The sequence below is a fragment of the Cochlodiniinecator piscidefendens genome (assembly GCF_011326755.1).
GTDB lineage: Bacteria > Pseudomonadota > Alphaproteobacteria > Rhodobacterales > Rhodobacteraceae > Cochlodiniinecator > Cochlodiniinecator piscidefendens.
Genome location: NZ_JAAOIE010000001.1, coordinates 26344 through 141686 on the forward strand (window position 1 = coordinate 26344; position 115343 = coordinate 141686).

The window sequence follows — 115343 nt, forward strand, 5'->3', positions numbered from 1 at the left end:
AGCTGTCGTTTCCTGCGCCTCCCAGAAGATAATCAGAGCCTGCGCTACCAGTTAGCTGTCCACCCGCCGAGCCCGCCATTTGAATACTGTTCAATACAGTTCCATCAGCAAACTCGAACTCTTCGATGTATTGTCCCATTTGCGCGATTTCGTAGCGTCCACCGTCCCAGTTGATTTGCAATGCGACGCCCCAGCGGTTTGCGTAGTCGTGGGTCGTGAAGGTGACGTCGCTGAAGTTGAGGTCTTCAAAAACGATCCGGTCATTGGTGCCGGTCAGCAAGCTTTCCTCTTCAGTGCCCGTCCAAAGAAGGCCGCTGTTGGAATTGACGATGTAAGTGTCATTGCCATCGCCGCCGTTGAGATTGCTCCAAAGATTGGCATTACTGCTGTCGCCAGCTCCGGTGTTCAGGACATCATCGCCGTCACCGCCGTTCAGCGTATCAGCACCAGCCCCGCCAATCAGCGTATCGTCACCACCAGAGCCTGATAGAACATTGCCCCACGCGTTGCCGCGAAGGTAATCGTCAAACTCAGACCCAACAAGGTTGTCGATATCAACCAGATCAGCGAGTTCAGTCAGGGTGCTGCTGTCGTCGACGTTGGTATCGTAGCCCGTCCAAACTTCCATGCCATTGTAGAAGTCTAATGCAGCCCAAATCGCGTGTTCATATCCGGTAAAGTCCGCTGTGTCTGATCCCACGCCACCGTTCAGCGTGTCTTGGCCTTCGGTGTAAAACAAGAAGTCATCACCATCGCCGCCGGAGAGACTGTCATTACCAACACCGCCGAGCAGGTAATCGTCGCTATCGCCACCGTTCAGAGTGTCATTGCCAATGCCGCCCACAAGACGATCATTACCCGCGCCGCCAGACAACAGATCCGCTGCATGACCTGCGACCTCAGCCACGTTATCAGGATTACCCAAAAGACCACTTTCAAAGAGACCTAGAGCTTCGCTCTCGGTTCCGGGCGCGGTGACGGTTGGATAAAAAGCGTGGAACCCTGCGGCCTCTGTTCCTGCAACGCCAAAGTTTGCGTCGGTTGGTGTCACCAAAATCTCAATGGTATGGGTGCCAACAGCTAGGGTTACGCTCCCAGTTTGTGATCCACTGACCTCTGTGCCTGCGGTGCCAATATAGTTGCCGCCAATGTAAATAGCGGCCCCAGACGCAAGCCCTGTGTCAAAGCTGTAGGTGCCTGCCTCTGTAACAACAACGGTGCCGATCATGCGTACAGCGTAGCGTTCCCCATCACCGCCAAAGTAGCCGTCGATGCCACTGAGGTTTCCGGCGCCAGTATAACCGTAGCCTTCGGCCGTGCCGCCAGAGATTGTACCGGGGGTGAGCATATCAGTGCCAGACGCATCAGCGGCGCCGTCAAGATATTCAAAGAATAGCGTGCCGGTGTTGTCAACGCCGCTATCGCCGATCAAAACATCATTGCCCGCGCCACCGCTGATTGTGTCAGTGCCTTCGCCGCCAAGCAAAACGTTATTGGCGGAATTGCCAACAATCGTATCCGCTAAACTGGTCGCATTGATGTTTTCAATACTGCTGATGGTATCCCCTTCGGCGTCACCACCGGATAGGGTGTTGGTTGCAAGGTTCACCGTGATCGCAGCACTTGACGCTGTGAAAACCGCGCTATCAATGCCGTCACCGCCTGAAAGTACATCTGCCCCAGCGCCGCCAATAAGCAGATCGTTGCCATCACCGGCATCAAGCGTGTCATCACCTTCGCCGCCCTGTAAAGCGTCATTACCAGTGCCTGCAATCAGGTTATCATTGCCGTCACCGCCAAACAAACGGTCTGCGCCAGCACCCCCAGTAAGGTGATCGTTGTCATCCCCACCATAGAGTTCATCATCACCGTGGCTGGCTGTCAGCGTATCCGCACCCGCGCCGCCAAACAGACTATCATTGCCGTAGCCACCGGACAGGTTGTCGTTGCCATCTCCACCGTTGAGGATGTCATTGCCGTCGCCACCGATAAGTGTATCAACCCCATCGCCACCATCAAGATAGTCGCGTCCAGACCCACCGTTTAGCGTGTCAGAACCTTCCCCTCCATAAAGAAGGTCTTCGCCATCTTCGCCTGAAAGATTATCATTACCTTCGCGTCCAGCGATGTAATCTCCGCCAGTGCCTGCTGTGATAACATCATTACCTTCGCCGCCATCTAACGTGTCAGAGCCGCTGCTTCCGGTGATGCTGTCATTGCCCGTGCCACCATTGATATTGTCGTCGCCCGTACCACCGTTGAGTGTGTCATCCCCAGCTTGGCCGTTAATTTGGTCATTACCACTTCCGCCAAAGAAGGTTTCTGCGCCCTGGGCATAATAAGCAACGCGCGTCACCTGATCGCCGGAACCAGTTTCATGCGAATATTGATAAGATCCAACAAAGATGTCATCACCGATTCCGCCATCCCATGTTGTGAAGCTCCATTGGTTCGTCACAGTGGTTGAAGCCAGCGTTCTGATAAACGTATCTGTGCTGTCTTCTGTTGCGCTGATCCCAGCAAGGGATTGCGTAGAGGAATCGCCAGTGAACACAATGTTTTCAACATGCAGAAGGTCGAGATATTGATCGCCGTTGGAAGCAATGTATTGGCCTATACCTCTAGTGACATTGCCATATACCGTTATATGTTCACCGTCATCATTAGTTCGAGACCCAGTTTGTTCCCAAGTGGTCGTAACACCACTCCGAATATCCCAATCGGCTGCTGTTCCGCTCAGATAAACGGTGTCATCGCCCAATCCGCCTTGGACGATCTCATAGCCATCATCGCCTGAGATATAAAACGCGTCGTCGCCATCGCCGCCATAAAGCTCATCATCGCTGGCCCCATCGTAAAAGATGTCATTGCCATCGCCACCCCGGAGTTCATCATCGCCAGATCCGCCATTCAGCGTATCATTGCCGTCACCACCGGTTAGATTGTCGTCGTCATCGCCACCACTGAGCGTATCGTCGCCATCACCACCGTCGAGCACATCATCACCGCTACCACCTGACAGCGTGTCATTGCCCGCATCACCCAGCAAATAATCGCCTTGGGCATTGCCATTCAGCGCGTCATCGCCAGTCCCGCCAGAGATAAAGTCGCTGCCAGTTCCGCCAGTCAACAGGTCGTTGTCAGACCCGCCAAGCAGGCTATCGTCGCCGCGCCCGCCCGTTAAGGTATCGGCACCCGCATCGCCGGACAGAACATCATTGGCGTCACCGCCAGTGATTTGGTCGTTGCCTGCACCACCGTAAATCGAAACCGCCTCTGTGCTACTCGCAGCGGTAAAGCTATCATTGCCACCGCCGCCTTGGGCCGCTTCAAATCCTGTTGCGGTCAAATTTAGCGATACTGCGTCATCTGAGGATACAATCGCCATATCAACGCCAGATCCACCAAGCACCGAAGTATCATCGGCATCAAAGAAAATCAGATCATTGCCTGCGCCGCCGTCGATAACATCAGCCCCAAGATCGCCCGAAAGTGTATCGTCAGATGCGCCACCTCGGATGGTATCGTTTCCGTCGGCCCCGGAAATTTGTACAGAATTTGTTGCAGCGCTCGCGTCAATATCATTGTCGCGCCAATCTCCAACCGCTCCGTCCAACGAATTGGTGGCGAGATTCAGATGCCCGGATGTAAAATAAGAGGTGTCGCCATAACGCAGGGTTTGCCCGCTTTCGAATTCAATGGCATAGCCGTAATCGGTTTCAACACGCCGCCAGCCTAAGGCCGAATAGGACAGAGCCATATCGCCAACACCGCCGGTAACGGTTTCGCCATCCATCACAAAGCTTGCCAACCCAAACAACGTATTGCCAAACACCGTCACATCATCGGTATCGTCGCCAAATGTCCCGCCGTCGTCATAGGTGAGGTTGATTGAGGTGATCCCCCAATGCGACAATGTCCGCAGCTCCCCATCATCGGTTTCGCCGTCTTGATCAAGGTCTTGCCAAATCCGCAGCTCATCCCAAACATCATCCTGATCGTTCAGAACGCCATCGCCATTGCTGTCAAACGCACGCCCCAACCCCTGAAGGTCAGAATCCCCTTCGTTCCCCCACATCGAAAACGCAACTTCACGTGTTTGGTCAATAACGCCATCCCCGTCGCCACGAGTGCCGTCAGAGTTCAAATCAAGCACAAGAAAGCCGTCATCCGCAGCCGCCCAAGTTGTCTGCTCAAGATACCCATCTTCGTCCCAATCAAAAAACACGTCCGCGCCGTAATTGATCTCAACACCATCACCATCAAGATCAAAAACCAATGGTTGGATGCCAGTATAATTTGGATTTGCCGGAAGGCTTGGGTTTGGAGTGCCCGTTCCCGCACCTCCGCCCCAATTTCCGGGTGATGGAAAGGATCCCGTCGAAATTGGTTGCCCGCCACCATTTGACCCAACACCACCCCCTACATTTGATCCGCCAACCGGTGAGCCACCAATAGATCCCCCCCCCGCTTGACGACCCACTAGATGAGTCATTATCCCACGGATCGTTGTCACCTCCAGTGTTGCCACTGGGCGAAGCGCCATTGGTTGTCGGGTTACCCCATTGATCTTGTCCACGAGGGTCATTGACGAGATCCTCTTCGACCTGCTGCCTCCGGCGCTCGACTGCTTCTTCCCAATCAAATATCGTAGATGTTTCTGCATCTATGGTGTTTAGGGCACGTAGTTGTTCAACCGTTAACACATCAATTGACCGAATGCCTGTAGGGGTTAAGTCAAAAGCAAAACCAGCATGTCCCTCAACGTTTGTCGAGGTGGTTGCCGGGCTGAAATGCCCATCTCCCGTAAATCCTATGTGCGTTCCTTCTTCATCATCTATAGTCACCCCGACCGAACCTTCTGCACTAAGCCCAAAAGCGCCCCAAGGGGTTTCATAATGGGCTCCTCTAATGTAGCCTAATCCTATAGATAGGCTTTCTAAATTAACGCCAACACCCGGTTCATAACTGACCTCGACATCGATCTTGACACCGGCTGCCACAGAAATACTTCCCTCAAACACTCCTGTATCAGGTGTATATCCGACTTCAGCACCTACGCCTACGCCTAGTGGGTTCCCACCTCTAATGCTGAAATTGTCTACGTCGAATCCGGTAGTTAGTGTAGTGTTGCTATAGTCAGAGTTGCCACCCAGTGTTGTAATTCCACTTGTGATAGATATACCAACATGGTTATTCCCAAATCTAATGTTATCTCCGGTTCCTTGTGAACCACCCATAGATCCTGTCATGAATCACCTATCTTTTTTATTTTGTTTTAAACGTTTGTAACCGCTAGAAATTGAATATCCGCTCCACCCGGCCAGCGAGAGCAAGAATATAGCTCCGGTATTTGCAACGATAACACCGTGATTTGGCCAAATTTGGAATGCGCCCACAATAATTAGAAATCCACCTAAGTACATGGTTGGTATCAATAAAAAGGTACTGACAGGTTTACGTTCAAATCTATTTCTTAAATAAAAAAAGCTACGCTTTAGCCGATCCATGCTTACCTCATATATATTTTTACCCACCGGAACGCGGTTAAAACTCTTGTAGACTCTGTTCACGAATTGTACGCAAATGTCAAATTACAACTTTAACAATATGCATATGACGCTCGCATACCAATCTGCTCCCATTCTCAGTAAGCGAAAATAGCCTCCAGCGTCACATCTGAACGCTCAAGAATGTAATCTTCCGGCTTGGGTAGATCTTTGCCATAGACATAGGGAAACAAGAATGTTTGCTCCCGAAGCGTTCCGTCTTCGCCCTTCATCATTCCGACCATATAGCCATCGTCGGAAACCCGCCAACCTTCGGTCGCGGCCAGCTCCATCAAAGATATATATTGCCCGTCGGACCGAATGATCTGCGTTCCAAAACGTATTTTACCCGGCTTAGGGTCCGTCCAAGTCCCATCTGACCTTTGCTGGGTGGCGGAGGCGTGGATCACCATGTCGCCCATTGAGCCAACCTCACAACAAGTGGCCGCGCGCAGCATCGTCCCATCGGTGCGCAAAATATCCATGATCGGAACATGATGGCCTTTGAATTTGCCATCAGCACAGTAATACGCATGACCCGGGGTGACACCCGTGTTCCAGAAATCCAACACATGCGTCGCCATATTAGTCATTGTGCGCGTTACAGGCTTAGGCGCGAGCCTGCCTTTGTCGTCATAAGCGACAACCAGGTCACCAACCTTTATCTCGGAAATTGGTTTCTCCCAGACCTTCGAGAGCACAAGCCGCTCGTCGTATGTGCCGTCAGCGCGTGGTTTGATCGATGGATCAAGAGGCCACATCTGTATCGGCGTATCGGATTTGAAGCAGTGAACGCTGACACTTGGCACATTCGGGTGGTATCCGAATCTTTCAGTGTATTCCCATCCGGGAGCAGGTAGTTCAAAAATATCGTCAACTATTGGATTGATCTGGCCGTACCCGTATGCGTCCGCGCTGGCGATAATTTGGTCATGCATAAGCCGAGCGAATGCGTTGCTGTTGTGTATGAATAGATCGTTAACACCTCGCATATCATCCAGAACACCAGAGAAAACGCTGTTCGGCATCATGGCGCTGCCCTGCATAAGGACACCGACTCCTAGTCCAGCTCCAATGCTTGGCGGAAGTTCGTATTCCCCTCCTCTGGTCCAAGAGTCGATTGCAGCTGAGAATGCTTCGTCCAGTAGTTGTTGGGCTTGTGCTTGGCTCAAATCCGTAGCAAATGACTGTGGATTGTCATTTACTACGCGATCTGCCGCTGATCCAAAAGTAACATCGAAAGAGCCAAAAATTGATTCAAAATCGGCTGTAAGCTCGACAGAAGCGCCCCGTGCGCCGCTCGGGTCATATATTGCAATAGGAGTGTGTGTGAAGCCTGATCTAATACCACCAGCTTCTACTTCGTCCTCTTCTACTCGAATGCCCTATCCAGTCATTTTAAAATCCTATCCATTATAATATGAAACCCCAGTAGCCGTTGTTTTGAGACGTCCCCAAAAGTTGATCTCCGCGGAATATCCAGAGATATCGGTAAGTATGATGAAATCTCAAAAAGCCAAAAACGTAAACATATTCTAGCCGACTTGATCTGAGGAGAGAGCAGTAAGATTCATCGCAGTTGTCCAATAACTCGATAGGCGCACCGGGAAATGTCGGAAGCGGAGAAATAGCAGGGGTTCCTGAGATCACTCGAAATCGGTCGTAGCTATATTCGTATAGCGTATAATCGAATCCGAGTTTTTCCAGCTCTCCCACGATGGCCTGAGTATCTTCCCCAATAGGAAATTGAGCATCTAGCGTTGATAGATAATGGTCAGGTTTGCTCTTGTTCCAAGAGACAAAGAGAAAAGCGGATGTAGAAATGGCAATTAAGAGGATTGACATCTGCTTCAGCGTTGCGTGAATTTTTGTCAATTCGTTAGCTTTCGGATTAAAAACACGCTGTAGCCCTATGTTGGTACATATCTGAAACGGTCTTTTTCGTTTTGTGAAATTTGCGTAGGAATATTGAAAGACTAAGATGTTACAGAATCTTAAACCTAATCGTTCGGTGTTTTGGTATGTTATTCTATAAGGCCAACCGTTAACTTGAAACACCGATAAAACCACCCTTCCACAAATCTCAACCTCAGATCAGACATTGCGACCTGTGCCGTTTTACCTGTATCAGGTGGGCCCCACTGCCACGCTCAGAAAGCGCGAGCATCCCAAAGAAGTAGGTGAATTTTGTAACGGCAGAATTCGTTTTTTCAAAATTGAAACCTTATATGGCTTTTCGAGATGTTAACCAAAATCATTGATATCCGTCAGGTTCAATTTAAGGGTGAGTGATCGAGAGCTTTAGCCGCTTAAACTCCTATGGAAAAGCTGATCGCGCTTTGGATGATTTCGCTGCATTACACGGGATGATTGTAGGCGGCGATCACGTATCGATAGGTGAAAAGAATTTGGAAGCCCACCTTGACGATTTGTCAGGTTGCGAATGCATTTTGTGCTTTAGTGTAATCAACTCTCGGGCACCGATGGTGTTCAAGTTATCAGGGTTGACGTCTAGCTTTGTGGTTTGAATGTCGCTGAAGAACTCTCCTGCATCGCCCAAATCATCAATGATGGATTGAGCGGACACAACTCTTGCAAGCGAAACCGCATCAAAGAACGCAGGCACTGCGACTTGTGTGACGAAGCGTGTCGTTTCTTCCTCAGACACTGCTTCGGCAGAGTACCCCTCGCCATTTGTGGCGTCTTGTAAATTGGGGTGAGCTGACAGCGTCGGCATATCTATGACGTGGCCCAGTAACTGGAACATGCGGGTTGCGGCTTTGGGATGTGTTGCACCATGGGGGTAATTTGAACTGTCGGCGCGCTCAATCAACATCATCATGGCTGAGATGGCGGCGATGCGTGCGCGCAGGGAAAGCCATTCATCTGGGGAGTATGCGTCGAGCAGCATTTCCGTGGCATCGTGATCGGCCTGCATTTCAAATATCAAGCCAGACGCTGCACTCGCTGAGGGATGGGTTTCGGAATGCTCCGCTGTCCGTTTGACCAACCCATGCTCTTTGTTGGAGCCTGTCATGGACAGGTTTGGCTCGTGCTGATTGTCGAAGTGCCCCATCTGGAAATGATGCAGTTCATGCAGCATGAGCCAGACGAGGCCGATGTGTGTCATGGCTCTAGCGTCCGTGCCAATGGCTTGCCCAAAACTTGCAACGAAGCCTTCATCATTAAATGCGGAAGTCCAGAGTTTCGCCGTGCCGTCAGCCGTTCCCGTGCTCACCCGAATGCGGAATATGTCGCCGTCCATTTCCGCCATGGCCCAGAACTCAGGATCATCAACGACATCAAGAATGGGCGCGATGGGGAATGCCTCTCCCATCGTTTCAGTGTATTGCGCCAGCGCCGTATCAAGGGCGCGTTTCAATTGTTGCTTCACATCAGACATGCCGGATTTGTCGCAGAGATGCACCCGATCTGCCACCCTGCAAATGAGGTCAATGATCCCAAAGGGGCCGGTTAAGAGTTACCGCAAGATGGAGGTGGTAGTACCACCTCACTTGACAAGGGGGCTGCTGCGCTCCCCCGTTGTATCCCCCAAAGCTGATGGCTGAAATCGGTATTGAACCCATCCCAGCCATGCAAACATATCGTTGTTTGATTACTCGTTAGGGAGATTCCATCTCTCCCCAACACCCCATAGGTCAACCGTCCGCCGATTGAATGCCGCCAGCGTGATCGACGCTGAACCCGACCAAAGGGACTGCCGCATCCCCTTGAAACCCGCTCGCAGGGCTTGGAGAGTTGCCTCTCCACCTGCACCGAACCATGCACAATCCTTTGGTGATTGATCGCCAATCGGGGGAGATTGTCTTCTCCCCCAATGCCCCCATGACGGCTAGGGCTGTCGCCCTCAAGCGGATCAAAGGGTGGGGTCTCGCCATGCTCGCTTCACGATGTTGCAGCTCCGCGTGACTGCGATCCTGCTGCGCACCTTTGATCCTTGAACACCCGCTCCTCGGCGGAAGCCAGACGGTTGCAGGCGCAACCCGTCAGAACAAAGAAGAGGAGTAAGACAATGCCGCAACTACATGCACAACCATACGATATTTCCGCCAATGGTTTCTACTTTGAGAGCCTTGAAGAATATGCAGCCAAAGCCGCGAACAATAAAGATGATTACGGCGATCCCGTCGAAGAATATGAACTTCAGTTCATTGATGGCGATCATATCGACTGTGATCTGGCCAAAGCATGGGGGATCAATCAGACCAATATCGGGCCGTATTTCGATGCCTGCGAAAGCTGGGACGATCACGACAAAACGGTATTCATCATTGCCGTTACCCTAGGCTCATTTCCATCACTTTGGCTGCTGCGATGTTGACCGCATCAATGAGTATCAGCATCACATCTGTCTTGCTCCCAACGCTCACCCAAAGCTTCTCAGCGACCGTGCCAGAGGTGCAATGGGTGGTTTTCACGTATCTCATGGCGGTGACCATTGCCGTTGTCTCGGCAGGGCGGCTCGGAGATCTCTTTGGGCATCGATACGTAATGATCTCGGGTCTTACTCTCTTTGCCAGCGCCTCAATTCTTTGCGCTTGCGCCCCGAACCTGACGGTTTTGATTGTCGGGCGCGGACTTCAAGGTATTGGCGGCGCTATTTTGGTTGCACTGCCGATGTCCATCACACGCAATTTAGTGCCCGCTGAACGGCTCGGGGCAGCTATGGGGGTGTTGGGCACGACCTCTGCCGCCGGAACTGCACTTGGCCCGTCGATTGGTGGGCTGATCCTGACGTTCGGGGATTGGCGGATGGCGTTTTGGCTGCTTGCCATTTTTGCATGTGTCACCTTGCTTCTGACGCTTGCAGCCATCACACCAACATCTGTTCAGCGCAAAGCAACATTACAGGAACTGGATCTGCCGGGAAGCGTTACTCTGATCATTGCTCTGGCAGCGTACGCATTCGCAACGAATGGCCAGCACACGGACAATGGCTTATCGCCCTATATATTATTGGCGGGATCTCTGTTCGCGTTTTCTATTTTTTTTATTGCTGAGAGTCGCACGTCTCATCCATTGGTCCCAATCACATTTTTACGAGATAAAAGCGTGGGTTTGGGAGTCGCGATGAATTTTTCCATCAGCGCCATAATGATGTCCACCCTGGTCATTGGCCCATTCTTTCTGGCATTCTCATTGGAGTTAAGTGAGACACATATCGGGTTGGTTCTGGCTGTCGGACCGGCAATCGCAGCACTGTCTGGCATTCCAGCTGGACGCATTACTGACCGGATTGGCGCGTCACATGCGATGATGTTCAGTTTGGTACAGATGGTGCTTGCCCTGCTGTGTCTGGCTTTCTTGCCACTGTGGCTCGGCGTTGTTGGCTATATTATCGCTTTGATCGTCTTAACGCCGAGCTTTCAACTGTTCCTCGCGGCCAACAATACGGCGGTCCTGGCAGGTGCAACAAAAGACCAAAGTGGTCGCCTTTCGGGATTGCTGGGCCTGTCACGCAACGTTGGCCTGATGACTGGAAGTTCGGTTGCCTCGTCTTTGTTCGTTACAATGCTGGGATCAAAGAATATCTTAGATGCTGTAGATAAAGATATTGCCCATGCGTTTTCTATGACTTTCGCGGTCGCTGCTGGTTTAGCATTGCTCACACTGGGGTTATCGCTCATCAAGTGTTCTTCCAGATTATGTGTGTCCACCGAAACTCCGACATGACTGTGGCCGGCTGTGGTGTGACGATGCAGACCGATGTTGCGAATTTATGGGGTCGGTACCGCCATAACTCGACCTCAGCATCGTGTCTCTAAGCGGTACTTTCGGAATTCTGCTCCATCATATTCTATCTCGCCAACAAAACTTGCGCCAATCCTCTTGAGTGCGCCCAAATTCTTGCGCGATGGGGGAAGCAAAAAAGTTACGAAGGGGATACGCTTATCAGCAACGGCAAATTCAAATGCTTTTTTCGATATTTGTGCGCCTACGCCAAAAGTGTCCGACTTCAGGACCAAGCCATAGTCCCACTCGTCTCCTTCTTTTTGAAAACCACCCCAACCGACGTATGTATTGTTCACCAATATTGCCCAATGCCCTAATCCATCGCGGCTCCAGTACCCTTCTTTGGTTGCGACAAATTTAGCCACAGCGGCTTCATCCCACTCAAACGTTAGAAGGGGCATATGCTCTGCAACACGAGGATCGGACATATGAGCAATAATTTCGTTTGGTTTGATCTCGGGTAATCGAGTAAAGATAATCTCTTGTTTCAAATGGGCTTCCATTTACAAATATTGAAATGCCAGTGTATCGCTGGCAGCAAAGGGGCTCAGCACCTACGTTGCAAGCCTTTCAATGCCATTGGCATAATTGAGCGCATTCTGGTGATAAAACTGTGCGTTCATCAAATTCGCCGCAGAACTGTCGACAGTTTTTACAAGCCGTGCGGGGCTTCCGGCGATGATTGAATTTTCCGGAAACTCGGTGCCTTCGGTGACGATCGAATGCCCCGCGACAATCGAGTTGCTGCCGATTTTTGCGCCATCCATCACCGTGGCACCAATGCCAATCAGCACGCGATCCCCGATCTCGCAGCCGTGCAACACGGCGCGGTGGGTGATCGAGCAATCTTCGCCAACAATCGTGGGTGTGGAATATCCGACATGGATCATCGCATGATCTTGAATGTTGGTGCGCGCGCCGATGATGATCTCGTGCATTTCCGCGCGCGTGACCACGTATGGCCAAATGGACGCCCCGTTGCCGATGGTCACCTTTCCGTACAAAAGCGCGGTTTCGTGAATAAATGCCGGATCGTTTAGCGTAACGTCTTTGCCGATATGTTGCATGCGTGGGCTCCTATGATCCGAACGTTATCGGATCGCGCAAGGCACAAAAACACCCTGTGTGCGTTCCGTTTCGTCAATCAATCGGCTCAATTCGGTGGTTTCCAATCTGGTTGGGTGTCAAATGTCATGACGTTATCGCCCAAGCTGTCCCAGGCTTGTTTGTCACGCTCAAAGATGACCACTTCGACACGCAGCTTTGTTGCATCGTCCATTGCCCCAAGGGCAAGCGTGACGTGATCCGGCGTGTGGGTATTGCGCCCCAAGATCGGGCTTCCGCAGTCACCGCAAAAGCATTTTGTGACCTCGGAGCCCGTGCGTGATTGGTACTTAAATTCACCCATCGTGCCAGTGAATGTCAGACTGTCCGCCGCGAACATCGCACCGATGGCATGCCCTGTGCCGGATGTGCGGCGGCACTCATCGCAATGGCATTGGGCCACGACAACAGGCGGACCCGCCACGTTATATGTTATGGCCCCGCAAAGGCAGCGACCGGTGTAATTTGTCATGTGTGTTCCTTGTTGACCGACTCCGAAATCGCGATCAGAGCCGGTACAGTTCAACACAGCATCCCCCTGTGCGGCAAGGTCGGATTACCCTTCGTGCAACGACACCCGCATGCGCGCCATATGCTCTTCCCAGCCTTTATCAAGCGAAAGTAGGAGGCCAAATGCTTCGCCCCCTTGCGGCAGGCCTTCGTGGGTCAGGGACAGGCGCGTACCGCCGTCAACCTCTTCGATTTGCCACTTCACGGTGCTGGTGGCACCTCCCATTGGCGCAATGGTGAACGTGTATTCAAGGTGCGTGAACGGGTCAGCCTTTAACACGGTGCCCCACATCAGCTTGTTACCACTTTCCGCGCCGAACATCTCATAGTCGCCCTCGTTCAGCGGCGCGGTGGGTTTGTGAAACCAGATCGCCAGCTTGTCGGGGTCGGTCAGATAGGCCCAAACCTGTGCCGGAGTGGCTTTGAGGTAAATAGTTTTGTGCAATACAGTTTCGGTCATTGCATGTCCTTTTCAATTGAGGTTTTCAGATCGGCCAACTTGTCATCCCAGAAGGTGTCAAAGTAGCTGAGCCAATCGTTGATCCGTTTCATCCCGTCAGGATTCAGGGCGTTAACTTTGGTACGGCCAATGGCGCGCATCGAAATCAGCTCTCCGTCTTGCAGAATAGAGAGGTGTTTTTTGACGGCGGCGCGGGTCATTTGAAAATTTTCCGCGACCTCCGCGATGGTCATTTCATGTTGAGAAAGTAATCTCAGGATATCGCGACGGGTTGGATCCGCCAGCGCACGAAAGCTTCGTTGTGCGTGATCAGTCATTGCTGCATCGGCAAGAAATCAAAAGCCCCGTCCTGATAAAGATACGCCACGCAGGGTTCCGCCGACACACAAGCCGACACATGCGCCAAGCCACTGGGGATATGATAATACGACCCCGCGCCCATTCTTTGCGCGCCTTCGGGATCAGCACCTTGAGGGTAGTGGACCATCTCACCCTGCAGCATGACGCCGTACATATTGGCAGATTTCACATGCGGCGGGCTAACAATTCCAGCAGGCAGGCGCACCATCGCCTGATAAGTTTCTTCGAACCGGTTTCCCTGAAGTGCTGCGAAGGCAACCCCCTCAGGCGTGGTTTCCCAGGTGATGTCATCTGCACCAATCAGCTCGATATCAGCGGCCAATACCGGCGTCGCCGACAGGGCCACTATTAATGCCATTGAGAAGAACGCCTTTTTCATGTCAGCTCCTTAAATGATACCATTTGGTATCTCGATAATTAGATACCAAATGGTATTGTGTCAAGTGTTGTTACGAGTATCTCGCGTTGTCATCACGGTGTGGTTCTTCGTTGAATGCCACACTGGGTAGCAGCTCGACCTAGCCTAGGTGGTTGACTTTGCTGTGCAGGGTGAGACAATCCAGAATACTTAGCAAACGAATGGCGGGTCATTTGAACAGGCTTAAACATCTTAAAACGCCACCTTCCGGACCGTTTCGTTTTATTGCATTGGACGTAGAAACCGCAGGAAAATCACCCGGCAGCATCTGCCAGATCGGGCTTTGCTTTGTTTGTGACGCTGGCACGACGCAGACCTATTCTGTGCTGGTTGATCCTGAAGGGCCTTTTGAGGTTTTCAATTCTAATCTGCACGGGATCTCAGCCAAAACCGTTATGGGGGCCGGAACATTTCCAGCGGTGTATGGTGCCTTGTTTGAGCTTCTAAACACACACAACCTTGTTCAACACAGCACCTTTGATGAAAAGGCGATGACTTCCGCTTGTGCCCGGTATGGCTTGCCCATGATCACCTCGCACTGGACCAACAGCGTCACAATTGCCCGACAAGCCTGGCCCGAATTAAAAGGCAATGGCGGGCATGGGCTGGCCAATCTTAAAAAACATCTCGGTCTCGAGTTTCAGCACCATGATGCTGGTGAGGACGCCCGCGCTTCTGCTTCTGTAATCTTAAGGGCAGAAGAAGTGTTGGGGACGCCCCTGTCGCATCTTAAGACAAACCGTCAATTGGCCTTTCAATTCGAAAGCCACTCGGTGATATGACGGCATCTCGATTGCAAACGTCCGCTATTCAGAAAAGCAAAGTTTGTTTCCATCAAGATCACGAACATAAGCAGAGAATTTTGGCCCACGTTGGCCTGGGGCACCTTCGCACAAGCCACCAAGTTCAATGGCACGTGCGTGCAGCCGTTTGACTTCATCCGGGGTTCCGACTTCAAAGCCGACCATTGTGCCATTGCCATTGGTGGCTGGATTTGTGTCAAAGGGGATCGCCGTTGCAAAGGCAAAATCCTCTCCGAGCCAATATGTCATTCTGTCTGATGGCGAAGCGCATTGCAGGCCTGACTGCGCAAAAAGAGCGCTATAAAAAGCGTTTGCGGCATCCAAGTCGTTTGTGCCGACCACGCAGTAATTCATTCTCATCTTTGGTTCTTCCTTGAACATGTCTCAGGCCGTCAAGCGTGAGGTTGTGATTTAGATATGCATTCGTGCCCGTCCCGCATATTGATTAATATGACACTTTATGTCCTATTTGTTTCATGACACGATCAAATGTGAATGACAGGATAAGAAGGATGGAACTGCTGGCTGTGCAGCTGAAGCAGGACAGTCATTGCACGATCAAAGACCTTGCGGCACAACATGGGGTCAGCACGCGCACGATTGCGCGGGATCTGTCACTCATGCGCGACCAAGGTATGCAGATTGATGCTGATCGTGGACGCGGGGGAGGTGTACGTCTTGATCGAAACTGGGGCGTCGGCAGGTTAAATCTGGCTTACGGCGAAGCGGTTGATTTGCTCATTAGCATCGCCGTTGCGGAACAAATGAACTCCCCGATGTTTTTGGCAAACCTTGGATCTGTTCGACGGCAATTGGTGGCCTCTTTCTCTCCCGAGAAACGCAGCAGGGTGAAACAACTCCATGCACGCATTGTGGTCGGTGTTACCGCGTCAACTTACGTTCAGGCAGGCGCGAACACGCCACCCAAGCGAGTCGTGCAGGCCTTGCATCAGGCCTTTATTGCCCAAGAGACGTTGGAGATACGATACCAAAGAGAGGATGGCGAGATATCGAAGAGACCAGTCGAACCCCACTATCTTTTGCTAAAATATCCGATCTGGTACGTCGTTGCATTTGATCACCTGCGACAGAGCCCGAGGGTCTTTCGGTGTGATCGAATGCTCACTGCCAGAACGACCGGAATCCGCTTTCAATTACTGCCAAAGGAAGAATTCGGGTCGTCAGTGTTCGACGACGATTTCCCGATGTGATCATAGGCTGGCAAATCTCAATCAGGCTTTCTGCTGCTGGGTTGCTTGTCACGCGCTCAAACGCCCTTCAAACAACGCGCGGTTCTTTCTTATAACCCCGACCAGAGCGTCGATGGTGGTCCGAACTGCGCTAAATTCCCGGTCTTCGCCATGCACAACCAACCATTGATCATGGGTCAGTGCCGGGATGATATCACCCATTCGGATCAACCCCGGCTCGCTGTCCCCTATAAAGCAGGGCAAGACAACCTGACCCGCCCCCTGAATGGCCAGATCCAGCAAAGTTCTGGGGTGTGATACACGTACCGAGATATTGTCCGTCTGATGTGCTTGCACCCAATTTGCAGATGGCGTCCTAAGCGTCGAAGCAATCCAATTGCCGCTGTTTTCCCCAGCTTCAGTCGCATAAGGAGCAAAGGCCACACGCGTAGTTTTACGGGCAAACGCCGCAGGTTCATCCGGCTGCACATTCCGCAAGGCAATTGTGGCCTCGCGTCTGCCAATGTTCTTAACCGTCTCATCTGGGCAAAACGCCAAACGGATATCTGGTTGGGCGACCTCGGCAATGTGCTGCGTCAGAAAATGCGTCATCCAGGTTCCAGCTGAGATGTTTACCGGCAGTGCAGCAGAACGCCTCGAGATGCGGCGCTCAATCGCAAGGATCGACATTTCAGTAGCTTCCGTTTCCGCCAACAACTCCTGCCCAGCCTCGGTAAGCTCGTAACCACGTGGTTTGCGCAGGAACAACACCTCGCCAATTGTGCGTTCAAGTCGCGTCATATGACGCCCCAACGACGGTGGGCTCAGGCCTGATATTGTCGCGCCACCGGCCAACCCTCTGCCGCGTGCGACGGCCAGGAACAATTTCAGGTCCGCCCAATCCAAGTTCGTTTCGCTCATGAAATGACCCTTTCGATATCAACCCTAACCACAGACATCCGCCTTTGATTAAAGATATTTGAATACAACAGTTTTGGAAGGGATCGCCAGATGACATCACAACTTAAAACCGCACCACGCATCGGCATGGGATGTTGGGCCATTGGCGGCCCGTTCTGGAGCGGAAATATCCCTGTAGGATATTCAGGCGCTGATGACGCGGAATCCACCCGCACCGTTCAGGCAGCTTGGGCGAATGGTGTACGGGTCTTTGATACTTCGGCTGTCTATGGTGCCGGTCATTCTGAGACCTTACTTGGTGCGGCGCTAAAAAAACGCCCAGACGCGATCATCATTTCAAAGTTCGGCCATTCTTTTGATGCGGGAACAAAGCAAATGACTGGACCAAAACATGATCCGGCTTATGTGCGCTGGTCCATCGAACAGAGCCTGATCAGGCTGCAGAGGGACCATATCGACACCATGTTGCTCCACCTCAATGGCCTTCCAGTCGCACAAGCCCGGCCGGTATTTGACACCTTGGAAACGCTGCGATCCGAGGGGAAAATCCGCGCCTTTGGCTGGAGCACTGATTTCTGGGACCATCTGGATGCGATTGCACCAGCGGCGGGTTTTCATTCCGTCCAGCATTCGATGAACCTGCTTTTCGATGCGCCTTCACTGGGAAAAGTAGCGCGGCACCATCAATTGACCCAGCTTGTTCGATCTCCGTTAGGTATGGGCGTGTTAACCGGGAAATTCTCGGATGGGGCGACAGTTCCAAATGACGATGTGCGGAGCAACAGCCCGGATTGGCAGGGATATTTTCAGAATGGTCAGGCCTCAGCTGACTACGTCGCTCAGCTGAACGCCGTACGCGAGTTACTGACAACAGACGGCAAAACGCTGGCGCAGGGCGCATTAAGTTGGCTATTGGCAAAATCCGGCAACATTCTGCCCTTGCCCGGTGCCAAAACCGTTGCGCAAGCAGAGGAAAATGCAGGGGCGATAGTACATGGGCCGCTCCCAGACCGGATTATGCACGAAATCGAAAGCATATTGGATAGACCACAAGAGGGGGCAGCGCGCGCCAGGTAAATGTATAATTTTCGGAAGACACGGCCCAAATTTTGAAGACAAAGCTTCGCTTTGATTCCAGATTTGTCAACATTCTTGTTCTTCTCTCTGGCAGCACTGGCATTAACGGTTTCACCAAGTCCTGACATGCTGCTGATCATCTCTCGCAGTGTAACACAGCGATGCCTTGCTGGTATTGCGACATGGGCAGGTATTGCAACGGGTACATATGGCCACGCTTTGGCAGCAGCACTCGGACTGTCAGCTCGTATCACTCTGGATTTTCAAAAATGATCCCGCAGATATATTGTTGTTACTGCGTCACCTGCCTCAACATTTGTAGACTTACACAAATCTCATTTCGGCTGACGAAAGACGGTATTTTATCATATAAAATCAATAAAATACGAGAAACCACAAAGCCACTCTCGATCTATATCGACGGAGCCAAAACCACCTCTAAGATGTTGAAATAAATGAAAAAGAGCTCCCAAACGGGAGCGATTTTTTCCGTTTGGAGCACTGGGAATGGCACTCTGCATGATACTTTGTGGTACACGGGATAGATCTCATCCGTTAATTTGGCGCGATTTCCTAGTGTTGTGAATATTGGCGTTCGGGGTACGTTAGCATTGAAATGGCGTAGCTCTGATTCATTGCGCCGATTGATCCTCAGAGTCATTTACGTAAGGCGAGTTATCCACTCGGTGAATAAATGTAATCAAAGATGGCAACGAAAAAGGCACAACAGATAGTGGCCTTTATTGCAGTTTTATTGGGCTAAAATTTCTTCTGCAACAGCGGGTGGTAGGTGATCTATAATTCCATAGAAGAACATATCAATTTCCAATGCTAAACCCACTTCAAATTCGTTGAGCTCAGGACCGCTCCACCGATGTTGCTCAAGGTGGGCAAGAAACTCCCGACAGGTTTGAGCATCCCGTGGTTTTAGTGAAAATGTTTCAGCCGCGCGCAACCGATCGATGCGTTTGTGAACCTCGCACATAGCAGAGAATGCTTCCATCATGACTCGTATAAGGCGTGAGTCTGCCTGCCAGGTTCGGCCACCAAAAACCTCCTGGATGACTCGATTTCCGGCGCCAAGACAATCGTAACTCACGCATCCTGAAAACCCTTTTGGCTCCAGCTTATCGTGGATTGAGCACTTATGCCCCGATAGATTTCGGCATGGTTCGCCTGGGTTTTTATCAAATGCAAAATCCTTACCTTTGTCAAAAGTCAGAACGAGACAACAAAGTGCGGCACATTTTGAACAATCAGTCTGTAGGTGGTCAAATTCGGACATTTGGCTATCGGATCTCGATTAGATGTTCCAGTTGGCTGTTGAGGTTATCTGTGGACTGCATAGGAAGTGCAAGACCTTGATTATCAGTCCCTTAGTAGGGTGTAACAAATCTAGTTTGCTGTGCACATGCACGGCGCCGATAAAAACACCCAGATGATTGGGCAAGCGCCAGGGCTCTACAAAAATGTGAATACTCCTTGAAACGAAATTGTTGATATGGACCGATTTGATAAACGAACTGCCACACTCCTTCTGCACCAAAGGAAGTCCATCTCGCGGCGTTCGAGGTGAATTGTGAAAGCGTTAGGGAGCTTCTAAGGAACACCGGGTAATACATTGGACAATAGCTGCAACACTGGCTAGCCTCCGCAAAGAGCAGAAAGTGTACTTTGCAAAGTTGAGCGGACGGCTGCGGTTTCAACGGGTCGCCGCAACACTTTAATCTTTTGAGAAAGATGGAGTGTTTATTATGAAGTATCGCACACGGACGTTTTATACGGACAACCAGAAGTCCGAGATGTGGGATCGATGGCAACGCGGTGAGTCAATGAGTTCGATTGGGCGTCACTTCAATCGCGCGTCATTTTCGATCTTCCCTCATTTGGCGCGAACTGGTGGGATCCTGCCTCCAGATCGCATGCGATCACGATTTGCCTTGGGCCTCATTGAAAGGGAGGAGATTTCCCGTGGGCTTGTCGCAAAGCAGTCGTTCCGCTCAATCGCGCAAAACCTGAACCGGTCGCCTTCGACAATCAGCCGGGAGGTACGCAGAAATGGTGGCAGGCAAACCTATCGTGCCACCCATTCAGACCAGCGAGCTTGGGACTGCGCAACTCGGCCCAAGTTGTGTAAGCTCTCGTTCAACGATCCTTTGTGCCAGTTGATAGCGCGCAAGCTGCGTCGGAAATGGTCACCGCAGCAAATAGCAGGGTGGCTCAAACGTAAATATCCTGGTGAAGAGCAAAATCGCGTGTCACACGAAACGATATATCGCAGCCTTTATGTCCAAACCAGAGGGGTTCTAAAGAAGGAATTGCAAGAATGCTTGCGCAGTCGACGTGCGATCTGACGCTCCAGGCACGCCACTCAAAAGGGCCTTGAGTTACGCAAAATCAAAAATGCTGTTTCGATTAGCGAACGCCCAGCTGAGGTCGAGGATCGTGCCGTTCCGGGCCATTGGGAGGGCGATTTGATCGCGGGATCGAACAACAGCTACATCGCGACGCTGGTTGAGCGCCATTCCCGTTTTGTGATGCTGGCCAAAGTTGCGAACAAGGACACACGGAGCGTGACGACAGCCCTGATCAAACAAGCACGAAAACTTCCAAAGGAACTCTACAAGTCCCTGACTTGGGATCGCGGGTCAGAGATGTCAGGACATCGAAAGTTTACCATGGCCACGAATATCGATGTTTATTTTTGTGACCCGCAATCTCCGTGGCAACGTGGCAGCAACGAAAATACCAACCGCCTTCTCAGACAGTACTTTCCCAAAGGCACTGATATATCTGGATTTAGCCGAGCTCAGCTCAGCGCCGTCGCACGCCAGCTTAATGAGCGCCCAAGAAAGACCTTGCAATATCAAACGCCAGCAGAGAAATTTGAGGCCTGTGTTGCGGCGACCCGTTGAAACAGCAGCCCAAAGCGGTCATTTACCGTTTCAGACTACACTGCAATGCGGCGTCACTGAACCGGACTTTCGCGGCGAGTGCGAAAACGAACGTTAGTCGAGTTCAAAGCCTGTGGGACGAACGTACCTCGTTCGCCAATGTCGTTAAACTACGCGGCATCCTCGCCTATGCCACGATGTCTTTTATCAACTTATTCATTGGTGAAGAATTGGCAAAATATTCCAGTTTATGGTTCCTCGAGATTGGAGGTAGACTTCTATGACCAACGGCGCTTGCCCATTCGACACGGCGAAGAGTATTCTACCGGGGAGGTATTTTTCAAAAATGGCTTTTCGGTTCATGAAGCCCAACTTGTTCGTCGAAAAAGCGCCGTTCTAACCCGCGCTCTCGCCTCGCTCGTGCCTATCGCCCTGCCGTTGCCCGACGAGTTCGACGAGACACGGGCAAACACCCTCGAAAAATCGCGTGCTGACGAGCGTCTCGGTGTTTTGGGCATCATTGCACCTGCTGGCCGATAACGCACGTTACCATACCAAATTGCGAAGGCAATGAGGGGCAGTGACACCCTTTGACTATCTTCAAGCACGAACCCGCTTTCATCGATACCCAAACCTAAAGGGTAGGCCCGAGTTGGTTTTACCGTCAGCTTCGATCCCGTGTCGTTCGTAATGTCTAGGTACTCGGTTGGATCGCATGTCACCACTGAACCACTTGTGGCCCAACGTTGCACAGTGGTTTGAACGATCGAGCGTGACGCGTCATGCTTCATCGTGAGGTAGCGAGACGTGTGCGCGAACGGAACATAGAACCTGTTGTCGTCTGCACCGCAATCGAACAGTGCCTTTAGTGAATCGGTCGAATTGGAGGTATCTACGTGAATTCCGTCACCTCCGGATCGTAGGCCCATATGCTTTAAGACTAGCCAAATCTTGAGCAGATGTCCTGCGGTACCATAGAGTTGAGACAGCGAACGTCGCAATGTCGATTGGTCAATATACATCTTCTGTCCGCTTCAATCACAACAATTTCTGAATTGGTAGTAAGTTACTCGGTGGTTGGAGGAGTGGCAAGTTTCGGAAGCTCGAAAATGTTCTACTTCCATAGGGTTATCGAGCAGCTGTGTGGGAGAATTTCCGTGTTAAAAAAAGACCTCGCCCGCGTTGCAAAAACGAAAAAATGCGAACCCGAAGGTTCGCCCATTTTTCTTAACTATCAAGTAGTTAATTGGCTCCAGCGGTAGGGGCGTAAGCCTCAGGCCAGGATCCTTTGATTTCTTAGAAGTTTTCGCAACCGACTTCGGCGATGACTCCGCATGTGCACCAAGAAGTGCCACAAAGTGGAGTCCTGTGCAATGGATGAAGAACTCAACTTTTGAGATGCTAACGATTGCAGTAGTAGGATTTCGTTTTGTCGCTAAAACTACTGGGAATGTGAGGAATTGGCCCTTTGGCGTTCCTTTCCACTCGAGCCCTATTTGTGGTTCGCGTGCTTTTCCCTTCACCTTGGTCGATCCAGTAGGGACTCAGGGAGGGTCGGAGTCGAGACGGTTATCGACCGTGGCATTGCTTGAATTTCTTTCCAGACCCACACGGGCAACGCTCATTTCGCCCGACCTTCTTACGGGGTTCGAGGGCGATTGGCGTTCCACGCCGCTCGCTTAAAATCGCTTGCATATGTTCTGGCACGTAAATCTCTCTTTGACGCGGTCCCCCAAACATTCGAACCCGCTCAATTATTTGCTTCTGCTCCAGAAATGCCAATCTTTGCTCTGGCACCATCGCTTTTTCGAATGGTTTGAGCCGTTCTACCTCTTTTGAAGCAGCCTCATGGTCGCCACAGTAAGCCAGCACAACGGCATATAGTGCCCGCGTTTCCAAAACTCTTGAGGACAGGCCAACACCTTGTAAAACAGGAAAAATATTACTCTCGAGTATCTGCCTTGCACCGATGAAATCGTTTATCCACACGAAGTCGTCAACCAAGTCGAGCCCCACCCGCAAAAGCGAGTCGAAAGCATTGGCCAGTTGATAAAATTTCATTGCTTGAATACGGACTGCCGCCGTGTTCGGGCTTTTTCCGCCAGTGGCTTGTGCGAGTAGGTCAAGAGTATCGGCCAGATGCTTTGGAGTGTCGGTGAGATCTCGATCTTGAGGGAGCAACGGGCTCAACTGCGGGGCGTTACGTCCGATTACGTCTGCCGGTGAAATTCCAAGTTCTTCATAATAGTCTTCGGCAAGTTGTGAAGCTGCGGTGCAAGCACCGAGGTTGTCGCCGAGATTGAAGAGAGCAAGCGCCCGATTATACCTGAACACTCGCATATGCTCAGATTTCGCGGGCACGCGTTTCTCGACAATCGCGAGCAATTCTTCGACGCCTTTCGCGTCTCGTTGCATAGACTTGAGGAGCATATTTTTCATCCCCCAAGCCAACCATTCATCCACACCGAGACTGCCTGTTTCAATCAGTGTTTGCATTTCTTCAATGCGATCATGGGCAGGGTCGAAGTTTCCGTCTCTGAGGTCGTTGAATACAAGTCCGTCCAGCGCCCAGAGTCGTGTTCCGGCTTCTTCGCCTACGCTTGCGGCGATGCTAATTAAAAACGGTTCGATCTCGGGCCAGACACCCATCTCGTGGAACAGTTCATTCGTCGCAAACTCCACCAAGACTTTCGCATTCCCGAGCTGCCCAAAAAGGCGGATGAGAAGACCCAGTTTTGCGATGGTCCAGTCTTCACTGATGGACACGATGAGAATTTCAAGAAGGGCGGACTTCGCTTTGCCCTCAAGATTGTTTCCTTGCCCAGCCAACTCCGCCAGACCATGTATGCGAACGGCGTCGTGTATTTTTAGGGCAGAGGCGCCAAATAGCTCAAGCGCACCAGTTCTTGGTAATGTTCGCAGGCGTGCGGAACTCGCCCGGACGTCGAGATCGCAGGTGGCCTGCAGCAGCTTGATGGCCTCATCTCGTGTTAATGCTACGTCTGCCAGGCTCAATATTGCGATCGTTTCACGTGCGTCTTGCGGCAATCCTTCAAATGTTCGCCTAAGGATGATCTCTTGAGCGGTCTCGACCAAGTGAGTCTGTGCTTCGACCTCCTCACAGAAGTTGCGGATTAGTCCACCATACTCCCGGGTTGCGACCGCGGCGGCGTTCAGAACGTAGAAAGGTAACCCACCGGTCAGACGAGCAAGACGCTCACAGTCATTGAAGTTGGCTTGGCAACCTGCGTCGTGAATGGCGATAGCAATCGTATCTTCATCCCAGCCGTGAAGGGTTTCAGCTTGGATGGCGAGCCGTGCTTCCAGATTTGAGACCTCCGAACCTGGCTGACCAAGTAGCAAGAACCGAAAACTGGGGGCTCGATCGACGATAACTTCGATATCCGATGCTGGAACTCTATGTGCATTGTCAATCACGATGTGGGCGTGGAGGCCTTCTTCGCCGAGCTTAACGCTTAGAGCTCCGAGCATGTCGAGACCACTTGCACCGGGAAGTAATATCTCGCCAAGTTTGCCACTCGACCGCCCGAACATCCGGCCAGCGACCTCACGAGTGACCGCCGATGCGAGAGCTGGTCCAGGAGTGTCAACAACGTCAATGTAAGTCACCGGAAGAGGGGCGTGCATGGCCGCTTCGGCCACCCATGCTGTCTTTCCTGCGCCTGAGAGGCCGGAGATGATACGAACCTTTTGATCGCCAAGAAGCATTGGCTCATCAAGTTGTGTTCTGTAATTCGGTGGCGGAGCTGGTAGCTCCTGCATTTGAATGACCAGTTGTTCGAATAACTGTGGCAACTCCTCGCGCGAGAAGCTGTGGTCTTGTCGTGGTGGGGTTCCTGCTGATGCAAACATCATCAAGCTCGCGAGTTTCCAAGTAAGGGTCTCCGGCTTCAACAACGCGAACGGCAGATCGCCCGCGAGCTGGGAACAAGCACTAACTGCCTCCCGAACACTTCGAGGAGGAGAAGGTAAGAAAGCTTCCTCTTGGACCGGACCATCGGGCCAGTGCAATTGAACGTCGTCTGGCCAATCTTTGCTGGAAGTCCTCTCGAACAATGATGCTGATGGTGCAGCGTTGGACGCGATTATGAAGCTGGCAGACCCTTTCCGCTTGTCCTTGGTGTGTTCACTTCTGATTTCTTCGAAACGTTGAAGTGCGCCTTTAATATCGTTGGGGTTCAAGCTCCCGACGCGTGTCTTTACCTGAACGTAGATGCGTCGTCCCGGAAGCACTATCTCTATGTCCTCGTCACGTTCAACGATGACACGTTCCACTTCGTTTGGCCCCGCCATAAGAAGACATATTGCTGCATACAGGTGCTGATAAAAGAAGCCTCGGTGAACTGCTTCAATGCGGATCAGCTGCCGCTCGCTGATGACTGAGTTGTCTTCGCAACTGTCATTATTTTTACTTGTAGATTCTATTTTTTTTGTGTCGGTGGTCAAAACAAATCTCAATGTGAAACAACTTTTTGTGGAGTTGATAAATCGGGTTTCGTTTCAAGGCAAGTTCAACTCTAAGCGTCTCAAGACAGGGAGCTGAACTGGTTGATCGTCACCGAAACGAAACCAGAGGCGGACATAGGTTTGTGGTTCCTGTTTTGTGCGAAAAGGTCTATCTCACAAGCGACGGAAACGGGTCTCTGAGCTGTTTGCAAGCCCCCAAAACTCCAAAAAGGAAATTGGAAGCTTGATTTCTTTTCTAAGGTGATGTCGTTTCCATCACCTTAGGGAGTAAATTTAGGAAGAGGCATACAAAACCTTCGGAGCCCCAAAAAGCTAACGATTTGAGTGGTTGCTTTACATTCTGATGTGGCGAACTCAGCTATGCATTGTCTCATACAATGGCGTTCGCGAGCAGCACATCTGCCTCGTGAATTGCAGCCAGCTTGTCATCCAGCGCGACCTTGGCTGCTTTGAACTGCTTCCAGCGGTAAGCCAGGTTCACATACTCGACGACTTTTTGGTTTTGCTCCCAAACCAAATCGACATCTTCTGAAAGGGCTGCATCGCCTTTTCCCTCGCGGATTTCGTTGAGGATTTTCCGGATATGTTCACCCATGAGCTCGATCAGATCCGTATCGACGGCTTGGGAGCCATTGCGATCCTGAAGCGAGTGAAGAGCCGCGAGGATGAACAAGGGCTTTATTCTTCTGCTCTGTCTTGTCAGTTGCCTCGACGATTTCCAGAATTGAACGTGTCTCAGTTGAGGATTTGCCGTGGTTAGCTGGCACTTTCTGGATAATCGAAAATGCCTCAGTCAAATCTGCTTTTGTCAGCTCTGAAACCGGCCTGTCCCCGATCACATTAACAATCAGTTTTGCAGTGGATTGCAGGTTCGCAAAGGAGTTGCGCTTATAGGATTCACCCTTCGCAGGAACTGCGACTTCGTCGACCTCTTTTCCTGCTTTGCCTTCCAAACGGGTCCCTCCGTATTTTTCGAACGCTTCAGAAAGTTTGATCGTTGCTTTTGCAGAGGCCTTCAGTGCCGGAATTGGGTGGTTTTCTGGTTCAGTGTGTTGAACAACAGCTTCCACAGGAGAGTGTGTCGTCACAGGCTGTGCAGTCATCACAGGGGCGGCGGGGCGCACCGGCTGAGTAAATTGGGCCACCGGTGGCGCTGCTGCTTTGGTCATCATTGCGGTTTGAAAAAAGAGGCTCGGCGCAGAGAAAATCCCCTGATCTCGCTGCGCACGCTCAGTGCTCACATCGAGTAGAACACGAGTTGCTTCATAAGCCAAAGCCATCCAATCGTTGGTATTTTCCGCGATCTGAACACCCAGCCGTCCCGCAGCTGCACGAACAGGCTCGCGCGCAACCTCACGGTTGCCGAGAAACAAGGCTTCTCGCAGGGTTTCCTGCAAAGCCTGCTCACGCTGAACGGCCAGTTGCGCTTCCATACGGCTTCGTTCTGGTGCAATGGCGCGCGCATGGTCCGAAGCTGCGATTTCAAATCGCACCAGTTCGGATAAAACCCGCTCCATTGTTCCCGTTTCCATATTCGCAGCGCCTTTCGCATAGTCGAAGGCAAGGGTGCTGAGCCACGTCAATCGGCGGGCCAACACCTCGGCCTCGTGGACCACTTGGGTCCTCAAGGAAAAAACGAAAAATGGGTTTGAGTGATTTTTTGAAAAAAATTCTGGAAGCCGACGCCGCCAATAGAATGACGAGGTCCGGTGCTCCAAATGCTGGCATGTGTTCGTTCTTCTCAATGCTCCGACTCCCGCAAGCGGTTTGTGTAATCGGTTGTGACAGAGAATGTGCCTAGAACGACAAAAGCGCCCCAAGTTGGAGCGCTTTGTCGTTTATTTCCAACCTCTTATTAGGAAGTTGGCTCCGGCGGTAGGGATCGAACCTACGACCAATTGATTAACAGTCAACTGCTCTACCGCTGAGCTACGCCGGAATACTGCGCGTGGTATAGCCACAGTGAATTGGAACGGCAAGGGGATTTTTCGTGGAAATGATTTTTTTTGTAATGTAGCAATTTATGTTATTTCACGGTGGGTTAGACAGAAGGTGGCTTGCAGAGATAGAGAGCCATCTGATGATACCAGCCCGCGGTGCGTGAGATCTAACAAATGGGCAAATACATTGCGTGCAGCGGCCTTCATGAGAGCCGGATTTATATCTGTGTAAATTGCGCGGGTTAATGTTTCTGTTGTTGCTGCAGCTTTGCGTAATTGATTTAATATTTGTTCTTCACGGCCTAAACGATGGGAAATTAACCAGTTAATTCGCTCGTTTGGCGCGTTAATCGGCGCGCCATGCCCAGGGAAATAAACCGAGTCATTGCGTAGGGAAAGACGCTGACAGGACGCCATAAATTGCGTCAAATCCCCGTCTGGAGGAGAAACAAGTGAACTGGCCCAGCCCATAACATGATCGCCGGTGAATAAAATATCGTCCAAAGCAAAGCATAAGTGATTGCTCAAATGGCCGGGGGTCCATAGGGCTTGTAGGGTCCAGCCATGGCCGTGGACTTCTTCGCCATCAAACAAACAGATGTCTGGTTTGAAATTTGCGTCGACGCCTTCTCCACCAGAGACCAATCCAGAATCACGAAGGTTTTTCATTTCTGACGACATTCCGGCGCTGCTATCACCATAAGCCATAACAGGGGCACCGGTTTCATGGCTCAAATGTGCGGCAAGTGGGGAATGGTCTAAATGGCTATGGGTGACCAATATAGCCTCAACCCGGCGGCCGCGTGTTGCCGCAAGCAATGCGTGCAAATGTGCCATGTCCGCTGGCCCGGGATCGATGATCGCGACAGAACCTTCGCCAACAATGTAAGTATTGGTCCCCCAATATGTCATCGGGGATGGGTTGGGGGCCAATACGCGTGCAATACCCGGAGCGAGATTGTCTAAAATACCAGCGCTGGGTGGTGTTTCTTTGATCGACATTCGTCTCTTTCCGTTTTCGGTTCAGTTGGATACCTTAATGACATGATTTTTAAATGGCTCAAACGATATATGCCAAGAGGATTATACAGCCGTGCGGCGTTGATCCTCATTGTGCCTATTGTGACGATACAGCTTGTGGTGTCGATCGTCTTTATTCAGCGTCATTACGAAGACGTTACCCGGCAAATGACGGGAAATATTTTACTCGAACTTTCTCTGATCCGAGATACGATTGACGGAGCCGAAACAGCAGGACAAGCCCAAGAGGCCGTAGCAGAATTGGCAGACCCGCTGGGGTTAGGGGTTACATTTCCAGTAGAGGGACTGTTGGAAGATCAAATATGGGCATTGGATTTTTCCGGCCGTGCAATGGTTGAAAGGTTACGACAGGATTTACCCGATGTTCAGGGGATAGATCTTTTTTCGAACGATAAATGGGTTGCGATGACAATTTTGACCAAATTCGGCAATGCCAATGTTGAATTTCAAAGGGTCAGAGTTTCGGCATCAAATCCGCACCAGTTGTTGGTCTTAATGATGTTCTTAAGTTTGCTGATGACGATTATCGCTTATCTCTTCCTGCGCAATCAACTGCGCCCGATTACGAGGTTGGCTGCCGCGTCCGAAGCTTTCGGTAAGGGGCATACAGCACGTTATAAACCGCGTGGGGCGACAGAGGTGCGCGCAGCAGGGCGGGCGTTTTTGGATATGCGTAACCGAATTGAAACTCAAATTGAACAACGCACCTTGATGCTGTCCGGAGTAAGCCACGATTTACGAACTCCGCTGACGCGCATAAAACTGGGTTTAAGTCTACTAGAGGACATTGAGGACGTTGCTGATCTTAAGGGTGACGTTCAGGATATGCAGGCCATGATTGATGGGTTCTTGGATTTTGCACGGGGTGGTGCCGAGGAAAAGAATGAACTTACTGATGTTGTTGCGTTGTGCCAGTCCGAAGTGGAAAAAGGGCGGCGCTTTGGGGCAGGAAATGCACGCGACGTCAAGTTGATGCCGATCGAAGGGCAGGTGCAGAATATTCAGTTACGCCCTATAGCCGTCAGCCGCGCTTTGGGGAATCTGATTGCTAACGCTTTGCGATACGGAAACCGAGCAGAGGTAAAAGTTGTTTTCTCTCAGAGTTTTGTGCGCCTGATTGTTGAGGATGATGGACCCGGCATTCCAAAAGAATCACGCGAAGCGGCATTACGCCCGTTTAGTCGGCTAGAACCGGCGCGAAATCAAAACAAAGGTTCAGGCGTAGGGTTGGGGCTTTCGATTGCAATTGATATTGCACATGCGCACGGGGGGCGACTTGAACTCGGAACCAGTGAAGCACTGGGGGGACTCCGCGCTGATCTGGTCCTTGCTATATAAAAAAATCATAGTGCATAATCAGGTATGGATATTGAATTTCAACATTTGCTGATCGATGCGTTGGATCGCTTTAACGGGGAAGATCAAAGTAATTGGGATGTTGCCGTAGAATTGGCCCAACGTTTGGGGGCAAATGCTTTGAACGTGGTTTCTCTCGGAAGAGGCGCAGACGAGGTTAACTGGTTACGCAGCAATATGTCTGAGGACTGGTTGGAACAGTATATGCAGAGGGAATTTTACAGCGTTGATCCTTTGCTGCAAAAAAGAAATCAAACAGCAAACACTACGGTTATTCGCGCCGGCGTATTAGGCCGTGATGTATCGCACGATGAGCGAGATTTAAACTTTGGTATTCGTGATGCCAATTATGAATCCATGTTTAGTTCTGTTTATGGATATGGGGGCGTTCGAGAACGAAAGATGGTTGTGTTCTCAAGTGAGTTTGGCGCTGACGAGCACCTGTCCGCAGGGCATGTGGATAAGTTTCGCATATTGGGGGCCATGATAGCTTCTCATGTTGCGCCACCTGCAGCTGAGAAAAATGCGAAAGATGTATGGGACCGCAACGTGGCCTTATCGCGAAGGGAACGCGATGTGCTTTTGTTGCTTTCTGAGGGGCATAGGAACGATATCATCGCGTTTAAATTAGGGATTGCCGAGGTTACAGTACGTAAACATATTGAAAACACGCGCAAGAAAATGCGCTGCACAACAAGAGAACAAGTGTTGGTGCAGGCTCTCCTTATGGGGTATTTATAGTTCGTTATCGTTTTCGATAGGTTGTTTTGAGCTATTTAGCCTTCTAAACTGGTGATGCTATCGTATTGTTATTTGCACAAATTTATTATGTGCTCCCGCAATCTTTTGACCAACTGATTACACTTGCTTCGCCCGAAATGGCTGTAAGGGTATATGATACGATGGAAATCAGCTGTGAGTGTGTGCGCAGCGTTGTCGGCCTCCGAATTTGATCGGGGGCCGATTTCATTTAAATGAGATTTGGTCGGTTAAAGATCCGCTAGCAACCGTTGTGCTTCTTCATGGGTTGAGGTCAATGGCGTGCGATTTTCCCCGGGGAAGAACCGGGCACGTAGTCCCGTTGGCATTGGTTTTGGTTGGGAGATCACCACACGAGGACCTGTTTTCTCGGTCTCCGCCTGCCAACCTTTGACCAAGGCCATCTGGGCACCCTTGCTGGTGCCATAGCTGCCGAAAAAGCGTTCGCCCATGCGTGTATCGTCAAAGAACCACGCCGTGCCGCCTTCAACTGCGGACAACAATGGTTCGACATAAGAAATCAGACGTTGAGTGGCGATAGTGTTGATGGTGAGGCTCTTGTCAAAATCTTTCTGGGATAGATGGCTTGCTGGTCCCAATGGGGCACCGTGAATAGCCGTATGCACCCATAGGTCAATTTTGCCCCAGCGATCATAGACAGAGCGACATAGGTGCTGCATTGCACCATCATCAGTGATGTCCATCGGCACAAGCGTCGCACTGCCGCCATTGGCTTGGATACGGTCATCCAACTCTTCTAGCGCGCCAGATGTGCGGGCGACGGCAATGATATGATGGGTTGGCGCAAGCGCTTCAGCTAAGGCTGCACCAAGACCACGAGAGGCACCGGTGATAAGGGCGATTTTTGTATTCTGTTCCATGGGGGCTTTTTGTCGCTGATTAATGACAATGACAAGAGGCAGATCGCCTCAGGCGGAAATGAAGACAGCCCCGAAGGGCTGCTATCAAATTTTATTCTGCGGCCTTGAGCTCAAAACCCTTGTTCAACATGTCTGCCGGTCGGACGGGGTATTCGCCCGAGAAACATGCATCGCAATACTGTGGGCTATCGTTGTCACGGCCTTTTTCTTCGCCTGCTGCGCGGTACAACCCATCAAGAGAAATGAATTTAAGGCTATCAACCCCGATAAACTCAGCCATCTCAGCCTCGTTCATACGCGCTGCCAACAGTTTTTCGCGATTGGGCGTATCAACACCGTAAAAACAGGGCCATTCAGTTGGGGGGGATGCAATTCGGAAATGCACTTCGGCAGCACCGGCATCTAGGATCATTTGTTTGATCTTGATGCTGGTTGTTCCGCGCACCACAGAGTCATCAACAAGAATAACCCGTTTGCCCTTGATCAAAGCACGGTTCACATTCAGCTTCAGGCGCACACCCATATTACGGATTTGCTCTGTTGGTTCAATGAATGTACGGCCCATGTATTGATTACGGATGATGCCCATCGCATAGGGAATACCGCTTTCTTGACTAAAGCCGATTGCAGCAGGCGTACCAGAGTCGGGCACAGGGCAAACCAGATCAGCCTCTACCGGTGCTTCACGCGCCAATTCCACGCCGATCTGACGTCGGGTTTCATAAACCGAACGGCCGCCAATGATGCTGTCAGGACGTGAGAAATAGACATGTTCAAATACGCAGAACCGGGATTTGGCTGGGTCAAACGGACGGAAGCTCTCAACGCCTTCATCGGTGATAACGACCATTTCGCCGGGTTCGATTTCGCGAACATAATCAGCGCCGATGATATCGAGCGCACAGGTTTCAGAACTTAGGGCATAACCGTCACCGATTTTGCCAAGCACCAAGGGACGTACACCCAATGGATCGCGTACACCAATCAATTTGGTGCGGGTCATGGCAACAACCGAAAACGCGCCTTCGACACTGCGAAGAGCGTCTTTCATCCGGTCTGGGATGTTTCGTTGATAGCTGCGTGCGATCAAATGGATGATGCATTCAGAATCTGACGAACTTTGAAAGATCGAACCTTGGCCGATCAATTCTTTACGCAAGAGGTCGGCATTGGTGATGTTGCCGTTGTGGGCAATCGCTGCACCACCCATGGCAAATTCGCCAAAGAACGGTTGCACATCGCGGATGGCGGCGTGTTTGGTCCCGGCTGTTGAATACCGCACGTGCCCAATGGATAGGGGGCCGGGCAGGGTCTTCATCAAGCTTTCTTTGGTGAAATTATCGCGAACATAACCAAACCGACGTGCGGAATTAAATCCTTCATCAGGGTCATGTGAAACGATGCCTCCGGCTTCTTGGCCGCGGTGTTGCAGGGCGTGTAGCCCAAGTGCAACGAAGTTTGCTGCATCGTTGACGCCTATAACGCCGAAGACTCCGCATTCTTCTTTTAGCTTGTCATCATCAAACGGGTGGCTGGGGGGCATTTCAAGCATGTTGAGGTGGCTCCGAATCCCATGGCTTTGGTTTGGCCCTCTCTTAAGGTGTCTGAGAGCATCTGTCATCAAACTATCACAAAGGAAATATGATTTCCTTGTGAGAACGAATTACGCACAAAAGAAAACGGCCCGCATTTGCGAGCCGTTTGATCGGTTTAGCCTTCACAGCTGCCGATAAAATCGTTGAACCGCGATTGGACCCAACCCGGTACATCTGATGGTACCTGATCAGACACACGGTCTTGCATTCGCGCAAACACCTGAACGGTACGGCTATCGTCAACCATTGGGAAACCATCATCGGTGACCGCAAAATCATAGGCCATAAGACCAACAACCACCAAAAGAACACCACGTGCGACGCCAAAAAGAAAACCAAGTCCCTGATCAAGCCCACCTAAAACCGAACGCTGAACGAGGCTGGCGAACAACGGAGTGAAAATTGACATCACAATCAGGCCGATAACCATCACCAATGAAAAGGATGCAAGAAGCGACAGTTCGCATTGGTCTGCAACGAATTCGCCCACAACCGGGATCGCATTTACGATTGGGCGCATTTGATCTGCAAACAGATATGCCAGAACTGCGGCGGCGCCCCAGCCCCCAATGGCCAAGACTTCGCGAACCAATCCGCGCGAATAGGCGAGTAGGGCCGAAATAATAATAACTGCGGCTACAATGCCGTCTAAAAGCGTAAAGCCATCCATGCCAATCTCCGTCCGGGCTGATTATCCAGCACCAAAAATGTCCCCTACAAACGCGGTCAGGTCTGCCATTTGCTGCATTTTCATGCCTGACTGCGTTCCAGTCTTACTTCGCGTAGGCGCGATTGCGCCAGAGAAACCAAGTTTTTGCGCTTCTTTCAACCTGTTTTCGGTCTGACTGACCGGTCTAAGCGCCCCCGAGAGGCTAATTTCGCCAAAAACAACAGTATCAGGCGGCAAAGCAGCATCTTCTCGCGCAGAAAGAATTGCAGCGGCGACGGCCAGATCTGCGGCAGGTTCAGTGATTTTCATCCCACCTGCCACATTTAGGTACACATCAAGCCCTGCAAAGGGAATGCCACAGCGTGCCTCAAGAACCGCGAGAATCATCGACAGCCGACCTCCATCCCATCCGACAACCGTGCGCTTTGGTTGGGAATGAGGTGAAGGCGCGACCAGCGCTTGAAATTCACAAAGGACAGGGCGGGTGCCCTCAATCCCTGCAAAGACAACAGAGCCCGGCGCGGGTTTATCACGTTCAGACAAAAACAATGCAGACGGATTGGTGACCTGCTGCAATCCTTCGCCGGTCATTTCGAAAACGCCAATTTCGTCAGAAGGACCAAACCGGTTTTTAACCGCACGTAAGATACGGAACTGGTGACCGCGCTCACCTTCGAAGTAAAGAACGGTATCAACCATGTGTTCCACCACGCGCGGCCCGGCGATCTGGCCGTCTTTGGTCACGTGCCCAACAAGGATCACGGCCATTCCATTGCGTTTGGCAAACGTCGTCAATTCATGTGCCGCGGCGCGCACTTGGCTGACTGATCCGGGGGCGGATCCAACATTATCGGCCCACATGGTTTGCACGGAATCAATGATCGCAATGTCAGGCTGTTCTTTTTCCAACGCCGTGAGGATGTCACGCAGGTTGGTTTCTGTGCCTAACTGAACAGGGGCTTGGGTCAAGCCCAGGCGCTGCGCGCGCATGCGAACTTGCGCGCTGGCTTCTTCGCCTGAGATATAGACAGCTTTTAGACCTGCATTCGCAAAGCTCGCAGCGGCCTGTAGCAACAGTGTTGATTTCCCGATGCCGGGATCACCCCCGACCAAAATGGCAGAAGCCGGAACCAACCCACCGCCCAAGACGCGGTCCAATTCGTTCATACCAGAATGAGTGCGCGGAGGCGGGGCCTCAGAGGTGGACAGGTCTGACAGTGGCACAGCTTTGCCACGGACGGCCCCCAGTGATTTGGTTGCAGGGCCCGTCGAAAGCGGCGCTTCTTCTACGATTGTGTTCCATTCGCCGCAATCGTCGCAGCGACCAGACCATTTTTTGTGCTGCGTTCCACAGGCACTGCAATGAAAAGATGTAATAGGTTTTGCCATAGCGCTTTGTCGCGCGTTACCGCTTGGCCGTCAAATAGCTAATCACGATTGAGGCCAAAATCGCGCCTGAAAACAAATATAGCCCCCAAGCGGTTTCAATCGTGGCGTATCCCACTCCTTTGATGATCACAACATATAGCGCGATGAGAAACACGTCAGCCATCGCGAGTTTGCCCAGAAACTCCAACACGGGCAAAACTTTGCGACGCAACAGACCAAAATGAATGAGCGCTAGCCCTATTGTTTTTAGGTAAGGGGCGAAAATGGCTAAAAACGTAACCAATAACGCAAGTGCAATGTCCGTGTCCCATAGGCTTTGCAATCCGGTAACAACACTCACTTCGTTGAGGCCGAAAAGTGGAAGCAAACCCGCCCGCAATAAGGGTGCAAACCATGCAATGGGAAATAGGATTAAGAGCGCAAGATTACTTATTTTTAAAGCAGTTTTCATCGAAATAGACAGCCTGTGTAATGTGTTTTCTTGTTGGAAAAGGTGATTGATTTCTACTCAAATTCAAGGGGGAGTAACAGGAAATGTAAGTCAGTATTGTGGTCTTTGTTTTGTTTGAGGAATGAGCAGGCTGTAAACCTAGAAAAAAGTTAAGCAAAACTTTAATTTCTTAGCATTGACGCGTTTAGGTTTCGGTAAATCTCTTTTGAGACGTTGCAAGAGGGTAATAAAATGGTGACGTGATGGCCGCTACGAAATCAAAAACAAAGACACTTACCAAATGGGATGAGGACGTCGCAGAGACAGATTTAACAATGGATGTTCTAAACTCGATGGAGCAAGGCATTCTCGTTTGGTCTGATGGCGGCGTATGCCGCATGCACAACCAGCGCATTTTATCCATGCTAGAGCTGTCCCCTGAAGCCATTTACCCAGGCATTACGCGTACCGAGTTTTTGGAGGCAGCCGCCGCACGTGGGGAATTAGACAAAGAAGCCGTAGAGACCGCGCAAGCGCGTTTTGCAAGACGCGCCCCGTTTTCTTTTGATCGGAAAATGCCATCTGGACGTACAGTGACCACCAATGCCCGCCCTCTACGTGGTGGTGGTTTTGTCGTGACGTTTAGCGATGTCAGCGAAACACGGCGAAATGCAGACGACCTAGCCAAAGCCAAGGCAAAAGCAGAAGCCGCGGAACTTAAAGCGTTAAAAACCCTCGCGGCTGAGCAGGCTTGGCGGAACGAGGCGCGGCTTCTGTCTGATCTGGATGAATGGCTTCAGTGTTGCAAATCGTTGAGCGAGTTATTTGAAATTCTCGGTTCCTTCATGACAAAGTTGCTGCCTGAGACAGAAGGAGAGCTATATATATATTCTAATTCTCGCGATGTTTTGGATGGCGCGTGCGCTTGGTCTGGATCGCAGATGCATGATCATATCCTACCCGACAGTTGTTGGGCGTTAAGGCGGGGGCGACATTATCACTACAACGCTCAGGAAGTTTCGTTCTCCTGTGATCACGTAAAAGAACAGAGCGGGGTACAAGATGTTGAAAACTACCTATGTATTCCGATTATTGCCCACGGTGATACGGTTGGGTTAATGCATGTGAGGTTTAGTTCTGAAACTTCGGCTAACATGAATGAATCTGCACGTCGGTTTGCATTGCAATGTGGGGAGCATATCAGCTTAGCGATTGCGAACGTGCGCTTACGCGATGAACTTCATGATCAGTCGACCCGCGATCCTTTAACTGGGCTCTATAATAGGCGTTTTTTCCTTGAGGCTTTGCGCAACGAACTCTCCATGGCTGAACGACGTAAGCAAAAGGTTGGTATTTTGTCGTTTGATGCTGATAAGTTTAAGGCCTTTAACGACAATCATGGGCATGACGCAGGTGATATGGTGTTGCGCGCAATCGGAGAAAAGTTGAACGAGCTCTTTTGCAATGGTCAAATTCCATGTCGCTTTGGTGGTGAAGAATTTACGGTACTTTTACCTGGCACTGATCTTGAGCAGGCGAAAGTGGCTGGCGAGGCGCTACGAGCAGCTGTTGAAGAGGTGAAAATCAGATACGGGTCGGGGTTGTTGCCACGAGTGACGATTTCAGTCGGAGTATCGTCTTACCCAGAACACGGTATTTTACCACAAGATCTGTTAAACGCAGCCGACGGGGCATTATACGCCGCCAAAGATGCCGGGCGGAACTGCGTGCGCGTGGCCTCTAATTCTCACGAAGAATAGTTTAGGTTTTCACCTCTTTGCTATTCTTCTTGGAATTTGGCATCGAAACTACATTGCGTTCTTTTACCTCAAAGCTAAGGTCAAATCCAAGCTGAGGTAGTAGTTCAAGTAGGTCTTCTTCGAGTTGATCCAACTGACGTTCGGCAATGGTTTCATCGGTTTCGACTTGCAACAACCACCGGCGCATGTCCCCAATTGTTTGCTTTGCCATTTTGATGCTGGCCTCTATTTTTTCGACTTCTTGCTGACGCTGAGTTAAAAAAAGCCGCGCGCGTTCAACTTTTTCAGTGGCATATATTTCCGCGAGCTCTTTGGATTGGTGGCTCATTTGTGCTGCGAGCTCCAAAACCTCTGGTTCTAATTTTGCTAAATCAGGATGGGTGCGTTGAAAATTGATCCGATCACGGATTTCATCAAATTCCCCGCCAATTCGAAATACTCCATCGCGATCAGCTTGGTGGCTGATTTGATAGGCCCTTGCGACATCTTCAGTGCGCAGTTGGAAATCATGATGAGCGCGTTCCAGTTTTAGAATACGCAGATTTGCAGGCAAATAAAAACATAAGGAAATGAACAGCAGTGTGACGAGAACCTGAACCAAAACGCCGGCCATTTCATAGGTCGTATTGCCAAATGTCATAGGCAATGTCAGCCATGGTAAAACTGAAAAGGCGCTAAGGATCGAAAGTATAACAAGCACTGTCGCTGCTGCGATGATCAACATCATAGAAAAAAGATGCGCGAGTTTTTGAGCGCCCAAAAAGAGGCGCATTGTTTGTGAAATCATTTTCTTCCCCCCCGGGACGTGGAACACCCACAGGGGATTAGAATAGCACAAATTGAAGAAAATTCAAAACTCAGCCGCAGTTAGCGCACGGATTCAATAGGTCCATCGGCGCGGCCGTGAATAAATTGATCAAGATATGGATCGCCGCTGGCATCCATATCGCCCACGGGCCCGGTCCATTGAATCACACCGTCATGCAGCATCGCAACCTGGTCAGCGATGGCGCGGACGGACGACATATCATGGGTGATTGTCATGGCGGTTGCGCCCATCTCGACAACGATTTCTCGGATCAATTCATTGATGACGCCGGACATGATCGGATCAAGCCCGGTTGTGGGTTCATCAAAAAAGATGATTTCAGGTTCCGCCGCAATTGCCCGGGCGAGGCCCACACGTTTTTGCATACCTCCCGAAAGTTCACTGGGGAAAAGATCGGCAACCTCCGGTTTCAGCCCAACGCGACGCAGTTTTTCAATCGCGATTTCGCGGGCTTCGGATTTAGGGCGCTTTAATGATCCGCGTAACAGGCGAAATGCTACATTCTCCCAAATTGAAAGACTGTCAAAAAGCGCACCACCCTGAAACAACATTCCGAACCGAGCGAGAAAAGCGTCACGCTCAGCGCGTTGGGCATCCTGGCCGTCAACGGTAATCAGGCCTTTGTCCGGGGTTACAAGGCCCAGCACGCTTTTTAAACATACGGACTTTCCGGTACCAGATCCGCCGATGATCACCATGCTTTCGCCTTTGGGGATCGTCAGGTTAACCCCTTGCAGGACTTTATTCGGGCCAAAGGCTTTGTGGACGTCAAACAGTTCAATCATGCGGAAAAGAACACCTCTGTCAGAACATAGTTTGCGGCCAATATCATAACGGCTGCGGCAACCACAGATAGTTTTGTGGCGCGGCCAACACCCTGCGCACCACGCCCTGAGTTCATACCATAGTAACAGCCCATCAATGCGGCGATAAAGCCAAAGACAGCGCCTTTGGTTAGGCTGGAAATAATGTCAGTTGCTTGGATAAAATCTGCTGTGTTTTGCAAATAGGCAGCCGTGTTAAAACCTAGCCGAGATGTCCCAACCAAAAAACCGCCGTAAATGCCAATGATGTCACCGATCCCGACCAGCAACGGCACAACAAGCGTCGCCGCCATAACCCGAGGGGCCGTAAGGTATTTCATCGGGTGGGTTGAAAGGGTAACAAGCGCGTCGATTTGCTCGGTCACTTTCATGGTCGCGATTTCTGCGGCGATAGATGATGTCACCCGAGCAGCGATCATCAAACCGACCAACACAGGGCCAAGTTCGCGGATCATACCAATGGCGACAATCTGAGGAACAACTGCTTCGGCGTTGAAACGCGCGCCACCTGAATAGATTTGTAATGCGAGGGCACCACCCGTGAAAAAGGCGGTTAAGCCGACAACTGGAAGGCTGAAAAAACCAATGGACAGAAGGGATTGAAAGAACTCCCTAAGGTAAAAGGGAGGGCGTACAAAATGCACAACTGTTTGCACGGCAAAGATCACAACTTGCCCGATCATCGCTAGGATATGAAGTACGGAACGACCAACAGCCGCGATGGGAGAGAGTAACATTATTGATGTCCCTCAACATAACGTTTGGTGTATCTCGCCCCAAGGGAAGTCAGTATTTCATACCCAATGGTTTCAGCGATTTCAGCCAATTGATCCGCGTTTTGGTGTTCGCATAAAATATCCAAACTACGCGGTGTTTCGTGTAAGTCTGTAACATCCACAGTCAGCAAATCCATTGAGACGCGCCCAGCCAATTTGCAGCTATCGCTTCCGCACCATAACAGCGCGCGATCACTAAGTTTGCGCAGTAAACCATCAGCATACCCGGCTGAAACCGTAGCGATTTTTGACGGCCGATCTGCAGTCCAAGAGTTTGAATAACCGACAGTTTCGCCGACGGCAACTTCGCGGATTTGAACAACGGGCAAAGTCAATGTGACGACATTTTGCGCATCTTGATAAGGAAAACCACCATACAAACCGATGCCAGGGCGTACGAGGTCAAAATGATAATCCGACCCTAACAATGTACCGCCCGTCGCAGCCAAAGAACGCGGTGTTTCAATCCCATCGGTCATTTCTTTAAACCGTGTGAGCTGCAGCGCGTTCATAGCGTGATCAGGTTCATCAGAGCAGGCGAGGTGGCTCATGATTAGCATTGGATTTTGCGACAAGGCGATATGACGTACGGCGGCCCATTCATCTGGGGACATGCCCAAACGGCCCATACCACTGTCGAGTTGCACACCAAAAGCATGACCTGGCAAAGCTTCGATCTGGCGGGTGAGCTGTTCGAGCGAATTAACCATAGGGGTCAATTGTAGATCATGGATCATATCAGTGTCGCCGCGCATATGCCCGCTAAACACACAAACTTCGGGGCCGGGACCTAACGCTTGGCGCACGGCCGCACCTTCTTCGGCCACAGCGACAAAAAACTTACGCGCCCCTGCCTTTGCTAATGCCTTAGCAACGCGTGCAGCGCCTAGGCCGTACGCATCCGCTTTGACCACGGCTGTGGTTTCTACGTGAGAGGCCGTCATTGCATCTAATGCACGCCAATTGGCGACAACCGCGTCGAGATCTATTTTTAAAGTGCCTGTACCCATGACGCGTGTTTTGACAGGGACAATTACCGTGGGCAAGGAAAAAAGAAGTCGGATTTTCCCCATGTCTGCTTTATCGGCGAAAACATGGGGATGTTCCATGATTGTGTATGTTGAAGTGTCGGAGAATTAGGCCGATTTTTTCTTATGTTTGTCGTAACCTGCCTCAAGTTCACCGCGCAGAAATTCACCGAAATTAAGTGGAGGAAACTGCGGCGCACCTGTACCATCCAATGGGGTTACATCGTAACCAACGTTCGGGTCAAAAAAGAACGGGCAGGAATAGCGCTCGCGCCCAGAGGTGTTAATAACCCGATGAGGCGTCGACAAGAGTTGCCCGTTGGTCATCCGGTGCAGCATATCACCAACATTCACGACAAATGATCCATCAATCTTTGGGGCATCTACCCAGTTTCCAGCAGGCGTTTTGACTTGTAATCCGCCAACGTCATCTTGGGCCAGCAGCGTGAGACAGCCGAAATCATTGTGCGGGGCGGACCCGTATAAATCATCAGGTGAAAGTGGCGATGTTGGCGGGTAATGCAAAAGGCGAAGCCAAATGGTTGGATCGTCAAATGCGCGCAGAGGTTCGGTGGGATCAACACCTACAGAACGCAGAGCTAATCCAAATAATTTGCGACCTAACTCTGACATTGCCGCCGCATAGGCGCCCAAGGTTTCTTGAAACTCGGGAAGATCTGGCCATTGGTTTGGGCCCGACAGGTAGATGTCAGGATCAGGCTGCGCATCTTCACGCATCATCATAAAACTGGCAGATTGATTGGGCTTTTTGACTTCGGCGTGGGCAGAGTTCACATCTGTTGATGTATTGATCGGGATGTAGCCGCGGTGATTTTCATTTAATTCAAGCGCCATTTTTTGATCAAGCGGCAATGCATGAAACTGCGCCGAGGCTTGAAAAACGGCGTCAATCAGCGCTTGGTCAATTCCATGATTTATAATGTAGCCAAATCCGGTTTCGCCGTACGCTTTGGCAAATTGAGCTTCCAATTGGGTTGTGTCGTCGCCACGAATAAGCGCGCCCACGTCCAAGACGGGGATTTCAGTAAATTCTGTCATGTGATGTCTCTGAGATATGGTGTTGCAAAAGATAGTGTTTGGACCGAAGCCCAGCTATCCAGCAAACCGCTTACGGCGGTGTCCATAGTGGCGTTCCAGAACCACGCGGTTTTGATCTTCAGATGTCATACCCAATTGCTAGGCAGAGATTGGGTCTTTGGCAAGTTCAAATTTGTGCAAGCCTATTGATTGCACAACGCATGCAGCCTATTCGGAAAGAGGACCGTTGATCTGAAGGGAATTTTTATGGGTGAAATACTAAGTGCTTTGACGTGGACAGATGCCGTTGGGACTGTCGGGACGATGATTGTCGTATCGGCCTATTTTGCCACTCAGATGCGGTATTTAAATTCAGATGACCTACTGTTCCCCGTCGTGAACATGGTCGGATCAATGATGATTGGCTTTTCGCTTTTCTTTAATTTCAATTTTGCGTCTGCTTTGATCGAATTTTTCTGGATTTGCATCAGCTTATTTGGAGTCGTGCAGGGATTAAAACGCCGCAAAGCAAAGATGTCATAAAAAAAGGTGCGCAACTTAAATTGCGCACCCCTAACATTTACTTTGAAACGATTAAACGCCTTCGCCAACGAACGCTTTTTCGATCACGAATTCACCCGGTTCAGAATTGGCGCCTTCGTTCAGGCCTGCTTCTTCGAGGATATCTTTGATATCGTTGTTAAACGCCAAAGAGCCACAAACCATGCCCCGGTCTGTTTCTGGGTTCAGGGCCGGGATGCCGAGATCAGCAAACAATTCCCCTGATTTGATCAAGTCTGTGATGCGGCCCATTTTGGGGCTTTGTTCACGGGTGGTTGTTGGATAGTAGCGGATTTTGTTCAGGTTCTCGACACCGATCAATTCCTGCATCATCTCGTCAGCTTTGAGATCTTCGATCAGTTTGCGACCATATTCCAGTTCACCTACTTCGCGGCATGTGTGCGTGATGATCACTTCGTCGTAGTTTTCATAGGTTTCTGGTTCACGCAGCAGCGATGCAAACGGCGCAAAGCCGGTGCCCGTCGAGAAGAAATAAAGACGTTTGCCCGGAAGCAACGCGTCATGCACCAAAGTTCCAACAGGTTTTGGACGCAAAATAATTTCATCACCAACTTGGATATGTTGCAAGCGTGAAGTCAGCGGGCCATCAGGAACCTTGATCGAATAAAATTCGAGTTCTTCATCCCAAGATGGCGACGCAATTGAATAGGCGCGCAGCAGCGGTTTTTGTTTACCGTTTGGCATCACGTCGCCCATCAGGCCGATCATGACAAATTCACCAGAGCGAAACCGCAAAGATGCAGGGCGTGTCACGCGGAAGGAAAACAGGCGATCCGTCCAATGTTTCACTTCGGTAACGGTTTGGGCGTCCGGTAGGGTTGGGACGGCTTTGACGGCTGTTGCGGTATCGGTCACTGGAACTTGCTCATTCATAGGTCTAACGGGGCCGATGCCCCGTCCTCTGATAGTGTATATAGGTGTGTGTTTCTAACAGGTCTAGGGCGACTTAGGCGCGCAGGCGCGATTGATAGTCGTGGTCCTTCCAATTGGAGCGGAATTGCCATTGGTCTTCGGGTTGGCGTTCGGCCAAAGCCCCATCAATTTCAACTTCGTCAAAGCCAGAACGGCGCGCCATTGCGTATTGGTCAGCGATGACATGTCCTTTGGCGCGCAAGCGACCGGTGAAACCCATCAGGCGCAAACGACGCGCGATGGTAAACCCGCGCCCATCCGCAAAACTTGGGAAATCAACACGGATCATGTCGATGTTTTCCAAGAGATCCTGAAGATCGTCAGGCTCTGCGTCTGATGGTAGATCAACCGCCAGCGCAGGCGGGTGATTTGCAGGTAGTTCGTCTAGGGTAAAGAAGCCATTGGCCCAATCATCAGTTCCAAAACCGGTGTCGGTTACAATCACTGTCATGTCAGTCATCCTTTTTCATGCCCCACAGCGGGGGATTGGCGAACCACTTTGCCATCTTGCATGTGGATGCCGCATTCTGTTTTGTCCGCGCCGCGCCAACGGCCAGAGCGAGGGTCTTCGCCGTCTTTTACTTTGGATGTGCATGGCGCACAGCCGATAGACGGGTAGCCTTGCGCCACTAAAGGGTGGCGGGGCAGGCGGTTGTTATCCATATAGTCGCGCACGTCCTCAGGGGCCCAATGTGCAAGCGGGTTTATTTTGATCCGCGCATCTCCGTCCGCTTCAAAAAAATCAAGCGCGGCGCGTGTGCCGTTTTGAAATCGTTTACGTCCAGTGATCCATGCGTCAAACCCGGATAGGGCATTCTGCAAAGGCTCTGTCTTTCGCAACGAACAACACGCATCCGTATCTGAAAACCGCAAAGCGCCATATGGGTCGCGCTCTGCGATATCTTTTGCCACAATACGCCGAACGTCCGTTAGGCGAAGCCGCTCTGCCAATTCTTCCTGATAGCTGAGCGTCTCAGGAAACAGCAGTTCAGTATCCACAAACAAGATCGGAGTGGTGCGATCCATGACTGAAATCATATGCAAAAGCACAACGCTTTCAGCGCCAAAAGACGACACCAACGCAACCTGACCTGTCATCGGATCCGAAAGCGCGCTTTTTAGCACCTCAGTTGCACTGTGGTGCCGATAGCGCGCATTCAGTGCCTCAACACGTTGCGCAACGGGAGGGAGTGGAAACTCAAGCGGCATTTCTTTTGCGATCATCTGGGTACAGTACCGCTTTGAACGGTTCTGCCCCTAGGCGTTGGTAGGCCTCAATAAAGGTTTCCTCAGCATCATTGCGAAGATCAAGATATCCCAAAACCAGACGTTCAATCGCCGGTACGATTTCATCATAGGCAAAGCCCGGACCCGCACGTTCGCCGATGGCCGCTGTTTCAGTGGCATCGCCACCAAGCGTGATTTGGTAGTTTTCAACGCCAGCGCGATCCAGCCCCAAAATCCCGATGTGACCAACGTGGTGGTGGCCACAGGCATTGATGCAGCCTGAGATTTTGATCTGAAGCTCACCGATATCATGTTCCAGTTTGAGTTCGTCAAACCGGATTGCGATTTGTTGCGCGACAGGAATTGAACGCGCAGTTGCAAGCGCACAGTAATCCATGCCGGGGCAGGCGATGATGTCAGAAATCAAACCAAGGTTCGCAGTGGCCAAGCCAACGGCTTTCAACGCTTCGTGTACCGCGGGTAGGTCAGATTTATGCACATGTGGCAAAATCACGTTTTGCTGGTGGCTGATACGCAATTCATCGTGACCATATTGTTCGGCCAAATCCGCCATAACCCGCATTTGATCAGAGGATGCATCACCCGGTGTTTGGCCATGCGCTTTGATCGACACAGTTACAATCGCGTAGTCATCGTTTTTATGCGCATCTAGGTTTGTGTCCGCCCAAGAGCGGAAAACTGGATCAGCGTCATAGTAGGCTTGGTACGCGTCAGCTGGTGCTGATTTATACGCAGGTGCGGCGAAGTGCTCTTCGATTTCGGCCAACAGTTTTTGATCGTTGCCAGCAAATTCTGCGCGTAGGGTTTTGAAACGTGCCTCTACCAGCTCACGGATTTTGTCGAGGCCGTTTTCATGCACAGTGATTTTGATCCGCGCTTTGTATTTGTTGTCACGACGGCCCAACAGATTGTAAACGCTTACGATTGCTTCGCAATACGGTAGCAAATCAGCCTTTGGCAGGAACGGCGTCAACACTTTACCGACCATTGGTGTTCGGCCCAAGCCACCACCTACGATCACTTCAAAACCCGGCTCACCTGCATCGTTGCGCACCATGCGCAGACCAATGTCGTGCGCTTTGGTTACGGCACGGTCATTTGGTGAGCCGGTAACAGCGATTTTAAATTTGCGCGGCAAGAATTGGAATTCGGGGTGGTCTGTGGACCATTGACGCAGCAACTCAGCAACCGGGCGCGGATCTTCGATTTCGTCGGCAGCAGCGCCAGCGAAATGGTCAGAGGTCACGTTGCGGATGGTGTTGCCCGATGTTTGAATCGCGTGCATTTCCACTTCGGCCAATGCGTCAAGCATATCCGGCACATCTGACAGGATCGGCCAGTTGTACTGGATGTTTTGACGCGTAGTAAAGTGACCGTAGCCTTTATCCCAGCGGTCAGCGATCTCTGCCAGTTTACGCATACGCGCGCCATTTAGTGTTCCGTAAGGGATCGCAACACGCAGCATATAGGCGTGCAATTGGAGATACAGACCGTTCATCAGGCGCAGAGGTTTAAATTCATCCTCGGTCAGGGACCCGTCAACACGGCGTTCAACCTGGCTGCGAAACTGGGCGTTGCGTGATGCAACAAAGGCGCTGTCGAAATCGTTGTACTTATACATTTGCTTGCTCCGCTTGCTTGCCATGGTTGTAGTTTGATGGACCAACCGCGCGGAATTCCTCGCGGAAGTGAATGGGTTGTGGACCGTTTTCAGAGGCGATAGCGTCAGCGAGGTAAACGCCAACAACGATACCGTCTTGCGCTTCGCCAAAGCTAAGGCGAATTGCGGCGCGTTCCTCTGTGGTGATCAACTCGGCTTCGGCATGTGTGCGGGTCCAGCGATCATCGGCGGTCAGGTAAACCACGTCGCCCTCGATTAGGGCGTTTGCGGTTACGACTTTGGGTTTGAATGTACGGCTCATTGGCTGATAGCTTCCTTGGCGGTCTTTTCAATTAGGGACTGTGCGATGGCTGCCGCGCGGCGCGGGGCAAGACCGATCAGTGTAAGGGCAGGGCCGTTCAGGCGCGCGTCGTCTAAAGCAGTGGAGAGAGAGTTGAGCTTTGTAGCGACGACACGCGCCTCTGGGCGTGAGGCATTTTCAATGACCGTGACCGGAGTCTCGGCAGATGCCCCATGCATAAGCAGGCGTCCTTGGATAAAGCGGGCAGATTTTTTGCCCATGTAAATGGCGGCGACTTCACCGGAGCGCGCCAGTTGACGCCAATCATGTTCGGCAAAGCCTTTCATGTCGTGGCCCGTCAAAATCCGAACAGAGGCATTGCGCCCGCGTTGCGTTAGGCTTTGACCGATACCTGCAACCGCGGCAGAGGCAGCAGTGATACCCGGAACGATGCGCCAGCTGATTTCTGCAACGTCCAGTGCGTCTATTTCTTCATCAAGGCGACCAAAAATAACAGGATCACCACCTTTGAGGCGCACAACCTGAGCGCCCTCTTTGGCGTGTTTGACCATTTGGGCGTTGATATCATCTTGGGTGGTTGAGGGGCCGAAACCCTCTTTGCCGACATTGATCAGCAACGCTTCGCGGCGGGCGAGTTCCAGAATTTCTGGCGCGACAAGGCGGTCATAGATGACGACATCAGCCGCATCCAAGGCTTTGCGTGCTTTTAGTGTTAGCAATTCAGGATCACCGGGGCCCGCGCCAACCAAATCAACATGACCAACACGCGCAGTGCGGTTCAGGTGGTCATTCAACAAGTCTTCGAGCGCAGGGCGCACCGCCTCAACCCCATCGTTTTCAACCGCGAGCGGGCCTTTCCTAAAATAGTAATCGGCCCAGAAATCACGGCGTTTACGACCCATAGGCAGCGCATCAGCGGTTTTGCGAAACGCTTTGCCGATTTTAGCTAGGGTTCCCAAGACTGGCGGTAAGCGTTCCTCGAGATCTGCTTTGATCGCACGGGCCAGAACGGGCGCCGCGCCTTCGGTGCCAATGGCAACGGTGACAGGATCACGGTCGACAATCGCCGGTGTGATAAAGGCACTGTCAGCTAGGTTATCAACGATATTGACCAATGCACCGTCAACTGCCGCGAGGCCAGCAACGCGTGCATCTTCGACATCGTCTTCGTTCGCTGCGTAAAACAATGCGGACCCTTTGGCATCCCCAGCGGCGAAGCCGCGGTTGACCCATTCGAGGCGGCCCTCTGCGGCCCAATCGCGGATGACATCATCAGCATGTGCGGCAAAAACTCGGATGCAGGCCTCGGTTTTCATCAAAAGACGCAGCTTTGCGATGGCGGCTTCGCCACCACCTGAGACAACTATCAAGCGCCCCTCAACCGAGAGAAAGATCGGAAAATGTTTCATCGGAGCATTCCCTGTTCCAAGTTTCTGCACTTGATATAGGATATTTTCCCGCATATACGCTACCCCAGTGGGCAGATAAGGAAAATTGTTCTTCTTGATGTTGATCGAAGTGACAATTTCCTGTTTTGAGAAGGAAAGCGGAATGCCAGTTCGTTTAGACGACGTAGATCGGAAAATTCTTAGGGAATTGCAGGCTGATGCAGGCCAATCTCTTGATGAAATCGCCAAAAAAGTAGGGTCTTCAAAGACCCCAGTTTGGAATCGTATCCGTAAATTACGTGAAAATGGTGTTATCGGTCAGGAAACCGTTCTGTTGGACGCCGAGGCATTGGGGCTAGAGGCCTGTTTTTTCGTCCTTATCCGCACGTCTGAACACGAAGCGGAATGGCAGCAAAAATTCTTAAAAACCCTGCATGATCGTCCCGAAGTGATGGAAGCCCACCGGTTGGCCGGGGATATTGATTACATCTTAAAGGTCCGCGTGGCCAATGCGCGAGCCTACGACGTGTTTTATCAAGCGTTGATCGCAGAGGTGCGTATTTATAACGTTACCGCGCTTCTTTCGATGGAAGAGCTGAAATCGACAACTATTCTTCCGATTTAACCTATGCGCACGATTAGGTTCTCCAACCCGTGGAAATGGTAGACATTTGCATAGTGTGGTGGAGCCGTCAGTTGTAGATTGGGGCAGCGATCAAATAGGATCGGCAGCGCGATGTTGAGTTCAAGCCGTGCCAAGGGCGCGCCGACACAGAAATGAACACCAGCGCCAAACGACGTATTTGGTTTGATTTTGCGGGTTGGATCAAATGTTTCGGCGTTGTCCCAGTTTACGCTGTCCCGATTGGCCGAGGCGAGCAAAAGTGCGATTTCATCTCCGGCTTTGAAATCATGACCCAAAAGCGTGATATCCTCATAGGCCCAACGGGTGAACATATGAAGAGGCGGATCATACCTTAAGGTTTCTTCAATAGAAGTTTCGGCAAAATTAGTATCTTGCGCCGAAATGTTGATGTTATTGTCGAACATGGTTTTCATGGCATTCCCAATAGAATGCACCGTGGCTTCATGGCCTGCGTTTAGCAAAAGAATACATGTTGTGATGAGTTCATCTGTCGAAAGCTTCACGCCTTCTTCCTCGGCTGCAATCAGATTGGTGATCAAATCGTCAGCGGGGATTTTACGCTTTTCGTCAATATAGCTGCGCATGAACGCGACAAAATCTTCGGTGGCTTTGACGGCCTTTTCTTCGTCTTCGCGTGTGCGGCGTGCTTGATACATTGTGACCATTGCATTTGACCAGCGTAGCAGATCGTCGGCCTTTTCCTCCGGTACACCTAGAAGGCGGCAGATGATGATCACCGGGAGCTTTTGCGCAAATTCCGTCATGAGATCAAACTCTCCGGCGGGAAATTGATCAATCAGCTGGTGAGACAATGCTGTGATCTCTGGTGCCAACTCTTTGATCCGGCGGGACGTGAATGCGCGCAAAACCAAAGATCGCAATCGTGTGTGGCGCGGTGCCTCAAGTTCCAACATTGAATGCGCTTCGACGTCATAAAACGGTTTCAAGTGATCCGGGATTGGCATGCGTTTATTTTCAGGAATTTCCCGGCCAAATCGACGATCCCGCAACAACGCACTGACCGCGCCGTAGCTTGTCGCGCAGATCATTCTGTAATCTTCCCAAAAAACCAAATCACCCGCCGCACGCAGTTGTTCATAAAACGGGTACGGATTTTGAACAAAAATGGGATCGGTCGGAGATTGATGAAAACGCTGCACGGATTTTTCCTTATGGTCAAAGAAACAGTCATCGCGAAACCTACTGGTCTTTGCAAGCCCCTCTAAGGTAGGAATATTCATGGTTGGGAAAAATCCATATTTTGAAATGCAGCGCTTGTGGTGGGCCGTTGGGTTTATCGTGTTTACCTTTGTTATTGCGGCAGGGGTTTGGTGGTTTGCCTATTCATCAGCACTTCAACAGGTGGCCCAACAGGGGCGGGCGGATTTATCGTCTGCGTCAGACAGGATCGTTGGGCAGTTGCAGCGGTATCGACAGGCAGCGGTTTTGACGTCTGATCACCCTGCTCTGATGGCGCTTGCCGCAGGGGGGGGTGCAGACGTTCAGAGTTTGCTCCTTAAAATAAAAGATCAAAGTGGCGCGCTTGATGTGTCTTTCGTTACCGAGGATGGGATCGTTGGAGCGTCTTCTAATCCTGACTTTTTGGGACAAGACCTTTCGCAAAGCCGTCCCTTTGTTCGGGCAATGCGTGGCGCATTGGGCGTAGATCATGCGCGAATAAACGCGGAAATGCAGCGGGCGTTTAGTTTCGCCGCCCCTGTTTTTTCCGCTGAAGGCCCACCCAAAGGGGCCGTTTTAGTGCGCGTTGACATGGAACGTGTCGAGGAATCTGATTGGCGCGGGGCACCAGAAATCATCTATTTTGTGGATGACGCTGGAATGATCTTTATTTCCAACCGCTCAGAATTGTTGTTTCGTGAAGGAAATGAAGGGGCCATTGCCCACGAAAGCAGCCGCATTGCAGGGCAGACCATCTGGCATTTGGAGGAAGGGCGCTATCTGCCGCGACGCGCCATTCACGTGGAGCGCCCATTGCCGGTGATCGGGATGACGGGTGAGGTCTTGATCAGTATTGCGCCTGCTGAACGGATTGCAGGGTTGCAGGCCGCTGTCGCCGTGGCGACGTGCCTTGCGTTTGGGGCGCTATTATTTTTGGCGACAGAACGGCGTAGAACATTGGCGCTGGCCAACTTGGTGCTGGAACAACGGGTTTCTGAACGTACGCAGGCCTTGGTGCAAGCCAACACCGACTTAAAACACGAAGTGACAGAACGGCAAGATGCCGAGGCGCAGTTGCGATTGGCCCAAGAAGAACTGGTGCAGTCTGCAAAGCTATCTGCGCTGGGGAAAATGTCTGCGGGGATCAGTCACGAATTGAACCAGCCTTTGATGGCGATACAGTCGTTTGCGGAAAATGCTGAGGCCTTCATTGAACGCGACAAACCCGCCGTTGCCGCACAGAATTTGAACCGCATTTCTGATCTTGCACGCCGGATGGGGCGGATCATTAAAAACCTGCGCGCCTTTGCCAAACAAGAAAGCGAACCGATAACAGACGTAAACATCTGTAAGGTGGTGGATGTTGTGTTGGAACTGTCCGAAGCGCGTTTGAAACAAGAACAAGTGAGCTTGGCCTGGAGAGCCCCGGAGACCGACATTTATGTGCGGGGTGGGGATGTTAGGTTACAGCAAGTGTTGATGAACCTTGTCTCTAATGCGGTGGATGCAATGGCGGGCCAAACTGATAAACAGATCGAAGTTACAATGGCACATTCATCTGAAAAACTACAGCTTATGGTGCGCGATACCGGCCCGGGGATCAAAGATGTCGAAAAGATATTTGATCCATTTTATTCGACCAAAGCCGTCAGCCAAACAGAAGGTGCCGGTCCCGAGGGTATGGGCCTAGGGCTGTCAATTTCATACGGTTTGGTGCAAAGCTTTGGTGGTGGGATCAGTGGTAAAAACCATGCCGAAGGCGGTGCTGTTTTTACAATTGATTTGACGCTCTCGGGAGGACACAGGGTATGACGCGGCGTGTTTTGCTTGTTGATGATGATAGAAATGTGCGGGATGCGATTGGACAGACCTTAGAGCTTGCTGACTATACACCAATCCTAACTGGTAGCGTGATCGAGGCCAAAGATCACATATCGGCGGAATTTGATGGGATCATCGTTTCTGACATACGTATGCCAGGAAAGGATGGTTTCGATTTACTATCTTATGTGCAGGGGCTGGATAGTGAATTACCCGTAATCCTATTGACCGGTGAGGCTGACGTGCCGATGGCGGTAAAGGGGATTTCATCCGGTGCGTTTGCATTTTTGGAAAAACCGTGCAGTCCAAAAGATTTATTGGCTGTTATTGAGAAGGCAATTCGCACGCGTGCTTTGGTGTTGGAAAACCGCCGCCTAAAGCGGCAGTTGCAAAATGGCGACGCTGCCGCGCGGATGCTTTTTGGGGAGTCGCGATTGGCCGAGGATCTGCGCGCGCGTGTGCGCCATGTATCTGGATCATCCGCCGAGGTCTTAGTGCATGGTGAACCGGGCACCGGCACGTCCAAAGTTGCCGAAGTCATTCATCTACTATCTGCGGCATCAATGCGATCTTTTCAAAAGGTCGCAGCGGCATCCCTTGGCGCTGAGGCGCTGAATGTCGCCTTTGAAAAGGCCGAGGGGGGGTCGCTTTTTATTGATGAGATCACGGCGCTTTCGCCCGCAACGCAATTTGCATTGCTTGAGCGTTTGGATAACGAAAAATCCGTTCGGCTGCTGGCGGGCACCTATCGGGACCTAAAATCGGAGGCCCATGCAGGCCGTTTTAATGTCGACCTCTATTATAAATTGGATGTGATGAGCGTACGCATTCCAGCCTTGCGTGAACGTCCCGAAGATATTCCCATCTTGTTTCGTCATTACGTGAGTATTGCTTGCGAACAGGCCGCATTGGCGCAACCCGATATTACGCCAGATGTGATTTCTAGATTGATGGCACAGGATTGGCCAGGAAACGCGCGGGGACTGATGAACGCGGCGATGCGGTTTTCGATGGGTTTATCTGAAGGTGAAGAAGTCGAAAGCATGGGATTGGCCGAACAACTGGCACAGGTCGAGCGTTCGCTATTGATCGAAGCACTGCGTAAGCAACAGGGCAACGCAACCGAAGCAGCCCGTACGCTAAAGCTGCCGCGTAAAACCTTTTACGACAAGCTGGCACGCCACGGGATTCGAGCAGAAGTCTTTCGGTAGTGTGCGGTTTTTCGCACAAACCATAACACCTACCGTGTGAAATTCCGCACGCAGAAAATGTTGGTCAGTTCTATTTAGGTGAAGTTTGGTGTGTAATGCATTGAAAGTATGTGATTTATACTTTTTTCCCATTTCACATAAGTATTGCTTGAGCCAATTACAACCCCACGCTTTCCTATCATCATTGGCGCATTCGGTGTGCCTAAGTTGTTTTATCTGGGAGGATAATCATGAAATTTTTAACCGCAGCCATCACGGCCGTTACGCTTAGCTTTGGCGCGCAGGCCGCGTTTGCATCTTGCGACGACGGTGAAATTGTTATTCGTTTTTCTCACGTGACCAACACGGACCGCCACCCAAAAGGGATTGCGGCCTCGTTGCTTGAGCAGCGTGTAAATGACGAAATGAACGGCGTTGCCTGCATGGAAGTGTTTCCAAACTCCACGCTTTATGATGACAACAAAGTGCTAGAAGCTTTGCTTCAGGGCGATATTCAATTGGCCGCACCGTCGCTGTCAAAGTTTGAAGCATTTACCCGTCAGTTCCGCATCTTTGATTTGCCGTTCATGTTCAACGACATCGAAGCTGTTGACGCGTTCCAAGCTTCTGATGCGGGCCAAGCAATGTTAGATTCAATGCAGCGTCGCGGTCTTCAAGGTTTGGCGTTCTGGCACAATGGCATGAAGCAGATGTCTGCTAACGTTCCATTGAACGACCCATCAGACGCCGAAGGTCTACGTTTCCGTGTGCAAAGTTCTGATGTGCTTGTTGCACAAATGGAAGCCCTGGGTGCAAGCCCGCAACGCATGGCGTTCTCAGAAGTATATGGTGCGCTTCAGCAGGGCGTTGTTGATGGTCAGGAAAACACCTGGTCCAACATTTTCGGCAAAAAATTCTTTGAAGTTCAGGACGGTATCACCGAAACCAACCACGGTATCATTGATTACCTCGTTGTAACTTCGACTGAGTGGCTCGATAGCCTGGAGCCAGAAGTGCGCGATCAGTTCTTGCAAATCTTGTCCGAAGTGACTGAAACCCGCAACGCCGAAGCCTTCGCCGTGAACGAAGGCGCGCGTCAGGCCGTTTTGGATGCAGGTGGTGAAATTCGTGAACTGACTGCTGAACAACGCCAGGCGTGGGTGAATGTGATGCGTCCAGTTTGGGATCAATTTGCAGAAGATGTAGGTCAGGAAAATATTGATGCTGCTCAGGCGATTAACGCCAGCATGCAATAAAATCCGCTGGCGCGCCTACGATTTAGGCGCGCCGCATTTTTTCTAGGCCTACAGGCCAATATATGGGGGTGGGGCAATGCATCCGAAACCGGGTGAAAGCTTTGTTGACCAAATTGAGGAAACGCTAATCGCGACGATCCTTGGGGTCATGACACTGTTGACCTTTGCGAATGTAATCGCGCGCAAAGTGTTTTTTTCGAATATTCTCTGGGGGCTAGAACTGACAGTCTTTCTGTTTGGTTGGCTGGTTCTGCTCGGGGCATCTTATGCCGTGAAAAAAGGGGCTCACCTTGGGGTGGATGTCCTGATTAATGCTGTATCTGCCCGGGCTCGGCGGATCATCGGTTTATTTACGATCGCGGTTTGTATTCTATTTACCATTTTCGTTTTCAAGGGGGCGTGGGATTATTGGGCCAACTTTGCTAACCTTCCTAAAACGACAGGGCGTTGGTTGCCCACTGGGTTTGAGGAAATGCGACCAACATCGTACCGCGGCTGGTACGAAGTGAATGATGTGCCCATGCCTGATGTACTGCGTTGGATCGAGCCGTTCATGAACGAAGGCGAAGCCTACAATAAACTTCCGCGCTTTATCCCTTATTTCATTTTGCCTTTGTCTATGGCGTTGCTTTTGCTGCGTTTCATGCAGGCGGCTGTGCAGATGTGGGTCGGAAAAATTGATCGGATCGTTGCCAGTCACGAAGTTGAAGACGAAATTAAAGAAGTGCAGGAATTGCGCGGGGAGCGTGGCTGATGGAAGTCTTATTACTGTTTGTCATGGTCATTGGGCTATTGCTTCTGGGTGTGCCGATCGCCGTTAGCCTTGGCATGTCGTCTGTTCTATTCCTACTGTGGTTCTCCGAAAGCTCTTTGGCATCTGTTGCGCAAACGTTGTTTAACGCGTTTGAAGGGCACTATACGCTGCTGGCTATACCGTTTTTCATTCTTGCGTCGTCCTTTATGTCAACGGGTGGCGTGGCACAGCGGATTATTCGATTTTCGATAGCTTGTGTCGGACACTTGCGCGGTGGCTTGGCGATTGCAGGTGTGTTCGCTTGTATGATGTTTGCGGCGTTATCTGGGTCTTCGCCTGCAACGGTTGTTGCAATTGGGTCCATCGTGATCGCGGCAATGACGCAGGCAGGGTATTCTAAAGAATTCGCAGCAGGTGTGATTTGCAACGCGGGGACGCTTGGCATTTTGATCCCACCGTCGATTGTTATGGTTGTTTATGCCGCGGCGGTTGAGGTGTCCGTTGGGCGAATGTTCTTGGCCGGTGTCATTCCAGGGATTTTGGCCGGTGTCATGTTGATGATCGCGATTTATATCATGGCGCGGATCAAAGACATGCCCAAAGGCGAATGGGCTGGATGGGGTGAAATCGGTGCATCTTTGCGTGATGCGGGTTGGGGGTTGCTCCTGATCGTCATTATCATGGTGGGCATCTATGGGATCCCCGGCGTGACCGGTGCGATTTTCACGCCAACCGAAGCGGCGGCAGTGGCCTCTGTTTACGCATTCTTTGTGGCGAGCTTTATCTACCGTGATATGGGACCTTTGGCGGGTAAAGATGGGCATAAGATCAGTCTGATCCATAAACCCATGGCCATCATCACCGCATTTTTTCACGAAGACACTCGCCGCACGCTTTTCGAAGCAGGCAAGCTGACGGTAACGCTGATGTTTGTGATCGCCAATGCGCTGATCCTCAAACATGTGTTGACCGAAGAGCAAATTCCACAACACGTTGCCAATGCAATGCTGTCAGCTGGATTTGGCCCGGTGATGTTCCTTATCGCGGTGAATGTGATTTTGTTGATCGGTGGGCAGTTTATGGAACCTTCGGGGTTGTTGGTGATTGTTGCGCCGCTTGTGTTCCCGATTGCGATTGAATTGGGCATTGATCCAATTCATTTGGGGATCATCATGGTTGTAAACATGGAAATCGGAATGATTACGCCGCCAGTTGGTTTGAACCTCTTTGTGACCTCCGGGGTGGCTGGTATGCCTATGATGGGTGTTGTACGTGCAGCGCTACCGTTCCTCGGTGTTTTGTTCATCTTCCTGATTATGGTGACTTATATCCCTTGGCTGTCAACGTTCCTGCCAAACACCTTTATGGGGCCAGAGATCATCGTAAATTAATGCAACCAAATGGAGTGCGCTTGCGCGCACGCTCTATTGTGAAAGCCGCGCCTTATGGGCGCGGCTTTTGCGTTGTGAGGTATACTGAGTATTCTCAGGACGTCGTGTTAGGCGGCGTCGAGTGCGTTGATGATTTGAATGAAATCGGCAGCCTTTAAAGAGGCTCCACCGACCAATGCGCCATCGACATTTGGTACGGCAAAGATGTCAGATGCGTTTGTCGGTTTTACGGACCCGCCATAAAGGATAGAAATCTGCGCACCGGTTGTTTCGCCAAAACGGCGGATGAGGCGGGCGCGGATAAAATCATGCACTTCGCTGATTTGTTCAAGTGTTGGAACGCGGCCGGTGCCGATTGCCCAAATGGGTTCATAAGCGACTACCAAGCGATCTGCGGTTACATCATCTGGAATAGACCCCGCCAGCTGCCCGCCGATAATATCAAGCGTGTTTTCCGCGTCTCTTTGGGCCTCGGATTCACCAAGGCACACAACAGCAGTCAGATCAGAAGCCAGCGCAGCGCGGGCTTTTTCACGAATATCTTCACTGGTTTCGCCGTGGTCATCGCGGCGTTCTGAATGGCCAAGAATAACATAGGTCGCGCCGGCGTCTTTTAGCATCTCAGCTGATAGATCACCTGTGTGAGCACCAGAAAGTTTTGCATCACAGGTTTGGCCACCAGTGGCCAGTATGCTATCGCTCGCCATTTCGGACATGCGGTGGAGTAGGGTTGCAGGCGGACATATCAGCACGTCAGTTTGTACGCCGCCGAGATTTTGAAGAAGCGTTTCAACTTCAGCCAAATCGGCTGAAGTGCCGTTCATTTTCCAATTACCTGCAGCCAATTTGCGTGTCATGATGTACCCCGGTTAAATGTTTCACTCTTTTTGGCGTTAGAGCAGGGGTAGTCAAGGCCGCAGTTTGCTACATGCCTTCGAATTTAATCGATTCACCGCAGCCGCAGGCTTCGGACACATTTGGGTTGTTGAATTTAAAGCTCGCCTCAAGCAGCGATACTTCATAGTCAATTTCAGTACCAAACAAAAACATTTGTGCCATAGGGGCGATCATGACACGAGCACCATCCTGTTCGACGACTTCATCCAATGGATCAATCGTTTCGACATAGTCCATGGTGTATTCCATGCCAGCGCAGCCGCCTTTTTTAACGCCAATGCGTAGGCCCTCATGGCCGTCTTTGGCCATAAGTTTTGCAATTTGCTTTGACGCGGCTGGCGTTATTGTGACGGCTTGTTTGCCGGGAATGCCAAACATGATCGGATCCTGCTGTTAACGGATGACCTAAAGATAGGGTGCCGTTGGTCTGAACTCAAGAAGCGCTTACATAAAGCCCAGTTCGAGTCGGGCTTCGTCTGACATCATATCCATGCCCCATGGGGGTTCCCAAATTAGGTGGACCTGAACGGATTTTACACCTGCTAAAGGTTCAACAGCTTCGGCAACCCAGCCTGGCATTTCACCTGCTACAGGGCAGCCTGGTGCTGTGAGTGACATTAAGATTTCAACGTCATTTTCATCTGAAATATCAATGGTGTATATCAGCCCGAGATCAAATATGTTCACCGGAATTTCTGGATCGTACACAGAACGGCATGCATCGGCGATGTTGTCATACAACGCATGTTCGGTGCTGGATGGTTTGATAAGGGGCGTGCCCTCTAGCTGTTCTGGCGACTCGGCGGTCATGGCGATCTCACTTTTTATCCTGAGTGAAGATATAAGGATTAGCATCAGGATCGTCTAGGGGGCGAAATGGTTAGGCATGATGCATACTAAATCCAATCAACTAAATACGTAGAAAAACGCGAGGCCTGAGGGGAAAGAAACAGGAACCATCATAAAATCGTGTTCCTTTACTTCAGAACGGGCATTTTCTTGAGCATTAAGGATGACAGCGATCTTATGTTTCTTCGATGATCTTGCGGGTATCACGGCATGAGCGCCGAAGCCCAGATGAGCCTGCGCCCTTCAATGATTTGACCACGGCTGAGGCATTGTTGGCGGAACATGAGGATGTAGCGGCTATTATCATTGAACCACTTCAGCGTATTATCCCGCCACAGCCGGGATATCTGCAAGGGTTGCGCGATCTCTGTGATAAACACAGTGTTCTGCTGATCTTTGATGAAGTGGTAACTGGTTTTCGACTGGCATATGGGGGCACAAGAACGATATGGTGTGACACCTGACATTTGCACATTAGGCAAGATCATTGGCGTTTGTTTCCCACTTGCAGCGCTCGGCGCAAGTGCCGAAATCATGCAGCATCTTGATATGTCACGTGTTGGGGCCGATAAATGGCTCACGCAATTGGGGACATTATCAGGCAACCCTATTGCGGCTGCGGCTGGTTTGAAAACCATGGAAGTGTTACGGCGTGACGGGGTATTTGATACGTTGCGCGCCAATGGTCAGACTATGCAGGCTGATGCTGGAATTGCGTATCAGATCTGTGGGGATTATACGCTTTTTGATGTCTTCTTTACTGCAACACCCTGTAGTGACTACCGAAATGCAAAGCATGATGACCCTCAACGCGACCTATAATAGTGTGCTGCGTCAAAATGGTATATTCAAAGCACCGGGTAAATTTTATCCATCGCTTGCTGTGACCGAAGCCGATTTTGACCAAACCAAAGCTGCTGTTCAAGAGGCGGCGAATGCTATCAGTGCTATGTGTTAAATTAGAAATCCTTGTGCCCAACCATATTATTTACGTGGTTGGGCGCGGCTTTTTTAACAGGTTCCTGAACGAAAGATGCTATGGTGCAGAAACAGCACCTAGGAGCCCATTTGTATCCAACGAGAATACCGATGAAATCGCGAACAGTGACAATCGGTTAAGGTCGTACATACCGACGGGACAGTTCTTCTCGATCGTCATACGTTGCTTCAAATATTGGGGCGGCTAACGTGGCGCGTATGTGTAAAATACCATCGCCAATATTGCGGAAGCCATGCTTGCATCCGGCAGGAATGAGAACACTCTGATTGTCGGTTGCCATATGGGTTTCATCACCACACCAAATTTCAGCTTGGCCTGTAATTACTTCCAAGACTTCTTCGACAGCATGTAAATGCAAAGGTGCACCTAAGCCCGGGTCGCAATATTGATCAAATATGCACAGTTGGGACGAACCGTTGATGGACGATACGCGCATTTGTGTGCGTACCCCAGAGCGCCATTCTTCGATGTCTTGTGTGTTGTTGTCAAACATTGCCATGTTAGATTTCCTCTCCATTCAAAGTCACTGCCCAGTTTTCGTTTACTTTGCTACCGCTATTCACGAACATCTTGGAAACTGGGCAAAACCGCCGCAGATTGGCTTTGGTTTCCGCGAGAGCATCGTTGGTCCCATTTGCCGTAAGCGTGATTGATATTGTTGCTTCTGGAAACGGTGTTTCAATTTCCTCTTCCAACATGACCCCACGTCGATCAAAGCTGGCTTTCAGGGATAAATCCAATGATTGCACCTCAAGTCCGGCTTTTTGGGCGCAGCGGTTTAAAATCACATTGGTACAGGCCAATAGCGCCGCACAGACTGTTTCGGTGGGCGAAGCCCCTAAATTGCTGCCGCCGCGTTCAACCGGTTCGTCAATGATCGTCACCAGATCACGTATCGAAATATCAGTTCGCGCATGAGAGGGGCAGCGAGCGGTCATTCGGGATGGTACGGTTGTTTTCTGTCGTATCGCCATGTTGCGTCCTTTTTAATGGATGAAGCCTGTGCGTTGCGCTTTGATCGCTGCAATCGCCGAAAGGGCTGCCGCTGCGGATGAGCGCGGATTGTCAGGGAGAGCGTCGCTGTGCAAAACGGTGGTGAATGATCCAAAAGCCCCTTTGACCACCAAGTTATGGGAATTTTGGCGGATATCAGGATCCGCAATCAGAGTGATTTCAGTCTTATCAGGGCCAAGACCATTGAGGGCTGCAATGGCGCTGACATTCGCATTTTTAGGATATAACTGCGCCGCTTCTCGGGCAGATCCCTGAAACAACGTCACGGGTGCGGTGCAGCACTTTAGATCCAGCACTTGCTCGGCCACACTTCCGCGCCATGCGCTTGGTGGTTTTCGACTGATCAAGTGAACAGTTTCAAGCCCAGCCCCCGCGAGCGCGCATAAAGCATCTACGCCAGCCAATGCGCCGGATAAAATCTTGATCCGTGCCCCTCCGGTAAGGGCTGCTGTTTCTAACGATTGTACTGTGCTGGCATCTAACATTGCCCCAGCCGAAAGAATGCCAAGGTTGATCCCCGCACGTAATACATCAGCGCCAAATTGACGTAAGCCATCATGTCCCGCGCATTCGACGGCAAAATCGAAATTAAGGCCTTCTAGCTGAGCGACATCAGATGCGACGGTAACACCAGTGGGCAAATGTTGAGCATAATATGTCTCTCTCTCAGGGCGGACCAGAACTGCCTGAATTTCGACACCGGGAACGTCACAAATGGCGTCGATGATATGTTGGCCTATTGAGCCTGCACCAATAAGTAAGACAGACACGGGTTTGATCTTTTGACGTTCTTCTCTAAGAAACGGCAATACAAGTTCTAGGTATGTGCCAGGGGCAGTCATCGGCAAAAAGTGCCCGCCATCGGGTAGGATTTTCAATTCAGCATTTGGAACCAGATGGGCCAACCGCTTGGACATATGGATGGGAACGACCTGATCATCTTCGGTCCCAATCACAAGCGTTGGCTGTTTTATCTGTGACACGCGATCAACGTTATCAAAACCCATCAACGCTTCAATTCGGACGCTTAATGCGTCGGGGGTGCTGGTATTGATTGTTTTTTGTTCCCATTGCGTGGCTCGTTGCGGATCTTTCGCGATTTGCTCAGCATTCATGACCGCGAGAACTTGCGCCTTTGCATATGCCTCTAACCCCAATTCTGTCAGAATCTGATGTCTGAGGTTAAATCCACGCTCAAACGCAGCGTCAGATGCAACCCATGTAGAACTTAGGATCAGTTTGCTAACGCGTTTAGGGCAGCTCAGCGTCATAATCTGCGCAATGGTTCCGCCCATAGATTGCCCAATCACTTGAACCTGATCAATAGCCAGATGGTCCAACAGCGCAAAGGCCATGTCTGCGAAGTCGTCTAAAGATATATGCCCTGTGAAGTCGGCTGAACCGCCACTGCCTGGATAATCAAAAGAGATCACCCGAAAATCTCGCTTCAATACTTCGGTTATTCCGGCCCAGAACGCAAGTTGCCCGCCTAATCCGGGGATCAGCAATAAAGCTGAACCAGTGCCAGTATCGCTATAAGCGACTGAGATGTGATTGAATTCGAAATGTGGCATCCTGCGCGTCCTGTTTGGTCATAGGCAGGCTAATGCAGAAAATTACGTCAAAAAATATCTAAATCAATTGTAATATTACGATGTTTAAATCATGAATAAGCATGGAACATACAGACTATCATATTTTCAAACTCGTCGTTGAAGCAGGAAGTTTTGCAAGCGCTGCTGAGATCATCGGTAAAACGCCTTCGGGTCTTAGTCGTCGTTTGACGCGACTTGAAGATCGGATTGGGCAGTCATTGATCACGCGTACAACGCGGCGCCTGACCCTTACCGACAAAGGTGAAGCTTTTCTGCTTCATTGCAATAAGCTCATAAAAGATATGGCCCAAGCGGAGGCCGAAATTGCTTCGCCTGACATTGAATTGTCTGGTGTGCTAAAAATAAAAACCATCGCGGCCTACGCGACACGGGGCCTCTTGCCAATTCTTCATGGTTTCCAAGAAGCGTATCCTCGTATTATTCCTTGGTTAGTGTCCGAAGGTGCCGGCGATAGAACCGAAGCTGACATCATTATTTCTTCGGTTGATGTTTCAACGGGTCCTGATTGCCTCATACTCGAACAAAACCCTTGGGTTGTTTGCGCTGCTCCCGCTTATCTCGAAAAACATTGCGCTCCTCAAACACCTTCTGATTTAGAGCTCCATGATTGTCTTGTTCTTGATATTGCGGGCAAAGCGCAGCGGCGTTGGCGATTTCATATGCAGGGTAAGGTGACAGATGTTCAGGTGGACCCAGCTTTGATCGGGTTTGGCGATACAATCCATTCTGCCGCCCTCAACGGCCAAGGGATTGCGCGCCTAGCATCCTTCTTAGTTCGTCAGGATATTGAACAAGGCGATCTTGTTCCGGTTCTGACACAGTTTGAAACCAAAGGAAGCAGAGCGATCTGTGCAATGCCGGGAAAAAATGTTGCCCATCTCGCAAAAGTACGAGCATTTATAGAGTTTGCGTCGCGTTTTTCGCATGACTAAAGGTGTGAATGTTCGACGAGGGAGCGAATAAATGAAGCCTCTCGTGTGTGCAGAGCGCTTTTCGATTTTCTGGTCCTGTCTGTTTGCACAGGCGCAAATATCCGGGGGGCAACCTTTGTAGCCCCCCGAGATAGGTTGTTTTGAAAATCTATCTATTCAGAGTCTGATTTCTTTAAAACGGTTATCCCAACTATATTCATGTAAACTAATGATAACCTACTGGAATTGAAGGAATAATTATCCAAAATATAGCGGAGGAGCGTTCCTGATGTAAAGTTTGATCCGCATAGGCGGGTGAAAATGGTGGATAGTTTACGAGCTTTAGTCTTGTTGCATTGACGCGCACATCACTGCTGAATTCAGCTTGAGGGCAATAGATAGCTCTTACTTCAGAGTTGTCTCAATAGGGTTATCGTCTAGTTCCGCGAGCGGGATGCCTCGAGCGTAGGTGTTTTTGGCCCAGCGGGCAAACTGCTCTAAAAGTAGATTGTTCTCGTGTTTAAGTCGGACGTTCTCCGCTTTGACAGCTTCATATCGTTCAGTCAAATGGCTAACTTGCGATGGGCGCGGCTTCTGTGCTGTGTGGTTTTAAGTGCATTGAGGCGAAGTTTGCGAGCGCTTGATAGACGTTCATCTTTGCAAAGTGCCTACCGCGTATATGCTTTTCGCAAATGAAATTTAATCTCCAAAACAATACGACTCCAAGACACATCATTTAGGCTGTCGATAATTTGAACGATTTGCTCAATGTCTTTTCCGGTAAGCTGTTTGATCATTTCGTTTCTGCCGAATTTTCTAGAAAACTGTGATTATCCCGGCGCGTCGAGGCTTCACTTTGAACGCAAGGCGGCAAGCTGTTTTGCTCAGATATCGGCCGTATTGTCGTTCCTGCTGGCACGGCAGGATCATCAAGAATTGCGATAAGTTTTTCCAGTTGCTTAAGTGTTTTTTTGTGGTGCTCACACTAACGACCACCACCCTTATGCCCGGCCTGCATTTTTCTGTCAGCCCGCCTTAGTTGTTCGGCGACTACGCTGTATCGAAGCCGAAGGTTTTTTTCTGCGCGGAGGTCACCTTTGATACAAATATTGTGACTGCAATTAACGCAGTCTCGCAAAAGCGAGCAGGGCGAGCCTGACCAACTCAAATCGCAATATCCAAATTCTGTTAAATTGGAGACATCGATGCGGTTTGAAAGAACATCTTGAAGATCGATGGGAGCGGCTTGAGACGTTACGACTGTTTGGTCAAGGACGTCTTTGGCAGTGCTATCTTCCATGAACCTGCGCGAAACAGAGTGTATTGAGTGATCATATGACGCGTTGTCTTTTATGCGAAACCGGCCCGCATTGCGTGCGATGTCAAGTTCATCTGCTCCGCCTTCGACAAGCATTGTTGTCATGGCATGCCGGAATTGATGGGAGGTAACCTTTAACTTCGCTGGTCAGTTCTTCGGCATCTACGGAAGGATAGAATGATTTGATGTCCAACTTGGCCAAAGTGAATGGACATCCTTCTGTGCAAAGGGCTCGCAGCCGCCTTACAATCTCAACCCTGCTACCTTGTTTTGCGCCCGTGATCTTTCGAATGTTCTGACAGGCTTTCCTAAGAACGAGCTCGGTAGGATAGTCAGAAATGTTGTAGATCTTCCGACCAGCAAGATCGTTGATCGACAGGGATGTCGAACCCAAACCCGCTTTTGCAACAGCAACAGCCCGAGTAACTTGGCTGTTACGGAAATTCTCGTTTGTCAGGTTCGGAATTTTTCGAAAGTCGTGTTTATTTATCTGTCGAGAAATTGTGGTGCTTCCAAATGTCGGATCATACATAAAACTGGCCAAAATAGGTTCCCGCAATCGCAACCGAGGGTGGTGCACTCTAACTAGCCATAGAAAATTTACTTTGACGATCCACAAAGCGGAATCGCCCGGGATTGGATATTTGAATGATCGGCAATGGGTTCAGAAATCTGCTATTTTTTCGTCCATGCAGTGATCAAACCATCGTAAAGGCGGGAAACGCTGCGATATTTGAGGTCTACGCGCTTCCCGCCTTTATTAACGTTGCGAGTTTGAGCTCAGTAGCAACATCATCTTATACTTTTGAGCGATTAAATCTCGCGGCTGAACACCCAAAAGTTTACATACATTTATAGTACCAGCCTGCGCCCAAATCTCATGTTGTGATTTGAATGTAGTAAGCGCTTAAGTGGCTGATACTATTTGTGTAATTTTGCAGAGTTTACAACTGAAACTTGGTTGAGACTAGAACGGAATTTCGTCATCCATATCGTTTGAAGAGGATGGACCACCTTGGTTGCCACCGCCGCCGCCAAAACCGCCGCCTTGATTACCTGAAGGACCGCTGTCATAGCCGCCACCATATCCACCGCCGCCTTGGCTGCCGCCACCACCGTAGCCGCCGCCTTGATTGCCGCCACCGCCGCCTTCGCCACGTCCATCAAGCATGGTTAGGGTCGAACCGAAACCTTGTAGAACAACCTCGGTTGAATAACGGTCTTGGCCGCTTTGGTCTTGCCATTTACGGGTCTGGAGTTGGCCCTCGATATAAACCTTTGAACCTTTGCGCAGGTATTGTTCGCACACACGCACAAGGCCTTCGCTGAACACGGCGACAGAGTGCCACTCTGTGCGTTCTTTGCGTTCACCGGTGTTGCGGTCTTTCCATGTCTCAGAGGTCGCAATACGCAAGTTGCATACTTTGCCACCATTTTGGAAGCTGCGGACCTCTGGGTCGCGGCCTAGGTTCCCGAGTAGGATCACTTTATTTACTGAGCCGGCCATTTGGGTCTCCCTCGAATCTTGTTGTTTGGAGACAGGTTAGACCATTTGCCTTGAGCGAAGAAAAGCCAATTTACATGCAAACACTGGAAGTGGGCGCGAAAGCTGTTATATTTGCGTCAGAAACGTTGAGGCAGTGTATGAGACAAGTTGTTTTACTGATTGCAGGGTTTGCGAGCGCTGCGCCGCATTATACAAATGCGCAGAGCATCGGTTTTTCGAATGCATCCCCGAACAGTTCGAGCGTGTTTCAATCCCAATTGCGGGTTTTGGATGGGCGTGCTGCGAGCCAATATAACAATTCTGTACGCCTTCAACCGCCCAGCGTGAATACACCGTCACAGGGAAATTTGCCCAACTACACAGGGCAGTATCGCGGTGAGTTTTTGCAAATGGCTCGTGACGCTGCACGCCGTCACAATATTCCCGAAGATCTGTTTTTGCGTCTGGTGCAACAAGAAAGCAACTGGAATCCAAATGCGCGGTCTCATGCAGGGGCGATTGGCCTCGCTCAGTTGATGCCCGGAACCGCACGTTATCTGGGGGTTAACCCGCGTGTGCCGCGTGAAAACCTCGAAGGCGGCGCGCGTTATTTGCGGGAACAGTATAATACCTTCAGATCGTGGCGTTTGGCTTTGGCTGCATATAACGCGGGGCCTGGTGCTGTTGAACAGCACGGGGGGGTGCCACCGTACCGTGAAACACGAAATTACGTGCGGCGTATCTTAGGCAGTTAATCGCGCCCTTCTGGGCCGCTATAGGCCCGTTCTACTTTGGCCACGCGTAGGGTGTAATATTCATACCAACGCGTTTTTCCCAGCTTTTGCGCCAGTAAATGCTCTGAAACTTGTTTCCACTGGATCAGGGCCTGTTCGTCTTTCCAGTAGCTGATGGTTATTCCAAGCCCGGTTTCATCGCGTGTTGATTCAACGCCAATGTATCCCGGTTGTTCTTGGGCGAGCTCAACCATGCGATCGGCCATTGCCCCATAACCAAAATCACCTTCAAGGCGCTGAGCGGTGAAAATAACTGCGTAATAGGGTGGATCGGGAAGGGGGGCGAAACGGTTATTCATTGGGGCTTCCATGTCTCAAAGTAAAACGCCCAGTTCTGAAACCGGGCGTTTTGGGATTTTATTCTGCAGCGATTTTAATAACCGGTTCCATTCTCGCCAGAGCTTCCTCTGACAGATGGCATTTAATCTTATGTTTGCCAGGAAGGTTACGCACGGTTGGCACTTCGGTATCGCATAGCCCACCGGGTACCTGATCTTTCCAACGACAGCGTGTCTGGAACGGACAGCCCGAAGGTGGGTTCATAGCTGATGGAATATCACCCTCAAGAACAATATGCTGTTTCTCGATTGATGTGTCCGCAATCGGAACAGCAGATAGCAGGGCTTCGGTGTAAGGGTGATATGGTGGTGCAAAGACCTGGTCCGTGGTGCCAAGTTCAACAACATGGCCCAGATACATGACCATCACCCGGTCACTGAGGTATCGAACAATCGACAAATCGTGACTGATGAACAAGAGCGTGGTTTTGTTTTCACGCTGAATTTCCATCAGTAGGTCTGTTACAGCCGCCTGAACAGATACATCAAGTGCCGATACGGGTTCATCTGCAACCACGATACGCGCATCACCCGCAAAGGCCCGTGCAATACCAACGCGCTGTTTTTGCCCACCGGACAACTGACGCGGCATACGATCTGCAAAAGCCCGAGGTAACTTCACCAGATCCAACAGTTTGAGCATCCGTTCACGGCGTTCATTGTCTGTGTTTCCGATGCCAAACACCTCGAGCGCACGGACGATCTGACGGCCAACTGTCATAGATGGATTCAGAGTATCAAACGGGTTTTGGAAAACCATCTGGATTGATGAAATCGTATTGGTGTCGCGTTCTTCAATTGGGGTGTCTTGGATTTCAGCATTTCCGAGGGTGATTTTCCCATCGGTTGCCGTTTCCAACCCCATTAGAACTTTGGCAAATGTTGATTTACCACAACCAGATTCACCGACGATCGCAAGCGTTTCAGATTCACGTGCTTCAAACGACAGTGTTTCATTGGCTTTGACGACCTTAGGATCCCCCCCGGATCCCCCCCACCAAAGAGCGCGTTTGCGGCGACCTCATAGTATTTCTTGAGGTTATCCATCCGCAAAACAACTTCGCCCGGTTCAGGCTTTTCGGTTTGTTTGCCTACGGTGATGGGGGCGTTCCAATCGATTTCCTCTGATTTCAGGCAGCGCGTTTCGTGACGATCTACGCCATGCACAGGTGACATTGGGATATAGCCCAGATCACAGCGGCCTTCTTCAAAGTAGTCGCAACGCGGCCCGAAGTTACATCCATTGGGGCGTTCATGGGGCAGAGGGAAGTTCCCGGGAATTGCCACAAGTGGCCGCGCATTTTTGTCAGCGCCCGGAAGCGGAATAGAACGGAACAGCGCCTGTGTATAAGGGTGCTGCATTTCGTCAAACACATCCGCAATTGAACCACGCTCAACCGCTTCGCCGGAATACATCACGCAAAGTTGGTCACAGGTTTCTAGGACCAGACCCAAGTTGTGCGAAATAAACAGCATGGATGTGCCGTATTTCTTACCCAAACCTTTGACCAATTGCACGATGCCCGCTTCAACCGTCACGTCAAGCGCGGTTGTCGGTTCATCGAGGATCAAGAGAGCAGGTTTTGACATCAACGCCATTGCGATAACGATACGCTGCTGCTGACCACCCGACAGTTGGTGTGGGTAGCTTTCCATCATCCGTTGTGGATCAGGAAGCTTTACGTCTGTCACCGCTTCAAGTGCGATTTTATAGGCGTCTTCTTTACTTAACCCATCGTGGATCATCGGCACTTCCATCAGCTGTTTGCCGATTTTCATTGCCGGGTTCAGGGAGGCCATTGGCTCCTGATAGATCATTGCGATTTCATTACCGCGGATGTCACGCAGTTCTTCTGGGCTCATCTCCGCGAGGTCGCGACCTTTGAACTTGATTGTGCCGCCAACAACACGACCATTTTTACCCAAATCTTGCATAACTCCGAGGGCAACAGTGGATTTACCGCAACCAGATTCCCCCACAAGACCAACGGCCTCCCCAGGGCGGACTTTTACAGAGAAGTCCATCACCGCGGGAATTTCGCGTAATCGAGTGAAAAAGCTGATGGATAGTTTGTCGATCTCTAAGATCGGACCATCATATTCTGTTTTCGCCATTCTTTATCTCCTTGCGCGCGGGGAGTACCCCGCTTTGCTTGGCCGCCCCCATATGAGGGGGCGGTAGCGATTAGTCCTTTAGGCTCTCTTCGCGTAGGCCATCTGCGAGCAGATTAAGACCTAATACGAGGCTCAGAAGCGCAACCGACGGAACAACAGCAGGAGCAAGATAAACTGACAATAGCTTGCGTCCTTCGTTGATGGTTGAACCCCAATCTGGGCTTTCTGGCGAAAGACCTAGGCCAAAGAAACCAAGTGTCCCGAGTAGGATGGTTGTGTAGCCAATCCGCAGGCAGAAATCGACGATCAGCGGGCCACGTGCATTTGGTAGAATTTCCCAAAGCATAATGTACCACGACCCTTCTCCGCGGGTTTGGGCTGCTGCGACGTAATCACGTGTTTTAATATCCAGCGCGAGACCGCGCACGATACGAAACACTGTAGGCGAATTCACGAACACCACCGATACGAACACAACCAAAATGTTTGACGGAACAGAGATAACGCCAAGCGGGTCTGCATCCCATGCAATACCAAGGTAGAACCAGAGACCAACAACCAAAGTTATACCTAAATATACATTGCGCTTGTCAGGTTGTGTATGGAACCGCGAGTTAAACAGAACACACAAGAAAATTACCGGGAATATAAACAGCACCGCGGCCATGTATGTTGGAATACCTGTTGCAACAATTTCTGGTGTTACGAGAAGGTAGAACAGCAGGATCACCGGAAACGCGAGGATCAAGTTGGCTGCGAAGGACAAGAGTGTGTCCAAACGACCGCCGAAATACCCAGCAGGCAATCCAAGTGTAATCCCAACCATAAAGGCAAACAAAGTTGCAAATGGTGCGATTTTGATTACTTCCCAGCTGCCTTTGACCATCCGGCTAAAGACGTCGCGTGCAAGGTTGTCACCGCCCAATAGGTAATGCGGATATCCCGCAGCCCCTTCAGGCAATGCCGTACCCGGCGCTTTGTTCTTCATCCCGGAAATCACAGAAATTGGGTCGTGCGTTACGATCCAGTCGAGTGCCCCACCGAAAAAACCGGTAAAGACCCAAAACATGACCAAGGCGAAACCAATCATACCGATCGTGCTATCAAAGAGTTTGCCATATAGGCCGAGTTTACGTTTGTAGCTGATAGAAACAGCGAACAACGCGATGAGTGCAATCCATACAGGCGTAAAGCGGATTAGGATTTGCAGGATGATACCACCCCAAGTCAGACTTTCCATTGCTCAGCCCCCCTTATGAAATGCGAATGCGTGGGTTCAAGAACACATAGCCGATATCAGAAATCAGCTGAGTGATCAGAACAACAAAAACAGCGACAACAGAACAGCCCAAGAGGAGTTCGATATCGTTGTTCCCTGCCGCTTCGACGAGTGCCCAGCCGAACCCTTTGTAGTTAAACAGGGTCTCAACAATCACCACGCCGTTCAGCAACCACGGGAACTGCAGCATGATTACCGTAAACGGAGCAATCAATGCATTACGCAGGGCGTGTTTCATCACGATGTTTTTGAATGATACGCCTTTTAAACGTGCTGTACGGATGTATTGCGCGGTCATAACTTCGGTCATTGATGCACGTGTCATCCGCGCAATGTAACCCATGCCATAAAGTGCGATTGTCAGAACAGGCAGCGTGAAGTTGGCAAAGTTCGCGTCGTCCATCGCACTTGCTGCGGTGCCTTTGAACCATTTTAGGCCAACGGCAGAACTTGCAAATACAGCGATGAATAGAACGCCGGACACATATTCAGGTGTTGCTGTCGTTAGGATAGAGGCTGTTGAAAGCGTACGGTCAGTTTTTGACCCTTCTTTCATTCCAGCCAACACACCAATAATCAGAGCACATGGTACCATTACCAGCATGACGAAGAACATCAGTTTGCCGGTTAGCGATAGGCGCGTGCTGACTACATCAGAGACCTCTGCACGGAAACGAGTAGAGGTCCCCCAATCGCCTTGGATAACTCCGCAGAAACGGGGCGCCTCTTCAGCGGGTTGACCGTTTTCGATGCAGCGTCCAGAAATTTCGCCCTCGTCGTTGGTAAAAGTAAACCCAGGCAAAACACCAAGCCACTCACCGTATTTCACGACAGTTGGTTGAAGGTAGCCGTTTCGGTTGAGCCAAGAAGAAACCTCAGCGTCAGTCATTCGGTTGTTGCCTTGAGATTTGGCAAGCTTTTCAAGATTTGGATAAAGGTTGGTTAGCGAAAAGACGATGAACGTCAAGCAGAGCGCTGTTAGGAGCATTACCCCTAAGCGCCGTAAAAAAAACATTCCCATGTGGTCCCCTGTCGGTCATGTCGCGGGCGTTTTTTAACGTCGTATGGGCTTGAATATATTATATGCCCCCGCGGCTTGAATTCAGGGCCGCGTTTAGCGGCCCTGAGCTGTTGAGTCACAGTTAGCCGGTTAGGCCAAGTTTATGAACATGGATCTCAAAGGTTGGGTGCATTTCGGCACCAACAACGTTTTCACCATGGTGACGGTATAGAGAACGCCAATACGGCTGAATGATAACGCCTTCATCTTGCATGATTTGCTCTAGGCGCAACATTTTTTCACGACGCATATCAACATCAGCGATTGCCATTGCTTCTTCAAGAACAGAGTCAAACTCTTCGTTATCGAAGCCTGCTTCGTTCCATGGCACACCGCTGCGGTAAGCCAGGGCAAGAACCTGAACACCCAATGGGCGTGGGTTCCAGTTTGTGGAGGAGAATGGGTATTTCGCCCAGTCATTCCAGAATGTTGAGCCCGGCAAAATGGTGCGGTTTACTTTGAAACCTGCATCACGCAACTGTGCGGCAACCGCGTCAGTTGTGTTTTTGCGCCAGTCATCATCAATAGACAATAGCTCGTGCTCATAGTCTTGCATGCCTGCTTCGGTCATCAATGCCATAGCAGCTTCTGGATCGAATGGAAGCGGTGGCAATTCAGCATAAGCGGGGTGCAGTGGGCTAACGTGGTGGTTTTCCGCCACTGTGCCGCGACCAGAGTAGCCTAGCTCAAGACAAACAGCGTTGTTTACTGCCATAGCAAGTGCGCGACGAACGCGAGCATCTGCATATGGTTTCACACCGTCAACTTCAGCTTGTTGGTTGGTACGGATAACAATCGTTGCTGCTGTTGCAGTTTCAGATGCCACAAAACCGATATCTGTCAACAGGTCTACGAATTCACCAGAAGTGTCGTAGTTCATGTCGATTTCTTCGGATTCAAACGCAGCTACAGTAGAAGAAGCGTCAGTACCGTAATCCAAGAATTCGATCCGGTCTACAAATGCACCGCCGTAAACTTCGTGGCCCCACCAAGTGTGGTCTGTGTTGCGCTCAAGAACGACTTTAACGCCAACTTCATCAAGAACTGGAATATATGCACCAGTACCGATTGGGTTCTCAAACGGGCTACCAGTTTCATAGCTTGAGTGCGTGACAGCGGCTGGATAGTCAGCCATACCTGCAATGATAGTGATGTCTGCACGAGGGAGGTTCAGGCGTACTGTGTGGCCATCAACAACTTCGAGAACACCGTCAGCGATCTGACCTGTTTCAGAGTCGATCAATGTGTCCATCCGGGACGCCATTGAGTTACCTTCAACAGATTTATCGCACCAGCGTGTGATATTGTTTGCAACGTCAGCAGAGGTGAAGTCGTCGCCGTTGTTCCATTTCACGCCTTGACGAGCGTGCAATGTGTATACGGTTGCGTCTTCGTTCACTTCCCAGCTTTCGAGCAGCATAGGTGTGAAAGAGCCGTCGCGTTCATATTGAACAAAATACTCTAGGAAACCGCGGCTAACGTTGGCAAGCTGGCTCCAGTCCCAAGTACGTGGATCTTTGTTGGCAGGAATATCCTGTTGAATGCGGATTGTGCCGCCTTGTTGGGCTTCCATCGCTTTGGCTTCAGGTGCAACAGCACCGATCAAACCGTAGGCAGCAATGGACGTCGCCCCAAGTGCTGTTGAGCGTGCTAAGAATTCGCGGCGATCAAGTTTGCCAGCTTTGCATTCCTCAGCATACATCTGAACGGCACTATGTAGAGGTTTTCCATTAATGGTTTGCGTCATTATTTTCTCCCTGGAGACACACATTATTTTGGTGAGGCGATTACGTGACAGCTTACGCCACAACCCGCATTTTTCGGGGTGACCAATTTATTTGATATTTGGTTGCTTGTCCTCACGGGTTCATTCGGCACCACAATTGAACGAAGGTCAACAGCATTTATCGTCATGTTGGGTGAAAAAAGCGACGTTTTGGTGTCTCAAATGGGTATAGTTTTGTATACAATTGTATTCAATTTGAGAGATTCCTGACATTCATGTCGACTCAAATGATTTTGCGAAAAGCGGTAGGGCTCATTCCGGTATGAATTTGAAAAGACCGAGAAAAATATGCCGGCGACGTAAATCCAAGCTGTTCAGAAACTTTTTGTACGGGTAACTTTGTTTCGCTGAGTAAGCGTTGCGCTTCATAAATAATACGCTCCGACAATAGGGCTGACGCAGAGCGACCACAGGCCTTATTACAAATGCGTGATAAGTGCGTTGGGGTAATGTCCAAAGCTTTAGCGTAGTCGGAAACACGACGACCAGAACGGAATTGTTCTTCGATCATTTGGGTGTAGCGGGCAGTCAATTCCAATGTTTTATTCGAAGACTGAGACGTTTCAATCTGAGCGGTTTTCGCTCGCGCTAAAGTTACTGATACCAATCCTATGTGATGCAACGCTGCTGTTTCCCAATTTTCGCCCTTTTGGTCAAATTCACGCTGAATATGTTCAATCAGATTCGTCAATTCTGCTTGGCTGTGGAGGTTGGGAATTTTCAGATGCTGCATTTCTTTAAAAAACGAGATTCCTAAAGATCTGCTTAGAAACAGCGCAAAGCCGTAAACTTGTGGGCCTGCTTCAAATCCATGCATCGTACCGGCGGGAATGAAAAATGCAGAATTGGCGCTGTATCCGCGTGTGCGCCCGGCAATGGTAATCCGGCCTTGGCCTTTGGTGAACCAGAGTAATACATCTTGGGTGTATCCGCGCATCGCTTCGACCCGCCAGCGGCCTCCTTGGGCCAGTCGGGCAATCGTCACAAGTCGTGTATTTCCTATCTGTCCTGTCATTTCACTTCGATAGTTTGTTAACCTTTTGAACCATGCACGGAACGTCACATTTATAAAGGAAAAAGTTAATCGAGGTTGAATTTGCCACTTAATCCGGCTGGGGTAGCGTAAATGCGTGCCAGTCACGCATGCGTTTGCGGAACCATGTGCGCTGTCGCTTTGCATACTGGCGCGACGCGAGTTTTGCCGCCTCAATAGCATCCTCAAGGGAAAGTTCATTTTTGAGGTAGGCGATCAGTTCGGGTGCGCCGATTGCTTTTGATGACAAGCGTGTTGCATCCCAATCCGGCAGCATGTCTGAGGCTTCTTCAATTGCGCCGGCATCCATCATGAGGTCAAAGCGCATATCAATTCGGGCATTGAGCCAGTCGCGATCTGTATTCATGACGATCGGATAGCATTTGTTAAGTGGCATGATGGGCGGAGGTGTTTCGTCCTGCCACTGGGCCAAAGGCCGCCCGGTGCTGTGCAACACTTCCCAAGCGCGCTGAACGCGGGCCGGGTTTTGTATATCGATGCGTTCGCGTGTTTGCAGGTCAACTTGCGACAGCATTTCGCTTAAGCCTTGTTCTGACAACAAAGCATCAGCTGCGCGCCTAATGTCAGTTGACGGGACTGGAATTTCAGCCAACCCCTCGGTCAGTGCGCGGAAGTATAAACCTGTGCCTCCGACAATAATGGGACGTTGGTCTAATGTCGGCAATAGCATTTCTACGTCACGCAGCCAGTGCCCAACTGAATAATCGTGTTTGTAATCGACATGACCGTACATCAGATGTGGCGCGCGCTCTAAATCTGAAATCGGTGGGCGGGCCGTCAAAATGTTCCATCCAGAATAAACCTGTAGCGCATCAGCATTTATGATCACACCGCCATCGCGTTGAGCAATTTCCAGCGCCAAGGCCGATTTACCGGACGCCGTTGGACCCGCGATGAGAACAGGTTCATTCGGTGAAATATCTTTTGGGGTTTGGTGTGGCAAAACTCGGTCCGTTTTCTACATTTAACCGTGGCTGTGCGGTTCTGTTAAGCATTCATTGCGAATTGACGTGGATTGCCCGTTGAACCTTGGCCAATTTTACGACATTTTGCACACGATTATATAACTATGCCGGTGGGGGATACCAGATGACGACCGAGGACACAAACCAGCCGCAAACCACCTTTAAACGCGTGATGTTAAAGATTTCTGGCGAAGCCTTAATGGGTGATCAGGGATTCGGTCTTCACCCGCCTACTGTTGAACGGATCGCGCGAGAAGTGCAAACCGTACAATCTATGGGTGTGGAAGTGTGTATGGTGATTGGTGGCGGTAACATTTTCCGGGGGCTTCAGGGCTCTGCACAGGGGATGGAGCGAACAACCGCCGACTATATGGGTATGCTGGCAACAGTGATGAACGCGTTGGCAATGCAAAGCGCGCTCGAAAGTCTTGGCGTGTTTACGCGGGTTATTTCGGCTATTCCGATGGATCAGGTCTGCGAACCCTATATTCGCCGTCGTGCGGTGCGCCACCTTGAAAAGAAACGCGTTTGTATTTTCGCTGCTGGTACGGGCAACCCGTATTTCACCACAGATACCGCTGCCACGTTGCGCGCAAATGAAATGTCATGCGAAGCGATCTTTAAAGGCACCAAAGTTGACGGTGTATATGACAAAGATCCAGTGAAACACGATGATGCTAAACGTTATGATCGTGTGTCTTATGATGAGGTTCTGCAAAAACATCTTGGTGTTATGGATGCATCTGCGATTGCATTGGCACGCGATAACAATTTGCCGATTATTGTCTTTTCCTTAGATGAACCCGGTGGTTTCCGCGGAATTCTTGGCGGGCAAGGGACCTATACAACCGTGCATGGTTGATTTACCTTAGATGTAAGCCAATAAAACCACTGAGATAAAAGAGAGAAAACATGGCTGACGAGTATGAAATTGATCTAGATGATTTGCAGCGTCGGATGGACGGTGCAATGGGGTCGCTTAAAGTGGAATTCGCTTCGCTTCGAACTGGGCGTGCGTCTGCGTCAATGCTTGAACCTGTGATGGTCGAAGCATATGGGCAACGTACACCAATCAATCAGGTCGGAACAGTTAACGTACCTGAACCACGGATGGTCACCATCAACGTATGGGATAAATCTATGGTTGGCGCTGTTGAAAAGGCAATTCGTAATTCTGGACTAGGGATTAATCCTCAGTTGAACGGCACGATTATTATGCTGCCTATCCCTGAATTGAACGAAGAGCGCCGCCGCGATTTGACCAAAGTTGCAGCGCAATATGCCGAAAGCGCGCGCGTTTCTATTCGCAACGTGCGTCGTGACGGAATGGATCAGCTGAAAAAGCTTAAAAATGACGGCATGAGCGAAGATGATCATCGCGTCTGGACCGACGAAGTTCAGGAACTTACCGATGCTGCAATCGCAGGCATCGATAAAGCCCTAGAAGGCAAACAAGAAGAAATCATGCAGGTGTAAATCTGCATGAACCTTTGACCCGGAAGGGAAAGACATTTGTCAAAACTTGATAAGAAACAAGATGGTCCGCGACACGTTGCGATCATCATGGATGGAAATGGCCGATGGGCGACCCAAAAGGGCCGCCCTCGTATTTTTGGCCATCAAGCCGGCGCAAAACGCGTGCGCGAAATTGTCGAAGCATGCCCGGACAACAACGTTAAATATCTTACTATTTTTGCTTTTTCGACAGAGAATTGGAAACGGACCCAAACTGAAGTGGCCGGTCTGATGTCGCTTTTTCGGCGTTATATTATCAAAGAAGCTGAAAACTTTATGAAAGAAGGCGTATGTGTTCGCTTCATTGGGGATCGCATTAAGCTTGATAAAAAACTGCGCAAACTGATGGATGACATCGAAGAGATGACAGCCAATAACACGCGCACGAACCTGACGATTGCGCTGAATTATGGCGGCCGTGATGAAGTTGCACGCGCAACAAAACGGTTGGCCGAAGATGTTGCCGAAGGGCGATTGAATCCAAAGGATGTAGATGAAGAAACGCTTCCAAGGTATTTAGATACATATGTTTTACCTGATCCAGATCTTGTGATCAGAACTTCGGGCGAAGCGCGTATATCTAATTTTCTGTTGTGGCAGTCGGCCTATGCTGAATATGAATTTATCGAGACACTATGGCCAGATTTTACTCCTGACGTGTTCGAGAAAGTTCTTAAAGGTTACGGAACGCGTGACAGACGTTTTGGCGGAGCACTGGTATGAATAATCAATGGGCAGATTTGATGCCGCGCATTGGCTCTGCGATTGTGATGGCTATCGTCGGGTTAGGGGCGGTGTTCGCAGGTGGGCTGTGGTTTACCGTATTGGTTTCTGTTCTGGCCGGATTGATGGTCTGGGAATTGTTGCGCATGTTGGATGATGATGCGTTTGCCGTTGGATTTGGTTTGCTAAGCGGCGCGTTGATCTTCGTTGCATGCCTCCTACAACATTCTTTTCCAACGTCGGGCGAGGCATCTTTCATGCAAGCCCGTTTGCCGGGTGTTTTTTCGGTTATTGTTCTCGCTTTGGCGGTTTTTCTCGTTTCCAAGGCCAGTGATGAGCGGAAAAAAATACTCACGTATTACAGCGCCGCCATTCTGATCGCGTGTTTCGGCCTGTATTACATACGGCAGAGCATGGGCGTTCAGGCAATATTCTTTATCATTCTCGTCGTCGTCGCGACGGATATCGCTGGGTATTTTGTTGGACGCATCGTGGGAGGACCCAAATTCTGGCCGGCGATTAGCCCAAAAAAAACATGGTCGGGTACGGCGGGGGGCTGGATTGCAGCCTCCATTGTTGCGCTGCTTGTTGGTCCGCCTATCGGTGTTTTCTGGGCGATTTTATCAGGGGTTGTGTTGTCGTTTGGCTCTCAGCTTGGTGATGTGGTCGAAAGCGCGATAAAGCGTAAAACGGGTGTCAAAGACAGTTCTAACCTCATTCCGGGGCATGGGGGTGTTTTGGATCGCTTTGATGGGATGATTGGAGCGACGTTGTTGTTTACGGTAATGGTTGTCGCTTTGAACGTAGCATTGTTGGTCTGAATATGCGCAAAGTATCGATTTTCGGCGCGACGGGTTCTATCGGGCAAAATACGATTGATTTGATCCGCCGGGATGCCGGGGCCTATCAAACGGTTGCTTTGACCGGGGGGCGCAATATTGAACGCCTTGCCCAAGATGCCCGTGATTTACGTGCCGAAGTTGCGGTAACAGCCTATCCTGAGTGTTTGAATGATTTGCGTGATGCTCTGGTCGGAAGTGGCGTTGAGGCAGCGGCCGGTCCTGAAGCATTGATAGAAGCCGCTGATCGTCCTGCAGATTGGATCATGTCCGCGATTGTAGGTGCCGCAGGTTTGGCACCGGGGTTGGCAGCATTGCGCCACGGGACCACGTTGGCGCTCGCAAACAAAGAAAGCTTGGTCGCAGCCGGTGCGCTTTTACATTCCGAAGTGGCGAAGCATAATGCACGTTTGCTGCCGGTGGATAGCGAACATTCGGCTGTTTTTCAGGCGTTGGTTGGTGAAGATATCAACGCGGTTGAGCGTATCATTATCACGGCGTCTGGCGGGGCGTTTCGCGATTGGCCGTTTGAGGACATCGCAAATGCGACAATTGCGCAGGCTTCTGCGCATCCAAATTGGAACATGGGCCAGCGGATCACCATCGATAGTGCCTCCATGTTTAATAAAGCCATGGAAGTCATAGAAACAAAAGAGTTTTTTGGCGTATCTCCTGAGCAAATCGAAGTATTGGTGCATCCGCAATCTATGGTGCATGCGCTTGTCGGATTTAATGATGGTGCGCTGATGGCGCACCTGGGTGCGCCAGATATGCGTCATGCAATTGGCTATGCATTACACTGGCCTGATCGAAAATTGCTCCCGGTTGAGCGTTTGAATTTGGCGAAGATTGGCCAACTCGAATTCCGCGATCCTGATCTGCGCCATTATCCCGCGTTGCGACTTGCCCAAGATGTTATGCGCGGAGGCGGATTAATGGGGGCTGTGTTCAACGCGGCCAAAGAACGTGCGTTGGATCATTTTATCGCGGGTCACATAGGGTTTTTGCAGATGGCTGATGTGGTCGAAGAACTCATGACACTCATGTCAAATCACAGCGAAATTGGCCGAGCGCCAGACGATCTGCAAACTGTACTGACAATGGATGCCCTGACAAGACAGGGTGCGGATGATGTTGTAACAGCGCTCCGCAAGAAAGGATAAACAATGGATTTAACCAGCTTTTTACCCAGCTTTGGCGGGGCAAGCTTTACGATCATCGCCTTTGTTGTGGCTTTGTCCATCATTGTCGCAGTGCATGAATATGGGCATTATATTGTTGGGCGTTGGTCCGGTATCCACGCTGAGGTGTTTTCGCTTGGGTTTGGTCCGGTTTTGTTTTCCAGACATGATAAGCGCGGCACCAAATGGCAGATCGCTTTGCTTCCGTTTGGTGGATATGTGAAATTCATGGGCGACGCCAATGCCGCATCCGGCAAAGACGGCGAAGCAATGGAAGGCCTGTCTGAGACTGAACTGCGCCGCACAATGCACGGAGCACCTTTGTGGGCGCGGGCCGCGACTGTTGCGGCTGGCCCTGTGTTTAACTTTATCTTGTCGTTCTTTGTGTTCGCAGGCGTGTTTCTGTCCCAAGGTGTTGCGGTCGACCCGCTGACCATTGCATCTGTGCGTGATTATCCTGTGGCGTCCCAAGGCTTGCGCGTTGGCGATGAAGTTCTGTCCATCGCTGGGGTTTCCATTCCTGATGCTGAAAGCCTAACAGCCGTGAGTGAAACACTGCCCCAGCAGGCACTGCTAGATTACCAAGTGCGCCGTGACGGCGAAGACATCAACGTTAACGCACCGCATCCATTTCCGCCGTTCGCATCGTCGATTCAGCCGCGTTCAGCCGCTGCCGAAGCGGGGATCATTCCAGGTGATGTGATTTTATCTGTTGATGGTGCGGACGTCGAAACATTCGAAGCGTTGCGCACCATCGTTGGGAACTCTGACGGTAATACGCTTTCGGTTTCTGTATGGCGTGAGGGAAACATCGAAGCCCTTACAATGACACCAGAGCGTCGTGATCTACCGCTGGCGGATGGGTCTTTTGAAACCCGTTGGTTGATCGGGGTTACGGGTGGGTTGTTCTTTGATGTGCAAACCGAAACACCCGGCATTGGCGAAGCGCTGATGGGTGGTGTGACGCAGACTTGGTTTGTGGTGAAGTCATCGCTGTCAGGTTTGTATCACATGGCTACGGGGGCTATCAGTTCCTGCAACATTTCCGGACCCATTGGTATCGCGCAAAGTGCGGGTGATATGGCGAGCCTTGGATCGCAATCGTTCATTTGGTTTATTGCGTTGCTGTCCACAGCTGTTGGGTTACTGAACCTTTTCCCAATTCCAGTATTGGATGGCGGGCATCTCGTGTTTTATGCGTGGGAAGCGGTGACAGGTAAGCCACCCAACGACAAAGCCCTTCAGATTTTGATGACTATTGGATTGGCGTTGTTGCTGAGCTTGATGGTTTTTGCGCTCACCAATGACTTGTTCTGTTGAGCAAACTTTAGGAAAATTTGAATTTTTCTGACACGGCATTGCCCTATTCCTGCCCCAATCTGGGGATACTCTGGAAACAGAGGAAATAAGGGGTAGGGCGATGCAAGCTGTACAAAGTGGATACAAAGGGCTGTCTTTGTTGGTGGATCTGAATTCAGATCGGTTGATTTATTGCGCAACGATCTTTGGCGCTTTGCTATTAGGGGCGCTGGTCGGGTCACTCTGATCTTTTAAAATCAAACAGTTATTCAGCGCCGGTTTGCCAACAGTGGCAAACCGGCGTTTATCTGTTTTGACAAGACTTAGTAGAGGATATAGTGAGTCACCACTAGGGATGTGTTCTGGGACATAAATTGATGACTGCTATTCGTTCAAAAGTATTGCACCGCAAACTCGGCCTAAAGGCGCATTTGCGCATGGGGGTAACTGCAGTTTTTTGTGTAATGTCAACAGCTTATGTTTATGCACCTCAACCTGTTATAGCGCAACAATACACTTTCAATACTGTTGAAATCACTGGCAACCAGCGGATTGAGGCCGCAACGATCCTATCTTACATTGGAATCGCCCGTGGTGAACGCGTGTCCGCGGCCCAATTGAATGACGGTTATCAGCGTCTTATTGAGAGTGGGTTGTTTGAAAACGTCGAATTGATCCCACAAGGTGGCCGTTTGGTAATCAATGTGGTTGAATTGCCGACCGTTAACCGAATTAATATCGAAGGCAACAATCGTATTGATGATGATGCGTTGCTTCCTTTGCTTAGATCTGCGCCGCGTCGCGTATTTAACGCCACAATCGCAGAAGACGACGCCGCTCGAATTACCCAAGCCTATGTTCAATCTGGGCGTCTAGCCGCGACTGTTGAACCACGGATCATTCGGCGTTCTGACAATCGTGTTGATCTCGTGTTTGAAGTTACCGAAGGACGGACCGTTGAAATCGAGCGGCTGAATTTTGTCGGAAACCGCGCCTATTCAGATCGCCGTTTGCGCAACGTTCTTCAGACCAAACAGGCTGGAATTTTCCGTCAAATCCTCTCGAGCGACACATTCATCGCGGATCGTCTTGAGTTCGACCGCCAAGTCTTGTCAGATTTTTATAGCTCTCGTGGGTACATCGATTTCGAAATTCAGTCCGTGAACAGTGAACTGTCGCGTGAACGCGACGGTTTCTTTATCACTTTTAATATTCGTGAAGGTCAGCAATTCAGCTTTGGTGAAATTACCACCAGCAGCAATTTGCCCGAAGTCGATATTGACCAGTTCCAAGAGGCACTGCGCACGCGCTCCGGGTCGACCTATTCCCCGATCGAGGTGGAAAACTCTATTTCGCGGCTAGAAGCCTTGGCGCTTCAGTTGGGTCTAAACTTCATTCGCATTGAGCCGCGTATCTCACGCAATGATCGCGATCTCACACTTGATGTTGAATATGTTCTGTCACGTGGCCCACGTGTTTTTGTTGAGCGTATCGATATTGAAGGCAACACCACCACTTTGGACCGCGTCGTGCGCAACCAATTCCGTTCTGTCGAGGGGGACCCCTTTAATCCGCGCGAAATTCGTGATGCCGCAGAACGTATTCGCGCAATCGGCTTTTTCTCAAATGCTGAGGTGAACGCACGCGAAGGCTCGTCGCCTGATCAGGTTTTGGTTGATGTGAACGTCGAAGAGCAACCCACCGGTAGCCTGTCATTTGGGGCAAGTTATTCGCAGGATGATGGCGTCGGGGTAAATGTTGGGTTTTCTGAGCGTAACTTCTTGGGACGGGGGCAAAGCATAGGTTTTAACGTTTCCACGGCAAGCAGCGATCAATCTTTTGAATTTAATTTTGCCGAGCCTAATTTGCTGGGTCGCGATCTGCGGGCAGGTATTCAACTATCGTATGATACCAGTGAAAATAGTAACTCGGACTACTCTTCGCGTATTTCTAGAATATCTCCGACGCTTTCATTCCCGGTCGGCGAAAGAAGTCGACTGCAACTGAGATATGCGCTTCAGAACGCAAGCGTTTTCGATGTAGACGTCGGTGCTGCGATCCCGTCTCGGATCTTGCGGGCAGAGGAAGCGTTGGATGACCTTTGGACAAGTTCCATTGGCGCGACATATAGCTTCGATTCACGCGCAACCGGACTTAGCCCAGATTCAGGCGTTGTGCTGCGTTTTGGTGCTGATATCGGTGGACTGGGTGGAGACCGTGAATTTGTTAAGCTAAACGCAGCGATTGGCGGTGAAACACGTATCTTTAACGGTGATGTTGCTTTGCGTGCTGAGTTTGAGGCAGGTGCATTGCACATGATTTCTGGCAACAGCACGATTACGGAACGCTTTAGAATTGGCTCAAGATTACTGCGTGGCTTTGAGGCCAACGGCATTGGTCCACGTGACCTTGGCGCAACCAACCAGAACGCTTTGGGCGGAAATTTCTTTGCTGTCGCACGGTTTGAGGCGGATTTCCCAATCGGTATTCCCGAAGAATACGGTGTGCGCGGCGGTCTGTTCCTTGATGTTGGTTCGTTGTGGGGGCTGGATAATACCGAAGGCGCAGTCGCTGGGACATTTGTGGATGATAGCGCAAATCTACGTGCGGTTGTCGGGTTCTCTATCTTCTGGGAAACTCAATTAGGGCCGTTGCGCTTTAATTTCTCACATCCGCTGAAACAAGAAGACTATGACCGCGATCGCAGCTTTGACTTGACGATTTCGACGACGTTCTAAGATGCGGTTTTTGCGCCAACTTCTGCTGATGTTTGTTGTGCCGATTTGGTTTGGCGCAACAAATGCGGCCGTTGGGCAAGTATTGACCGTTGATATTGAACGCGTTTTTTCACAGGCCGACAGTTGGCATACAGTGCTCGAGCAATTGGCAGCAGAAAGCGAAAACTTACGAGAGGAAAATGCGCAAATTGACCAGCAGCTTTCAACTGAAGAACAAGAGCTGACTGAGTTAAGAGCAACTTTAGATCTGACTGAATTCAGACGCATCGCGGATGATTTTGATCGCCGGGTTACCGAAATCAGAACCGCCCAAGCCGCCAAAGTACAACGCTTGGCGCGGCAACGCGAAGGTCTGAGACAATCTTTCTACACAGACATCATTCGTCCTGTATTGGGCGAACTGGCTCAAGATCGTGGTGTTGATGTTATATTGGACCGGCGTTCTGTTTTACTTGTGGTACAGGACAGCGATATCACCGACGTCTTGATCGCTGAGATCAATCGCCGAGCATCTATCGAAGAACTGGATGCGATTGACCCTCAAAATTCCCCAGAAGACGCGCCAACTGTATCTACAACAGATGAGTAGAGGCATCTTGTTTTCAAATAACTGAGTTGTTACTCAGGGAGTGACACGCCCTTCTGCAAGAAAGGACCCAAAAATGGCCGCGCAGATTACCGAAGCTGATCTAGACATCATTCAGCGGATTATCCCACATCGTTACCCTTTTCTGTTGATTGATAAGGTACGTGATATCGTTTCCAGCGAAAGCGCTGTTGGTATTAAAAACGTCACCTACAATGAACCACAGTTTCAGGGGCATTTCCCCGGCGCGCCAATTTTCCCAGGTGTGATGATCATCGAGGCGATGGCGCAAACGGCTGCGGTTATGGTTGGCGTTACGCTTGATTTGATTGATAAGCCTCTTTTGGTTTATTTCATGAGCGTGGATAAAACCAAATTCCGTCGTAAGGTTGTTCCGGGCGATGTTTTGGAACTGCACGTCAAAGTGAAACGCGCTGGCACAAAAATCTGGAAGTTCGAAGCAACGGCTAAGGTCGGTGACGAAGTTGCGGCGACAGCTGAATTCGCTGCGATGATTGACCTGTTGGAGGAATAACCCAGATGGGGATTCATCCAACCGCAAACATCCACGCGAGCGCCGTTGTCGAAGACGGCGCAACCATTGGTGAAAATGCCATCGTTGGCCCGTTCTGTGTGATCGGATCAGATGTTGTACTTGGCCCTCGGGTCGAAGTGAAAAGCCATGCCGTGGTCACAGGTTGCACCGTGGTTGGTGAAGACACGGTAATTTTCCAGTTTGCCAGTGTTGGTGAAATTCCACAGGATCTGAAGTTCAAAGGTGAAAAAACGCGCCTTGAGATCGGAAAACGCAATCGCATTCGTGAAGGCGCGACCCTGAACACCGGAACCGAAGGCGGCGGTGGTCTTACCCGTGTGGGCGATGATTGTCTGTTTATGACGGGCGCACATGTGGGCCATGACGCCATTGTGGGGGATCGCGTTATCGTTGCGAACCAATCCGCGCTGGCAGGTCACTGTGTGGTTGCGGATGATGTGATTATTGGCGGGTTGTCCGGTATTCATCAGTTTGTTCGGATCGGTCGCGGTGCAATTATCGGCGCTGTCACAATGGTAACCAATGACGTCATTCCTTATGGGCTCGTTCAAGGGCCGCGCGGTTCACTTGATGGGCTCAACCTTGTTGGGTTGAAACGCAAAGGTGTAGCGCGCTCTGACATTACGGCGTTGCGTGCAGCATTTCAGATGCTCGCACAAGGCGAGGGGGCGTTTATCGAACGTGTTAACCGTTTGGGCGGCGAAACCGATAGTGATTATGTGCAGGAAATCGTGCAATTCGTATTGGGCGATAGCGATCGTTCCTTCCTGACGCCGGGTTAATTTATGTATGCAATTATCGCCGGGCAGGGCGTGCTGCCGTTGAATGTTGCGCAGGCTCTGCATGGAACTGACACAACCTTTATATGGTGTTGTCTTGAGGGCTTTGAAAACGATGCGCCGTTTGATGCGGCGTTGATGGTTTTCAGAATTGAACAATTGGGAACCTTTCTATCAGAATTGAAATCGGCTGGGGTGACCAAAGTTTGTTTTGCCGGTGCTATGCATCGCCCCGCGCTTGATCCATCAGCGATAGATGCGGCCACGATGCCGCTGGTGCCCCGCATGATGGCTGCACTACAGGCTGGCGACGATGGGGCGCTGCGCACCGTCATTCAGTTTTTTGAAGAGGCCGGTTTTTCTGTTGCGGCCCCGCACGAACTCGCCCGCGATCTTTTGCCTGCGTCTGGTGTGCTGACACAAAACGGCCCCAATGAGCGTGACCAGAACGACATCGCACGGGGGCATCAGGTGTTGGATGGTCTTGCTGCATTAGATCTTGGTCAAGGATGTGTGGTGCAGCAGGGGCAGGTGATCTCAATCGAAACCTTGCCCGGCACCGATTGGATGCTGTCTCGACTTGCTGATGCACCTTTTGCGGCGCGGCCCAAACCTACAAACGGGCGCGGCGTTTTTGTCAAAAGACCAAAGGTTGGCCAGGACCTGCGCATCGATATGCCGGTGATTGGCCCAAATACCGTCGAAGCGGTGAGCAATGCAGGGCTCGGTGGAATTGCGATCAAAGCGGGCGGTGTGATGGTGCTTGAGCGCGAAAAAACCGTTGAACTGGCGAACGCTGCTGGGTTGTTTATCTTGGTGCAGGATTGATGCGGTTGTTTCTGATCGCTGGCGAAGCATCGGGGGATAAACTTGGTGCGGCGTTGATGGTGGGGTTAAAGGCGCTACACCCTGAAATCGAATTCCTCGGCGTCGGTGGCCCATTGATGGAAGCCGAAGGTTTGCAAAGCCAATTTCCGATGACGGAGCTTTCGGTCATGGGGATTGCGGAAATTGCGCCGAAGTATTTTCATCTTAAACGCCGTATTCGTGAAACTGCTGAGGCCGCTATTGCGGCAAGGCCAGATGCGGTGGTTTCGATAGATAGCCCTGATTTTTCGCTTCGTGTGGCCAAACTGATTAAACTGTCCAGTTCCATTCGAACCGTGCATTACGTGGCCCCAACCGTTTGGGCATGGCGGCCTGAGCGCGCCGAAAAAATGGCGAAGGTCATTGATCAGGTTTTGGCGCTCTTCCCGTTTGAGCCCCCTTTTATGGAAGCCGCTGGGATGCGGTGCGACTTTGTTGGGCATCCAGTTGTGGCGGAACCCAAGGTAACGGTCGAGGAGGTGGCTGCGTTTCGCACGCAGTATCAATTGGAAGATGATACGCCTTTGATCCTTGCGTTGCCCGGATCACGCAAGGGGGAGGTCTCGCGCCTCTCAGATGTGTTTGGTCAGGCGCTTTCTGAGGTTAAGCAAAAACACCCAAAGGCCCGTGTGGTGCTGCCCATGGCGCATGGCGTGGCGGGTATTGTGCCAGATTTGGTGCGCCATTGGCCGATCGAGCCAATCCTACTCAATCCGACGGGGATGGATGTCATTGAATTTGCGATGCTCAAACGCGCAGCTTTTGCTGCAGCGGATGTTGCCTTGGCAGCGTCAGGCACCGTATCACTTGAGCTCGCAGCCACCCAAACGCCGATGGTGATCGCTTATGATATGAATTGGATCACCCGTCAGATCGTTAAGCGCAAACTGCTGATCGATACTGTGACGTTGGTCAACATCGTTAGCGAAACGCGTGTTGTGCCTGAGTTTTTGGGCGAAAACTGTCAGCCAGCGCCAATTGCCCAAAGCCTGATTGAGACCTTAGCAGACCCATCGCAGCAACAAGACGCAATGAACGTGACAATGCAGCGTCTTGGTCAAAATGGAGCGGCCCCAGGCATCAGAGCAGCCCAAGCTGTCTTAGACGGCATTTACGACACCAAGAGTGATTAACTATCGTCGAAACAAACGATTATAGAGATTGATAGGCAGGCTTTTGCCCCGAGCCGACTTCGCGAATTTGGTCATTGAGTTCAGCAATTTGACGATTGTGCCGGTTATATTTTCTTCATCCAGTTACCAGCATCGTTCGGGCCTATCTGATCTTTTGTTACCAGAATATTCGAGGGGATCTGGTCACGGTGGTCGAAAGCAATACCACATTGGGTTGATTAGGCCCCCGTAGATCTACGAAACGAAATCGCGTGTGCATGACTAAGCGGGTGAGTGGCGTGAGCTTTTCACAAGTTGCGAGGGCTGCGCAAGAAGTAGTCGCTGCCAGAATACGGGGCGAATTTAAGTCTCTAAAGTGGGTGAGGTTTAGTCTACCTTAGCTTCTAAGCCTACATTTGATATATTCAGCTGTTCAAATCGGCAGTTTGTTTTGGCTGATGAGGGCAGTGAGGGAGCTTGTCCACCGTATGTGAACAACTTGATTGAATGGCCCTGTCGTATGTTTCAAAGTAATAGAAATGCTAGCATGTAACTTAGCAGCATAACGGCCCCAATCAAAGCTAACCAGCCGAGAACAAGATACAAATCCCTAAAGCGGTTAGCGAAGTGCTCATGCAGTTCTGCACGACCTCGATTTGGTTTGCGCCCTATGTGATCAAGTATCTGTGGAAAAATTGCTGCCGATACATGGGCGATACCGATCGGAAGCAGAAGAAAAATAATGCTAATACCAACAACACTGCCTGCCACGCCTAGACCTGTCCAAGCATAAGAGGAAGCCTCAGTAATTGTCATTAAAATGACAGCAGTGCATAGCAATGTATTGAGGCCCATTAAGACCGCACCGATCCGCTGTACGGGGGTCTTTGGTGCCGACCTCGCAAGAAAATACAAAATACGCATGACATTAAAGTCCTTTATGGCTGTGGTGCATTGATGCCTTGTGTAGAATAGCGGTTATTGGCGAAAAACGCAGTATTTAGTGCTCTGGAATGTATAAACGATTTGCCCCCTAAATGCGGGTTGCATGAAACCGAAAGGGATCTGTTTTTCATACAAGCTACTCAAATCTGAGCGCGACACTCGTCTAGAAAAGCCCTTACTAGGTGAGTTTCATGAACAGTATTCGTTTGCGCGATCACAATTTTGAAGCGTCCAATATCTTGTGCGAGCGGGCGTGCTACAATGCTATCCCCTTTGATCGAATAACCTTGTTCTGGTGGAAATCCGACCAGCGTAAATCCCATTCCTTTGCCAACATAGGCCTGCACTAATTCCCGTGACTGCGACGTCAGAGGGACTTCTGGATTGAGCCCCGCTGCTTTCAACAGATCGAGATAACTGGGACCAGGGCCAGCGCGTGATACCGCGATGTAAGGTATATTTGACAAATCGCTCAGCTGCACGTTCTTCGCATTCGCTAAAGGATGTGCTGCCGGAAGCAACACCAATGGTGGTAACTCTTTAAGGGTTTCGATGAGATAACGTTTAGGATCAAACCCCTGATCAAAGACCAAGAGTGAATCGACGTCACCGGAATCTAGCGCGGCTACAAGACTCGGAAAGTCATCTTCGATCACTTCGATGCGAACGCCCGGGTGTTTTTCACGAAAGGTCAGCACTGCCGGGAGAATAATTTTCTGTGCAATTGCATAATGCGTACCGATCACGATGCTACCCGCTTTACCTTCGGCCATTTCAGTTGCGCGTTTTCCGAGTGTATTCGCCCGAGTTAACAAATCTTCCGCTTCTGACGCAAACTCAACTCCGAGGCGGGTTAACCTCATCCCTCGGGCAGGAAAGCGGTCAAATAACATCAGCCCGGTTGTCGCTTCAAGTTTATCGATTGCCGCCGAAATCGCAGCTGCTGAGACATTTAAGTTTCTCGCTGCTTGCGCGATACCCCCACATCGTGCGGTTTCGGACAGAAATGCAAGCTGGCGCAAAGTAAATTTAACCATCAGAAAAATCTCTCTTTTGGGTAAATTAATTCAGTTTTTGCGATCTATGGCAATGCTCTAATCTACAACGAGGAGAAAACAGGAGCAATTCAATGGACATCAGGCCACTCACCGGCGGACTAGGGGCAGAGATATTTGGGGCCGATATCAGAGACGGTGCGCAATTTGAGGCAATTCACGAAGCTTTTGCCAAGCATTCAGTCATCGTCCTCAGAGGGCAGAGCGTAAGCCCGGATGAGCATCTTGAGTTTGCCCGACGTTTCGGTCCGATTAACATCAACCGTTTCTTTAAGCCAGTACATGGGTATCCCGAGATAGCTATGGTCCTAAAAGAAAAGGATCAGAAAGATGCCGTTGGTGAAGGTTGGCATACTGATCATTCCTATGATCAAATCCCTGCAATGGGTTCAATCCTATCTGCCCTCGAGATGCCTCCCTATGGTGGTGATACGCTCTTTGTTTCGATGGGGGCTGCTTATGATGCTCTGTCGCCTGTGATGCGCGAATTCCTTGGCGGATTGTGGGCCGTGCATTCGTCTCGGCATGTCTTTGGTGTCACAACGCTCGACAGCGAAGCCGCCAAGAGCGGTAGGCTCAGTAATGCTTCAGCCGCCACTCAGGACGCGCGCCATCCGCTAGTCATAACTCACCCATTAAGCGGACGTCGTGGGTTGTTCGTGAACCCGGTTTTCACAACCCATATCGAGGGGCTTAATGCTGAAGAGTCTGCCGCAATTCTCGAGTTTCTTTATGAGCATTGCAAACAACCTGAGTTTCAATGTCGCATTCACTGGCAGGCGGGTGATGTTACCGTTTGGGACAATCGGGCCACCTGGCATAAGGCGATCAATGACTATCATGGGTTTAGGCGTTTAATGCATAGAATTACGGTGGAAGGTGTCGCTTTGTCGAGTTAGGGTTCAAGCGTGGATCGCTTTGGTTTTGGTCGCGCGGTGATGTCAATTTAGACGTGGGGAAGGGAGCATTGGCTTGGCAAAGTATGCCAAAGCGGTGCAGCTATTTGGCGTTATCGTATTCTTCGCCGGTTCTATGTTCATAAATGGTGATCAAAGAGAACACTTGGCGGCGTTCAATGCTGCGTGCCATTCTGGTTGGGTCATTTCTGTTGGGTTTACATCACCAAGGCCTACGCTGGGAATAATCACATCCGCCTGAATGTTTTTTAACAACTCCAGAGATTGGGTCAGTGTGTGTTTGTCCCCACCGTGGCTTTGCATTACCAACGCGCGCCACGCTCCTTGATCTGGATATATAATATCCCCGACAAACAAATAGGTCTTTCCATGGGGCGAGACGTAGCGAAAGCAGGTGCTGTTATCTGTGTGGCCCGGCACATATATCACCTCAAGCCCACTTGGCTGCGTTTCAGTTCCATCTGGGGTTAATGCGAGATCAAGCGCAAGGTTTTCTGGGAAAAATTTATCCATTTTATAATGACCAGTCAGCGTGGCACTGAGATTGGATTTCACGTCATTTAGCGTATCAACGATATCATGGTTGTGGCTGAGATAGAGATGTTCAATCCCATCCATTGCAATGATTTTTCTATGGGTATCCACATTTTCAGGAACATAAATCAAATCACGACCTTGTCTGTGTTCAAGCAAATAAGCATGGGAACGCAATGTGCCAAAACGCATTTCGACTGGGGTTTGCCATAGATCTGGGTAAAGCTGTTTCATCTGATTAGCTCCTTTCTTTGTTGATAAGCGCGCGGCTGGTGATGACCGCTAACACAGCCACAATGCCAAATGTTGTAAAGATCCAGGTGGCCGAGTTCGAAATAGAAGACAGGTTTTCCACGTCGTTAAATCCACTTAGGTTACCGACCAGTCCCGCTAGAGCTGTGCCAAAAGCAACTGAAAACATCTGAACTGTTGAAAGGGCAGAAGCTGCCATATCCCGTTCATCTTCGGCGGCAAATGTCAGTGCAAAGGTATTGAGATGCGGCCAGCCAATTCCGATGCCAACCCCAAGCCCGACCAATCCAACCATAAGCGCGATAAGGACGGCTACGGATCCACTTGTTATGGGGGTCGCTATGGCAAGGATCATGCAAGACAGCAGCATGATAATGGGCCCCGCCATAATTGCGCGGTGTTTTGCGCGACCTGTGAAGCGTGCGGCGTATACTTCAGACCCGGCCCAACCAAAAGATACCATAGCCGCCACATATCCAGCCATCAAAGGAGACATGTCATGCAAGCGTTGCAGGAAATATGGCATGAAAAATTCCGCATTGATGCAAAAGATCAGCAGAGCCATAACGGCAAAGCTTAGAAATAATGGGTGTCCAGGGGTTGCGGTTCCGCGAGGGAAAAGTCGGGTATCGAGGGACGCTTCGCGACGCAAGAGCAGCACAACCAGCGATACTGAGATAGCGAACGATATCAATGATATGCCTGCCGACGGGGCGATGCTGCCTAACGAAATCACTAGAATGGACCCGGCTAAGAGTGCCAGCTGACCATAAGAAATCGATGCAGGAGGGGCATCGTCACGCGTTGCTTTGGGTAAAACGCGCAAGGTCAGTAAAACGAAAATAGCGACGGCGGGAAGCATGATGCCAAACCCCATACGCCATGCATTGATTTCAGCAAAAATACCGCCTACTGCTGGACCAAACAGCATCATAATGCCCCAAGTCCCCGATAAGAGCGCCATCGCCCGTGACCAGAGTTGCTCGGGATACACGAGTACAATCATGGAATAACACAGCGTAAATAAGATGCCTCCGCCAGCCCCCTGCACAACACGTGCCAGAAGCATCATTGGCATATTTACGGCCAATGCTGCGATTAAGCAGCCCATAGCAAAGATCACACCCGAAATCCCAAAGCCAACGCGTGCACCGGTACGGCGCAACAGTTTTCCGGTCACGGCTGCGCTTAGAATAGCGGCTAGTGTGGCCAGGGTGGAGGTCCAAGCATATAGTTCTTGACCGCCGATTTCAGTTACGATTGAGGGCAACATTGTCGCCGTGATGGTCAAATTGATTGCATGAAGTGCGATCCCACCTGATAACACCGCTGACACGACCGCATATTCGCCGCTTAGAATATCCCGCCATCCGCCGGGTTCTGCCGTTTTAGTATTTGGATCTGTGCTTGCCGACATTTTATTTTCCTATTTTGCAGGTTAATTTTTGGTGTTGTAGGCGTGATCGGGGTGATGTTGGGCCCATTCCTCCGGATCAAATCCTTCGACAGCAAAGGTGAAATTGGGCGGTATAGCGTTGGTGCGCAGGTGCTTAATGGCTTGGTAATCATCTGAGTTCCAAAAGGATTGTAGCGCTTGCATAGAGGGGAATTTGAACATGGTGAATTTTGCACCATCGCTCCATGATCCCTCATAGTGATCCATGAATTGATCAGTTTCCCCTGCGACCAGAAGTGTGCCGCCCCATTTCTCCATGATCGGGTGGGTCGCTTCGCCGTAAGCGTCCAGCGGCCCGTGACCTTCAGGCATGAAAGAACTGGCAATCAGATAAGCTGGCTTAGGTATCGACATGATGGTTTCCAATATTTGATTCGTGTTTCTTCTTGCATTGCTACTTCCTCAACTTAAGTTGAGGTCAATGGGTGAAAATGGAGAATTGAAGATGCACAACAAGGGGGGCTTGAGCGTCGGAGACGTGGCAGAGCGCAGTGGGATCGCGGTATCCGCAGTACATTTTTATGAACGAAAAGGTTTGATCGGTTCACTGCGTAACAGCGCAAACCACCGTCGTTATTCACCCACTGTCCTGCGTAAAATCGCGATTATCCAAGTGGCCCAACGCGCTGGGGTACCTTTACGTGAAATTGGTCAAGCGATGGAATTTCTTCCTGTGGAGGCCAAAGTTACTGTTAAGCATTGGGAAAAACTATCGTCTCGATGGACTGAAGAACTAGACGACCGCATCGCCCGCTTACAGCGTCTGCGCGACGGGATGGCTGGGTGTATCGGATGTGGATGTCTGTCGATTGATGTGTGCAAATTGGTCAATCCGGACGACCAAATGGGTAAAAATGGACCTGGACCAAGATTTCTCGAAGAAGATGCAGCTGATTACGACGTATGACATATAGTGGCCTATGCCTGTGAAGGACGCAGTAATTTGACCCTTACAGCGTAATTTTCCCGAAATTACCTTTGATACCTTTGTAAACCTTAATGAAAATCGCGGCTGGGAAAGAGGCGTTTTGCTTGTTCGCGAGGATGGCGGGCGCTTGATCGTTGAGGGCGGGGGGCATCGTCAGCCTCGGGGCGAGTAACGCCGATGGCATCGTCCATAGGATGGCCCAAATCTGTCAGGTGATGAGACATATCCTCGATGTTTTGCGCAATCAGATGTACGACGATGCCTTCGCGTTGCAGATATCCATTCACCCGTAATAATCTGCCACCCATCACGATCCGGCGGAATTGCTTATACACCTTAGGCCAGACGACAATATTGGATACGCCTGTTTCATCTTCCAGCGTTAGAAAAATTACACCAGATGCGGTGCCAGGGCGCTGGCGAGTGATGACAAGACCGCAGACGCTGGTACGGCCCAGAGGTACGTGTTGCAGTTGATCATGTGGTGTCAGGCCGAAGATCACAGGGCGCAAAAGTTCCATGGGGTGGGCGCGCAGGGTCAGGCGGGTTGAAACGTAATCCTCAACGACCTCTTCGCCCAGATGCATGGTGGGCAGGCTGATAGTGGGTTCGTGGATACTTTCGCCGTCAATAGGATCGCTGAACAATGGCAACGGTGTTTGGCTGCGGATTGCTTTCACTCGCCATAGCGCTTCACGCCGCGTAAGCCCCATGCTTATAAAAGCATCGGCCTCGGCCAAACGTTCTAGCACTGCTGGCGCTACGCCAGAACGCAACCAAACGCTTTCGGGATCTGGATAACCGTTGCCGCGTGCTGCTTCGATCCAACCGGCATCTTCTTCGCGGAAACCTTTGATTTGGCGAAACCCTAAACGCATGGCTAAAACGCCATCCATGCGGCGTTCAAGCGCATTATCCCACGCGCTGGCATTGACGCAGATTGGTCGGACTTCGACCTGATGCTCGCGGGCGTCGCGTACGATCTGGGCTGGGGCGTAAAACCCCATCGGTTGGGAATTCAGCAAAGCACAGGCAAAGATCGCGGGATGATGGCATTTCAGCCAGGCGGAAACATAGGCCAGCATGGCAAAGGCTGCGGCGTGGCTTTCGGGGAAACCATACTCGCCGAAGCCTTCGATCTGGCTGAAACACTGATTGGCAAAGGCTTCGGTATAGCCACGATCAAGCATGCCATTTACGAACCGATCACGGAAGGTGCCAATGGTCCCCATCTTGCGGAAGGTCGCCAGAGATCTGCGCAATTTATCGGCCTCTTCCGGGGTGAAGCCCGCGCCGACCACAGCGATCTGCATGGCTTGTTCCTGAAATAAGGGTACACCAAGGGTTTTGCCCAGAACATCGCGCAAGGCCTCTGATGGAAATTTGGTCTTTTCGCGCCCTTGCCGTCGATTAATATAAGGATGCACCATGCCGCCTTGAATTGGGCCGGGGCGTACGATGGCAACCTCAATCACCAGATCATAAAATTTGCGCGGCTCCATGCGAGGCAAGAAGTTCATTTGCGCCCGGCTTTCGACCTGGAACACACCAATCGCATCGGCCACACACAACATGTCATAGGTCTCAGTATCATCTTGAGGTACGGTTGCGATGCTCAAATTCTGGTGTTCATGTTGTGTCAAAAGATCAAAGCTTTTGCGGATACAGGTCAGCATTCCAAGGCTAAGAACATCAACTTTCAGGATGCCAAGCGCATCGATATCATCTTTGTCCCATTCAATAATCGTACGATCTTCCATGGCGGCGTTTTCAATTGGGCACAGCTCATCTAGGCGTCCTTTTGTGATGATAAAACCACCGACGTGTTGTGATAAATGACGGGGAAAGCCGATGATTTCGCCGATCAATTTTATCGTTTGGGCAAGGCGACGGTCGTTTAAATCTAAGCCCAATTCGCGAATGCGTTCAGGGTCTGCCCCGCCATCCGACATCCCCCAAATCTGACCAGATAATCCGGCGGTGATATCCTGTGATAGACCCATAACCTTACCCACTTCGCCAATGGCTGCACGAGACCGGAAATGAATGACCGTCGCACAGAGGCCAGCCCGGTGGCGGCCATATCGCTTATAGATCCATTGGATCACTTCTTCGCGGCGCTCATGTTCAAAATCTACATCAATATCCGGTGGTTCCCCCCGGTGTTCAGAGACAAAACGTTCCACCACCATGGTAATCGCTTCGGGGCTGACGTCGGTGATGCCCAACAGATAACAAATGATCGAATTTGCAGCTGATCCGCGCCCTTGACACAGAATGCCCTGACTGCGCGCGTACTGGACAATATCATGCACGGTTAGGAAATAAGCGGGGAATTTGAGCTTAGCGACCAGTTTCAGTTCCTTCTCCAACTGCGCTTTGGCTTTTTCAGTTGCCCCTTGCGGATAGCGCTTGACGAGTCCCGTGCGCGCCAGACGTTCCAGGCGCACCATGGGGGTTTCACCATCGGCGATCTCATCGGGGTATTCGTAGCTTAGCTCACTGAGATCAAAGCCACAGCGCGCAACGATTTCCATTGTGCGTCTGATTGCTGCCGGATGATGGCGAAACAGACGCGCCATATCTGTATGCCCTTTTAGGCGGCGTTCGGCATTAGGCAAAGCACGGGTGCCTATCTGATCAATGGTGATGTGGTGGCGCATGCAGGTCAGAACATCCGCCAGCTGTTTGCGTTTCCCGTGGTGCATCAAGATATCGCCGACAGCCACCATCGGTGTCGAACAACGCAAGGCCAGATCGGCGCAGGCTGTAAAGTAGCTCTGATCACTGCCATCATATTGCGGAGCGGCACCTAGAAAAACATGCCCGGGAAAATGACGTTGAACTGATTGAATATCGTGTGGCGCCGTTTTTAGATCGCGGGGCAATGCAATCAGGATTATCCCAATGCCATGCTCCATCATATCCTTTAGATCAAGATGACACTCTCCTTTGGGGGCACGCCGTTTCCCTAAAGTCAGAAGCCGTGTCAGGCGCTGATAGGCTGCACGATTTGTTGGCAGAGCCAGCCATTCGACATTGCTGTTACGTAACACCAGACGGCAACCCGTGATTAATTTGGGTAGGGCTGCGTCGGGGGTCTCTTCTTTTAGGACTCTTAGCGCCGAATAGGCTCTCACGACACCGGCCAGAGAATTGCGGTCTGTGATTGCAATTGCACCCAGGCCCAGACTTGCAGCACGGGTGATCAGTTCTTCCGGGTGGGAGGCTCCGGTCAGAAACGTAAAATTACTTGTGGCGCAGAGTTCAGCATAGGTCATGCAAACTCTCCTTGCACGAACCAGGCCGGATTTTGCGGCGTGAAAAACAGCCAGAGCCTGCGTCCCTGTCGTGTTTCGACCCGCCAATAATCGCGCACCCCTGAACGCCAGTATTCATCTGCCATCCACCATTCCGGCGCAATACGTTCTGGGCCATGTCTGCGTCCGATGGTTAAAGCCATACGCCGCCAGTAAAAATGATCAGGTGGTTGTGGTGTATGGCCCGCAATGGCTTCTGGTGGAAATAGATGAAGTGGGCGAGGTCGTGACATGGTCCATGCGTCATCCGCCTTAGAAAATGCTGCCGGGGCAATAATAAAACTGCGTTCAGGAATATGGCTGTCAGCGGGCAGAAAACGTTGGATGCTTTCTAAGCCGATCCGCGCCCCCAATCGTGTGATCAGATCATCAAGCTGATCTTTCCCGCTGTTTGAAACATGGCTGATTTGTTGTACGGGCAGCGTTTCCACCTGAGTTGCCATTAGCCGTAATTGATCAATGCCAAACCCTGCATCGACATCATCCACACCGCGTTGAAACAGCGGCAAAATACGCGCAGAGTCATGTAATGCGCGAGCCAAGCGCAGCTCAACCTCCTGCGCTTCACGATCAACGCGGCGCAGGGTCAACACTAACACGCGCGCCCCAATACCGTCTGCAGCCAGCTTATGACAGAGCTGGGACAACAGGCGTTCGACCCCGGCCATGACATCGGCACAGAGACCAATTGGCTCTGGCAATGTCATACGCACAGCGTAATGGGGGGGATCTTTCAATGGCGTGATACTTTCAGGTTGAACCCCAAGAACCTGATCCAATCGCAATAGTAAATTTGTACCAAAACGCCGGGCGAGAGGCCCGCGTTCCGTAGCGATGAGATCACCGATTGATCGAAGGCCAAGCCGCTGTAGTGCTACATCTGTTTTGTGGTCAATTCGCAAAGCGGCGACAGGCAAAACCGCAAGGGTGGCCTGCATGTCATCGGGCACGGGGGCATCACTATAATGTGCCAACGCCCAAGCTGCTCCGCGGCTGGTTCCTACCCCGAAACACGCAGTAATGCCTGCATGCGCCAAGCGTTGCTGCATATCCGAAATCATGGTGGCTTCATTGCCAAAGAGATGGGTGGAACCCGTGGCATCAAGAGTCAGCCCGTCATTTCCTTCCAGTCCGATCCAAGGAGAATATCGGTTTGCCCATCGCCGCAGTGTCCGCAAAAAATGCTGATCTGCGTGCGGATCAGCAGGCATGCTGTGTAGGCTTGGGCAAAAGGCACAGGCATCTGAAAACGGCATACCTCGGTACAAACCCTGTTGTTCAGCGGCTTTGTTCAGGCAATAAATTCGATTGGCGTTGTTTTCCTTTAGAGTCAGGACAAAAGGCCCATCTATTGGACGTGCCCGCAGAATCCGGTCACTTGCCAGGCGGGGAAACCACAGCGAGACGATCTGCCGGGTTGGCTTGATTTGGGTTCCAACAAACATACCAATCACATAATGTTCCTGATTTGTTCTTAATAAGTGACCACCGCATGAGAGTCGAGTCAGACCTTTCGGAATCAAACACCGGATTGCACCGCCAGCGGGTCTCAGCTGCGTTGCTGCCCATTCCGTCAGGAATGACGCAAAGCCCAGTTGTACCACCCGTCTTTGCCGCCAATTGCAATCGTCGCCCGGCTGTCAGATCAAGCGGTTGATCAAGCTCAACAATTACCGAGGGGACACTGCCATCGCGCAAGGCTTCCTCCATCATAGCCAAGCCTTCCATCTGATCTTTGACCTGAGCCAGTAAGATGCGAGAAGGGCTGCAAAACGCAGACAATCCAGCCGGATTTAGGCGATCCGAACGCCACGCCTGACGTATCCAAAGCGTGTATTCCGAGCTTTGCCCTGCAACAATCGCACAAAAATTCAACGCCGCATTACCACAAATTTCGTGAACACGGGCCTTGCATAGAGGGAAATGAAAAGTGAGATCAGGTAACATAAACACACCCTAAAGGAACGCGTTCCCCATTTCAATTTGGTGTAGCGCGGTCTTTTTAAGCTTTCACAAAATATTCAATCGCCGCGCTAAGGTCGTATATGGGCACCCTGCGTTTTCATCCAATGACTATTTTGGGCAGTGGACGGTTACCATCGAAAATTTACACGGGCGCGCAACCGGTTTGGGCCTGTCTTGCATTCATGCGGCGTTGCTGAGAAAGTCTGTTAAGAAAAACATGTAGTATCAACTTGAATTAATTACAGCCGAGAAATGCTTTCTTAAGTTTAACTTTATTGGAAAATACAATCGTATGACTCTGACACGGCGCAACACGTTAAAAATGGGCATCGCTGCTTTACTTGCAAATGTCGCAAGTAAAACCTCGGCCCAAGACATGACCGGAACAAAGGTCGTTGTGGTGGGGGCAGGGATTGCAGGGCTGGCTGCCGCAAAACAGTTACAATTGCAGGGGGCAGAGGTTCTTGTGATGGAGGCTGGCGACTATATCGGTGGGCGCATTCGCACGGATATGAGTTTAGGCGCACCCTTTGAATATGGCGCAGGATGGATACACGGACCAAGCGGAGAAAATCCAATTCAGGACCTCGCGCAGCGGGTCGATGCAAACACCTTTGTCACCGACGATGACAGCCTTGAGGTTTTTGATATACACGGGGAGCCGCTTACAAATGAAGATTACGAACGTCTTGATGACATGTATGTCAGCTTGCAGCGAAAGCTTTATTCACGTGTAGGTCGTAGGGACACACGTAGTATTCATGAGGTTATCGAAGACATTGAACCGGATGTATTGAATGATCCCATGGGGCGTTGGATGTTATCCGCGTTTACAGAATTTGATATCGGGGCAGGGATCGAAGATATCTCTGCTGCGAACGCTTTTGCGGATACGGCCTTTGACGGCGAAGACGTAATCTTAACCGGAGGGTATGATACCATCTTAGCGCCCCTCATTGATGGGCTTGATATTCGATTGAACAGTGCTGTCTCACAAATTTCGTATGGCGAAGATGGTGTTGAAGTGGATGGCATTCATGCAGATTACGTGATTTGCGCTGTGCCGTTGGGGGTATTAAAGGCGGGAAAAATTGACTTCATTCCAGCGCTGCCGCAAACCACTCAGAGCGCGATCGATGAGATCGGCTTTGGCACAGTTACAAAAATCGCCCTAAAGTTCGACAGGCCATTTTGGAATGCGGAAACTCAATATTTTGGAATTATGACCGAACCTAAAGGGCGTTGGAATTATTGGTTGAATTACCTCACATTTAGCAATGAAAATATCCTCTTAGGGCTTTCATTTGGTCAATACGCACCTATCGCAGATCGCATGACCCAAGATGAGATGACTGAAGATGCGATTGAGGTACTTCGATCCGTTTGGGGGGATGCTGTCGGTACGCCTCAGACAGTGTTAACGACCCATTGGGCTGAAGATCCAAATTTCAAAGGAGCCTATTCTTACCCACAAGTCGGAGGCTCAATTGCTCAATACGATAGCTTTGGGGAGCCAATTGCGGATCGCTTGTTAATGGTTGGTGAACATACAATTTTTGACTATCACAGTACCACGCATGGTGCCCTAATGTCTGGTCGTAGAGCAGCCGTGGCCATTTCTGAGCTGTAGAGATAACGAGACCGGCAAGTTGGCCAAGGCGGCTTAGATCGTTTTATTCGATTTTGCAAAATTCGTTAATACCTTAATTCAACCGATATCCTAAGGGTAACGACTGCTTTTGGCAGGTGGTGTGCTTTGTAAACCTTTATCTAATTCGAAAACTGGAATCTGTACTCACTTAGGTCTGACACAGAGAGTACTGGTTCTGAAATGGTTACAGGCGTCATTCGAAATTGGGCCTGAATACCCCCCGGCTTACGCGCGCTTATCTTGCTTGATTTACTGGTTGGTGCGCAAGCGGGGGCGATCTTTCATTCCTTTCTTGTGAGGCTTGTTTTAGAGAGCGTGAATGTGCCCATTGAGGCCCTGAAGAGACGTTAGTGCTGGCGCTGTGTCATGCCGCGCAGCAGCTCCTCAATGACAGGAAGCGCCGCATGTGCGATTTTCAAAGTGACAGGATCTAAGCGCGCAGGGTTTCGAATTCGCCCACCCCAAAAACCACGCCGCCCGCCTGTTGGTGATACCGCTTGTGCTGTCGCCATTACACCCCCTGAGCCGGTGTGATAGACAATAATATCAGCTGCTCCGGTCGTAGGATGCATTTGCACGAGGATTAGATAATTAAAGCGTTGTTGGCGGGCGGTTTCTATTAAATTGGCCGCCCTGCCGTGGGTGCGAAGTTGTACGCCACCTACAAGCGGTGAAAAGTTACCAAGACTTTCCGCACGTTCGGCTAAATTCTCCCACAGCTCCATTTCTTCAGCCCCGGCTGTCTGTGGCGAACCGTAAACAGTACGCGCAAATGCAAAGCGCGCAGGAAGCTCGAAATGTTCCGGTGTCTGAGACGTTACAGGAATGGGGCGTGCATCACCAACAAAGCTTGGATTGTTACACGCACCAAGCAAGACGGCGAGGCACAGCATCAGTATGATTTTCATTGTTTCGATCCGGTTATGATTTAAAATGTGTAATATGCACATTTATCTTTTTGATTTGCGTTGTCAATGGGGGTGTGCAAAATGCACATATGCAATGGCTTGATCCAATCCTTAGACCTCTCGCCCGGCTTTCGATCCGCAAAGGGTGGTTGTTTCCAATTGTAGCGCAACGCTTGCGCCACGCTTATATTGAAGCAGCCGAAGCTTCTGCTGACGGTGGCGTGACGGATAGTAGAATTAGCATTGTGACCGGATTGCAGAGACGCGATATCGCACGATTGCGCAAAGAGGTTTCGCCGCCGCAAATTCAACGCCAGCCTTTGGCTGAGATTGTTGCGCGTTGGTGGGAGGACCCTTCTTATGACGTGAAGGGCATCCCAGCGCAGGGAGATGGCGTTAGTTTTACAACTTTGGCACGCAGCGTTCGCCAGGATGTTCATCCGCGCACGTTTTTAGATGTTTTGATTGAAAATGGTGCCGTTACGCAAGACGGCGAAAATGTTATCCTTCATACACGCAGTTACAAACCATTGTCAGGGTCAGATGATCAATTGGCGTATTTGGCGGCGAACGTAGGTGATCATTTGGAAACGGCTGTTTCAAATGTCGTGAGTGGAGCGGGCAACTATGACATGGCCGTACACTACGAAGGTTTATCTTCTGAATCGATCGAAAAACTGAACACCCACTATCGAAATCAGATGAAACACCTGCTTCACGAAATAGACACGATGGCGCGTTCGCTGCCTGACACTGCCAATGGACCCCATCGCTTTCGTGCAGGGGGATATTTTTTTAATGATCTACAGAGCAAGGCCGATTCAAATGATCCGTAAAATAGCTATTCTCGTTGTATTACTTGCCCTGACTGCATGCGTGTCCAGCACAGTGTCGCATACAAATGAATGCCCGCGCGAAGGTGGCATCGGTGGTACAGGAAACGGCTGCCCGATTGAGCAACCGCTGACTTCATAACAATTGTTTTACGGCTTAGTTCCCTTTCCAGATCCATCCACCGCCAAAGATGCGGCTGCTGTCTGGGTCGTAAAACACGCAGGCCTGACCGGGGGAGACGCCTTCTTCTGGGACAACCAATTCGACTTCGGCTTCTGTTGCTGAAATTGGGCGAATGATGGCGTCGCGTGGGGGACGGGTTGAACGTACCTTGACCATCACATGCCATTCTTTGCGGCTGGTAAGGTCTTCATCACCAAGCCAATTGATTTCACGCACAGGAACAACGCGCGTCGCGAGCATTTCTTTTGGCCCAACGATAACATGCTTTGCCTCGACATCCAGTTTCACAACGTAAAGCGGATCTGCCAGACCACCGATACCCAATCCACGGCGTTGTCCGACCGTATAATGCAGCACACCTTTGTGTTGGCCTAAAACATTGCCATCGACATCAACAATATCACCGGGCTCAGCGGCACCTGGGCGCAGCTTTTCGATGATCGCTGCGTAATTGCCATCGGGGACAAAACAGATATCCTGACTGTCGGGTTTATCTGCAACGGGCAGACCGAATTTCGCGGCCAAGGCACGCGTCTCCGCCTTTGACGGCAAATGCCCTAAAGGAAAACGTAGATAATCGAGTTGCTCTTGGGTGGTTGAAAAGAGGAAATAGCTTTGGTCGCGATTGGCGTCCGCCGCTGAATGCAATTCCGCGCCATTCTCACCCATTTTGCGTTGGATATAATGCCCGGTTGCCATGCAGTCCGCCTCGAGATCCTTGGCCGTGGCCAGTAGATCTTTGAACTTCACCCGCTCATTGCAACGAATGCAGGGTACAGGGGTCGCACCTGCAAGATAGCTGTCGGCAAATTCATCGATGACCGCGTCCTTAAAGATGTTCTCATAGTCGAGAACATAATGAGGAAATCCCATTTCTTGGGCGACGCGGCGCGCATCGTGAATATCGCGACCGGCACAGCAAGCACCCTTTTTCGCCAAAGCCGCCCCGTGATCATAAAGTTGGAGCGTAACGCCGACCACATCGTAGCCTTCTTCAGCCAGCTGCGCCGCCACAACAGAGCTATCAACCCCGCCTGACATTGCCACAACAACGCGGGTGTCTGCCGGGCTTTTTGCAAAGCCAAGAGAATTAAGGGGATGTGTTTTTGCGTCGACGGTCATCTGCGTGCTCCTGATATAGATCGGAATATATGAAAATGCGAACTAACAACAAGGGGCGGTTTCATCTTCTCTTAAGCAGCTTTGGGCAGATTCAGTTCAGATGTGAGAATGAGGGAAAAACCATGTTTCTGAAAAAAGTAGAAGGGCCGCGATCCGTAACTTTGCCTGATGGCACTATAATGACGCGCGCAGATTTACCACCACAGAAGACCAGACGCTGGGTCGCAAGCCGCAAAGCCGCCGTGGTAAAAGGAATCGCATATGGGCTGATTTCTGAAAAAGAAGCTGTAGAAAAGTATAATTTATCGTCCGAAGAATTAAACTCTTGGCGCGATGCAATTAGCAATTTTGGGGAAAACGCCTTGAAAACAACGGCATTACAACGGTATAGACAACCTTAAGTTGTTCCTGCTACCCTCCGAGTATAGTAACCGGGAGTTAACCATTTTTCGCCAAAGTTAACACTCGATAGGGGATACTAATGGAGAACAACAATGCGCGTATTGCTGGTTGAGGACGACCCAACAACAGCCAAAAGCATCGAGTTGATGCTGACACATGCGAATCTGAACGTCTATTGCACTGACATGGGCGAAGAAGGCATAGATCTGGCGAAACTATATGATTACGATTTGATCCTTTTAGATCTAAATTTACCTGACATGAATGGGCACGAAGTGCTGCGTCAATTGCGACTCGCACGCATTGATACACCTATTTTGATTTTATCTGGGGCGGATGATCCAGAAAATAAGATCAAAGGATTCGGTTTTGGTGCGGATGACTATCTAACCAAGCCCTTCCATCGGGAAGAATTGGTTGCGCGTATTCATGCGATTATTCGCCGATCCAAAGGGCATTCGCAGTCTGTGATCAAAACAGGCCGTATTTCCGTAAACTTGGATGCGAAAACAGTCGATGTCGAAGGTAAAACCGTTCATTTGACCGGTAAAGAATACCAGATGTTGGAATTGCTGAGCCTTCGCAAAGGCACAACTTTGACCAAAGAAATGTTTTTGAATCACCTATACGGTGGCATGGATGAACCAGAATTGAAAATCATCGATGTGTTTATCTGTAAACTTCGCAAGAAATTGACCGAAGCGACAGATGGCGAAAACTATATCGAAACGGTTTGGGGACGCGGGTATGTTTTACGCGATCCACAGCCTGTTGAACTCGCAGAGCCTATTGCAGTAGGCGCGTAAAATTTTGGTCCCCTAGGGCAGTTTCAGTTCCCTCCTGCTGAAACTGCCTATGGACCTTGTTGATCTAGCCTCATATCACAGAATAAACTGCGCTAAGGAGGGCTGTCTGTGACTATGACACCGATTGATCAATTGTCCGAACAAGAGGCAAAATCCGAGCTGGTTCAGCTCGAAAAGCAGTTGGATGCTGCCAACAGCGCATACCATCAAAATGATGCGCCCGAACTTTCAGATGCAACATATGATGCGCTTAAGCGTCGTAACGCTGACATTGAGGCACGTTTTCCGCACCTAAAATCAGAAGACAGCCCATCCGAAAAGGTCGGGGCTGCACCTGTCGAAGGTTTTGGAAAAATACAACATGCGGTGCGTATGTTATCCTTGTCCAATGCGTTTGATGATGAGGATGTCAAAGATTTTGATAAAAGCATTCGTTCTTTTTTAGGAATGAACGGCCCAGAGCCGCTATCCTACACAGCAGAACCTAAGATTGATGGCCTGTCGTTATCGTTGCGGTACGAAAAGGGCATACTGATCCAGGCTGCAACCCGTGGTGATGGTGCGACGGGGGAAAATGTTACCGCGAATGCGCGGACCATTTCCGATATTCCGCAAATCATAGACAACGCACCAGATGTATTGGAAATTCGTGGCGAAGTTTACATGAGCCATTCGGATTTTGAGGCATTGAATGAGCGACAGACCGAACGTGGCGGAAAAACCTTTTCCAATCCACGGAATGCGGCGGCCGGGTCACTACGCCAACTGGATGAAGAAATTACGCGCGCGCGTCCGCTTTTGTTTTTTGCCTACGCTTGGGGTGAAATTTCGGAGCCGCTCGCAAAATCCCAAACTGAAGCAATCGCACGATTGCAGGGTTTCGGTTTTTCCACAAATCCATTGACCAAAACCTGCGTTGGAACCAATGCAATGGTCGCCCATTATCGAAAGATCGAAGCGCAAAGGTCAACGTTAGGGTATGATATTGATGGCGTTGTTTACAAAGTTGATGACCTTGCATTGCAGGCCAGACTTGGATTTCGCTCGACAACACCGCGTTGGGCGATTGCACATAAATTTCCGGCAGAACTGGCATGGACCCGTTTAGAAGGGATCGACATTCAGGTCGGGCGTACAGGGGCTCTTTCGCCAGTTGCGCGTTTGCATCCCGTTACTGTCGGCGGAGTGGTGGTTTCTAACGCAACCCTTCACAATGAGGATTACATCAAAGGGTTGGATTCCAAAGGTGAAAACATTCGTGACGGCAAAGATATTCGTGTTGGGGATTGGGTGCAGGTCTACCGGGCGGGCGACGTCATTCCGAAAATTGCTGATGTAGATCTGAACAAACGGCCAGAAGAGACTAAACCATTTGTGTTTCCAGATCAGTGCCCGATTTGTAATTCCGATGCCATTCGCGAAGAGGGTGACGCCGTACGTCGTTGTTCAGGCGGGCTGATTTGCGCAGCGCAAGCGGTTGAAAGATTGAAACATTTTGTCGGCCGCTCTGGCTTTGACATCGAAGGGTTGGGTGCAAAGCAGGTCGAACAGTTTTATCAAGATGGTTGGGTCAAAGAGCCTGCAGATATTTTTCTGTTACGGGAAAAATACGGTTCTGGCCTGCAACAGCTTAAGAACCGAGAAGGCTGGGGCGAAAAATCGGCCGATAACCTGTTTCAAGCAATCGACCTAAAGAAAACCATTCCATTGAACCGGCTGATTTTTGCACTGGGTATCAGGCATGTTGGGGAAAATTCGGCAAAATTGTTGGCGCAGAACTATACGACATGGGATGGTTTTGAGGCTGCAATGAAAAACGCCACAGTTGGCAATGGGGCAGCATGGGACGCTTTGATGGCCATTGATGGGGTAGGTGCGGTGTTAGCTGCCTCCGTTGTGCAGGTTTTCCATCAGGATGCCGAAGCCGCATCCATCAAGCGTTTGACTGATTTGTTAACAATCGAAGATGTGGTGCCAACTGCCCCATCTGATAGTCCCGTTGCCGGGAAAATTGTTGTGTTTTCAGGTACGCTTGAAAAAATGTCGCGAGCCGAAGCCAAGGCAACAGCGGAAGCCTTGGGCGCAAAGGTTTCGGGATCCGTATCAGCTAAAACTGATTTATTGGTTGCGGGTCCGGGTGCCGGATCAAAGGCGAAGAAGGCAGCAGATCTTGGCGTGGAAACGATTGATGAGGATGGCTGGCTGTCCCTTATTGGCGCAGAATGACGGGCCGTCCTGAAATACTTTTTCCGCTGTTTGCGGGCTTGGACACGTTAGATGGTGTTGGCCCTAAGACGTCGAAACATTTTGAAGGTATCGCTGTAACAAAACCGCGTGACCTTTTGTTTACATTACCACATTCAGGAATAGATAGGCAGAAAAAAGACAGTATTCGCAATGCGATTGCGCCTTGTGTGATCACCGTCGAAGTAGAAATAACAGCGCATCATCCCGCGCGTGCTAAGGGGCGTCCATATCGCATTTCCGTTGATGATGCGCATGAGAGTTTCCAGTTGGTGTTCTTTCACGCGCGGTCTGATTATCTGGAAAAAACCCTACCGGTTGGGCAACGTCGTGTGGTTTCAGGAAAGCTAGAGGTGTTTGATGGGGTGGCGCAGATGGTGCACCCTGATCACGTGTTGGCTGTTGAAAAAGCAAATGAAATCCCTGCATATGAACCCGTATATCCGCTGACATCGGGGGTGACGCAAAAACTGATGGCAAAGGCGGTTGCGTCAACTTTGTCACGTACGCCTGATTTGTCAGAATGGATGGATAAGGCGCTAAAGACGCGAGAAGATTGGCCAGATTGGCATGACGCGATTAAAGCCGCCCACGCGCCGGAAACCAATGCTGATTTGGGGGCCGACACGCCAGCGCGTCAAAGATTGGCGTATGATGAATTATTTGCGCATCAACTGACTTTGGCGTTGGCGCGCACGGCGACCCGAAAGAAAAAGGGCATTGCAACGATCGGAACAGAACGCTTGCAGGCGCGTGTGCGTGCCGCGCTTCCGTTTTCGCCTACAGGGGCGCAGGAACGCGCAATTGCTGAAATCTCGACGGATATGGCGCAAGAAATACGGATGAACCGTTTGCTTCAGGGGGATGTTGGGTCAGGTAAAACGCTTGTTGCGCTGATGTCGTTGCTGATCACGGTTGAGGCTGGCGGGCAGGGTGTTTTGATGGCGCCGACTGAGATATTGGCGCGTCAACACCTCGAAGGATTACAGCCACTTGCAGAGGAGGCCGGCGTTGTTCTGGAAATCTTAACAGGCCGGGATAAGGGGGCGCAGCGCAAGGCAAAGCTGAAGGCGTTGTCTGAGGGAAATATCCATATTCTGGTGGGAACCCATGCGGTGTTCCAGAAAGACGTGGAGTTTTACGATTTACGCCTGGCTATCATTGATGAACAACATCGTTTTGGTGTGCGCCAGCGCTTGGAACTCGGCGAAAAGGGGCGCGCGGTTGATATTCTTGTCATGACTGCGACCCCAATTCCACGATCATTGGCCCTGGCGCAATACGGGGATATGGATGTTTCTGTTTTGGATGAAAAACCGCCGGGACGCCTGCCTGTGAAAACGGCACTTGTGTCCACCAGCCGTCTTGACGAAGTGGTCGATCATCTGGATCGCGCTATGGCCGAGGGACGGCAGGCCTATTGGGTTTGCCCGCTTGTCGGGGAAAGCGAAGTTGTTGATCTGACGGCTGCAGAAGAGCGCTTTAAACATCTACGCGCCCGGTTTGGTGAAGGAAAAGTTGGACTGGTCCACGGTCAAATGCCGCCTGCCGATAAAGATGCCGCAATGGCCAAATTCGTTTCGGGTGAAACAAAGCTGTTGGTTGCCACAACCGTGATCGAAGTCGGGGTCAATGTACCAAATGCGTCAATTATGGTGATTGAACGTGCCGAAATTTTCGGCCTCGCGCAATTGCATCAGTTGCGTGGACGTGTCGGGCGGGGCGCGGCGGAATCCACATGTTTGATGATGTATCAGGCGCCGTTGTCTGAGACTGCACAAAAACGGTTAAAAACCCTGCGTGACACCGAAGATGGGTTTGTGATTTCAGAGGTTGATCTGGAAATGCGCGGTGCAGGTGATGTGATCGGTACTGCGCAGTCAGGTTTGCCAAAATTCCGTATTGCTGATCTTGAACGCAATGCTGGGTTGATGGCGCTGGCCCAACAAGACGCGCGTGTTTTACTTGCTGATGATCCAAAGCTGGAAACAGAACGGGGCATCGCCGCGCGTGTTCTTCTTTGGTTAATGGAACAAGAAAAATCAATTCGTTTAATTTCAGTGGGTTAAGTATTTTTGTTCTCATAAGTTCACAAATGTTCTTAAAAAGTTCTTTACAGAACGTTGGGAATTTGAGAACAAATAGGCAACAAACATGAGAGTAGGAGCCAACACATGCTGAAAGATGTTAAAACCGTTGCCGCCCGTTCCGCTGGAACACTGGTACAGGATGCTGTTGGTCTCTGCGCTTTGATTGTTATGCTCGTAGCGGGCCTTTACCTACCGGGGTCGCTTTGAACACTGCCTGCGTCTATCCGCGGTTGATCGCATTCATTCCCTAAACCATGCGTTGGCGATATTGCCTCTTTCGCCACGGGCCTCGCCCGAAAACCCGATACACAGACGTTACTTTGCCGCCGCTTTCCCTCAAGGATCGCGGCGGTTTTTTTATTGATTTTCTATTTGTTCAGTCGCTTCTAAAGAGGCCTCGAGCGCGAGTAAAATCGATGCATGACGATTTTTGAATTCTCGGGCGGGTTCTAAGACCTTCAGGCCATCAAATGGGGTGCTTGGGGCAGGGCCATCTGATTTCAACATATCGCGTAATTGGTCACGTGCGGTTTTTATCTGCGCCGCAGATGTACCGACAATATTTGCCCCGACCACTGATGCCGCAGCCTGCCCAAGCGCGCAAGCTTTGACATCCTGCGCAAATGCGCTGACATGGCCATCACTCAAATTCAGATCAACCGTCACGGTGGATCCACACAAAGGCGCACGTTTTTTTACACTTGCCTGAGGTGTCTCTAAACGTTCCGTCATTGGTATATCTGCTGCAAGCGCCAAAATACGGGTGGAATAAAGGTTCATGAGGTCGCTGTCGGCCATAAGCGCTTTCCCTTCAGAATGCTTCGCTTTAGATAGGGGAGAGTTTCCCCCAGTGAAAGCCCTGAATATGTCTTTTGATCCCGCACAGCTGAAATTTGATAACAATGGGTTGATCCCTGCGATCGCTCAGGACAACGAAACAGGCGAAGTGTTGATGATGGCGTGGATGAATGCTGAGTCGATTCAAAAAACGCTTGAAACCAGACGCGTCACCTATTGGTCGCGCTCGCGACAAAGCTTTTGGATCAAAGGTGAAACATCAGGACATACGCAGGAGCTTGTTGATTTTCGGTTTGATTGCGACAAAGACTGCATTTTGGTGATGATCAATCAGGTTGGCCCTGCCTGTCACACCAATCGTCGCAGTTGTTTTTACACAGCCGTAAGAGACGGAGCTGAGGTCGAATTAAGCAAACCGATGCACTAAAGGCCAACCATCCGCCTGATATCATCTGGGCTCGCGCCTTCGTCCCGAAAAAGTCGGATCGCGCGGGCGTCATCCCGTTTTGCAAGCCTTTTGCCCTCTGCGTCACGGATCAATTGATGATGGTGATAAGTCGGGGTTGGAAGGTCAAGAAAGTGTTGCAAAACAACGTGGATACGCGTCGCATCAAATAAATCCTGACCTCGAACGACATGAGTAATATCCTGTGCTGCGTCGTCCAGAACCACGGATAAATGGTAAGACGTTCCCATATCACGCCGCGCAACCACAATATCCCCGAGGCCAGAGCGCGCATACTCTCCATCAAAGCATATAAAACCTGTTTCTCGGTTCGGCCCAGCCCCGGTTTCCTCGAATGAAAACTGATTATTGGCAGGGATTACTACGCTATCCATGTTCAACCTTAGCGCCATTGTACGCGGACGTTCATTTGGCTGAGGCTTCACAGAGCATGTGCGTGGATAGATAATGCCATCGGGGCCTATTGGTTGCTCTACGCCTTCCTGCGGAGCCGACATGGCGGCTTGGATATCCTTACGATTGCAGCTGCATCCATACAGGATGCCTTTGCCCCAAAGCTGCTCAAGCGCTGCTTCATAAGATTCCAATTCATCCGATTGACGCCGAATATCCGCGTCCCAACCTAGCCCCAACCATTTTAGGTCGTCATAAATCTGAGCTTCCCACTCTGGGCGGGCGCGACTTTGATCTATGTCTTCTATCCTGAGGATGAAATCCCCATGACAGGCGCGCGCCATGTCATGGGCAAGTATCGCGGAATAGGCATGCCCAAGGTGTAATGGTCCAGTCGGAGATGGGGCAAATCGTGTGCGAAATGTCAATTTTTTTCAATCACATAAACCATGGACTTCATGTCAATACCGGGTAGGTGGTCACCGTATTCACGTACTAAAAGACTCGCAAATCCGCAATCGGTATATTCCATTACTTTCGCTTCAAAAATAGGATCAGCTAGAGCATGGTCATTGAAGGAAAACGCCAGTTTCCCTTTAGGTGCCAACGCGTTCATGAGTGTGTCAAAAACCTCAATTGGAGCGGCGCCAACGCCTATAACACCGCAGGCCGTAATCGCGTCGTAGGTTCCCGTTTCAAAATCCAGCGGGGCGTCTGCCTGTACCCGCCATAGGTCTTTGTAAATCCCTTTGGCTTGAGCCCCCTTAAGCATTTCATCCGATAAATCCGCGCCGTCAATATTAGTGAGCCCAACGCTGCGCAGCGCCATTCCGCACAATCCAGTGCCACAACCAAAATCCAGTATTCGAGTGTCTGGCGCGACATGTTGGGCGATCGCGGTGGCGAGTCGAAGCGGTGTAGCATAGCCATTCTCACCAACTTCATCTTCGTAACTTTTGGACCATGCATCATAAAGTGCTTTGGTATCTTCAGCGGTTTCCAGCGCGTAGGCTTTGTCTAAAAAATTTTCTACCATGGACAAAGCATAGTAATAATTACTGGGGGCCGTCCAGCCATTGCTGCCAGTTTTCTTTGGCGCGATCCGTATAAATCTTATAGCGAACTTTGCGGTTTTTACGGCCCGTTTTGGCATCCACCGGGGGAAATAGGCCAAAGTTCACGTTCATGGGCTGGAATGTTTTTGCCTCCGCACCACCTGTGATGTGATGGACCAAACAGCCCATGGCCGTGACTTGTGGTGGTGTTTCGATTGGCTGCCCTAGAATATCGGCTGCCGCAAAACGACCTGCCAAGAGACCCATCGCCGCGGATTCAACATAGCCTTCGACACCTGTGATTTGCCCAGCGAAACGGATGCTGGGGCGCGATTTCAGGCGCATCTGATCATCCAGTAAAGTGGGTGAATTCAAAAACGTATTGCGATGAATCCCGCCCAAACGTGCGAAGGACGCATTTTCCAGCCCTGGGATCATCGTAAGCACATCAGTTTGTGCACCGTATTTCATTTTTGTCTGAAATCCCACGATGTTATAAAGCGTTCCTAATGCATTGTCGCGACGCAGCTGAACAACAGCATACGCTTTGTTTTCAGGGTCGTGGGCATTTGTGAGGCCGACTGGTTTCATCGGGCCAAACCGCAACGTTTCGCGTCCGCGTTCAGCCATAACCTCAATCGGAAGGCAGCCGTCAAAATACTTGGCGGTTTCGCCTTCGTGAAATTCGGTTTTGTCCGCCTCTAATAACGCATCAATGAACGCCTCGTATTGCTCTTTATTCATCGGGCAGTTGAGGTAGGCTTTTTGCTCTTCTTCGGTTTCGCCTTTATCGTACCGCGATTGCATCCACGCTTTGCTCATGTCGATGCTGTCCGCATAAACGATAGGCGCAATTGCATCAAAAAACGCAAGGCTGTCAGCGCCGGTTTCTTTGGCAATGCTTTCCCCAAGCGCGGTTGATGTCAACGGACCAGTGGCAATGATCCAATGTCCTTCGGTTGGTAGTTCGGTGATTTCTCCGTACTCAACCGTGATATTTGGATGTGCGTTGATCACTTCGGTCACAGAGGCCGCAAAGGCTTCGCGATCCACGGCCAATGCGCCACCCGCCGGAAGGCGGTGTTTTTGGGCCATCCGCATAATTAAACCATTCGCTGCCCGCATTTCCCAATGCAAAAGGCCAACGGCGTTTTGTTCATCATCATCAGAACGAAAAGAATTCGAACATACCATTTCAGCAAAATCGCCACCCTGATGGGCGAAGGTTTCGACCTGTGGCCGCATTTCGTGCAAGATAACTTTTACACCAGCCTCCGCTGCCTGAAATGCTGCCTCAGAGCCCGCAAGCCCACCACCAATGATATGTAATGTGTTTTCCATGTGGGGGATGTAGCGCCGTTGTATCAAAAAGAAAAGCCACCCCGGGATGGGATGGCCTTTTATTCTAACGCGTATGCTGAGATCAGCTTTGCTCAGTTACAGTTTCTTCAACTGTTTCGGCGTCTTCCACTTCATCTTCGTCACGTTCAGCAATCCATGCAACCGAAACAACGGTTTCATTGCGGCCCGTATCAAACACTTTGACACCACCGGCAGAGCGAGAACGGAACGAAATGCCGTTCACCGGGCAACGGATGGACTGCCCTTTGGAGGTCGCCAACATGATCTGATCACCGAGTTCAACCGGGAAGCAGGCCACGATAGCGCCGCCTTTCATCGCGGCGACACCTTGACCACCACGCCCGCTGACACGGTAATCATGGCTAGATGTTAGGTTACCTGCGCCACCTTCGTTCAATGTCACCAAGAGGTTATTCGCCTCTAACATTTCCTGATAACGAGATTCGTCCAATGCACCTTCGATGTCGTCGGCACCTTCGTCATCGGCGACGTCATTGCCAAACTCACTGCGGAAACGCTTGATAAAGGCGCCGCGTTCATCCGGTGTGGCGTCAAAGTGGCGAACAACAGACATTGACACAACTTCATCATCGCCAGACAATTTCACGCCACGCACCCCAACAGAGGAACGAGAGTTAAACACCCGGACATCAGTGGTCGGGAAACGAATGGCGCGACCGGATTTGGTAACCAGCATCACATCATCATCATCCGAGCAAATGCGCGCATTGATCAGGCGCGTTTCAGCATGATCTTCTTCAAATTTCATCGCAATTTTACCGTTGCGCATGACATTGGTGAAATCAGACAATTTGTTCCGACGTACGGTCCCGGCAGAGGTTGCGAAGACGATTTGTAGGTTGGCCCATTCGGTATCTGGAACATCAACCGGCATAATGGCCGCAATGGAAACACCTGTCGGGATCGGCAGAATGTTTACAATCGCCTTACCTTTGGCAGTGCGGCCACCTTGGGGCAGACGCCAAGTTTTCAGTTTATAAACCATGCCATCTGTGGTGAAGAACAACAGCTGTGTATGGGTGTTCGCCACAAACAGGTTGGTAACAACATCCTCTTCTTTGGTTTGCATCCCCGATAGACCCTTGCCGCCGCGTTTTTGGGCGCGGAAATCAGCAAGAGGCGTGCGTTTGATGTACCCACCAGAGGTCACGGTCACGACCATGTCTTCTTTTTCGATCAGGTCTTCGTCGTCCATATCACCGGACCAATCGACAATCGTGGTGCGGCGCGGAACAGCGAATTTTTCGCGAACTTCGCGTAGTTCATCACCGATAATACCCATGATACGTTCACGCGACCGCAGAATATCCAGATATTCCCGAATGTTAGCGGCAAGAACTTGCAGTTCATCTGTGACTTCTTTAACGCCCATCGCAGTAAGGCGTTGAAGACGTAGTTCCAGAATGGCACGGGCCTGTGTTTCGGACAGGTTATAAGTGCCATCGTCATTCATCTTATGGGTCGGATCATCGATCAACTGAATATATTCAGCGATATCCTGTGCGGGCCATCTGCGTGTCATCAGTTTATGGCGGGCTTCAGCCGGATCAGCGGAAGAGCGAATAGTTGCGACGATTTCATCCACGTTGGATACAGCAACCGCCAAACCACATAGGATGTGGCTGCGTTCACGCGCTTTGCGCAATTCAAACGCTGTGCGGCGTGCAACTACTTCTTCGCGGAAATCGATGAACGACGTTAAGAAACGGCGAAGGGTCAGTTGCTCAGGACGGCCACCATTCAGGGCCAACATGTTACAGCCGAAGTACGTCTGAGCCGGGGAAAAGCGGAAGAGCTGGTTCAACACGACTTCTGGGGTTGCGTCACGCTTTAGTTCAACAACAACGCGCACACCGTTTCTATCCGATTCATCCTGAACATGCGCGACACCTTCGATCTTTTTATCGCGGACTTGTTCAGCGATTTTTTCGATCATCGAGGCCTTGTTCACTTGATATGGGATTTCATCCATAACAATGGCATAGCGGTCTTTCCTAATCTCTTCGACGCGTGTTTTTGCACGAATAACAACAGAGCCGCGTCCTTCTAGGTAGGCTTTGCGCGCGCCAGAGCGACCCAACATGATCCCACCCGTTGGGAAATCAGGGCCAGGGACATAATCGATCAATTGCTCAGACGTCAGATCAGGGTCATCAATCAACGCGAGCGTCGCATCGATAACTTCACCGAGGTTGTGTGGCGGAATATTGGTCGCCATACCAACCGCAATACCACCAGCACCATTGACCAGCATATTCGGGAAACGGGAGGGCAGAACCGTCGGTTCACGGTCTTTGCCGTCGTAGTTGTCTTGGAAATCGACTGTGTCTTTATCGATGTCGGCCAAAACGAATGCGGCAGGTTTGTCCATGCGGACTTCGGTATAACGCATCGCAGCGGCGTTATCGCCGTCCATAGAACCAAAGTTCCCCTGACCATCAAGCAATGGCAAAGACATCGAGAAATCCTGCGCCATGCGCACCAATGCGTCATAGATCGCGGAATCGCCGTGCGGGTGATATTTACCCATAACATCGCCAACAGGACGCGCGGATTTACGGTAGGATTTATCGTGAGTATTCCCGGTTTCATGCATCGCATAAAGAATACGGCGGTGAACCGGTTTTAATCCATCACGTAGATCAGGAATCGCACGGCTCACGATCACGCTCATTGCGTAATCGAGATAAGAGGTGCGCATTTCATCTGTTATAGAAACCACAGGTCCATCATATGTGGATTGCGCTGTGGGGTTTTCATCATTTGTTTCAGGCGTTTCTGGGGTGTCGTTCACGTTATTGTCCGCTCTGATCTTTTGGTTCTACA

The 115343-nt window shown here is 50.6% G+C and carries 106 protein-coding genes, 1 tRNA gene and 4 pseudogenes; 46 read left to right on the forward strand and 65 right to left on the reverse strand.

Annotated features, from left to right (window positions below; genetic code table 11):
* From G9C99_RS00190 to G9C99_RS00205, 4 genes and pseudogenes are all read right to left on the reverse strand, one after another.
* Window positions 1-4588 (reverse strand): annotated as a pseudogene (locus G9C99_RS00190) (calcium-binding protein); the annotation flags it as partial.
* A 667-nt stretch (window positions 4589-5255) separates the two neighbouring features.
* Window positions 5256-5510, reverse strand: coding sequence for a hypothetical protein (locus G9C99_RS00195; RefSeq protein WP_166415452.1), 255 nt, complete (start codon window positions 5508-5510; stop codon window positions 5256-5258).
* A 137-nt stretch (window positions 5511-5647) separates the two neighbouring features.
* On the reverse strand, window positions 5648-6580 hold the full coding sequence (locus G9C99_RS00200; protein ID WP_166415453.1) for a hypothetical protein: 933 nt from the start codon (window positions 6578-6580) through the stop codon (window positions 5648-5650).
* A gap of 1352 nt (window positions 6581-7932) precedes the next feature.
* Window positions 7933-8952, reverse strand: a complete 1020-nt coding sequence (locus G9C99_RS00205) for a hypothetical protein (RefSeq protein WP_166415454.1) — start codon at window positions 8950-8952, stop codon at window positions 7933-7935.
* A gap of 630 nt (window positions 8953-9582) precedes the next feature.
* Between G9C99_RS00205 and G9C99_RS00210 the strand changes: the two genes are divergently transcribed.
* Both G9C99_RS00210 and G9C99_RS00215 read left to right on the forward strand, forming a co-directional pair.
* Window positions 9583-9891, forward strand: a complete 309-nt coding sequence (locus G9C99_RS00210; protein ID WP_205859800.1) for a hypothetical protein — start codon at window positions 9583-9585, stop codon at window positions 9889-9891.
* 8 nt (window positions 9892-9899) lie between these two features.
* Entirely contained in the window at window positions 9900-11243 is a 1344-nt protein-coding gene (locus tag G9C99_RS00215) for an MFS transporter (RefSeq protein WP_231703930.1), read from the forward strand.
* Window positions 11244-11317: 74 nt separating this feature from the next.
* Here the strand turns inward: G9C99_RS00215 and G9C99_RS00220 are convergent, their stop codons facing one another.
* From G9C99_RS00220 to G9C99_RS00245, 6 genes are all read right to left on the reverse strand, one after another.
* On the reverse strand, window positions 11318-11794 hold the full coding sequence (locus tag G9C99_RS00220; protein ID WP_231703931.1) for a GNAT family N-acetyltransferase: 477 nt from the start codon (window positions 11792-11794) through the stop codon (window positions 11318-11320).
* 63 nt (window positions 11795-11857) lie between these two features.
* Window positions 11858-12370 (reverse strand): gamma carbonic anhydrase family protein, encoded by a 513-nt coding sequence (locus tag G9C99_RS00225; protein WP_166415456.1) that lies wholly within the window; start codon window positions 12368-12370, stop codon window positions 11858-11860.
* Window positions 12371-12456: 86 nt separating this feature from the next.
* Complete coding sequence (locus G9C99_RS00230) at window positions 12457-12879, reverse strand: GFA family protein (RefSeq protein ID WP_166415457.1); 423 nt, start codon at window positions 12877-12879, stop codon at window positions 12457-12459.
* An 84-nt stretch (window positions 12880-12963) separates the two neighbouring features.
* Window positions 12964-13377, reverse strand: a complete 414-nt coding sequence (locus G9C99_RS00235) for an SRPBCC family protein (protein ID WP_166415458.1) — start codon at window positions 13375-13377, stop codon at window positions 12964-12966.
* Entirely contained in the window at window positions 13374-13694 is a 321-nt protein-coding gene (locus G9C99_RS00240; RefSeq protein WP_166415459.1) for an ArsR/SmtB family transcription factor, read from the reverse strand. Before G9C99_RS00240 ends, G9C99_RS00235 begins: the two co-directional genes overlap by 4 nt.
* On the reverse strand, window positions 13691-14116 hold the full coding sequence (locus G9C99_RS00245) for a cupin domain-containing protein (protein WP_166415460.1): 426 nt from the start codon (window positions 14114-14116) through the stop codon (window positions 13691-13693). The genes G9C99_RS00240 and G9C99_RS00245 overlap by 4 nt, the downstream gene beginning before the upstream one ends.
* A gap of 200 nt (window positions 14117-14316) precedes the next feature.
* Between G9C99_RS00245 and G9C99_RS00250 the strand changes: the two genes are divergently transcribed.
* On the forward strand, window positions 14317-14937 hold the full coding sequence (locus G9C99_RS00250; RefSeq protein ID WP_166415461.1) for an exonuclease domain-containing protein: 621 nt from the start codon (window positions 14317-14319) through the stop codon (window positions 14935-14937).
* A gap of 24 nt (window positions 14938-14961) precedes the next feature.
* On the opposite strand, the gene G9C99_RS00255 is transcribed toward G9C99_RS00250, so the two are convergent.
* Window positions 14962-15318: a VOC family protein gene (locus G9C99_RS00255; RefSeq protein ID WP_166415462.1), complete on the reverse strand. Its 357-nt coding sequence runs from the start codon at window positions 15316-15318 to the stop codon at window positions 14962-14964.
* Between the two features lie 152 nt (window positions 15319-15470).
* Here G9C99_RS00255 and G9C99_RS00260 point away from each other — a divergent pair, with 152 nt between their 5' ends.
* The gene (locus tag G9C99_RS00260) at window positions 15471-16169 is read left to right on the forward strand and encodes a helix-turn-helix transcriptional regulator (protein ID WP_166415463.1); all 699 of its coding nucleotides are present in this window, start codon (window positions 15471-15473) and stop codon (window positions 16167-16169) included.
* A gap of 48 nt (window positions 16170-16217) precedes the next feature.
* Here the strand turns inward: G9C99_RS00260 and G9C99_RS00265 are convergent, their stop codons facing one another.
* Window positions 16218-17069, reverse strand: coding sequence for a LysR family transcriptional regulator (locus G9C99_RS00265; protein ID WP_166415464.1), 852 nt, complete (start codon window positions 17067-17069; stop codon window positions 16218-16220).
* Window positions 17070-17159: 90 nt separating this feature from the next.
* Here G9C99_RS00265 and G9C99_RS00270 point away from each other — a divergent pair, with 90 nt between their 5' ends.
* Complete coding sequence (locus G9C99_RS00270; RefSeq protein ID WP_205859802.1) at window positions 17160-18146, forward strand: aldo/keto reductase; 987 nt, start codon at window positions 17160-17162, stop codon at window positions 18144-18146.
* 126 nt (window positions 18147-18272) lie between these two features.
* Window positions 18273-18419, forward strand: coding sequence for a hypothetical protein (locus G9C99_RS00275; protein WP_205859803.1), 147 nt, complete (start codon window positions 18273-18275; stop codon window positions 18417-18419).
* A 478-nt stretch (window positions 18420-18897) separates the two neighbouring features.
* Here the strand turns inward: G9C99_RS00275 and G9C99_RS18365 are convergent, their stop codons facing one another.
* A complete protein-coding gene (locus G9C99_RS18365) occupies window positions 18898-19152 on the reverse strand; it encodes a hypothetical protein (protein ID WP_231703932.1) in 255 nt (84 codons plus the stop codon).
* A 748-nt stretch (window positions 19153-19900) separates the two neighbouring features.
* Here G9C99_RS18365 and G9C99_RS00285 point away from each other — a divergent pair.
* Window positions 19901-21061 (forward strand): annotated as a pseudogene (locus G9C99_RS00285) (IS30 family transposase).
* 273 nt (window positions 21062-21334) lie between these two features.
* On the forward strand, window positions 21335-21580 hold the full coding sequence (locus G9C99_RS00290; RefSeq protein ID WP_205859804.1) for a hypothetical protein: 246 nt from the start codon (window positions 21335-21337) through the stop codon (window positions 21578-21580).
* Between the two features lie 1029 nt (window positions 21581-22609).
* On the opposite strand, the gene G9C99_RS18370 is transcribed toward G9C99_RS00290, so the two are convergent.
* The 5 genes from G9C99_RS18370 to G9C99_RS00315 all read right to left on the reverse strand — a co-directional run bounded on the left by G9C99_RS18370 (window position 22610) and on the right by G9C99_RS00315 (window position 28470).
* Entirely contained in the window at window positions 22610-25507 is a 2898-nt protein-coding gene (locus G9C99_RS18370) for an SEC-C metal-binding domain-containing protein (RefSeq protein WP_231703933.1), read from the reverse strand.
* Between the two features lie 391 nt (window positions 25508-25898).
* The gene (locus G9C99_RS00300; RefSeq protein WP_166415467.1) at window positions 25899-26123 is read right to left on the reverse strand and encodes a hypothetical protein; all 225 of its coding nucleotides are present in this window, start codon (window positions 26121-26123) and stop codon (window positions 25899-25901) included.
* Window positions 26116-27144 (reverse strand): hypothetical protein, encoded by a 1029-nt coding sequence (locus tag G9C99_RS00305; RefSeq protein WP_205859805.1) that lies wholly within the window; start codon window positions 27142-27144, stop codon window positions 26116-26118. The genes G9C99_RS00300 and G9C99_RS00305 overlap by 8 nt, the downstream gene beginning before the upstream one ends.
* Before the next feature lie 248 nt (window positions 27145-27392).
* Window positions 27393-27467 (reverse strand) — tRNA-Asn (locus tag G9C99_RS00310).
* Between the two features lie 82 nt (window positions 27468-27549).
* The gene (locus G9C99_RS00315) at window positions 27550-28470 is read right to left on the reverse strand and encodes an MBL fold metallo-hydrolase (protein WP_166415469.1); all 921 of its coding nucleotides are present in this window, start codon (window positions 28468-28470) and stop codon (window positions 27550-27552) included.
* Between the two features lie 42 nt (window positions 28471-28512).
* On the opposite strand from G9C99_RS00315, the gene G9C99_RS00320 reads away from it, so the two are divergent.
* Window positions 28513-29847 (forward strand): ATP-binding protein, encoded by a 1335-nt coding sequence (locus G9C99_RS00320; protein ID WP_166415470.1) that lies wholly within the window; start codon window positions 28513-28515, stop codon window positions 29845-29847.
* 24 nt (window positions 29848-29871) lie between these two features.
* A complete protein-coding gene (locus G9C99_RS00325; protein WP_166415471.1) occupies window positions 29872-30606 on the forward strand; it encodes a helix-turn-helix transcriptional regulator in 735 nt (244 codons plus the stop codon).
* 248 nt (window positions 30607-30854) lie between these two features.
* On the opposite strand, the gene G9C99_RS00330 is transcribed toward G9C99_RS00325, so the two are convergent.
* The 5 genes from G9C99_RS00330 to G9C99_RS00350 all read right to left on the reverse strand — a co-directional run bounded on the left by G9C99_RS00330 (window position 30855) and on the right by G9C99_RS00350 (window position 35610).
* A complete protein-coding gene (locus G9C99_RS00330; protein WP_166415472.1) occupies window positions 30855-31505 on the reverse strand; it encodes an SDR family NAD(P)-dependent oxidoreductase in 651 nt (216 codons plus the stop codon).
* 91 nt (window positions 31506-31596) lie between these two features.
* Window positions 31597-33048 carry an amidophosphoribosyltransferase gene (purF, locus tag G9C99_RS00335; RefSeq protein WP_166416262.1) on the reverse strand — a complete coding sequence of 484 codons (1452 nt, stop codon included), beginning with the start codon at window positions 33046-33048 and terminating at the stop codon, window positions 31597-31599.
* Between the two features lie 167 nt (window positions 33049-33215).
* Window positions 33216-33770 (reverse strand): CvpA family protein, encoded by a 555-nt coding sequence (locus tag G9C99_RS00340; RefSeq protein WP_166415473.1) that lies wholly within the window; start codon window positions 33768-33770, stop codon window positions 33216-33218.
* Window positions 33771-33791: 21 nt separating this feature from the next.
* The gene (gene radA / locus G9C99_RS00345; protein WP_166415474.1) at window positions 33792-35159 is read right to left on the reverse strand and encodes a DNA repair protein RadA; all 1368 of its coding nucleotides are present in this window, start codon (window positions 35157-35159) and stop codon (window positions 33792-33794) included.
* 16 nt (window positions 35160-35175) lie between these two features.
* Window positions 35176-35610, reverse strand: a complete 435-nt coding sequence (locus G9C99_RS00350; RefSeq protein ID WP_166415475.1) for a paraquat-inducible protein A — start codon at window positions 35608-35610, stop codon at window positions 35176-35178.
* Between the two features lie 242 nt (window positions 35611-35852).
* On the opposite strand from G9C99_RS00350, the gene G9C99_RS00355 reads away from it, so the two are divergent.
* Window positions 35853-37349, forward strand: coding sequence for a diguanylate cyclase (locus G9C99_RS00355; RefSeq protein WP_166415476.1), 1497 nt, complete (start codon window positions 35853-35855; stop codon window positions 37347-37349).
* Window position 37350: 1 nt separating this feature from the next.
* Here G9C99_RS00355 and G9C99_RS00360 read toward each other — a convergent pair whose 3' ends face one another.
* The 5 genes from G9C99_RS00360 to G9C99_RS00380 form a co-directional block, all read right to left on the reverse strand.
* Window positions 37351-38136, reverse strand: a complete 786-nt coding sequence (locus G9C99_RS00360) for a DNA repair protein (RefSeq protein WP_166415477.1) — start codon at window positions 38134-38136, stop codon at window positions 37351-37353.
* Between the two features lie 80 nt (window positions 38137-38216).
* Window positions 38217-38963 (reverse strand): ABC transporter ATP-binding protein, encoded by a 747-nt coding sequence (locus tag G9C99_RS00365; RefSeq protein WP_166415478.1) that lies wholly within the window; start codon window positions 38961-38963, stop codon window positions 38217-38219.
* Window positions 38960-39739 carry an MlaE family ABC transporter permease gene (locus G9C99_RS00370; protein WP_166415479.1) on the reverse strand — a complete coding sequence of 260 codons (780 nt, stop codon included), beginning with the start codon at window positions 39737-39739 and terminating at the stop codon, window positions 38960-38962. The genes G9C99_RS00365 and G9C99_RS00370 overlap by 4 nt, the downstream gene beginning before the upstream one ends.
* Window positions 39739-40788 (reverse strand): alanine racemase, encoded by a 1050-nt coding sequence (gene alr / locus G9C99_RS00375; RefSeq protein ID WP_166415480.1) that lies wholly within the window; start codon window positions 40786-40788, stop codon window positions 39739-39741. Before alr ends, G9C99_RS00370 begins: the two co-directional genes overlap by 1 nt.
* Window positions 40789-40914: 126 nt before the next feature.
* Window positions 40915-41865, reverse strand: coding sequence for an isopenicillin N synthase family dioxygenase (locus G9C99_RS00380; RefSeq protein WP_166415481.1), 951 nt, complete (start codon window positions 41863-41865; stop codon window positions 40915-40917).
* A gap of 246 nt (window positions 41866-42111) precedes the next feature.
* Between G9C99_RS00380 and G9C99_RS00385 the strand changes: the two genes are divergently transcribed.
* A complete protein-coding gene (locus G9C99_RS00385; protein WP_166415482.1) occupies window positions 42112-42387 on the forward strand; it encodes a CBU_0592 family membrane protein in 276 nt (91 codons plus the stop codon).
* A 51-nt stretch (window positions 42388-42438) separates the two neighbouring features.
* On the opposite strand, the gene G9C99_RS00390 is transcribed toward G9C99_RS00385, so the two are convergent.
* The 6 genes from G9C99_RS00390 to cysG all read right to left on the reverse strand — a co-directional run bounded on the left by G9C99_RS00390 (window position 42439) and on the right by cysG (window position 47917).
* Window positions 42439-43299, reverse strand: coding sequence for a ferredoxin--NADP reductase (locus G9C99_RS00390; RefSeq protein WP_166415483.1), 861 nt, complete (start codon window positions 43297-43299; stop codon window positions 42439-42441).
* A gap of 73 nt (window positions 43300-43372) precedes the next feature.
* On the reverse strand, window positions 43373-43789 hold the full coding sequence (locus tag G9C99_RS00395) for a DUF934 domain-containing protein (protein ID WP_166415484.1): 417 nt from the start codon (window positions 43787-43789) through the stop codon (window positions 43373-43375).
* 5 nt (window positions 43790-43794) lie between these two features.
* Window positions 43795-44562, reverse strand: coding sequence for a phosphoadenylyl-sulfate reductase (locus tag G9C99_RS00400; RefSeq protein WP_231703934.1), 768 nt, complete (start codon window positions 44560-44562; stop codon window positions 43795-43797).
* On the reverse strand, window positions 44537-46207 hold the full coding sequence (locus G9C99_RS00405) for a nitrite/sulfite reductase (protein WP_166415485.1): 1671 nt from the start codon (window positions 46205-46207) through the stop codon (window positions 44537-44539). The genes G9C99_RS00400 and G9C99_RS00405 overlap by 26 nt, the downstream gene beginning before the upstream one ends.
* Complete coding sequence (locus tag G9C99_RS00410) at window positions 46200-46508, reverse strand: DUF2849 domain-containing protein (RefSeq protein ID WP_166415486.1); 309 nt, start codon at window positions 46506-46508, stop codon at window positions 46200-46202. The genes G9C99_RS00405 and G9C99_RS00410 overlap by 8 nt, the downstream gene beginning before the upstream one ends.
* Window positions 46505-47917: a siroheme synthase CysG gene (gene cysG, locus G9C99_RS00415; RefSeq protein WP_166415487.1), complete on the reverse strand. Its 1413-nt coding sequence runs from the start codon at window positions 47915-47917 to the stop codon at window positions 46505-46507. The genes G9C99_RS00410 and cysG overlap by 4 nt, the downstream gene beginning before the upstream one ends.
* Before the next feature lie 142 nt (window positions 47918-48059).
* Here cysG and G9C99_RS00420 point away from each other — a divergent pair, with 142 nt between their 5' ends.
* Window positions 48060-48521, forward strand: coding sequence for an Lrp/AsnC family transcriptional regulator (locus G9C99_RS00420; protein ID WP_166415488.1), 462 nt, complete (start codon window positions 48060-48062; stop codon window positions 48519-48521).
* Here the strand turns inward: G9C99_RS00420 and G9C99_RS00425 are convergent.
* Window positions 48518-49702, reverse strand: coding sequence for a cytochrome P450 (locus tag G9C99_RS00425; protein ID WP_166416264.1), 1185 nt, complete (start codon window positions 49700-49702; stop codon window positions 48518-48520). The genes G9C99_RS00420 and G9C99_RS00425 overlap by 4 nt on opposite strands.
* A gap of 79 nt (window positions 49703-49781) precedes the next feature.
* Between G9C99_RS00425 and G9C99_RS00430 the strand changes: the two genes are divergently transcribed.
* The 5 genes from G9C99_RS00430 (at window position 49782) to G9C99_RS00450 (ending at window position 56133) form a co-directional block, all read left to right on the forward strand.
* Window positions 49782-51533, forward strand: coding sequence for a sensor histidine kinase (locus tag G9C99_RS00430; protein WP_231703935.1), 1752 nt, complete (start codon window positions 49782-49784; stop codon window positions 51531-51533).
* Entirely contained in the window at window positions 51530-52753 is a 1224-nt protein-coding gene (locus G9C99_RS00435; RefSeq protein WP_166415489.1) for a sigma-54-dependent transcriptional regulator, read from the forward strand. The genes G9C99_RS00430 and G9C99_RS00435 overlap by 4 nt, the downstream gene beginning before the upstream one ends.
* Before the next feature lie 230 nt (window positions 52754-52983).
* Entirely contained in the window at window positions 52984-53988 is a 1005-nt protein-coding gene (locus tag G9C99_RS00440; protein WP_166415490.1) for a DctP family TRAP transporter solute-binding subunit, read from the forward strand.
* Between the two features lie 76 nt (window positions 53989-54064).
* The gene (locus G9C99_RS00445; RefSeq protein ID WP_166415491.1) at window positions 54065-54742 is read left to right on the forward strand and encodes a TRAP transporter small permease; all 678 of its coding nucleotides are present in this window, start codon (window positions 54065-54067) and stop codon (window positions 54740-54742) included.
* Window positions 54742-56133, forward strand: coding sequence for a TRAP transporter large permease (locus G9C99_RS00450; RefSeq protein WP_166415492.1), 1392 nt, complete (start codon window positions 54742-54744; stop codon window positions 56131-56133). The genes G9C99_RS00445 and G9C99_RS00450 overlap by 1 nt, the downstream gene beginning before the upstream one ends.
* Window positions 56134-56240: 107 nt before the next feature.
* Here the strand turns inward: G9C99_RS00450 and tpiA are convergent, their stop codons facing one another.
* The 3 genes from tpiA to G9C99_RS00465 all read right to left on the reverse strand — a co-directional run bounded on the left by tpiA (window position 56241) and on the right by G9C99_RS00465 (window position 57840).
* Window positions 56241-56990, reverse strand: a complete 750-nt coding sequence (gene tpiA / locus G9C99_RS00455) for a triose-phosphate isomerase (RefSeq protein ID WP_166415493.1) — start codon at window positions 56988-56990, stop codon at window positions 56241-56243.
* A 67-nt stretch (window positions 56991-57057) separates the two neighbouring features.
* Window positions 57058-57408: a HesB/IscA family protein gene (locus G9C99_RS00460; RefSeq protein WP_166415494.1), complete on the reverse strand. Its 351-nt coding sequence runs from the start codon at window positions 57406-57408 to the stop codon at window positions 57058-57060.
* Window positions 57409-57474: 66 nt separating this feature from the next.
* The gene (locus G9C99_RS00465; RefSeq protein WP_166415495.1) at window positions 57475-57840 is read right to left on the reverse strand and encodes an SUF system Fe-S cluster assembly protein; all 366 of its coding nucleotides are present in this window, start codon (window positions 57838-57840) and stop codon (window positions 57475-57477) included.
* Window positions 57841-58067: 227 nt separating this feature from the next.
* Here G9C99_RS00465 and G9C99_RS00470 point away from each other — a divergent pair.
* Together G9C99_RS00470 and G9C99_RS18620 are read left to right on the forward strand one after the other, a co-directional pair.
* A pseudogene (locus G9C99_RS00470) lies at window positions 58068-58701 on the forward strand (aminotransferase class III-fold pyridoxal phosphate-dependent enzyme).
* Entirely contained in the window at window positions 58676-58837 is a 162-nt protein-coding gene (locus G9C99_RS18620; protein ID WP_331459952.1) for a hypothetical protein, read from the forward strand. Before G9C99_RS00470 ends, G9C99_RS18620 begins: the two are co-directional and overlap by 26 nt.
* Window positions 58838-58994: 157 nt before the next feature.
* Here G9C99_RS18620 and G9C99_RS00475 read toward each other — a convergent pair whose 3' ends face one another.
* From G9C99_RS00475 to G9C99_RS00485, 3 genes are read right to left on the reverse strand one after another with little or no spacing between them, the layout of a single operon-like run.
* Window positions 58995-59378: a cupin domain-containing protein gene (locus tag G9C99_RS00475; protein ID WP_166415496.1), complete on the reverse strand. Its 384-nt coding sequence runs from the start codon at window positions 59376-59378 to the stop codon at window positions 58995-58997.
* Window position 59379: 1 nt separating this feature from the next.
* Entirely contained in the window at window positions 59380-59853 is a 474-nt protein-coding gene (locus tag G9C99_RS00480; protein WP_166415497.1) for an OsmC family protein, read from the reverse strand.
* A 12-nt stretch (window positions 59854-59865) separates the two neighbouring features.
* Window positions 59866-61467, reverse strand: a complete 1602-nt coding sequence (locus G9C99_RS00485) for an aspartate dehydrogenase (RefSeq protein ID WP_166415498.1) — start codon at window positions 61465-61467, stop codon at window positions 59866-59868.
* Window positions 61468-61568: 101 nt separating this feature from the next.
* Here G9C99_RS00485 and G9C99_RS00490 point away from each other — a divergent pair, with 101 nt between their 5' ends.
* Entirely contained in the window at window positions 61569-62441 is an 873-nt protein-coding gene (locus G9C99_RS00490; RefSeq protein WP_166415499.1) for a LysR family transcriptional regulator, read from the forward strand.
* Window positions 62442-63808: 1367 nt separating this feature from the next.
* On the opposite strand, the gene G9C99_RS18330 is transcribed toward G9C99_RS00490, so the two are convergent.
* Both G9C99_RS18330 and ssb read right to left on the reverse strand, forming a co-directional pair.
* Window positions 63809-64270: a hypothetical protein gene (locus G9C99_RS18330; RefSeq protein ID WP_205859806.1), complete on the reverse strand. Its 462-nt coding sequence runs from the start codon at window positions 64268-64270 to the stop codon at window positions 63809-63811.
* 435 nt (window positions 64271-64705) lie between these two features.
* Entirely contained in the window at window positions 64706-65245 is a 540-nt protein-coding gene (ssb, locus tag G9C99_RS00495; protein ID WP_166415500.1) for a single-stranded DNA-binding protein, read from the reverse strand.
* A gap of 137 nt (window positions 65246-65382) precedes the next feature.
* Between ssb and G9C99_RS00500 the strand changes: the two genes are divergently transcribed.
* A complete protein-coding gene (locus G9C99_RS00500; RefSeq protein WP_166415501.1) occupies window positions 65383-65979 on the forward strand; it encodes a lytic transglycosylase domain-containing protein in 597 nt (198 codons plus the stop codon).
* On the opposite strand, the gene G9C99_RS00505 is transcribed toward G9C99_RS00500, so the two are convergent.
* The 7 genes and pseudogenes from G9C99_RS00505 to miaA form a co-directional block, all read right to left on the reverse strand.
* Complete coding sequence (locus G9C99_RS00505) at window positions 65976-66317, reverse strand: antibiotic biosynthesis monooxygenase family protein (RefSeq protein ID WP_166415502.1); 342 nt, start codon at window positions 66315-66317, stop codon at window positions 65976-65978. The two genes, G9C99_RS00500 and G9C99_RS00505, sit on opposite strands and share 4 nt — an antisense overlap.
* A 58-nt stretch (window positions 66318-66375) precedes the next feature.
* Window positions 66376-68471, reverse strand: a pseudogene (locus G9C99_RS00510) (dipeptide ABC transporter ATP-binding protein).
* A 70-nt stretch (window positions 68472-68541) separates the two neighbouring features.
* A complete protein-coding gene (locus G9C99_RS00515; RefSeq protein ID WP_166415503.1) occupies window positions 68542-69711 on the reverse strand; it encodes an ABC transporter permease in 1170 nt (389 codons plus the stop codon).
* A 13-nt stretch (window positions 69712-69724) separates the two neighbouring features.
* On the reverse strand, window positions 69725-70771 hold the full coding sequence (locus tag G9C99_RS00520) for an ABC transporter permease (protein ID WP_166415504.1): 1047 nt from the start codon (window positions 70769-70771) through the stop codon (window positions 69725-69727).
* Between the two features lie 121 nt (window positions 70772-70892).
* The gene (locus G9C99_RS00525) at window positions 70893-72557 is read right to left on the reverse strand and encodes an ABC transporter substrate-binding protein (RefSeq protein WP_166415505.1); all 1665 of its coding nucleotides are present in this window, start codon (window positions 72555-72557) and stop codon (window positions 70893-70895) included.
* Window positions 72558-72819: 262 nt separating this feature from the next.
* Entirely contained in the window at window positions 72820-73611 is a 792-nt protein-coding gene (locus tag G9C99_RS00530) for an AraC family transcriptional regulator (RefSeq protein ID WP_166415506.1), read from the reverse strand.
* An 88-nt stretch (window positions 73612-73699) separates the two neighbouring features.
* The gene (gene miaA, locus G9C99_RS00535; protein WP_166415507.1) at window positions 73700-74593 is read right to left on the reverse strand and encodes a tRNA (adenosine(37)-N6)-dimethylallyltransferase MiaA; all 894 of its coding nucleotides are present in this window, start codon (window positions 74591-74593) and stop codon (window positions 73700-73702) included.
* Window positions 74594-74739: 146 nt separating this feature from the next.
* Here miaA and pyrH point away from each other — a divergent pair, with 146 nt between their 5' ends.
* The 13 genes from pyrH to lpxB all read left to right on the forward strand — a co-directional run bounded on the left by pyrH (window position 74740) and on the right by lpxB (window position 86831).
* Window positions 74740-75477, forward strand: a complete 738-nt coding sequence (gene pyrH / locus G9C99_RS00540) for a UMP kinase (protein ID WP_166415508.1) — start codon at window positions 74740-74742, stop codon at window positions 75475-75477.
* Between the two features lie 50 nt (window positions 75478-75527).
* Window positions 75528-76091 carry a ribosome recycling factor gene (gene frr, locus G9C99_RS00545; RefSeq protein ID WP_166415509.1) on the forward strand — a complete coding sequence of 188 codons (564 nt, stop codon included), beginning with the start codon at window positions 75528-75530 and terminating at the stop codon, window positions 76089-76091.
* A 36-nt stretch (window positions 76092-76127) separates the two neighbouring features.
* Window positions 76128-76853 carry a polyprenyl diphosphate synthase gene (gene uppS / locus G9C99_RS00550; protein WP_166415510.1) on the forward strand — a complete coding sequence of 242 codons (726 nt, stop codon included), beginning with the start codon at window positions 76128-76130 and terminating at the stop codon, window positions 76851-76853.
* The gene (locus G9C99_RS00555) at window positions 76850-77674 is read left to right on the forward strand and encodes a phosphatidate cytidylyltransferase (RefSeq protein ID WP_166415511.1); all 825 of its coding nucleotides are present in this window, start codon (window positions 76850-76852) and stop codon (window positions 77672-77674) included. The genes uppS and G9C99_RS00555 overlap by 4 nt, the downstream gene beginning before the upstream one ends.
* 2 nt (window positions 77675-77676) lie before the next feature.
* On the forward strand, window positions 77677-78855 hold the full coding sequence (gene dxr, locus G9C99_RS00560) for a 1-deoxy-D-xylulose-5-phosphate reductoisomerase (RefSeq protein ID WP_166415512.1): 1179 nt from the start codon (window positions 77677-77679) through the stop codon (window positions 78853-78855).
* A gap of 3 nt (window positions 78856-78858) precedes the next feature.
* Window positions 78859-80193, forward strand: coding sequence for an RIP metalloprotease RseP (gene rseP, locus G9C99_RS00565; protein WP_166415513.1), 1335 nt, complete (start codon window positions 78859-78861; stop codon window positions 80191-80193).
* A 100-nt stretch (window positions 80194-80293) separates the two neighbouring features.
* On the forward strand, window positions 80294-80419 hold the full coding sequence (locus G9C99_RS18555) for a hypothetical protein (protein ID WP_269434806.1): 126 nt from the start codon (window positions 80294-80296) through the stop codon (window positions 80417-80419).
* 130 nt (window positions 80420-80549) lie between these two features.
* A complete protein-coding gene (gene bamA / locus G9C99_RS00570; protein ID WP_231703936.1) occupies window positions 80550-82910 on the forward strand; it encodes an outer membrane protein assembly factor BamA in 2361 nt (786 codons plus the stop codon).
* A 1-nt stretch (window position 82911) separates the two neighbouring features.
* Window positions 82912-83499, forward strand: a complete 588-nt coding sequence (locus tag G9C99_RS00575; protein ID WP_166415514.1) for an OmpH family outer membrane protein — start codon at window positions 82912-82914, stop codon at window positions 83497-83499.
* Window positions 83500-83572: 73 nt separating this feature from the next.
* Complete coding sequence (gene fabZ / locus G9C99_RS00580; RefSeq protein ID WP_166415515.1) at window positions 83573-84031, forward strand: 3-hydroxyacyl-ACP dehydratase FabZ; 459 nt, start codon at window positions 83573-83575, stop codon at window positions 84029-84031.
* Between the two features lie 5 nt (window positions 84032-84036).
* A complete protein-coding gene (gene lpxA, locus G9C99_RS00585; protein WP_166415516.1) occupies window positions 84037-84834 on the forward strand; it encodes an acyl-ACP--UDP-N-acetylglucosamine O-acyltransferase in 798 nt (265 codons plus the stop codon).
* A gap of 3 nt (window positions 84835-84837) precedes the next feature.
* Window positions 84838-85659, forward strand: a complete 822-nt coding sequence (locus G9C99_RS00590) for an LpxI family protein (RefSeq protein WP_166415517.1) — start codon at window positions 84838-84840, stop codon at window positions 85657-85659.
* Complete coding sequence (gene lpxB, locus G9C99_RS00595) at window positions 85659-86831, forward strand: lipid-A-disaccharide synthase (protein WP_166415518.1); 1173 nt, start codon at window positions 85659-85661, stop codon at window positions 86829-86831. Before G9C99_RS00590 ends, lpxB begins: the two co-directional genes overlap by 1 nt.
* 504 nt (window positions 86832-87335) lie before the next feature.
* Here the strand turns inward: lpxB and G9C99_RS00600 are convergent.
* Together G9C99_RS00600 and G9C99_RS00605 are read right to left on the reverse strand one after the other, a co-directional pair.
* Complete coding sequence (locus G9C99_RS00600; protein ID WP_166415519.1) at window positions 87336-87734, reverse strand: hypothetical protein; 399 nt, start codon at window positions 87732-87734, stop codon at window positions 87336-87338.
* A 161-nt stretch (window positions 87735-87895) separates the two neighbouring features.
* Complete coding sequence (locus G9C99_RS00605; RefSeq protein WP_166415520.1) at window positions 87896-88792, reverse strand: LysR family transcriptional regulator; 897 nt, start codon at window positions 88790-88792, stop codon at window positions 87896-87898.
* A gap of 92 nt (window positions 88793-88884) precedes the next feature.
* Here G9C99_RS00605 and G9C99_RS00610 point away from each other — a divergent pair, with 92 nt between their 5' ends.
* Complete coding sequence (locus tag G9C99_RS00610; protein ID WP_166415521.1) at window positions 88885-89709, forward strand: TauD/TfdA dioxygenase family protein; 825 nt, start codon at window positions 88885-88887, stop codon at window positions 89707-89709.
* Between the two features lie 150 nt (window positions 89710-89859).
* Here G9C99_RS00610 and G9C99_RS00615 read toward each other — a convergent pair whose 3' ends face one another.
* From G9C99_RS00615 to G9C99_RS00625, 3 genes are read right to left on the reverse strand one after another with little or no spacing between them, the layout of a single operon-like run.
* Entirely contained in the window at window positions 89860-90495 is a 636-nt protein-coding gene (locus G9C99_RS00615) for an MBL fold metallo-hydrolase (RefSeq protein WP_166415522.1), read from the reverse strand.
* Between the two features lie 4 nt (window positions 90496-90499).
* Window positions 90500-91930, reverse strand: coding sequence for an MFS transporter (locus G9C99_RS00620; RefSeq protein WP_166415523.1), 1431 nt, complete (start codon window positions 91928-91930; stop codon window positions 90500-90502).
* A 21-nt stretch (window positions 91931-91951) separates the two neighbouring features.
* Window positions 91952-92323, reverse strand: a complete 372-nt coding sequence (locus G9C99_RS00625) for a DUF1330 domain-containing protein (RefSeq protein ID WP_166415524.1) — start codon at window positions 92321-92323, stop codon at window positions 91952-91954.
* 91 nt (window positions 92324-92414) lie between these two features.
* Between G9C99_RS00625 and soxR the strand changes: the two genes are divergently transcribed.
* Window positions 92415-92876, forward strand: coding sequence for a redox-sensitive transcriptional activator SoxR (gene soxR / locus G9C99_RS00630; RefSeq protein WP_166415525.1), 462 nt, complete (start codon window positions 92415-92417; stop codon window positions 92874-92876).
* An 89-nt stretch (window positions 92877-92965) separates the two neighbouring features.
* Here soxR and G9C99_RS00635 read toward each other — a convergent pair whose 3' ends face one another.
* From G9C99_RS00635 to G9C99_RS00645, 3 genes are read right to left on the reverse strand one after another with little or no spacing between them, the layout of a single operon-like run.
* Window positions 92966-96178, reverse strand: a complete 3213-nt coding sequence (locus G9C99_RS00635) for an error-prone DNA polymerase (protein WP_166415526.1) — start codon at window positions 96176-96178, stop codon at window positions 92966-92968.
* The gene (locus G9C99_RS00640) at window positions 96175-97662 is read right to left on the reverse strand and encodes a Y-family DNA polymerase (RefSeq protein ID WP_166416267.1); all 1488 of its coding nucleotides are present in this window, start codon (window positions 97660-97662) and stop codon (window positions 96175-96177) included. The genes G9C99_RS00635 and G9C99_RS00640 overlap by 4 nt, the downstream gene beginning before the upstream one ends.
* Window positions 97592-98164, reverse strand: coding sequence for an ImuA family protein (locus tag G9C99_RS00645; RefSeq protein WP_166415527.1), 573 nt, complete (start codon window positions 98162-98164; stop codon window positions 97592-97594). The genes G9C99_RS00640 and G9C99_RS00645 overlap by 71 nt, the downstream gene beginning before the upstream one ends.
* A gap of 310 nt (window positions 98165-98474) precedes the next feature.
* Here G9C99_RS00645 and G9C99_RS00650 point away from each other — a divergent pair, with 310 nt between their 5' ends.
* Window positions 98475-99812, forward strand: a complete 1338-nt coding sequence (locus G9C99_RS00650) for a flavin monoamine oxidase family protein (protein ID WP_166415528.1) — start codon at window positions 98475-98477, stop codon at window positions 99810-99812.
* A gap of 368 nt (window positions 99813-100180) precedes the next feature.
* Here G9C99_RS00650 and G9C99_RS00655 read toward each other — a convergent pair whose 3' ends face one another.
* On the reverse strand, window positions 100181-100741 hold the full coding sequence (locus G9C99_RS00655; RefSeq protein WP_166415529.1) for a hypothetical protein: 561 nt from the start codon (window positions 100739-100741) through the stop codon (window positions 100181-100183).
* Between the two features lie 74 nt (window positions 100742-100815).
* Between G9C99_RS00655 and G9C99_RS00660 the strand changes: the two genes are divergently transcribed.
* Both G9C99_RS00660 and G9C99_RS00665 read left to right on the forward strand, forming a co-directional pair.
* Window positions 100816-101577, forward strand: coding sequence for a DUF6502 family protein (locus tag G9C99_RS00660; RefSeq protein WP_166415530.1), 762 nt, complete (start codon window positions 100816-100818; stop codon window positions 101575-101577).
* The gene (locus G9C99_RS00665; RefSeq protein WP_166415531.1) at window positions 101567-101716 is read left to right on the forward strand and encodes a hypothetical protein; all 150 of its coding nucleotides are present in this window, start codon (window positions 101567-101569) and stop codon (window positions 101714-101716) included. The genes G9C99_RS00660 and G9C99_RS00665 overlap by 11 nt, the downstream gene beginning before the upstream one ends.
* A 15-nt stretch (window positions 101717-101731) precedes the next feature.
* Here the strand turns inward: G9C99_RS00665 and mnmA are convergent, their stop codons facing one another.
* On the reverse strand, window positions 101732-102880 hold the full coding sequence (gene mnmA / locus G9C99_RS00670; protein WP_166415532.1) for a tRNA 2-thiouridine(34) synthase MnmA: 1149 nt from the start codon (window positions 102878-102880) through the stop codon (window positions 101732-101734).
* 122 nt (window positions 102881-103002) lie between these two features.
* Between mnmA and sciP the strand changes: the two genes are divergently transcribed.
* From sciP to G9C99_RS18560, 5 genes are all read left to right on the forward strand, one after another.
* Window positions 103003-103281, forward strand: a complete 279-nt coding sequence (gene sciP, locus G9C99_RS00675) for a CtrA inhibitor SciP (RefSeq protein WP_166415533.1) — start codon at window positions 103003-103005, stop codon at window positions 103279-103281.
* A 93-nt stretch (window positions 103282-103374) separates the two neighbouring features.
* Window positions 103375-104088 (forward strand): response regulator transcription factor CtrA, encoded by a 714-nt coding sequence (gene ctrA, locus G9C99_RS00680; RefSeq protein WP_166415534.1) that lies wholly within the window; start codon window positions 103375-103377, stop codon window positions 104086-104088.
* Window positions 104089-104202: 114 nt separating this feature from the next.
* Window positions 104203-106314 carry an NAD-dependent DNA ligase LigA gene (gene ligA / locus G9C99_RS00685; RefSeq protein WP_166416268.1) on the forward strand — a complete coding sequence of 704 codons (2112 nt, stop codon included), beginning with the start codon at window positions 104203-104205 and terminating at the stop codon, window positions 106312-106314.
* Window positions 106311-108401, forward strand: a complete 2091-nt coding sequence (recG, locus tag G9C99_RS00690; protein WP_166415535.1) for an ATP-dependent DNA helicase RecG — start codon at window positions 106311-106313, stop codon at window positions 108399-108401. Before ligA ends, recG begins: the two co-directional genes overlap by 4 nt.
* 105 nt (window positions 108402-108506) lie before the next feature.
* Entirely contained in the window at window positions 108507-108629 is a 123-nt protein-coding gene (locus tag G9C99_RS18560; RefSeq protein ID WP_269434807.1) for a hypothetical protein, read from the forward strand.
* Between the two features lie 150 nt (window positions 108630-108779).
* Here G9C99_RS18560 and G9C99_RS00695 read toward each other — a convergent pair whose 3' ends face one another.
* Complete coding sequence (locus G9C99_RS00695) at window positions 108780-109220, reverse strand: iron-sulfur cluster assembly scaffold protein (RefSeq protein ID WP_166415536.1); 441 nt, start codon at window positions 109218-109220, stop codon at window positions 108780-108782.
* A gap of 67 nt (window positions 109221-109287) precedes the next feature.
* On the opposite strand from G9C99_RS00695, the gene hisI reads away from it, so the two are divergent.
* The gene (hisI, locus tag G9C99_RS00700) at window positions 109288-109647 is read left to right on the forward strand and encodes a phosphoribosyl-AMP cyclohydrolase (RefSeq protein ID WP_166415537.1); all 360 of its coding nucleotides are present in this window, start codon (window positions 109288-109290) and stop codon (window positions 109645-109647) included.
* Here the strand turns inward: hisI and gluQRS are convergent.
* The 4 genes from gluQRS to gyrA all read right to left on the reverse strand — a co-directional run bounded on the left by gluQRS (window position 109644) and on the right by gyrA (window position 115311).
* A complete protein-coding gene (gene gluQRS / locus G9C99_RS00705) occupies window positions 109644-110507 on the reverse strand; it encodes a tRNA glutamyl-Q(34) synthetase GluQRS (protein WP_166415538.1) in 864 nt (287 codons plus the stop codon). The genes hisI and gluQRS overlap by 4 nt on opposite strands.
* Window positions 110504-111115, reverse strand: a complete 612-nt coding sequence (locus tag G9C99_RS00710; RefSeq protein WP_166415539.1) for a class I SAM-dependent DNA methyltransferase — start codon at window positions 111113-111115, stop codon at window positions 110504-110506. The genes gluQRS and G9C99_RS00710 overlap by 4 nt, the downstream gene beginning before the upstream one ends.
* Window positions 111116-111134: 19 nt before the next feature.
* Window positions 111135-112475 (reverse strand): methylenetetrahydrofolate--tRNA-(uracil(54)-C(5))-methyltransferase (FADH(2)-oxidizing) TrmFO, encoded by a 1341-nt coding sequence (gene trmFO / locus G9C99_RS00715; protein ID WP_166415540.1) that lies wholly within the window; start codon window positions 112473-112475, stop codon window positions 111135-111137.
* An 82-nt stretch (window positions 112476-112557) separates the two neighbouring features.
* Window positions 112558-115311, reverse strand: coding sequence for a DNA gyrase subunit A (gene gyrA, locus G9C99_RS00720; protein ID WP_166415541.1), 2754 nt, complete (start codon window positions 115309-115311; stop codon window positions 112558-112560).
* Window positions 115312-115343 lie beyond the last annotated feature (32 nt).

Bases quoted from the DNA above. Each gene is read 5' to 3' on its own strand.
- G9C99_RS00395 (WP_166415484.1), bottom strand. From the start codon at position 43,789: ATGACAGTGATTGTAACCGACACCGGTTTTGGAACTGATGATTGGGCC.
- G9C99_RS00625 (WP_166415524.1), bottom strand. From the start codon at position 92,323: ATGTCGATACCTAAGCCAGCTTATCTGATTGCCAGTTCTTTCATGCCT.
- G9C99_RS00325 (WP_166415471.1), top strand. From the start codon at position 29,872: ATGGATATTGAATTTCAACATTTGCTGATCGATGCGTTGGATCGCTTT.
- fabZ (WP_166415515.1), top strand. From the start codon at position 83,573: ATGGCCGCGCAGATTACCGAAGCTGATCTAGACATCATTCAGCGGATT.
- lpxB (WP_166415518.1), top strand. From the start codon at position 85,659: ATGCGGTTGTTTCTGATCGCTGGCGAAGCATCGGGGGATAAACTTGGT.
- G9C99_RS00590 (WP_166415517.1), top strand. From the start codon at position 84,838: ATGTATGCAATTATCGCCGGGCAGGGCGTGCTGCCGTTGAATGTTGCG.
- soxR (WP_166415525.1), top strand. From the start codon at position 92,415: ATGCACAACAAGGGGGGCTTGAGCGTCGGAGACGTGGCAGAGCGCAGT.
- G9C99_RS00195 (WP_166415452.1), bottom strand. From the start codon at position 5,510: ATGGATCGGCTAAAGCGTAGCTTTTTTTATTTAAGAAATAGATTTGAA.
- G9C99_RS18365 (WP_231703932.1), bottom strand. From the start codon at position 19,152: ATGATGGAAGCATTCTCTGCTATGTGCGAGGTTCACAAACGCATCGAT.
- radA (WP_166415474.1), bottom strand. From the start codon at position 35,159: ATGGCAAAACCTATTACATCTTTTCATTGCAGTGCCTGTGGAACGCAG.
- G9C99_RS00200 (WP_166415453.1), bottom strand. From the start codon at position 6,580: ATGATGCCGAACAGCGTTTTCTCTGGTGTTCTGGATGATATGCGAGGT.
- G9C99_RS00380 (WP_166415481.1), bottom strand. From the start codon at position 41,865: ATGACAGAATTTACTGAAATCCCCGTCTTGGACGTGGGCGCGCTTATT.
- G9C99_RS00485 (WP_166415498.1), bottom strand. From the start codon at position 61,467: ATGCCACATTTCGAATTCAATCACATCTCAGTCGCTTATAGCGATACT.
- G9C99_RS00615 (WP_166415522.1), bottom strand. From the start codon at position 90,495: ATGAAACAGCTTTACCCAGATCTATGGCAAACCCCAGTCGAAATGCGT.
- G9C99_RS00405 (WP_166415485.1), bottom strand. From the start codon at position 46,207: ATGTATAAGTACAACGATTTCGACAGCGCCTTTGTTGCATCACGCAAC.
- G9C99_RS18330 (WP_205859806.1), bottom strand. From the start codon at position 64,270: ATGTATGATCCGACATTTGGAAGCACCACAATTTCTCGACAGATAAAT.
- G9C99_RS00230 (WP_166415457.1), bottom strand. From the start codon at position 12,879: ATGACAAATTACACCGGTCGCTGCCTTTGCGGGGCCATAACATATAAC.
- G9C99_RS18620 (WP_331459952.1), top strand. From the start codon at position 58,676: ATGATGACCCTCAACGCGACCTATAATAGTGTGCTGCGTCAAAATGGT.
- G9C99_RS00350 (WP_166415475.1), bottom strand. From the start codon at position 35,610: ATGAAAACTGCTTTAAAAATAAGTAATCTTGCGCTCTTAATCCTATTT.
- tpiA (WP_166415493.1), bottom strand. From the start codon at position 56,990: ATGACACGCAAATTGGCTGCAGGTAATTGGAAAATGAACGGCACTTCA.
- G9C99_RS00270 (WP_205859802.1), top strand. From the start codon at position 17,160: ATGACATCACAACTTAAAACCGCACCACGCATCGGCATGGGATGTTGG.
- G9C99_RS00235 (WP_166415458.1), bottom strand. From the start codon at position 13,377: ATGACCGAAACTGTATTGCACAAAACTATTTACCTCAAAGCCACTCCG.
- G9C99_RS00635 (WP_166415526.1), bottom strand. From the start codon at position 96,178: ATGACCTATGCTGAACTCTGCGCCACAAGTAATTTTACGTTTCTGACC.
- G9C99_RS00315 (WP_166415469.1), bottom strand. From the start codon at position 28,470: ATGTCGATCAAAGAAACACCACCCAGCGCTGGTATTTTAGACAATCTC.
- G9C99_RS00520 (WP_166415504.1), bottom strand. From the start codon at position 70,771: ATGGGAATGTTTTTTTTACGGCGCTTAGGGGTAATGCTCCTAACAGCG.
- G9C99_RS00445 (WP_166415491.1), top strand. From the start codon at position 54,065: ATGCATCCGAAACCGGGTGAAAGCTTTGTTGACCAAATTGAGGAAACG.
- purF (WP_166416262.1), bottom strand. From the start codon at position 33,048: ATGCCCCCCAGCCACCCGTTTGATGATGACAAGCTAAAAGAAGAATGC.
- G9C99_RS00365 (WP_166415478.1), bottom strand. From the start codon at position 38,963: ATGATTGAACTGTTTGACGTCCACAAAGCCTTTGGCCCGAATAAAGTC.
- G9C99_RS00710 (WP_166415539.1), bottom strand. From the start codon at position 111,115: ATGGTAGAAAATTTTTTAGACAAAGCCTACGCGCTGGAAACCGCTGAA.
- G9C99_RS00665 (WP_166415531.1), top strand. From the start codon at position 101,567: ATGATCCGTAAAATAGCTATTCTCGTTGTATTACTTGCCCTGACTGCA.
- G9C99_RS00515 (WP_166415503.1), bottom strand. From the start codon at position 69,711: ATGGAAAGTCTGACTTGGGGTGGTATCATCCTGCAAATCCTAATCCGC.
- G9C99_RS00450 (WP_166415492.1), top strand. From the start codon at position 54,742: ATGGAAGTCTTATTACTGTTTGTCATGGTCATTGGGCTATTGCTTCTG.
- G9C99_RS00255 (WP_166415462.1), bottom strand. From the start codon at position 15,318: ATGAGAATGAATTACTGCGTGGTCGGCACAAACGACTTGGATGCCGCA.
- G9C99_RS00330 (WP_166415472.1), bottom strand. From the start codon at position 31,505: ATGGAACAGAATACAAAAATCGCCCTTATCACCGGTGCCTCTCGTGGT.
- G9C99_RS00600 (WP_166415519.1), bottom strand. From the start codon at position 87,734: ATGCGTATTTTGTATTTTCTTGCGAGGTCGGCACCAAAGACCCCCGTA.
- sciP (WP_166415533.1), top strand. From the start codon at position 103,003: ATGTTTCTGAAAAAAGTAGAAGGGCCGCGATCCGTAACTTTGCCTGAT.
- G9C99_RS00430 (WP_231703935.1), top strand. From the start codon at position 49,782: ATGGTTGGGAAAAATCCATATTTTGAAATGCAGCGCTTGTGGTGGGCC.
- G9C99_RS00465 (WP_166415495.1), bottom strand. From the start codon at position 57,840: ATGACCGCCGAGTCGCCAGAACAGCTAGAGGGCACGCCCCTTATCAAA.
- G9C99_RS00460 (WP_166415494.1), bottom strand. From the start codon at position 57,408: ATGTTTGGCATTCCCGGCAAACAAGCCGTCACAATAACGCCAGCCGCG.
- dxr (WP_166415512.1), top strand. From the start codon at position 77,677: ATGCGCAAAGTATCGATTTTCGGCGCGACGGGTTCTATCGGGCAAAAT.
- G9C99_RS00640 (WP_166416267.1), bottom strand. From the start codon at position 97,662: ATGTTTGTTGGAACCCAAATCAAGCCAACCCGGCAGATCGTCTCGCTG.
- G9C99_RS00695 (WP_166415536.1), bottom strand. From the start codon at position 109,220: ATGGCCGACAGCGACCTCATGAACCTTTATTCCACCCGTATTTTGGCG.
- ligA (WP_166416268.1), top strand. From the start codon at position 104,203: ATGACACCGATTGATCAATTGTCCGAACAAGAGGCAAAATCCGAGCTG.
- hisI (WP_166415537.1), top strand. From the start codon at position 109,288: ATGTCTTTTGATCCCGCACAGCTGAAATTTGATAACAATGGGTTGATC.
- G9C99_RS00360 (WP_166415477.1), bottom strand. From the start codon at position 38,136: ATGATTTCACAAACAATGCGCCTCTTTTTGGGCGCTCAAAAACTCGCG.
- ctrA (WP_166415534.1), top strand. From the start codon at position 103,375: ATGCGCGTATTGCTGGTTGAGGACGACCCAACAACAGCCAAAAGCATC.
- G9C99_RS00555 (WP_166415511.1), top strand. From the start codon at position 76,850: ATGAATAATCAATGGGCAGATTTGATGCCGCGCATTGGCTCTGCGATT.
- G9C99_RS00300 (WP_166415467.1), bottom strand. From the start codon at position 26,123: ATGGGTGAACATATCCGGAAAATCCTCAACGAAATCCGCGAGGGAAAA.
- G9C99_RS00205 (WP_166415454.1), bottom strand. From the start codon at position 8,952: ATGTCTGATGTGAAGCAACAATTGAAACGCGCCCTTGATACGGCGCTG.
- mnmA (WP_166415532.1), bottom strand. From the start codon at position 102,880: ATGACCGTCGACGCAAAAACACATCCCCTTAATTCTCTTGGCTTTGCA.
- G9C99_RS00605 (WP_166415520.1), bottom strand. From the start codon at position 88,792: ATGGTTAAATTTACTTTGCGCCAGCTTGCATTTCTGTCCGAAACCGCA.
- frr (WP_166415509.1), top strand. From the start codon at position 75,528: ATGGCTGACGAGTATGAAATTGATCTAGATGATTTGCAGCGTCGGATG.
- rseP (WP_166415513.1), top strand. From the start codon at position 78,859: ATGGATTTAACCAGCTTTTTACCCAGCTTTGGCGGGGCAAGCTTTACG.
- G9C99_RS00610 (WP_166415521.1), top strand. From the start codon at position 88,885: ATGGACATCAGGCCACTCACCGGCGGACTAGGGGCAGAGATATTTGGG.
- G9C99_RS00385 (WP_166415482.1), top strand. From the start codon at position 42,112: ATGGGTGAAATACTAAGTGCTTTGACGTGGACAGATGCCGTTGGGACT.
- G9C99_RS00500 (WP_166415501.1), top strand. From the start codon at position 65,383: ATGAGACAAGTTGTTTTACTGATTGCAGGGTTTGCGAGCGCTGCGCCG.
- G9C99_RS00620 (WP_166415523.1), bottom strand. From the start codon at position 91,930: ATGTCGGCAAGCACAGATCCAAATACTAAAACGGCAGAACCCGGCGGA.
- G9C99_RS00265 (WP_166415464.1), bottom strand. From the start codon at position 17,069: ATGAGCGAAACGAACTTGGATTGGGCGGACCTGAAATTGTTCCTGGCC.
- G9C99_RS00530 (WP_166415506.1), bottom strand. From the start codon at position 73,611: ATGACAGGACAGATAGGAAATACACGACTTGTGACGATTGCCCGACTG.
- G9C99_RS00480 (WP_166415497.1), bottom strand. From the start codon at position 59,853: ATGGCGATACGACAGAAAACAACCGTACCATCCCGAATGACCGCTCGC.
- G9C99_RS00505 (WP_166415502.1), bottom strand. From the start codon at position 66,317: ATGAATAACCGTTTCGCCCCCCTTCCCGATCCACCCTATTACGCAGTT.
- G9C99_RS18555 (WP_269434806.1), top strand. From the start codon at position 80,294: ATGCAAGCTGTACAAAGTGGATACAAAGGGCTGTCTTTGTTGGTGGAT.
- G9C99_RS00410 (WP_166415486.1), bottom strand. From the start codon at position 46,508: ATGAGCCGTACATTCAAACCCAAAGTCGTAACCGCAAACGCCCTAATC.
- G9C99_RS00575 (WP_166415514.1), top strand. From the start codon at position 82,912: ATGCGGTTTTTGCGCCAACTTCTGCTGATGTTTGTTGTGCCGATTTGG.
- G9C99_RS00275 (WP_205859803.1), top strand. From the start codon at position 18,273: ATGCTGCTGATCATCTCTCGCAGTGTAACACAGCGATGCCTTGCTGGT.
- G9C99_RS00400 (WP_231703934.1), bottom strand. From the start codon at position 44,562: ATGATCGCAAAAGAAATGCCGCTTGAGTTTCCACTCCCTCCCGTTGCG.
- G9C99_RS00210 (WP_205859800.1), top strand. From the start codon at position 9,583: ATGCCGCAACTACATGCACAACCATACGATATTTCCGCCAATGGTTTC.
- G9C99_RS00250 (WP_166415461.1), top strand. From the start codon at position 14,317: ATGGCGGGTCATTTGAACAGGCTTAAACATCTTAAAACGCCACCTTCC.
- G9C99_RS18560 (WP_269434807.1), top strand. From the start codon at position 108,507: ATGCTGAAAGATGTTAAAACCGTTGCCGCCCGTTCCGCTGGAACACTG.
- G9C99_RS00420 (WP_166415488.1), top strand. From the start codon at position 48,060: ATGCCAGTTCGTTTAGACGACGTAGATCGGAAAATTCTTAGGGAATTG.
- lpxA (WP_166415516.1), top strand. From the start codon at position 84,037: ATGGGGATTCATCCAACCGCAAACATCCACGCGAGCGCCGTTGTCGAA.
- G9C99_RS00245 (WP_166415460.1), bottom strand. From the start codon at position 14,116: ATGAAAAAGGCGTTCTTCTCAATGGCATTAATAGTGGCCCTGTCGGCG.
- ssb (WP_166415500.1), bottom strand. From the start codon at position 65,245: ATGGCCGGCTCAGTAAATAAAGTGATCCTACTCGGGAACCTAGGCCGC.
- G9C99_RS00655 (WP_166415529.1), bottom strand. From the start codon at position 100,741: ATGAAAATCATACTGATGCTGTGCCTCGCCGTCTTGCTTGGTGCGTGT.
- G9C99_RS00650 (WP_166415528.1), top strand. From the start codon at position 98,475: ATGACTCTGACACGGCGCAACACGTTAAAAATGGGCATCGCTGCTTTA.
- G9C99_RS00340 (WP_166415473.1), bottom strand. From the start codon at position 33,770: ATGGATGGCTTTACGCTTTTAGACGGCATTGTAGCCGCAGTTATTATT.
- recG (WP_166415535.1), top strand. From the start codon at position 106,311: ATGACGGGCCGTCCTGAAATACTTTTTCCGCTGTTTGCGGGCTTGGAC.
- G9C99_RS00435 (WP_166415489.1), top strand. From the start codon at position 51,530: ATGACGCGGCGTGTTTTGCTTGTTGATGATGATAGAAATGTGCGGGAT.
- G9C99_RS00525 (WP_166415505.1), bottom strand. From the start codon at position 72,557: ATGACGCAAACCATTAATGGAAAACCTCTACATAGTGCCGTTCAGATG.
- alr (WP_166415480.1), bottom strand. From the start codon at position 40,788: ATGGGTACAGGCACTTTAAAAATAGATCTCGACGCGGTTGTCGCCAAT.
- G9C99_RS00645 (WP_166415527.1), bottom strand. From the start codon at position 98,164: ATGTTACCTGATCTCACTTTTCATTTCCCTCTATGCAAGGCCCGTGTT.
- G9C99_RS00475 (WP_166415496.1), bottom strand. From the start codon at position 59,378: ATGGCAATGTTTGACAACAACACACAAGACATCGAAGAATGGCGCTCT.
- G9C99_RS00260 (WP_166415463.1), top strand. From the start codon at position 15,471: ATGGAACTGCTGGCTGTGCAGCTGAAGCAGGACAGTCATTGCACGATC.
- G9C99_RS00320 (WP_166415470.1), top strand. From the start codon at position 28,513: ATGATTTTTAAATGGCTCAAACGATATATGCCAAGAGGATTATACAGC.
- G9C99_RS00440 (WP_166415490.1), top strand. From the start codon at position 52,984: ATGAAATTTTTAACCGCAGCCATCACGGCCGTTACGCTTAGCTTTGGC.
- cysG (WP_166415487.1), bottom strand. From the start codon at position 47,917: ATGAAACATTTTCCGATCTTTCTCTCGGTTGAGGGGCGCTTGATAGTT.
- G9C99_RS00225 (WP_166415456.1), bottom strand. From the start codon at position 12,370: ATGCAACATATCGGCAAAGACGTTACGCTAAACGATCCGGCATTTATT.
- G9C99_RS00215 (WP_231703930.1), top strand. From the start codon at position 9,900: ATGAGTATCAGCATCACATCTGTCTTGCTCCCAACGCTCACCCAAAGC.
- G9C99_RS00355 (WP_166415476.1), top strand. From the start codon at position 35,853: ATGGCCGCTACGAAATCAAAAACAAAGACACTTACCAAATGGGATGAG.
- G9C99_RS00490 (WP_166415499.1), top strand. From the start codon at position 61,569: ATGGAACATACAGACTATCATATTTTCAAACTCGTCGTTGAAGCAGGA.
- bamA (WP_231703936.1), top strand. From the start codon at position 80,550: ATGACTGCTATTCGTTCAAAAGTATTGCACCGCAAACTCGGCCTAAAG.
- pyrH (WP_166415508.1), top strand. From the start codon at position 74,740: ATGACGACCGAGGACACAAACCAGCCGCAAACCACCTTTAAACGCGTG.
- G9C99_RS00370 (WP_166415479.1), bottom strand. From the start codon at position 39,739: ATGTTACTCTCTCCCATCGCGGCTGTTGGTCGTTCCGTACTTCATATC.
- trmFO (WP_166415540.1), bottom strand. From the start codon at position 112,475: ATGGAAAACACATTACATATCATTGGTGGTGGGCTTGCGGGCTCTGAG.
- G9C99_RS00390 (WP_166415483.1), bottom strand. From the start codon at position 43,299: ATGAATGAGCAAGTTCCAGTGACCGATACCGCAACAGCCGTCAAAGCC.
- G9C99_RS00240 (WP_166415459.1), bottom strand. From the start codon at position 13,694: ATGACTGATCACGCACAACGAAGCTTTCGTGCGCTGGCGGATCCAACC.